Annotated in this window: 70 protein-coding genes and 1 tRNA gene; 44 read left to right on the top strand and 27 right to left on the bottom strand. The window is 46.8% G+C overall.

What is annotated here, in order from left to right:
* Positions 1–50 precede the first annotated feature (50 nt).
* The 5 genes from GC130_RS17400 to GC130_RS17380 form a co-directional block, all read right to left on the bottom strand.
* Positions 51–6,143, bottom strand: coding sequence for an Ig-like domain-containing protein (locus tag GC130_RS17400; RefSeq protein WP_151999616.1), 6,093 nt, complete (start codon positions 6,141–6,143; stop codon positions 51–53).
* A gap of 130 nt (positions 6,144–6,273) precedes the next feature.
* Positions 6,274–7,845: a tetratricopeptide repeat protein gene (locus tag GC130_RS17395; RefSeq protein WP_151999615.1), complete on the bottom strand. Its 1,572-nt coding sequence runs from the start codon at positions 7,843–7,845 to the stop codon at positions 6,274–6,276.
* Positions 7,846–8,092: 247 nt separating this feature from the next.
* Positions 8,093–16,459, bottom strand: a complete 8,367-nt coding sequence (locus GC130_RS17390; protein WP_151999614.1) for an MBG domain-containing protein — start codon at positions 16,457–16,459, stop codon at positions 8,093–8,095.
* 245 nt (positions 16,460–16,704) lie between these two features.
* Positions 16,705–22,131: an MBG domain-containing protein gene (locus GC130_RS17385; protein ID WP_151999613.1), complete on the bottom strand. Its 5,427-nt coding sequence runs from the start codon at positions 22,129–22,131 to the stop codon at positions 16,705–16,707.
* 297 nt (positions 22,132–22,428) lie between these two features.
* Entirely contained in the window at positions 22,429–23,067 is a 639-nt protein-coding gene (locus tag GC130_RS17380; protein WP_151999612.1) for a hypothetical protein, read from the bottom strand.
* Positions 23,068–23,271: 204 nt separating this feature from the next.
* On the opposite strand from GC130_RS17380, the gene GC130_RS17375 reads away from it, so the two are divergent.
* Positions 23,272–23,344: transfer RNA gene (locus GC130_RS17375), tRNA-Lys, on the top strand.
* Between the two features lie 270 nt (positions 23,345–23,614).
* Here GC130_RS17375 and GC130_RS17370 read toward each other — a convergent pair.
* Positions 23,615–24,418 (bottom strand): hypothetical protein, encoded by an 804-nt coding sequence (locus GC130_RS17370; RefSeq protein WP_151999611.1) that lies wholly within the window; start codon positions 24,416–24,418, stop codon positions 23,615–23,617.
* A 690-nt stretch (positions 24,419–25,108) separates the two neighbouring features.
* Between GC130_RS17370 and GC130_RS17365 the strand changes: the two genes are divergently transcribed.
* The 10 genes from GC130_RS17365 (at position 25,109) to GC130_RS17320 (ending at position 35,894) form a co-directional block, all read left to right on the top strand.
* On the top strand, positions 25,109–25,927 hold the full coding sequence (locus tag GC130_RS17365; protein WP_151999610.1) for an alpha/beta hydrolase: 819 nt from the start codon (positions 25,109–25,111) through the stop codon (positions 25,925–25,927).
* Positions 25,854–26,570 (top strand): hypothetical protein, encoded by a 717-nt coding sequence (locus GC130_RS17360; protein ID WP_151999609.1) that lies wholly within the window; start codon positions 25,854–25,856, stop codon positions 26,568–26,570. The genes GC130_RS17365 and GC130_RS17360 overlap by 74 nt, the downstream gene beginning before the upstream one ends.
* Before the next feature lie 26 nt (positions 26,571–26,596).
* On the top strand, positions 26,597–27,280 hold the full coding sequence (locus GC130_RS17355) for a hypothetical protein (RefSeq protein ID WP_151999608.1): 684 nt from the start codon (positions 26,597–26,599) through the stop codon (positions 27,278–27,280).
* A 183-nt stretch (positions 27,281–27,463) separates the two neighbouring features.
* Positions 27,464–28,372, top strand: a complete 909-nt coding sequence (locus tag GC130_RS17350; protein WP_151999607.1) for a GlxA family transcriptional regulator — start codon at positions 27,464–27,466, stop codon at positions 28,370–28,372.
* 43 nt (positions 28,373–28,415) lie between these two features.
* Entirely contained in the window at positions 28,416–29,372 is a 957-nt protein-coding gene (locus tag GC130_RS17345; protein ID WP_151999606.1) for an NAD(P)-dependent alcohol dehydrogenase, read from the top strand.
* Between the two features lie 7 nt (positions 29,373–29,379).
* Complete coding sequence (locus GC130_RS17340; protein WP_151999605.1) at positions 29,380–29,763, top strand: DUF6010 family protein; 384 nt, start codon at positions 29,380–29,382, stop codon at positions 29,761–29,763.
* A 254-nt stretch (positions 29,764–30,017) separates the two neighbouring features.
* Positions 30,018–30,929, top strand: coding sequence for a GlxA family transcriptional regulator (locus GC130_RS17335; RefSeq protein WP_151999604.1), 912 nt, complete (start codon positions 30,018–30,020; stop codon positions 30,927–30,929).
* 314 nt (positions 30,930–31,243) lie between these two features.
* Positions 31,244–33,826 (top strand): c-type cytochrome, encoded by a 2,583-nt coding sequence (locus GC130_RS17330; protein WP_226940533.1) that lies wholly within the window; start codon positions 31,244–31,246, stop codon positions 33,824–33,826.
* Positions 33,827–33,853: 27 nt separating this feature from the next.
* The gene (locus GC130_RS17325) at positions 33,854–34,963 is read left to right on the top strand and encodes a sugar phosphate isomerase/epimerase (protein WP_151999603.1); all 1,110 of its coding nucleotides are present in this window, start codon (positions 33,854–33,856) and stop codon (positions 34,961–34,963) included.
* 145 nt (positions 34,964–35,108) lie between these two features.
* Complete coding sequence (locus GC130_RS17320) at positions 35,109–35,894, top strand: SDR family NAD(P)-dependent oxidoreductase (RefSeq protein WP_151999602.1); 786 nt, start codon at positions 35,109–35,111, stop codon at positions 35,892–35,894.
* Between the two features lie 51 nt (positions 35,895–35,945).
* Here GC130_RS17320 and GC130_RS17315 read toward each other — a convergent pair whose 3' ends face one another.
* Both GC130_RS17315 and GC130_RS17310 read right to left on the bottom strand, forming a co-directional pair.
* On the bottom strand, positions 35,946–37,274 hold the full coding sequence (locus GC130_RS17315) for a GntP family permease (RefSeq protein WP_151999601.1): 1,329 nt from the start codon (positions 37,272–37,274) through the stop codon (positions 35,946–35,948).
* An 83-nt stretch (positions 37,275–37,357) separates the two neighbouring features.
* The gene (locus GC130_RS17310) at positions 37,358–38,758 is read right to left on the bottom strand and encodes a cytosine permease (RefSeq protein ID WP_151999600.1); all 1,401 of its coding nucleotides are present in this window, start codon (positions 38,756–38,758) and stop codon (positions 37,358–37,360) included.
* A gap of 329 nt (positions 38,759–39,087) precedes the next feature.
* On the opposite strand from GC130_RS17310, the gene GC130_RS17305 reads away from it, so the two are divergent.
* The 4 genes from GC130_RS17305 (at position 39,088) to GC130_RS17290 (ending at position 51,379) form a co-directional block, all read left to right on the top strand.
* Positions 39,088–42,525 carry a ThuA domain-containing protein gene (locus GC130_RS17305; RefSeq protein WP_151999599.1) on the top strand — a complete coding sequence of 1,146 codons (3,438 nt, stop codon included), beginning with the start codon at positions 39,088–39,090 and terminating at the stop codon, positions 42,523–42,525.
* 396 nt (positions 42,526–42,921) lie between these two features.
* Positions 42,922–48,258: an Ig-like domain-containing protein gene (locus tag GC130_RS17300; protein ID WP_151999598.1), complete on the top strand. Its 5,337-nt coding sequence runs from the start codon at positions 42,922–42,924 to the stop codon at positions 48,256–48,258.
* The gene (locus GC130_RS17295) at positions 48,259–49,173 is read left to right on the top strand and encodes a type IX secretion system membrane protein PorP/SprF (RefSeq protein WP_151999597.1); all 915 of its coding nucleotides are present in this window, start codon (positions 48,259–48,261) and stop codon (positions 49,171–49,173) included.
* 1 nt (position 49,174) lies between these two features.
* Positions 49,175–51,379 carry a carboxypeptidase regulatory-like domain-containing protein gene (locus GC130_RS17290; protein ID WP_151999596.1) on the top strand — a complete coding sequence of 735 codons (2,205 nt, stop codon included), beginning with the start codon at positions 49,175–49,177 and terminating at the stop codon, positions 51,377–51,379.
* Between the two features lie 5 nt (positions 51,380–51,384).
* Here the strand turns inward: GC130_RS17290 and GC130_RS17285 are convergent, their stop codons facing one another.
* The 4 genes from GC130_RS17285 to GC130_RS17270 all read right to left on the bottom strand — a co-directional run bounded on the left by GC130_RS17285 (position 51,385) and on the right by GC130_RS17270 (position 59,429).
* Entirely contained in the window at positions 51,385–51,723 is a 339-nt protein-coding gene (locus tag GC130_RS17285) for an FKBP-type peptidyl-prolyl cis-trans isomerase (RefSeq protein WP_151999595.1), read from the bottom strand.
* A gap of 5 nt (positions 51,724–51,728) precedes the next feature.
* On the bottom strand, positions 51,729–54,362 hold the full coding sequence (locus GC130_RS17280) for a GH116 family glycosyl hydrolase (protein ID WP_151999594.1): 2,634 nt from the start codon (positions 54,360–54,362) through the stop codon (positions 51,729–51,731).
* 122 nt (positions 54,363–54,484) lie between these two features.
* Positions 54,485–55,447: a D-2-hydroxyacid dehydrogenase gene (locus tag GC130_RS17275; protein ID WP_151999593.1), complete on the bottom strand. Its 963-nt coding sequence runs from the start codon at positions 55,445–55,447 to the stop codon at positions 54,485–54,487.
* 88 nt (positions 55,448–55,535) lie between these two features.
* Entirely contained in the window at positions 55,536–59,429 is a 3,894-nt protein-coding gene (locus GC130_RS17270) for a PVC-type heme-binding CxxCH protein (protein WP_226940532.1), read from the bottom strand.
* A 166-nt stretch (positions 59,430–59,595) separates the two neighbouring features.
* Here GC130_RS17270 and GC130_RS17265 point away from each other — a divergent pair, with 166 nt between their 5' ends.
* Positions 59,596–60,564: a phytanoyl-CoA dioxygenase family protein gene (locus tag GC130_RS17265; RefSeq protein ID WP_151999592.1), complete on the top strand. Its 969-nt coding sequence runs from the start codon at positions 59,596–59,598 to the stop codon at positions 60,562–60,564.
* 121 nt (positions 60,565–60,685) lie between these two features.
* Here the strand turns inward: GC130_RS17265 and GC130_RS17260 are convergent, their stop codons facing one another.
* Positions 60,686–60,880 carry a hypothetical protein gene (locus GC130_RS17260; RefSeq protein WP_151999591.1) on the bottom strand — a complete coding sequence of 65 codons (195 nt, stop codon included), beginning with the start codon at positions 60,878–60,880 and terminating at the stop codon, positions 60,686–60,688.
* 46 nt (positions 60,881–60,926) lie between these two features.
* Positions 60,927–61,961 (bottom strand): GntR family transcriptional regulator, encoded by a 1,035-nt coding sequence (locus tag GC130_RS17255; protein WP_193217894.1) that lies wholly within the window; start codon positions 61,959–61,961, stop codon positions 60,927–60,929.
* Between the two features lie 222 nt (positions 61,962–62,183).
* Here GC130_RS17255 and GC130_RS17250 point away from each other — a divergent pair, with 222 nt between their 5' ends.
* From GC130_RS17250 to GC130_RS17220, 7 genes are all read left to right on the top strand, one after another.
* On the top strand, positions 62,184–64,292 hold the full coding sequence (locus GC130_RS17250; protein ID WP_151999589.1) for a bifunctional aldolase/short-chain dehydrogenase: 2,109 nt from the start codon (positions 62,184–62,186) through the stop codon (positions 64,290–64,292).
* 125 nt (positions 64,293–64,417) lie between these two features.
* Positions 64,418–65,692, top strand: coding sequence for a TIM barrel protein (locus tag GC130_RS17245; protein WP_151999588.1), 1,275 nt, complete (start codon positions 64,418–64,420; stop codon positions 65,690–65,692).
* Position 65,693: 1 nt separating this feature from the next.
* Positions 65,694–67,076, top strand: a complete 1,383-nt coding sequence (locus GC130_RS17240; protein WP_151999587.1) for an FGGY-family carbohydrate kinase — start codon at positions 65,694–65,696, stop codon at positions 67,074–67,076.
* Between the two features lie 3 nt (positions 67,077–67,079).
* Entirely contained in the window at positions 67,080–67,820 is a 741-nt protein-coding gene (locus tag GC130_RS17235; RefSeq protein ID WP_151999586.1) for a (Fe-S)-binding protein, read from the top strand.
* Positions 67,817–69,181 (top strand): lactate utilization protein B, encoded by a 1,365-nt coding sequence (locus GC130_RS17230; protein WP_151999585.1) that lies wholly within the window; start codon positions 67,817–67,819, stop codon positions 69,179–69,181. Before GC130_RS17235 ends, GC130_RS17230 begins: the two co-directional genes overlap by 4 nt.
* Positions 69,178–69,753: an LUD domain-containing protein gene (locus GC130_RS17225; protein WP_151999584.1), complete on the top strand. Its 576-nt coding sequence runs from the start codon at positions 69,178–69,180 to the stop codon at positions 69,751–69,753. Before GC130_RS17230 ends, GC130_RS17225 begins: the two co-directional genes overlap by 4 nt.
* A gap of 211 nt (positions 69,754–69,964) precedes the next feature.
* Positions 69,965–70,582, top strand: coding sequence for a DUF2202 domain-containing protein (locus tag GC130_RS17220; RefSeq protein ID WP_193217893.1), 618 nt, complete (start codon positions 69,965–69,967; stop codon positions 70,580–70,582).
* A gap of 132 nt (positions 70,583–70,714) precedes the next feature.
* On the opposite strand, the gene GC130_RS17215 is transcribed toward GC130_RS17220, so the two are convergent.
* The 3 genes from GC130_RS17215 to GC130_RS17205 form a co-directional block, all read right to left on the bottom strand.
* Positions 70,715–71,272: a transposase gene (locus GC130_RS17215; protein ID WP_151999582.1), complete on the bottom strand. Its 558-nt coding sequence runs from the start codon at positions 71,270–71,272 to the stop codon at positions 70,715–70,717.
* Positions 71,273–71,456: 184 nt separating this feature from the next.
* Positions 71,457–72,914: an aldo/keto reductase gene (locus GC130_RS17210; RefSeq protein WP_151999581.1), complete on the bottom strand. Its 1,458-nt coding sequence runs from the start codon at positions 72,912–72,914 to the stop codon at positions 71,457–71,459.
* An 8-nt stretch (positions 72,915–72,922) separates the two neighbouring features.
* Positions 72,923–74,419 (bottom strand): APC family permease, encoded by a 1,497-nt coding sequence (locus GC130_RS17205; protein WP_151999580.1) that lies wholly within the window; start codon positions 74,417–74,419, stop codon positions 72,923–72,925.
* Between the two features lie 265 nt (positions 74,420–74,684).
* Here GC130_RS17205 and GC130_RS17200 point away from each other — a divergent pair, with 265 nt between their 5' ends.
* Complete coding sequence (locus GC130_RS17200; protein WP_226940531.1) at positions 74,685–75,236, top strand: methylglyoxal synthase; 552 nt, start codon at positions 74,685–74,687, stop codon at positions 75,234–75,236.
* Between the two features lie 101 nt (positions 75,237–75,337).
* Positions 75,338–76,816 carry a xylulokinase gene (locus GC130_RS17195; RefSeq protein ID WP_151999579.1) on the top strand — a complete coding sequence of 493 codons (1,479 nt, stop codon included), beginning with the start codon at positions 75,338–75,340 and terminating at the stop codon, positions 76,814–76,816.
* Positions 76,817–76,871: 55 nt separating this feature from the next.
* Here GC130_RS17195 and GC130_RS17190 read toward each other — a convergent pair whose 3' ends face one another.
* Positions 76,872–78,386 carry a hypothetical protein gene (locus GC130_RS17190; RefSeq protein ID WP_151999578.1) on the bottom strand — a complete coding sequence of 505 codons (1,515 nt, stop codon included), beginning with the start codon at positions 78,384–78,386 and terminating at the stop codon, positions 76,872–76,874.
* A gap of 280 nt (positions 78,387–78,666) precedes the next feature.
* Between GC130_RS17190 and xylA the strand changes: the two genes are divergently transcribed.
* Positions 78,667–79,995: a xylose isomerase gene (xylA, locus tag GC130_RS17185; protein ID WP_151999577.1), complete on the top strand. Its 1,329-nt coding sequence runs from the start codon at positions 78,667–78,669 to the stop codon at positions 79,993–79,995.
* Between the two features lie 106 nt (positions 79,996–80,101).
* On the top strand, positions 80,102–81,187 hold the full coding sequence (locus GC130_RS17180; protein WP_226940530.1) for an aldose epimerase family protein: 1,086 nt from the start codon (positions 80,102–80,104) through the stop codon (positions 81,185–81,187).
* Between the two features lie 90 nt (positions 81,188–81,277).
* On the opposite strand, the gene GC130_RS17175 is transcribed toward GC130_RS17180, so the two are convergent.
* The 3 genes from GC130_RS17175 to GC130_RS17165 all read right to left on the bottom strand — a co-directional run bounded on the left by GC130_RS17175 (position 81,278) and on the right by GC130_RS17165 (position 83,223).
* Positions 81,278–81,742: an RES family NAD+ phosphorylase gene (locus GC130_RS17175; protein ID WP_151999575.1), complete on the bottom strand. Its 465-nt coding sequence runs from the start codon at positions 81,740–81,742 to the stop codon at positions 81,278–81,280.
* A complete protein-coding gene (locus GC130_RS17170; RefSeq protein WP_151999574.1) occupies positions 81,743–82,234 on the bottom strand; it encodes an antitoxin Xre/MbcA/ParS toxin-binding domain-containing protein in 492 nt (163 codons plus the stop codon).
* 116 nt (positions 82,235–82,350) lie between these two features.
* A complete protein-coding gene (locus GC130_RS17165) occupies positions 82,351–83,223 on the bottom strand; it encodes an AraC family transcriptional regulator (RefSeq protein ID WP_151999573.1) in 873 nt (290 codons plus the stop codon).
* Positions 83,224–83,479: 256 nt separating this feature from the next.
* On the opposite strand from GC130_RS17165, the gene GC130_RS17160 reads away from it, so the two are divergent.
* The 3 genes from GC130_RS17160 to GC130_RS17150 all read left to right on the top strand — a co-directional run bounded on the left by GC130_RS17160 (position 83,480) and on the right by GC130_RS17150 (position 89,239).
* Positions 83,480–86,956, top strand: coding sequence for a PVC-type heme-binding CxxCH protein (locus tag GC130_RS17160; RefSeq protein ID WP_151999572.1), 3,477 nt, complete (start codon positions 83,480–83,482; stop codon positions 86,954–86,956).
* Positions 86,957–87,108: 152 nt separating this feature from the next.
* Positions 87,109–87,960 carry a sugar phosphate isomerase/epimerase gene (locus tag GC130_RS17155; RefSeq protein ID WP_151999571.1) on the top strand — a complete coding sequence of 284 codons (852 nt, stop codon included), beginning with the start codon at positions 87,109–87,111 and terminating at the stop codon, positions 87,958–87,960.
* Between the two features lie 163 nt (positions 87,961–88,123).
* Positions 88,124–89,239 (top strand): Gfo/Idh/MocA family oxidoreductase, encoded by a 1,116-nt coding sequence (locus tag GC130_RS17150; RefSeq protein WP_151999570.1) that lies wholly within the window; start codon positions 88,124–88,126, stop codon positions 89,237–89,239.
* An 85-nt stretch (positions 89,240–89,324) separates the two neighbouring features.
* On the opposite strand, the gene GC130_RS17145 is transcribed toward GC130_RS17150, so the two are convergent.
* From GC130_RS17145 to GC130_RS17130, 4 genes are read right to left on the bottom strand one after another with little or no spacing between them, the layout of a single operon-like run.
* Positions 89,325–90,515 (bottom strand): hypothetical protein, encoded by a 1,191-nt coding sequence (locus GC130_RS17145; RefSeq protein ID WP_151999569.1) that lies wholly within the window; start codon positions 90,513–90,515, stop codon positions 89,325–89,327.
* Positions 90,516–90,517: 2 nt separating this feature from the next.
* Positions 90,518–91,327 (bottom strand): outer membrane beta-barrel protein, encoded by an 810-nt coding sequence (locus tag GC130_RS17140; RefSeq protein WP_193217892.1) that lies wholly within the window; start codon positions 91,325–91,327, stop codon positions 90,518–90,520.
* A 34-nt stretch (positions 91,328–91,361) separates the two neighbouring features.
* On the bottom strand, positions 91,362–93,062 hold the full coding sequence (locus GC130_RS17135; protein ID WP_151999567.1) for a DUF1501 domain-containing protein: 1,701 nt from the start codon (positions 93,060–93,062) through the stop codon (positions 91,362–91,364).
* 2 nt (positions 93,063–93,064) lie between these two features.
* The gene (locus tag GC130_RS17130) at positions 93,065–94,843 is read right to left on the bottom strand and encodes a DUF1800 family protein (RefSeq protein WP_151999566.1); all 1,779 of its coding nucleotides are present in this window, start codon (positions 94,841–94,843) and stop codon (positions 93,065–93,067) included.
* 270 nt (positions 94,844–95,113) lie between these two features.
* Here GC130_RS17130 and GC130_RS17125 point away from each other — a divergent pair, with 270 nt between their 5' ends.
* The 13 genes from GC130_RS17125 (at position 95,114) to GC130_RS17065 (ending at position 109,734) form a co-directional block, all read left to right on the top strand.
* On the top strand, positions 95,114–96,730 hold the full coding sequence (locus tag GC130_RS17125) for a sodium:solute symporter (protein WP_151999565.1): 1,617 nt from the start codon (positions 95,114–95,116) through the stop codon (positions 96,728–96,730).
* 120 nt (positions 96,731–96,850) lie between these two features.
* The gene (gene fucP, locus GC130_RS17120) at positions 96,851–98,164 is read left to right on the top strand and encodes an L-fucose:H+ symporter permease (RefSeq protein WP_151999564.1); all 1,314 of its coding nucleotides are present in this window, start codon (positions 96,851–96,853) and stop codon (positions 98,162–98,164) included.
* Positions 98,165–98,167: 3 nt separating this feature from the next.
* On the top strand, positions 98,168–98,533 hold the full coding sequence (locus GC130_RS17115; RefSeq protein WP_201568272.1) for an L-rhamnose mutarotase: 366 nt from the start codon (positions 98,168–98,170) through the stop codon (positions 98,531–98,533).
* Positions 98,520–99,284, top strand: coding sequence for an SDR family NAD(P)-dependent oxidoreductase (locus GC130_RS17110; protein WP_151999563.1), 765 nt, complete (start codon positions 98,520–98,522; stop codon positions 99,282–99,284). Before GC130_RS17115 ends, GC130_RS17110 begins: the two co-directional genes overlap by 14 nt.
* 4 nt (positions 99,285–99,288) lie before the next feature.
* Complete coding sequence (locus tag GC130_RS17105; RefSeq protein ID WP_151999562.1) at positions 99,289–100,143, top strand: fumarylacetoacetate hydrolase family protein; 855 nt, start codon at positions 99,289–99,291, stop codon at positions 100,141–100,143.
* Positions 100,144–100,155: 12 nt separating this feature from the next.
* Positions 100,156–100,989 (top strand): amidohydrolase, encoded by an 834-nt coding sequence (locus tag GC130_RS17100; RefSeq protein WP_151999561.1) that lies wholly within the window; start codon positions 100,156–100,158, stop codon positions 100,987–100,989.
* Positions 100,990–100,999: 10 nt separating this feature from the next.
* The gene (locus tag GC130_RS17095) at positions 101,000–101,779 is read left to right on the top strand and encodes an SDR family oxidoreductase (RefSeq protein WP_151999560.1); all 780 of its coding nucleotides are present in this window, start codon (positions 101,000–101,002) and stop codon (positions 101,777–101,779) included.
* 100 nt (positions 101,780–101,879) lie between these two features.
* Entirely contained in the window at positions 101,880–102,890 is a 1,011-nt protein-coding gene (locus GC130_RS17090) for a zinc-binding alcohol dehydrogenase family protein (protein ID WP_151999559.1), read from the top strand.
* A gap of 67 nt (positions 102,891–102,957) precedes the next feature.
* On the top strand, positions 102,958–104,439 hold the full coding sequence (locus GC130_RS17085) for a tagaturonate reductase (RefSeq protein ID WP_151999558.1): 1,482 nt from the start codon (positions 102,958–102,960) through the stop codon (positions 104,437–104,439).
* Between the two features lie 9 nt (positions 104,440–104,448).
* On the top strand, positions 104,449–106,101 hold the full coding sequence (locus tag GC130_RS17080; protein ID WP_151999557.1) for a UxaA family hydrolase: 1,653 nt from the start codon (positions 104,449–104,451) through the stop codon (positions 106,099–106,101).
* An 84-nt stretch (positions 106,102–106,185) separates the two neighbouring features.
* Entirely contained in the window at positions 106,186–107,226 is a 1,041-nt protein-coding gene (locus GC130_RS17075; RefSeq protein WP_151999556.1) for a sugar kinase, read from the top strand.
* Between the two features lie 66 nt (positions 107,227–107,292).
* Complete coding sequence (locus GC130_RS17070) at positions 107,293–107,949, top strand: bifunctional 4-hydroxy-2-oxoglutarate aldolase/2-dehydro-3-deoxy-phosphogluconate aldolase (RefSeq protein ID WP_151999555.1); 657 nt, start codon at positions 107,293–107,295, stop codon at positions 107,947–107,949.
* 27 nt (positions 107,950–107,976) lie between these two features.
* Positions 107,977–109,734: a glycoside hydrolase family 9 protein gene (locus GC130_RS17065; protein ID WP_151999554.1), complete on the top strand. Its 1,758-nt coding sequence runs from the start codon at positions 107,977–107,979 to the stop codon at positions 109,732–109,734.
* Positions 109,735–109,778: 44 nt separating this feature from the next.
* Here GC130_RS17065 and GC130_RS17060 read toward each other — a convergent pair whose 3' ends face one another.
* Positions 109,779–111,401 (bottom strand): sulfatase, encoded by a 1,623-nt coding sequence (locus GC130_RS17060; RefSeq protein WP_151999553.1) that lies wholly within the window; start codon positions 111,399–111,401, stop codon positions 109,779–109,781.
* A gap of 85 nt (positions 111,402–111,486) precedes the next feature.
* Positions 111,487–113,934: an ABC transporter permease gene (locus GC130_RS17055; protein WP_193217891.1), complete on the bottom strand. Its 2,448-nt coding sequence runs from the start codon at positions 113,932–113,934 to the stop codon at positions 111,487–111,489.
* Between the two features lie 251 nt (positions 113,935–114,185).
* On the opposite strand from GC130_RS17055, the gene ygiD reads away from it, so the two are divergent.
* Positions 114,186–115,010 carry a 4,5-DOPA dioxygenase extradiol gene (gene ygiD / locus GC130_RS17050; protein ID WP_151999551.1) on the top strand — a complete coding sequence of 275 codons (825 nt, stop codon included), beginning with the start codon at positions 114,186–114,188 and terminating at the stop codon, positions 115,008–115,010.
* Positions 115,011–115,343: the final 333 nt, after the last annotated feature.

The raw sequence follows: 115,343 nt of genomic DNA, 5'->3' as shown, positions 1-115,343 counted from the left end.
TATTAATCGAACTCAGGTTAGTAATAAATCCAGTTGTTGTGGGGGATCTACTATTTCTTTACCATCCTCCTAACGTTGGATCTTCCTTCGCCATCAACCAGATAAAGAAGATAAACACCAGGCATCAAATCAGGAGTAGCAAGCTCTGTTTTGTCAGTGACAGCTCTTTCAAACATTAGCTGTCCGTTAAGATTGCGCAGGCGGATGACACTTAGGTTTTTGCCTTCAATATTGATCGTTTCCACAAATGGGTTAGGATAAACCAACACCAGGCTCAGTTCATCGGCCACGCCAGTCTCTACCACCTCAGCTAATTCAAATACGGCTTCTGCACTGCCCTGGTAATTGGCGTCATTAATCGTTGCCAATACAGTGTAACTTCCAGCTGCCACCGGCATTATCGTTTCGCCGTTGAAGCTAAACACCACCCCCAAACCTGCTGGGTCGGTTGTGGCTAAAGGCGTCTTCGGCGAGCCGTCAGCCTCCTGCTCCAGGTTTGACAGTGTGATGGTCGCAATAGCCTTGTTGACCGTAAAGCTTTGGCTGAGGTCAGGAGCTACATTGAAGCTTTCATTTCCACTCTGACTCGCAGTAATAGTCACACTTCCGGCACCTATGATCGTCACTGTGCTTCCACTAATGGTAGCCGGACCGGTTATAGTGTAGCTTACAGGCAATGCTGAACTGGAAGTGGCCGTCAGGTCAAAGGCAGCATCGCCAAAGGTTTTATCAGCAATCGCTTCGAAACTAATCGCCTGATCCTCTTTCACAGGGTCAACAGGAGTATCATCGGTTACTGTGAAAGTCCTCGGCAATGCTGTCGCTGCCATGTAATTCACATTCCCGGCCTGACTGGCAGTTACCGTGATATCTCCTGCCCCTGTGAAAGTCAATGTTGTTCCTTCTAAAGTAGCTGGCCCGCTTACTTCATAGCTAACGGTTAGGCCAGAGCTGGCACTTGCTGCAAGTGGGATGGCGCCAGTGCTCAACACCTGTGCTGCTATCGGCTCGAAGGTGATAGTCTGTACGGCCTTATCAACGACAAGGTCCTGCTGCACATCAACTGCTGCATTGTGATTCGTATCGCCTGCCTGAGAAGCAGTAATGGTGGCGGTGCCAGCACCTACAATGGTCACTGTAGCGTCGCTGATAGTCGCCACAGATTCATTTGAGCTGGTAAAAGTCACCGGTAAGGCTGCATCGCTACTGGCCACCAGGTCAAATCGAGCAGCACCAAATGTTTTGGAAGGCAATGCATCGAAAGTAATTGTCTGGTCTGCTTTTTCTGCAGCTGGAGCAGTTACTTCAAAACTCACGCTTGTTTCGGGTGCAGCATTGAACATATCATTTCCTGCCTGGTTGGCGGTTACCATTACCGTTCCGGCTGTACCGTCAAGGGTAATTGTAGTACCATTGAGACTTGCTGGCCCTGAGATACCGAGTGCTACTGCCAAACCTGAGCTCGCACTTGCTGATACTTCAAAAGCTGCATCGGTGGTTAGTTTGTCTGCAATATTAGCTAGGGTAATGATTTGGTTTGTCTTGGCTGGGTCAGTAACAGTAAAGTTCCAATAGCCCGGGTTGCTGAATCCTCCGAATTGATTGTCGTCAAAATCTTCGATGGTATTTGCGCTAAGCGTCACGTAATAGCTACCGGGAAGCCAATCTGGCCCTGGAAAAGTAACCGTGACTACATTGTCATTGATTACAACTCTGCTTTCTGATGCTTCAACGTTAGTATTAACAAAATCAGCTCCGTTTTCGGTGTAAATTTTAAACTGTCCAACAACATTTCCGTATCGTACGGGTTTGTCAAAAGTCATGGATAGCACTCGAGTTTCAGGGTCAAACACCGCATTGTCGGTTGGGGTAAGGCTTACAAGGGCGGGCGGAATGTCATTCACATCGGCCACTGTAATAATAAAGGTCTTCTGGAGTGATTTCCCACCACTATCCAAGGTGCGAACACGAATGGAGTAACTGTTTTTAGTCTCGAAATCAAAGGCACTATTCGCTCTAAGACTTGCTCCATTGATATTGAAACTACCATTGTCATCGCCTCCAGCACCCCCGATGAGTGTATAAGTAAATGTCTCTCCGTTGTCAGGGTCGGAGGTGCTGAAAGTTCCAATAGTGGCATTGATTGCATTGTTTTCTGCAATGGTAGTATTGCTGAGTGTAAAGTCTGTAGGTGTTTCAGGTAAATTGTTCACCGTAATTGTAAAAGATTTTTCAAACGTCAATCCTCCATTATCCGTTGTTCTTAGTCGAATAGAATAGCTAGATTTTGTTTCAAAATCGGTGACAATTACTACTTTCAATAAATTTCCAGTTACTCTGAAACTACCATTATCAGTGCTCCCTTCACCGCTGACAAGGGAGTAAGAAAATGTATTTCCTTCATCGGGATCAGTTGTAGAGATTGCTGCAACATTTGCATCCACACCGTTGCTTTCATTGATAGTTAAAGTATTAAGTGTGATATCAGTTGGTGCAGAGTTAGCGGCTGGTGCTGTAGTGAAGTTCCATGAAGTAAGTGGGAGAAATGAACCGTTGTAATTTCCACTCAAATCGGAAACACTGTTTCTAATATAAATTGAGTAATTTGTATTGGGCAATAGATCATTATTAAAATTAACAGTAAGCGTATTGCCAGATACTGTTAGCTGCGGATCACCTTCAGCAATATCCAAAAATTCACTGTTATTTTTATACAAAATTATAGCCTGCGCTAAACCTGTACCAATTGCAATAGGCTCATCAAAGGTGGCTACAAAATTTGCATTGACAGGCACATTGGTAGCATCATCAGCAGGCGAAAGAGAAACTATTTGGGGTGGAGTGGTGTCATCTGCTGATGCCGTGGTAAAAGTCCATTCATCTTTATTAGACAATCCTTCAAATTCGATACAACCGCAATCGTAATTTTCAATATATCCTGATCCAGCGAGTACAGCATAGAGTTTCGTTCCTTCCGGCAGACCACTGGATGGAGTAAGTACAATATTTTCATCCACATAAGCTTTGGAAGTTATGGCCATTGCCTCTATTACCGCATCTGTCTCATAATTTCTTAATTCCAAACTGACATCAGGAGACACGTACAGGTCTATATTAAAATCCAAAGTGAAGCTGCTGTTCACTGAGACATTGGTGGCACCGTTTGCCGGGGATAAAGAAGAAATGGCAGGTTCAACCGGTGCAGCCCCGGTAGTAAATACCCAATCATTTTTATCATCTAATCCAGAAAAGGAAAGTCCGGTATCATCGGAAGTGATTGTTCCAACAGGCTCAACCAATATGTAAACTTTGGTGCCATAAGGCAAAAACGAAATAGGTACTTCTATTGATCCACCAACATACGATTGATTGGCTATGTCAATGGATTCAATTATTTCATCCGTGTCATAATTTTTTATTAGTAAGACTGCACCACTCCCAGTACTGACATCTTCATCAAAATCAAATGCCAGGTCATTGTTACTCAGGTCAATTTCTATATCAATCGCTCCATTTTCAGGAGCTTGATATTGGATAGATGGTTCAATATCAGGACTATTCACAGTTAAAACTCGGCCAACGCCAGCAGTTGATCTGTATTCTAAATCACCTAGATGTGAAGCGGTAATGGTGGTAGTACCTGCTGCTACTATGGTTACCAAACCGCTGGCATTAATGGTGGCCACGGCTGTATTCGAGCTTTGAAATATTGGCGTTAATCCGGAAGTAGATGTAGCCGTCACATTGTAAGGCGCATCGCCTACCACTTTAGGAGCGAGTGCACCAAAGGTGATGGTCTGCGCAGCCTTATTCACAGTGAAAGAGGCTGTTTCTGATGCCGATGAAAAGGTAGCGTTGCCAGACTGATAAGCTTCGATCTCTATTAACCCTCCACCCGTAATGTGCAGCGTACTGCCATCTACATACGCCTGACCAGCATTTATAGAATAAATTAATGAAAGACCAGAACTAGCCGTAGCGGCCAAAGGAATAGTTTGCGCTGGACTGTAAGTCACATTGTTCATAGTAGGAAATGTGATGGTCTGTGGTAACTTGGTAATGGCATTAAAGTTCGGGTCGCTTGGTGCTATTTGCACTGTAAATGTGCGCACAACAGTAAGGAATCCCTGATCTCTTGAGCGTACCCGGATTTTAAATGTGTTTTGTGTAGTATAGTCAAAAACCATGGCCGAACGCAGGTTGTTGCCACTAATGGTAAACTTCGCATTATCATCATCGCCTTCGCCTCCTACCAGTTGATAGACATGCGTATCAGTAAGGGCATCTGTGGTGGTGAATTGCCCCATAATAGTAGGTACAGGCTGGCCGTCTGTGGCAAACTGTCCGCTAAACTGGATGTTGGTAGGTGCTTCATTGTCACCATCCAAAATGTTGATTGTAAATATTTTCGAATAGCGAAGGCCACCTGCATCCTGTACTGTAATATCTACATTGTAACTGTTTTGATCTTCGTAGTCAAAAAGAATTCCAGTGTTCAATCCAAAATCCTGTTGAAACTGCGTAATCGTGAATTTACCGTCTGGGCTTATCTTGGTGCCCGTATCTGTAAAGTAGTAATCGAAAGTTTCCTGCAATGTAGGGTCGGTGGCAGTCAGTGCCCCAATGTTGGTATAAAGCGGCTCATTTTCGTACACTGAATTTTGACTCAATGTTATATTGGTAGGGCCTGTGGGTGCTGATAGCACATTGGCGGTTGTAAATTGCCAATCTGTGTCGGCTATTCTACCTGGATACAAGGCAATGGCATTATTAGGAACATACACATAGTACGAAGTGCTTGATTCCAATGCATCAATATTCACGATCAAAGTATTTTCGTTATATATCGAAACATTAGGATCCGTTGACAAATTAATTTGCTGCACCAGTGTATTTGAAGGTTTTTTATAGATGTAAATTGAGTTGTCGGTTACCGTGATCGGCTGATGAAATTCCATCTTAAGTCTGCGTACTAAATTGCCCGGAAATTGTGGTGGTAAGGCCGAGCTTACTGGAGCCGTAGCGACCAATTGTGGTGCCTCAGTTACAGCATCAATCACATCAACAGTAATCTCCATTACAAGTTCAGCTACTGCTACCTCGAGGGTGTAGCTCGATTTGGTTTCGTAATCGAACGAAATCTTAGTTTTTAGTTTATCCCCCACTACATAGAACAAATTATTGTCAGGATAGGCGGGATTATTGGTGATACTGAATTGAGGATAACCTACTCCCTTTACTGAAAATGTACCTACTTCCCTTTGTGGAGGATGGTTCTCGTAAGGTAATCCAACTGCAAACTCAAAATCATACGCTATGTTGTTATTAACGGTAAATTGTTCACTTAAATAATGGACATCCAAACCTGCACCTCGGGTATCTACAAATGCATCCCTATCTATTTGCACTCGATACCTATCATAATCATCACTTAAAAAGCCTCCATCACTTATTAGCTTATCTGGTCTGATGGCCACTGTAGATTTAGAGAGACCAGAACCTGGGGTGTTGAGAATAGGGACAATACTAACTCTCGGGTCGAACGAACTGTAAACAAGTGATCGTGAAGGATCTTCTTCATTGATGAATCTGATCATCCCATTGCCTCTGATTACAGGCTCCGAGAATTCAAAATAGTAATAATTTATATCTTCATCATTGATAAGGCCTGTTGCATTATGGTCTCTCACTATAGGCCTAATATTATCTACAGCAGTGACATAGTAGTAGCTTTCAGAAGCTGGCCATACTACATTGTTCTGGTTTTTGAACATCCCAGCTGATATGGTTACTTTCAATCTTATGCCGTGAGGCCAATCGTAGGGTCCATGCGCAGAACCTGGAGGAAAGTTATGGATTGAACTACTAATTTTAATCCGAGTTTTTCCACCACTTAGGGGAGTCAACGTTGCACTACCATATGAGTAGGTAAAAGAACCCGATTCGTTGGCAATGGTAATCAAAAGGTCCCGGGCTGCAACATCGGTTTCCACAAATTGCATAGTGTACCCAAAGGTCATGTCCAAATAGACTTCGTTATAACCAGATGCGGGTGATCCCGTTACCCAAGTGAGAGGTTCATATTGCGCCCAACTTATGAGCGCACTCAATATGAATAATAAAGAAAACAGTAATTTTTTCATGGTTTCAGCGATTTGTGAAACCAAATTTTCTCTTATTAACTCCCTTCCTCCTCACCCACCACGGGTGAAACACCTACTAGCCGGGTGGCTAGTTTTTACAAGTAATTGAAAATGAGGTGATTAAAAATGACTATTTTATTGCTATAAACTTGAGGGCAGCCTGGCGGTCGTTTACACCCAGCTTTTCGTAGATCTTGCTTAGATGGAACTTAACGGTGTGAACCGATAAAAAGACCGTCTCTGCAATCTCTTTGTTATTCATATCTGACACGGCCAGCCGCAGTATTTCAAACTCCCTCTCAGTTAACGGCGAGGTCAGCTTATCATTTACAACTTCCATGGACAATTCCCCCTGGCTATCTCCCGGGGCCAGCAATAAATTAAGCTGATTACGCAGGTTGGTAATCTCTTCGTTGAGCAGTTTCCGCTTCAGCTGCGTGTTCCACACAAACACAAAAGCGCCACCCACCACTAATACTACCGCCGCCAGAGCCAGGTAAAGCTGGCTGCGGGTTTTGTCGAGCTCAAGCCCCGCAATTTCGTTTTCTCTGGCCAGTAGAATGATTTCCTTTTGCTTTTCTTCAGTTTCGTATTTTTCTCTTAGCTCGTCGATACTTTTCTGCCGATCGGCATTAGTGAGAGAATCATTCAGGCTCATATATAGCTGGTAGTATTGCAGTGCCTTTCTGTAATCGCCCGCCCCCTGATAGCTTTGCGCCACAACCTGCCGGGTATCCCTTATGAGTCTCGGTTCCTCAGCATAAGTCAGTGCTTCAAGGCTATACTGCACCGCCCTGCTAAAATTACCCAACTCCAGGTAAGTGTCAGCAAGGGAAAGCACGTCGTTGGCCAATCCCAGCGTATCTTGCAGTTGCCTGTCGATGGCAATTGCCTCCTGGTGATAAAAGATAGCAGAGTCGTTTCGTTTAAGCTTTAGCTGAATGCCTGCCAGAGAATTGTAAGTGGTGGCAAGGCCTTTGATGTTATTGTATTTTTTCTTCAGCCGAAGGCTCATTCTGAAGTAGTTGATGGCCATGTCCACATTGCCAAGCCGGTAGTAGAGCCTGCCCAGGTTGTGGTAGCTGGTGCCTAGCAGGGCCTCGTCGCCCAGCTGCTGCTTCAGGTCAATCGACTTGAGCATGTAATCGATGGCTCCTTCAGTATCGTCCATGTAGCTCACCAGGTTCGATAAGTTATTGTACAAAAAAGCCTGGCCTCGCAGGTCATTCAGTGCCTGCAACATAGGGAGGGCCTTAAAGAAGTTTTCTAGTGCCAGCGAGTCGTTTGATTCGTAGTAGTACAGCGTACCCAGTTCAAAGTATGACTTTGCCAACTGGGCGCTGTCGTTAACAGTGAGAAATATCCGACTGGCCTCCTTCAACAAGAGTTCTGCCGAATCGGTTTCTCCAGTGTACAACAGCAGCTGTGCCAAAGTAATATTGGTTTTGCCGACAAGCAGTTGGTCATCTTCTGAAAGTGTTTTGGCTTTGCGAGCCAAAGTCAGGGCCAGGGCCGGTTCGCTGGTTCGGAGCTGGTAGGCTGCTTCATTGAGGTAGGTGACTTTTTCTGCGGCAGATTCCAGTCGCTTCAGTTTCGCTGCTATCGTATCCGGGTAGTTTGCCTCCTGAGCAAACAACATTAAAGTCGCAAGGCAAATGACACTGGCAGTACTTACGAGCGTCAAGAGTCTTCTTTTGTACATGCGAATTGGCAGCTAGGTAAATGGTAGTTTGTGAGTCTGATAAAAATAGGGAAAAGTTGGGGAAATGCTACAACATATTTGAGTGGGGCAAAGACCCTTGTAAACGGGGAATTTCGGCAAAGTGTCAATACCTACCCGAGTCTTTTCAGGCTCCCTGTCCTCACGTAGACTTCTGAGTCTCTCCATTGAATCTTGATCCAGATTTGGCCTTTGTCGAGCACTTTTACTTTGCAAAGTGTGTATGCAGTTACTCTTTTCTAACCTTGACCCTCTTCACGATCTCGCCTTTGTCGTTTTCAACAACAAGAAGGTAAATGCCGGCCGGCTGATGCCGCAAGTTGAGGATAGTCACGATAGAATCGAGTGCCTTCTCCAGCCTTTTCCTCCCGAGCATATCAAAAAGATAAATATTTCCATCCATGTGCGCCTTAACTTCAACCGTAAGCTTTTCTGACACCGGATTGGGGAAGACACTTATTTGCCACCCGTCGAGTTCGACCCCGGTTTCAATTACTGTAAGAGAAAGAATACCCTCAGCACTTCCCTGGTAGTCCTGTTCCTCAATGGTCGCAGTCACCAGGTAGCTTCCCGCTTCTGACGGTGCATCCAGGGAGCCATTATAGGCAACCTCTACACTGAGTCCCTCTGGGCTGGTGGATACTTGCACCTCCTTCGGGCTACCGTCGGCTTCTTGCGCCAGTCCAGACAGTGTAATTTCAGCTGTGGCCTTAGCCACTGTAAACGTCTGGCTCGTAGGGCTAGCAGGATTGAATGCCTCATTTCCATCCTGGTTTGCTACAATGGTAACAGTACCGGCACCGGTGATAGTAACAACCGAACCACTGACTGTCGCCGGACCTTCGTTCACTGATAAGGTAACCGGCAAGCCTGAGCTAGCCGTAGCTGACAGCTCGAAGGGAGTATCTCCGAAAGTTTTGTTGTCAACAGCTTCAAAAGTGATCGCTTGATCTTCCTTTACTGGCTCTATAACCGTGTCATCTGTCACCTCAAAGCTTCTCGATATCGGTTCTGAAGGCAGGTAATTGGCATTACCCTCCTGACTTGCCGAGACGGTCACCTCTCCAGAACCAGTAAAAGTGAGAGTGCTGCCCTCCAACGTGGCAGATCCGATTACTTCAAGTGCAACGATCAGGCCTGAGCTGGCTTCAACTTCAAGGGCTATACTACCGGTACTTAGCAGCTGGTCTGCTATTTCTTCGAAAGTGATGGATTGAGACGCCCTGGCAATTGTCAGTGTCTGCTCAACTTCTGCCGCTTCATAGTTGGCGTTGCCTATCTGCCTGGCCGTGACAACTGTTTCGCCTGCTCCGACGATGGACACCAGCGAACCCTCAATTGTCGCCACCGTCTCATCTGAACTGGTGTAGACTATATCAAGGCCTGAATTGGTGCTTGCCGACAGCTCAAATGGTTCATCTCCAAAAGTCTTGCCCGCCAATTCTGCGAAAGCAATCTCCTGCGGCGACCTGGCAACATTAAACAAGTGTTCCACAGTATTGGCGGCTTCATAATTCTCATCGCCCGCCTGAGAGGCCGTTAAAGTAGCTGTGCCTGCACCAATAATCTTAACTTTTGCTCCCTCCACTAGTACTACGGATTCATCCGAGCTTTGAAAAATAACTTCTAACCCCGACGTGGACGAAGCCACAAGGCCAACATCCCCATCTCCATAAACAGCAGCCTCTGGCGCAACAAAGGTGATAGTTTGCGAAGCTTTACTAACTGTTACCGACTGAACTACTTCGGCTTCGCTGTACCAGTCACTTCCTGCCTTATGGGCGGTAATGGTCACTTCTCCCGCTCCAACAATTGTCGCCATATTACCTTCGACGGAGACTACACTTTCGTCGGAACTGGAAAATGTAATCTCCCCCTCAACGGTTGACTCTGCAGAAAGCTCAAATGCAGTGTCCCCGAAAACCTTATCAGCGATTTGCCCAAATGTTAAATCCTGATCCAGCTTTTCAATGGTGAGGGTTCCAGCCACATATTTAAATGAATAGTTGTCGGCCGCCCCACCCGACACTTCAATCGGATATTCCCCTGGTACATCTCCCTGAACTGCTGTAGCATTGATGACTACTTCGCTCGTCAACACCTCCTCGTTTTCGTCAAAAGCAAAATTGACAATGGTGTAGTTAAGTGGTGGGATGGGGGAGTCGTATGGGATACTAATATCATCGCCGGTTACAGTCAGCTTTCGCTTTTTTATCGTCAGGTCACCGGTTTGGAAGGTCAGGTCGTAGTTGCTATTGCTAACGACACCGGATGGTACAACTACACCCAAGTAAGTACCTCTTTCCGTTTCATTTATTGCTTCAAACTGGATTTCTCCCCATAGGGTTTGATTGCCGTTCGCATCGCCATTCTCATCGTCATCGTACGCAAACCCATCATAGGACACCGTTAACAACTCGTTAGGGTCATCTCCATACTCAACGGTGAGATCGTTGCCTATTATAAGAAGGTACGTCGGAATAACAGTTAAATCAGCACTCTGGGTATGAATTTGATAGTTGCTGGACGTGAAACCATAAGGTGTGATTTGGTTTTGGTAAAGGCCAACACCGGGACGATACAATTCAACAAATCTTAAAGTCCCCTTGAGATCAGTTTCATCTTCTTCATACACAAAACCATCAAACTCCACAGAAAAACTTTCGCTGGGAGATACACCATACTCAAGCTCCAAATCCTGAGCAATGATTTCCAGAGGTGCTTTTTCTACTACTAGCTTTCTACGCTCCTCAGTATAGGCATCGACTCCATCACTCTCCCGGACTGCAATCAGGAACACTTCGCCGGCCCCCTTTATAGTCGCTGTATTTTCAACAACTGCTGCAACTTTCGAATCGGAGCTCGCAAACACAATTAGATCCCCCTCTTCGTCACCCTCAGCACTTAGTTCAAACGGCTCATCACCGTAGGTCTTTGCTTCAGGGGCATCGAATATGATAGCCTGGGCGGCCTTTTCTTCAAACTTGGCCAAAAATATATCGCCGGTATTATTGATTGTGGCAAGCTCAGACTGCTTCAATGTCGGGTCAAAGTCAACAGTATGCGAGAACTGCCCAGTGACCCAAACTTCGCCATTTGCACCAACGGCAATGTCGTTGCCTACATCGTCAAGAACGCCGCCGATAGATCTGGCGTAGATCAAGCTTCCACTTGGATTGTATTTTGAAAGAAATATATCTAAACCTCCGTTTGACGAAAGTTCAAATTTGCCTTCTTTCGGGTCGAAATCGGGCAAGCTGTTAAATCGTCCTGTAATCAAAATGTTGTCATCGGAATCAGTTTTTGCCGATGAGCAATAGGTAAGCCCAACCCCGTAGGCTCCTCCAATTTTTTCAGCAAAAATCAGATTGCCATTCGTGTTGTATTTTGCAAGAAATACGTCATTCACGCCCGAAACAGAGATGTAACTGACTCCATCTCCCAAGTCAAAATCAGTCGTTCCTGAATAATCTCCTACAAGCAGAATATTGTCTTTACTGTCTATCAATACACTCGATGTATTCGTATATCTATTCCCTCCCAAAGGTTTAGCAAAGATCAGACTTCCGTCGGCGTTATACTTTGCGATAAAGGAATTAGTTGGGCCAATCGGTACCAACTGGAAGGTGCCAACTCCCGGATCAAAATCAGAAGTACCCAAATAATACCCAGTCATTATAATATCACCGTTACTGTCAACATTGACAGAAGTCGCCCCCTGCGAATTACTTCCCCCCATACTTAAGGCAAATACTATATCTCCTGTAGTGGAGTATTTTGCCAGGAAAATATCATAACTACCTGCCGACGTCAGAAGACGCTCTCCTGGGCCTGGGTCAAAGTCAACTGTGCCCTGAAATCGACCAGTGATCAGGGCACTTCCATCACTGCCGATTACAAGTCCTTCTACGTATTCGTAATTAGTTCCTGCAATAGTTTTTACAAAAATCAATTCTCCCGCATTGTCATATTTTGCTAAAAAAATGTCGTTTTGAGAGTTCCCTGAAACAATGTTCACCCCAGCCCCCAGGTCAAAATCTGTGTCTCCAATAAAGGTACCGGTTACCCATATATTTCCTTCACCATCAAGCGCCAAGTCTTCTCCGAACGAAAAAGAATTATTGGATCCGTTTCCTTTCGCAAAAATCAAATTTCCAAACTTATCGTACTTGGCCAAAAACAAGGAAGACCCAAACTCATTGACCAGCTCAGCAACTCCTTCCCCCGGGTCAAAATCTGTCAGACCCCCAAAGTATCCTGTTACGTATACATTGCCTTCTTCGTCGATTTCGATATCATTGCCTGAATCCATTGTAGATATTGCTGGTATGTTGCCCAACTGTGCAGCCCATTTGAACCCGCCATCTAGAGAGTACTTCCCAATGAAGGAATTGAAAGAGCTTTTGTCAATTTCGAGATTGAATACTCCATTCTCCGGATCCATATCAATAGTCACCGCAAAGTACCCGGCCACAATCAAGTTTCCATCTTGATCAACAGCAGAGGCATTGCTATCAATAATAAACTCTCCATTAAGTTTTTTAGCAAAAATAAAGTTAAGATCCGAATCATACTTTGCAAAGTAGATGTCGGCGGCTTCCCCATCCCACTCCAAAGCAACACTTCCAAAATTAAGATCTGCGGGAAATTCACCCGATATGTAAATGTTGCCCTGCGAATCAGCATTAATTCTATCCACTGATTCTACTTCACCACCTCCTATTTTTTCCGCCGCCAAAAATTCACCAGATAGATTAAACTTGGCAATGAAAATGTCGGCCCACCCAGAAGACGAAAGGGTTTTTATTCCATCATTTGGGTTGAAATCAACACTTCCTCTGAAGGTACCGGTTATCCATAAGTTGCTTTGTCCATCGATCGTAATTGAACTGCAAAAGTCGGTGCTACTGCCTCCTATCCTTTTAGAAAAAATCAGCTCACCAGTTGAATTGAATTTTGAAAAGAAAATATCCTGATCTCCAGCCGAAGTGAGATTTAGTGTTTCTATCCCTGGATCAAAGTCAATCGTTCCTGTAAAAGAGCCCGCTATAAGTACATTATCAAAATCATCGACCGCCATTGAGGAGGGAGAATCATATCCTGATGCGCCGAACTTGACCCCATACAATAGTTCGCCTAAAGGCGAGTATTTAACCAAAAAGATATCACTATTGCCTGACGAAAAAAGTGTCTTCCTTCCAGATTTGTGGTTAACTCCCATGTTCGATGTGAAGTTGCCCGTCAAAATCGCATTCCCAAGCCCGTCAACTTTCAAATCCACGTCTGTTGATGAACCATCTCCATCAAAAGCATAAGCGAAAAGAAGTTCAGCGCTGTCACTAAACTTAGCAACGAACAACTGGTTATTGGCCGTTAAGTTATATACCCCCTCACCAGGATCGACATCAGCCGTTCCTGTTATTTTCCCTGAAATCCAAAACTCTCCATCATTTGTGACTGCTATATTATTGCCATATAGTGAGTTCAGCCCACTTATTGATTTTGCGAAAAGGAGACTTCCTTCCTCTGTGTACTTAGCGATAAATATGTCACGGTTGCTTAAGGAGGTGAGGAAGAATGTGCCTGGCCCCGGGTCGAAATCAGCTGACTCACTAAAGTATCCAACGACATAAATGTTTCCATCAGTGTCGACATCAACGTCCCAAGCCTTTACCTCACCCCCAGAGAGTTGCAAATCGGCGGCATTGAAGGCAAACTGAAATTCCGGCTCAGTCTTCTTCACCAGCAGCGTACGCTCGACGGGTTCGGCTGCTGCAAAGGTATCGTCCCCTTCCTGCGTAGCTGTGATGATAGCTTCTCCCGGGCCAACTATTGTAACGGTATTGCCGTCAATGGTTGCCACCTCTTCATTGCTGCTGGCAAAGAGCACAGGATTTCCAGAGCCTCCGCCAGTAGCTGAAAGCTCAAAAGGCTTGTCTCCAAACTTCTTCACCGGAAGTTCCCCAAAAGTAATTTGCTGACACACGGCCCCATTTGCAACCCTCCACAAATCATTTAGTCGGCCATGCTGAGTCTTGGAATCCATCCCGATTCCGCCAAACAACCATATGTCGCCGCATGGCGCTGTAATTGGTGTTGCGAACCTCCTGGCACCTGGAACAAAATCGGAAGATGCTTCCCCAATGCTTCCAAAAACACCTCCCTGGTCTACAGTATTACTGCCGTCCATCCAAACCCAGCCTTCGCCATCCCAAAGCCATAGGTCATTCAGTTCAGCATTGGCTTCTTCACTACCAAAACCTGACCCTCCATAAATCCAGACATTACCAACTCTATCTTTCCATCCGGCCATCAAAGTTCTTGCTCCTGGCACATTAGAAGCTGCTGGTGCTCCCAAAATACCATAATTGCCCGGTTGATTTGGCACGCTACTTCCTGCCACCCATGTCCAACTTTCACCATCCCATTTCCAAAGATCGTTGTAGACACGTTCCTCTGAACCTACCAAAGAACTGCCTCCAAACATCCAAAAGGCACCTTCTTCATCCACCCACGAAAAAGCCCCATATCTTGCAGGGGGTATGTTGCCAGCATCACCGACCCCTTTTAATCCATAATTTCCGGTTTGGTTAACCTCAGCGCTTCCATTAATCAAAACCCAGTCGTGACCATCCCACCTCCATAGGTCATTGAAATAAGTGAATCCAACGCCTTGTATGAACCCTCGACCTCCGAAAAGATAAACTTCCTCACTGTTTTTTAAAGCAACAGTTGCATTGCTTCTTGCTCCAGGGTTATTTGACTCCAATTTTTCACCAATCGAACCGTATGATCCAGCATCATTTTGAAGATTAGAACCTTTTACCCAAGTCCACTGGTCACCATCCCATTTCCAAAGATCATTTTTAAGCGAGAAAGAGCCAGATTCGCCTCCAAACAACCATAGGGTATTAGATTCATCAACCCAAGTAGCTGAACTTGATCTTGCTGAAGGATAGTTGCCCTCTGCTCGAACGCTCATAGTTCCATACTGCCCCGGATTGCCTTTTGTGTCGCTTCCATACATCCAGATCCAGTTGACTCCGTCCCACCTCCACATGTCATTCAAAGGACCCTGCCCTCCGTTTTTGTCAGTGCCATACCCTCCAAATATCCAAATTGCGCCAATTGGATCCATCCAACCTGAAGAAGCAGAACGACCCGAAGGGGAAGCGCCTGGGGTCGCAGCACCTTTGATGCCAAAATTTCCACTTTTTACTAAGGTAGGGAATCCTCCTCGCCAGGTCCATTCGCTGTCTTCCCAGGACCAAAAATCATTCAACCAGTGTGTTTCACTAGTGTCAGAATAGCCGTTCCCTCCGTATACGAAAAGTCGTCCGGTCTCATCAAACCACATGGAGGCTAATGCTCGTGCGCCTGGCGCCCCTGTAGCTGTTGGTTCGCCTTTTTGAATATAATTTCCTGGCAGATTTCGCAGTTTCTCGCCACCCTGCCAGGCCCAGCCATTTTCATCCCACCTCCAAATATCGCGGAGGTATCCTGAGCTCCCTACTTCATCCCTGCCGGTTCCCCCAAAGATCAAAATGCCTCCATCTACATCGATACCCAGTGCTGATCCATACCTACCACCTGGCGAATTAGATATTGAGGGCTCAAAAATAGTTCCATAGGTGCTTGGGGTATCGCCAGCCTTAGACCCTGATTTCCAAACCCAGTTTGAGCCATCCCACATCCAAAGATCGTTGAGTTGCCCAAAATCAGCCTCACCGTACCCCAGGCCGCCAAATACCCATACATTGCCGTCCGAGTCCATTCTTCCCGATGTGTAAGCTCTCGCTCCAGGATAGTTTTCGGCATTTGTAACATCAACCTCACCATAAACACCAACTTGCCCAATTTCATCACTTCCACCTATCCACGCCCAGTCGTTCCCGTCCCATTTCCAAAGATCATTTAGGTACCCCTCGTCGCCGTTTGCATCCCGTCCAAATCCTCCAAACAACCATAGCGTACCATCTGAATCAATCCAAACAATTGAGTTTACTCTTGCGCCAGGGTAGTGAGAATCCTCCCCGGAATATAACCCAGATTGATCCAGGTAATTACTTCCACTTAGCCATGTCCAATTACTTCCGTCCCATTTCCACAAGTCATTGAAGAAACCATTCGACGATGTTTCATCTCTTCCTTGCCCACCAAAAAGCCATACATTGCCAATTTCATCGGCCCAAATCATTGCTTCATACCTACCCGGAGGTAAATTTGCCTCGGAAGTTATCCCTATTTCCCCGAAGTGCGGCGGTGATTTAAGGTCTTTTGAACCCCCAAGCCAAGTCCAGTTTAAGCCGTCCCAAACCCACAAATCATTGAGATAACCAAGTGATGCCTTATAGTCGTGCCCAGAACCTCCAAAAACGTAAGTGAGTCCATTTTCCGTAGCAAATGTAGCTGCACTTTGTCTGTTTCCAGGGTAATTTAGCGGCGAAGCCTCGCCTTTTATTCCAAACCTTGGAGCATAGTAACTGAACGATTCTTTCTCCCCGGCCATCCAGGCCCAGGAAATTTCCTGAGAAAAGAGGCCTTCAAAAGAGGTAAAAAAAAGAAGGGCAATGAAGGAAATAGACTTTCTGCTCATATCAGATCAAATATGGGCTAAAAATAACATAGTAAACAGGTATTACAAACTACAAATTGCCGGAGTCAGAATTTGTTCGAAGTCACGAAACAACTTCTTTAGAAAAAATAACGTTGACAAAAGGACACAATCTACCCCAACCGCTTCAAACTCCCACTCCTCACATATACTTCGGCATCGTGCCAGAGGATTTTGGTCCAGATTTGGCCAGCATCAGTTGCTTTGCTTACTGCAACGAGAAACGTTTACTCCTTCCACACCTTCACTCTCTTCAGCACCTCGCCCTTTTCGTTTTCAACAATAAGGAAGTAGATGCCAGTTGGCTGATACGTGAGGTCTATCATGTTTTTATCTCCGACAAAGGAGCCTCGAAATGATTCTCGGCCCAGCAGGTCAATTAGTCTGACGACCTTGTTGGCTGCCTGATTTCTATTTGTTAAGCCAGCCATTTCAATTGTGAGATAGTTAACAACCGGAATTGGGTAGGTTTTTACATCAAAACCCAAGCCTCCCTCTTTCACTGCCAAAGCTTCAGACAGTACGAAAGTCTCGCTGGCGCTTCCCTGATAGTTGGTATCCTTTATTTCAACTACTACCTCGTAGCTCCCAGGTTCCACAGGCTCGTCCGATCCACCATCGAACGTAACTACATAGTCAACGAAAGGAGGGTCAACGACTACAGTTGGGGTTTTGGGAGTGCCGTCAACGCTCTGTTGCAAATTGCTCAGGGCAATGGTTGCTGTAGCCTTGCCCACCATGAAAGATTGAGTTACTTCAGGGGCTGGAGCGTATTCGTCGTCTCCCACTTGATTAGCTGCAATAGTTACGCTGCCAGCCCCTGTCAATGTAACAACAAAACCGTCAATTGTTGCCGGGCCGTTTTCGATTATAAAAACAATATCTAGGCCTGATGAAGCTGTTGCCTCTATTTCAAATGGATCATCTCTAAAGGTCTTGTCTTCGATTGGAGAAAACAAAATGGTTTGCTCCGCTCTCTGATTAGTATCATCAATCACTTCGAACCCCATCGTGACATCTTCGGCGGGTAGATAGTTTATGTTCCCTCCTTGAGTAGCCGTAACTTCAACCTGACCAGGAGCAGTTAAAGTCAACACTTTGCCTAAAAGTGTTGCAGGGCCAGTTACGCTGTAGGACGTACCCAATCCCGACGAACTTGTCGCTGAAAGTGTTAAGGCACCATTGGATATACCTACGGTAGGGCCAATTTCTGGAAAGGTTATTACCTGGGATGCCTTATTGATGACAAGCAGTTGTGTGGCTGTCGCTAGGTTATAATTACCATCACCTGGCTGAAGCGCAGTAATAGTAGCTTCGCCTGCAGATTTTATACTTAGTATTCCATTTTCAATCTGTGCCACAGCCGTGTTCGAACTTGAAAATGAAACGGTCAATCCTGAGGAAGAGACCGCCGAGAGGGAAAAAGCCTCATCGCCAAATATCTTTTGGGTAAGCTCGGCGAACTCTACGGACTGACTGGCTTTGTTGACTATCAACTGCCTTTCGACTGAGGCATCTTTATAATTATCGCCGCCTTCCTGGTACGCCGTAATGGTGGTTGTTCCCGCACCTGCTATCGTCAATAAATTGCCTTCCACTGTCGCCACTTCAGTGTTGCCACTCGAAAAGGCCACCGGGTTTCCCGATGCCCCACCGATGGCTACCAACTCAAGCACACCATCGCCAAATGCCTTTTCAGGAAGTGGATCAAATGTCAGTGTTTGCGATGGTTTTTCAACGGTAAGAGTACCCTTGACATGTGAAATATTGTAATTGACTGCCTCCCCGCCACTGGTAACTATATCATAAATGCCTACATTCGGCGTCTCACCGGCATCAGTTGAAATGGAGATTACACCGGTGACAACTTCACTCGTTTCACCGTTAACAAACCCGCTTATTGAGTATGTCAAATTCGGCAAAGGATCACCATAGGTAATCGTTTTGTTGGCCGCCTTAACTACCATGGGAGCAGGGTTAACTGTGAAGCTTCTTTGGACGGGCACAGCCGGATTGAAGTAGTAATCACCTACTTGACTCGCTTCTATGATAACTTCTCCCAGCCCGTTTAGAGTAAGTAACGAACCGTCCAAAACGGCAGGGCCTGAGATAACTTCAACCAATACATCCAAGTCCGAGTCGCTGGTAGGCACTATATCGAATTGGCTTCCATAGGTTTTGTTGCTAATTGCGTCGAAAGTTATAGTCTGATCAAACGGCTCCACATTGGAATCGAAGGTAATCGTCCAGTCAAACCCGTCTATACTGTTGCTATCATCCCACAGCATCCATATTTCTTCTCCTCTGGCAAGACTGGTAACAGTTATCTCACTTTGAGAGGTGCCTCCAAAATCGTCGTTGGAAGCAAAACTGCCAAGCCCGCAGGATTGATAAAGCCTCAGGTAGGTGTCGGTTGTTGTGGTGCCCACTGAGGAGATAGTGAGGTCGCCTTCTGCGGGCACGGTGAATTTGAACCAAATCGGGGCTGAATCGGTAGTATTAGTTCCTACTCCCGCATCTAGCGGATCGGTACAAAAGTCGCCCGTTTCGTAGGGTACAAATTCCAAATTCCAATCGAAATTAGAGGCCTGATACCATTGAATAAATATCTGATCCCCTTCGTTAAACCCTGGCACCAGCAGATCTCCGTTACCATACCCGCCTCCATAATAGGATAGGCTTTGGCAGGTACCAGTAAAAACATTTACTGACCCCCAGACCTCCCTTGATATCTTTAGCTTACCGGATGAAGGGGCTATATAATTGTACCAGAAATAGGTTAAGTTTGATTCTGGCAAGTGATTTGTCCCGATTATCGCAGTCTCTGGTAGGTCACAGCTATCCCCGGCCGCATCGTCTTCAACAGCAAGTGTCCAATTAAACCCGTCTTCATAACCAAGAGACCATCGAAGCAAAATCTGCGTACCCTCTTCTAGAGATGGAACTGATATTTTCCCATAGTAATAATTGCCCTTATAGGTCAGATCCTCACAAGAGTTAGCGTACACAGCAATGTCAGCGTAGGCATTTGATTCAATAGTCAGTTTACCATCCCTGGGCATGGTAAAACTATACCATTTGTAAAATGAATAAGTATTTGCAATCGAATTGATCCCTTCCTGGGCTTCGACCGCCAACGAACAAATATCCCCGTCAGTTAGCGATTTATAACTTAGTGTCCAGTCAAAATCTCCACCAGAATTGTAATTCCACCTTATTAATACCTCTTCACCAACTTCAACATTTTCCACATCAACATTTCCATATCCATATCCCAAAATATTTTGGTTGTTACAATTGTTTGAGAAAACGTTTACATAGTCATCACTTTCAGAGCGAATTGACAACATCCCCTCCTCCTCAACAGTGAAGGTATACCAGTAGTAGGACGAAATTTCAGGCATAGAATTTATGCCAATTTGAGCTGTGGCAGGCAAGGCGCATTTGTCTCCCAATTGCGGTTCCTCGACAGAGATATCCCAAGAAAAACCCCCAGGATTAGCTGACCACCTGATAAACATTTCATCACCTTCAGAAACCTCAGGAACAGTCAAGTCCTCATATCCCGAGGCCAGCCAATAGTAACTTTCACAGTCACCCGACAAAACATCTACATACTTATGTACACTGGAACTAATTACCAACTTTCCATCTCTAGGAGCCTGATATTTATACCAAAAGTATTGGTTGCTTGTGGCAGGAAGTTCATTTGTACCGTCTACGGCTACCTTGGCAATTTCACAATAGTCACCTTCCTCATAACCTTCCAAAACGAGAGACCAGCCGAATGTGTTGGGGCCATACCATCTTATTAATACCTCGTCACCGGACTCAAGCCCAGTGACGGATGTGCCCTTTTGACCACCGGTCTCGTAGTACAAATTTTCACAAACTCCCGTATAAATCGAACAACTCGAATATTGATCAAGACTGACGATTGAAAGTTTTTGATCATTCGGCATCACAAAGCGATACCACTGATCAACGTATCCCCCTGTTGTGAATGCGTTTGAACCCTCAGTTGCATCAATTGGCACTTCGCAAATGTCCCCAGGTTCAAAGTCATCCAAGCTTATGCTCCAGTCGAAATCGCCTCCATTGTTAGTGTTCCATTGGATGAAAAGCTGTGTTCCAGCCTCAAAGACTGGCTTGGACAAATCGCCATATCCGGATGCAAAGCCATAAAGTTGTTCGCAATTATTATACTGAACATTAACCCATTGGTCTGTTTCAGACATTATTGTCAATCTCCCTGTTCTTGGAGTTGTATAGGTGTACCAATAATAATCTAAGGTGGTTTCAGGTAGGTGATTAGTCCCTTCAACCGCCGTCTCGGCCAAAGAACAATTGTCTCCTGGTGAAAGATCACTTACAGTTAAATCCCAGTCAAAGTTATCGTAGCTATAGGTGTCCCAAACGATCCAAACTTTTTCACCTGAAACTAAACCAGTTGCAGTAGCTTGTCCATATCCATTGATTTCATAGTTGAGCAGGTTACAGTTACCAGAATAGACAAAAAGCTGAGCGTTAGCTTCGGAAGTAATTTCCAGCTTACCTTCGGCTGGCATAGTGAACTCATACCAATATTCATATTGCTCCGTTGATGGTAAACTATTCGTTCCTTCAACTGCCAATGACGTAGAATTGCAGCCATCACCAGGCTCCAATGGTGATTCCTCAATTACCAGTTCAGTCGCAGAGCTAAATTGTGTATGAACAGCGATATACACCTCAGTTCCCAATTCAACATCAGTTAATACTGAACCCCGATAATGGCTATCAATTAACTCTAAATTGCCGCAAATCCCCGAATATGTATTGATTGTCCTCCAAGGGGAAGTGTCAAGTACAATTTTCCCTTCAGTTGCTTTAGTGTACTTAAACCAGTAAATATTCGGTGCTCCTTGAGGAATAGAATTGACTCCGTTAGAAGCTTCTTTTGCAAAATCACATACATCCCCATCTGCCAGATCCAAAACGTTAAAAGTCCAATTGAAATCCCCTCCCTCCTCGACCCTAAACCTAACTATCACATTTTCATTGGCTTCAAACGAAACTGAGGCCCCAGAGGAAGAAGAAGCATCCCAGTATAAATATTCGTCAGTACAGTTACCATGTAAAATTTCAAAATAAACCGCTTCAGCTGTTTCAACCACTACCCTTCCATCCGCTGGCATTAGGTAGCTAAACCAATATTGACCATTGGTAGAGGGCAAGTAGTTCTCCCCAACAACTATTGGCTTAGATAAAGAACAATTATCACCTTCTCCAAGCTCAACTATATCAATACTCCATTCAAAGTCGCCGCTGCCGCTACCGAGGTTCCAGTAAATAAAAACCTCCTGACCTTCAGTGGCGTTAGCAAAACTTGCATTTCCAATACCTGATCCAGCATAGTATCTATTGTCGCAAGTATTGTAGCTGAGATTTACCCAAAGGTCGGTTGAAGAAGAAACTATCAGCTTACCATCTGCTGGAACAGTGTAGGTATACCAATAGCCATCTTGTCCGGTTGCAGGAACAGTGTTGATTCCAGTACTAGCCACCACTGCCTGCTCACAGCTTGAAGCGTCCTGAGAAAACACATTTTGAGAACAAAAAAGAAAGAACAAGACAAACAAGGCCAGATTCTGTCGGGTGGAGGGGTTCTTCATAAGCTGCGCTGACTTTAAAACGAACAACCTCTAATAATTAGCTGGAGATTGATCGTATAAATATGTGAATTTTAGCCCAAAATCAACAAGATGAAGCGGTGAAAAAATCTTCGAATTATAGTCCCATTATTTACCTTTCAGCCAATACATTTGACTAGTAACAACTTAACTTTGCTAGGAAAATGCATCTTTTCAACATGAATGGAGTAGCAGTGAGCATGTAAAATCAAATGGCCTGGTGACAATAAAAGAACTGAAGCGAAAAATGAGCAAAATCCAGATGTAAGTTATCTCGATCTACCCCAACCGCTTCAAGCTCCCACTCCGCACATACACTTCGGCATCGTGCCAGAGGATCTTGGTCCAGATTTGGCCCGCATTGAGGACTTTCACTTTGTGGCCCTGGGAAACAATTTCCAGCATAGGAGCACCTGCAGAAGGGCCTTTCATGAGGTAAGTGGCTGGTTCCACAATAATGGCCTCCGGTTTTGAGAATGGGTAATTGACAACAACAATGAGGAACAACCCGAATATCAACTGCCAGGTCATGAGGCCTGTTGAAAAGCCTTTCTTTTTTAGGAAACGGTAAACTTGCAAAAGCAGCAGCACAAAAATCACGGACATCACCGCCGTGAGAATGAGATCGTAGTACAACGAGTACCACGACATAAAAAAATCAGCGTCGGTTACATCATAGCCCTGCAGACCCTGCTTTTCGGCTATTTCATTAATTTTTTTGAGGACAAGATTATTGTGAGTGAGGTCATAGTACTTCGTCAGATAAAAAAGTGCCTCAGGATACTCATCGAGTCCTTCCTTGATAAAGGCCATCTTCATCAGCATTTGTGGAGAGGCCATGCCCGCCTCAAACACTAGTTGATATTCGTCGAATGATTCAGTGTACTTCTTTAGTTCAAACAATGAATCTGCTTTCACCAAATCAGTGCTAACTGATTGAGCAGAAGAATATTCTGGGGTCAGAAACGTGCTTACGAAAAAACAGAAGAAAATTTTTATATGCCAGCTTTGCAAATTATTCATAGAGTACTACCTTTGCAACCTCATTTACGGGCGCAATTAAGGAAAGGCAGCCAAATAAAGCAAAATTCCTCCTTATTTGATGGTTAATAAATGTTAAAAGATTCCGTAGCTCAGCTGGTAGAGCAATACACTTTTAATGTATGGGTCCTGGGTTCGAGCCCCAGCGGGATCACTCAAAAAGCTCAAGATTAATTTCTTGGGCTTTTTTATTTTCTATCTCATCAAGTGGCTGTCGGCTTAACGGAGAATGAAGAAAGTCTGAAGATGGCCCAGAATCGTCGGAGCTAGCAACCCTGGGAGATATTTTTCCCTTTTAGCTGTTTCATAAAAGGTCAACTGCCCACCTTCTAAGTCACAAACATGTCCAGCAGACGGCGGAAGCTGAATTTCTACCAGCAAACTCAATTGTAAATTCTGTCCAGGTTATTAGATGCTAAGATGCTCAATTAGAGGTCACCACTTGCTTGTAAGAGAACTCAACCTCATCTTCCGGAGTGAGTTTATCTACAGTGACCCAATGCCAGCGGGCGTATCCCACCTGGCAAAGTCCATAGCTTTTTACATTTATATCAAGCCGAAATTGATGTTCGGCATTCTGGATGAATCTACGAAATTCAACGTGGCCTCCCGGCCAGCATCCGCCTACCATGATCTTATAGCCAAGCAGCGTTTGGCTTTCAAAATCTACAGGGGCTCCCATGGTTGCACCGGTTTGTTGGCTGACCGCCTCCCATTCGGAAGTTGTATTGATGACGTAGCCAGTATAAAACGGATCTTTAACTTGCGAAATGTTAATATCAGCAGTTGACACACCGTCGCCGTTTCTCGGGTCTTTAGCCAGTTGATCTTTCAAAAGCGCCACTTCAACCAAATCAATGGTTGAGACACTAAGATTGGTGTCGGCTACCGTTTTGTCAGAAATGGTTACCAGCAATTCCAGGCCCTCCTGTTTCAGGCTATCCGGGAAGCCATTGCAGACATAGGGCATCCAGGCACCCAGATATTGCCGCATGCGAGTGGTGTCTACAATACCTGGCTTGTAACTGAAACCGCCGCCGTCGGGGATTAATGACACTAAAGCATATAGATCTCGCTTCAGCTCTCCCGAATGTAAACATTGCTCGGCTACGACGTTAACCGAGTCTTGATCCTGCTCACCACTTTCAGTATTGTCATCTTTTTCACCGCAAGCGAAAAAAAAGGATGCAGCTATTAAGAGCCCTATCGCTTTGTTTATCAGATTCACATATCATCGGTTAATTAAGATTTTACTTTGTTCGAATAATCCATTGCCAGAAACTTCCAACACATAAATACCCAGTGGTATATGTTTAACAACTAACTCAACAAAATTCCTATCATGGCTGACAATTGTCGGAACAAATACCTCTCCAGATAATCCAATCAGACGAATTGAAGTAATTACCAAGCTTTGGTAGAACCACACACTTATGCCAGTGCTTTACCCAAATTCATTACAAATTTTTCAACTTATTAATTACCAATAGGTAACAAAATAAGGTTTTAATCCCAGCAGGATCACTCAAAAGTCTAATCAGAAATGATTGGCTTTTTTTTAAAATACCCAATCAACGATAATGGAAGCTGGTTTGAGAACATAGCGTTTGATCCGCCAGCGGGTGGACAAAGAATAAAGCTTTGTGAGAGATAATACGCTCAACATTGCTACGTCGGATTGCAATTCCTTTGTGTTCAAGTCTCCCGGAAAATCATACTCCAAAACATCTATAGAAAGCCCCCTTTGCGTCGGGGGTCAACTTCTCCGCAAACTATTTTGGCTCATTACTCTGCGCAATTCCACACCTCTCTTTCTGGCCGCCTAAGTTGTCCTTTTATGACGCCTTCTTGACCTAGGCGAATAACATCAGGAGCCTGACCTTTGTCTTGTCGAAGGACATCACAAAAAGACAATGTTATGAAAAGACAAAAACTAACAACTCTTACACTGGGCGCCCTGGTCGGTGCGCTTGTGCTATTTCTGGCGTCGTGCAGCGAGGAAGAATTTAACCCGAGCCTGACAAGGGAATTCTCCATCCAGTCTACCTTCAATGGTGCCACTTATAAGATAAAAGTTGGACTTCCATTGGACTATAATTCGTCAGGGATAAAGCATTCTTCAATCTATGTTCTGGATGGCGAAGAGAATTTTGACTTCGTTGCCAATCATTGCGAAGAAATATCCGATCGTTATTCAGTAACGAATGTAGTGGTGGTCAGCATAGGTTATGGCAATGACAGAGAGCTGGACTATACACCTACGAAAATCAGCCCGACAACAGGAGGCGGCGGGGATTTCTTATACTTTCTTGAAAATGAACTAGTTCCGAGAATTGAGCAGGAGTTCAGTGTAGATACTACCCGAAACAGCCGGGCGATTTTGGGCCACTCGTATGGCGGTTTGTTTGGTGCCTGTGCTCTGGCCGTTAACAATCAGTTGTTTGGTAATTACATTCTGCTAAGTCCGTCTATCTGGTTTGATAATGAAGTTTCTCTGCTATTGGAAAAAGAATACAGAGAAAAGAACAGGGATAAACCACAGCTGGTATTTCTTGGCATCGGCGAGTCGGAGAATCTGGGCAGAATGCAAGCTCCATTTGAAGCATTCTATCAAACCCTTCGAGACAACTATTCGAGTATCAGTCTATCAAAAAATACGGAGGATGACCTGGATCATATGGGTTCAAAAAACCCCAACGTCATTAAAGGTCTCACCTACTATTTCAAAAACAGATAATCCAAATACTAATGATAACGAGTATAAAAATATGAAAACAAGTAAATATTTACCTCTATTGATCTTGGTATTAGCACCCACATATGGGTTTGCACAACGTGAGCCGGCAGCCTCACCGAAAGATCATCCAACAAGAGCGCTGACCATCGAACCGGGTATAGGCATTCACACCAATTTTGGAACAGACCTTCTGCTTGCCGGCCTGATTCAATGGAACCCTTATAAGCGGCTGAGCCTTGCCTCACACACTTCCTTTAATATTAACAACCTTCTTCAGCGAGATTTCAACTATATAAAAACCGATTATAACTACTCTTTCAATCAAAAGTTTGGCGCAGGCACAACCTTCTACTCCAGGAAAAGCACTCATACACTACTAGTGATGATTGGCGCCAAGTATACTGCCTTCAAAGAAACGGTATATAATCCCGCTGTTGATAAAGTAAGTGCCTCCATAAGCGCATTAAGCCCAGACTACGGATTAATGTATAGTCATAAGCGAGGATTAAAAAAATACTTTTTTACCGGACGCCTATATGTCCCCCTTTATCCCTGGCCTGTCAAAGGGTCCGACATCAACTTTGTGGACGGCAACATAAATAACATCGCCCTCGAGGTGGGGGTCGGAATGAAGGTCAAATAACCGAACAATAAAAACACAAATTCTACATGGCACTATTCACGTTTTGGCATGGTGATGACTACCCAGCACCGAAAAGGAAAAACCATATTTCAGTCAAAAGAGAGCTTGATGTGCTCACCCTGGCAAGGTTAATGAATCTAACAGAACAAGATATTCTGAAAAGGTTTCGGGAAGGCAATGAGGCCTGGGTGCTGAGGTTAAAAGGTATGCCAGTTTCGTTTGGGTGGTTGGGTCGCCAAAAAGCCCGGATCGGAGAACTATCCAAAGAAATTGATATTCCCAAGGGTAATGCTTATCTGTGGAATTTCAGAACACTGGAGCCTTATCGGGGCAGGGGTTACTATGTTCAACTGCTGGGCACGATTTTACAGGCTGAAGAAAAAGTCAGTGAAAGAATATGGATTATTTCGGCCCCCGAAAATCAAAGCTCTTTCAATGGAATAGTAAAGGCTGGATTTAGACCAGTGGGTGATATCATGTTCAATTATAAAAATGATGTAGTTCTCCTGGCAAGTTCGGTGAATGAAAGGACTGTTGCTGCTGCGGAAACTCTTCAACTACCAATTACAACCGATATAACCCGACCCTGCTGGAGGTGCGCCAGCAACACAATGCAGAAACAGGCGTCGTGCGATTGTTACGAAAACAGTCAGCTCTGTCAATGCCGCAATCAAAACACTATAACCGCCACAAAGCTGAGCACCGTGTGAGTTTGATGGTAAAGAATGCCACTTCGTTTTCCTAATTCCAAGCAGAGAATTAAAACAAATCATGAAATAGCCATAAGGAGAGCCATACCCAACGGAATGAATAAAGTCGGCAAACAGGCGACCATCACTTCCGAAAGGTCTTTGGCTATTCCATCTGGCCTTTGAAAAACAAATTTTATACAGATGAAAACTATTGCCTTTATTATCCCGCCTACGGTTGAGCTACTTGATTTGGCCGGCCCCGTTCAGGTATTTACCGAAGCCAGGTTTTACCAATTTAAAATCAACATTGAGTTTTACGTTTTTCAGAGCAACCCGGTCAGCACATGCGGGCTGGGTTTTGGAACCATCGCCAGCTTTTCGGATGCTGAGTTAAAGGATGGCGATTATGTTTTTGTACCAGGAATGGATCAAAATTATGTCCGAAGCCCGGCATTTCGAAAAGAAAAAAAATTCTTTGATTGGCTAAAAGACTGTGCCGACAGAAAAGTAAACATCTGTTCAGTTTGCAATGGTGCGTTTGCATTGGGCGAGGCTGGTCTCCTAAATGGCCTGGAATGCACTACGCATTGGCGAAGGGTAGACGAGTTGCAACAGCGCTTTCCCCAGACCAAAGTTTTGACGGATGTCTTGTATTCCAAGAACGCTGGCGTGAGCACGAGTGGCGGGATCACCGCAGGGATTGACCTGGCTTTATCCATTCTTAAGGATTTGGCCGGAGCTCCTTTTACTCAAAAGGTAGCAAGAGGACTTGTCCATTATCTGAGAAATAACGATCACAAAAAGGAAGTCATTTACCTGGACTTCAGAAACCACCTGAATATCAAAATTCACGACGTGCAAAACTACCTCGTCGACAACCTTTCAGGAGCGACATCTATTTCGAACCTGGCACTAGTTGCCGAAATGAGTCCGGAAAACCTGAAACGGGTGTTCAAGGAAACAACCGGAATTTCTGTTAGCGGGTATTTGACCCAGGTACGTCTAGAGACGGCCAAAACTCTTCTTAAGAATCCCGAAAACAGTCTGGCTTACGTGGCCTCCAGGTGTGGTTTAAAAACGGCCAGTCAGCTACAAAGAATTTTGAAATAGAAACAGAGTCAATTCCATTCTTTCTCATAACACAATAAAGAAAATGAAAGCAGCAGTCTACACTCAGTATGGTTTTCCGGAAGTTCTCCAAATCAAGGAAGTGGCTAAGCCGGTACCAAAGGACAATGAAATTCTTTTGCGAATTAAAGCTACGGCCGTTAATTCAGGTGATGTGCGGTTGCGAAAAGCAGACCCATTTGCAGTCAGGCTATTTTTTGGCCTTCTAAAGCCTAAGACAAATATACTTGGCAGTGTTTTTTCCGGAGAAGTCGAACTTGTCGGCAAACAGGTAAAACTTTTCAAGGCTGGCGATCAGGTTTTTGGACATGCCGATATGAGTTTTGGTGCTTACGCAGAATATATCGTTCTCCCGGAAGGCGGATCACTGGCGTTAAAACCAGCTGCTGTTTTGCACAGCGAAGCAGCAGCCATTCCTTTTGGAGGAGTCACAGCCCTACATTTTATCAAGAAGGCAATGATAAAGGCAGATCAAAAAGTTTTGATAGTTGGGGCCTCGGGAGCGGTTGGAAGTGCTGCCGTTCAGCTGGCGAAGTCGTACGGGGCAATTGTAACAGGTGTATGCAGCACTTCGAATACTGGCTTGGTAAAATCTATGGGTGCCGATAAAGTGATTGACTATACAGTCGAGGATTTTACGCAAAACGGTGAAGTCTACGATCTAATTTTTGATACGGTCAAAGCGATATCAGTTTCCCGCTCTTTAAAGTCGCTCACTAGCAACGGAAAAATGATTTTGAGTGCGGCGGGTATGCCGGAAATGCTTCAGGGGCTGTGGACATCTCTAACAAGCAAAAAGAGTGTAATGACGGGTGTAATTAATCATACCGCAGCAGATATTGTTTTTCTAAAGGAGCTTACTGATGCAGGCAAATTCAAGCCAGTAATTGACAGAGCTTACCCGTTGGAGGGAATTGCTGAAGCACACGCCTATGTTGAAAAAGGGCACAAAAAAGGAAATGTCGTTATCAACATCCAATAACCAAGATATGACAAGCTTTCTTATTGGCCTTGGCACTACATTGGCGATAATTGCTTTCGCTGAGATATTCCGAAAGATTGACTTCAACCTCTTCGCTTCATTGAGCCTGGCGGTAATACCATTTATTTATATAGGATTTTCAATCGCTCCACACGCTCTTTTACTTACAATTCCAGGGGCATCGTTCTTTCTGATGTTTGCGTATTGGGGTTACAAAAAGAATTACATGCTCACGGTTATAGGCCTTGCACTACACGGGCTTTGGGATGTTCTCTTTCCCCATGTAAGCGAAGTAGCACCAGACGGCTATGATATCTTCTGTACAACAATTGATGTTTTGCTGGCCTTGTACTTCTACGTAAAGCTGAATCCAAAAAGAATAACCTTTTAGAAGCTTAGATTCCAGGAACGTAATTAACTAAACAAGTTTTTCAGTTCCGAAGATTGATGTTATCCAAAAAAAAACGTTCGGGCCCATGAAGACTACATGCTGAAGCTTTCCGGTTATTCATTAAGGCAGGCAGCATGGGGAGGCAACGACTCACCCGGAAGGTTTCTGGTAAGAACATATTTTCTGGCAGGTACCTATCCAGTGAATTTGAGTCCGGAAATTATCGGTAACTTGTTTAGGTAAAAAAAACAGGTATGCTGAAAGTAGCCTTTATCGTTCCTCCCTTTGTTGAGCTATTGGATCTTGCAGGGCCTGCGCAGGTTTTTATAGAAGCCAAATCGCATGGACTTGATGCAGAGATTGAATTTTACAGTTATCATGACGGTATTATATCAACCTCTGGTGTTGCGTTTGGAGCAATAAAAAGTTATGAGCTGGCCAATTTGCAGCCAGGCGACTTCGTGTTTGTGGCTGGCACGGACCATGACTATTTACGAAGTGCACAGTTTGGTGCTGAGAAAAACTTTTTTAAGTGGATAAGCCAATGTGCCGACAGCCAGGTAAATACTTGCTCTATTTGTACGGGCGCCTTTTTTTTAGGTGAAGCCGGGCTATTGGACAACAGAGAATGCACCACCCACTGGAGGCGAACAGAGGAACTGAAGGCTCGTTTCCCGAAAGCGAACGTGCTGGCGGATTCCCTGTATGTAAAGAGCGATAATATTTATACCAGTGCAGGCATCAGTGCAGGCATCGACCTTGCGCTTGCAATTTTGGAAGCCCTGAAAGGACCTCATTTCGTTCATAAGGTGGCACGAGGCTTAGTGGTGTATCACAGGCGTGATCAGTCGCACTCACAAAAAAGCATTTATTTGGATTTTCGAAATCACATTAACCCAAAAATTCATGAGGTTCAGGATTTTCTTATCAACAACATCGGAGATGAAAACTCGATAGACGCATTGGCAGAAATGATAGCCATGAGCCCCAGAAACCTGACTCGGGTTTTTAAAGAGTCTACGGGGTTAACTGTTGTCGAATATCTAACTGAGCTTCGAAGAGAGAGGGCAAAAACGCTTCTCAATAATCCTGATTACACTATTGATTTTATTGCATCTCAATGTGGCTTTAAGTCTGCGAGGCAATTGCAGAGAATTTTGAGGTGACTTCCTTGGTTACGTCACTTTCATTACTTTTTAGGATTCTCATCGAAATGAGAAATTGACTAGTAAAGCAGGGTGTCTCAAATCACATCAAGGCTGCTGGGGCGATGTAGCTCTTATCCTGGCGAGAGCACGGAAAAAGCCTAAGGTAGCAGTCCTAGCCTTTTCTGTTTTTAGCCCATCTGTACTCCCACTACCATACCGTTATTGTAAAACATACTTGTGTATCCAGGCAAGATGTATCAAATTGTAGCTAACCACACACCAATACACTTGTGTGGCCTGTTATACCTGCTTAAACATAAAATACATTTTCCTTGAGAAAGTTTTGCGATTCAACGCCTTCGGCCCGTTTGTTCTCTTTTGTTATTTCGTCATTTTTCCTCATAGCATGTTCCGACACTAACAAGCCGATCACTGATGATTCATCGGCTAAAACGCCTGAAGAACAGCTAGGCACTTTCCAGTTGGAGCCTGGTCTGAAGATTCAACTGGTAGCCAGCGAGCCAATGATTCAGGAGCCTGTCTTTGCTGTGTTCGATGAAGACGGCAGGTTGTGGGTGGTCGAAATGCGGGGCTACATGACTGACATTGAGGGCCATGAGGAAAATGACAAACTTGGAAGGATTTCGATTCTTGAAGACACCGATGGAGACGGCGCCATGGACAAAAGCACTGTCTATCTCGACAGCCTGGCGCTGCCCAGGGCAATAGGCTTAACCAAGGGAGGAGCGCTTGTTGCTGAAAACAACGCACTTTGGGCCACAAAAGACCTGAATGGCGACCTTAAAGCAGATTCAAAAATCTTACTTGATTCAACCTATGCTTCCAATGGCATGCCTGAGCACTCAGACAACGGCCTGCTTCTCAATACCGACAACTGGTATTACAACGTGAAGTCGAGATTGCGCTACCGGTTGGTAAATGAAGAATGGGTAAGAGACAGCACCGAATTTCGTGGCCAGTGGGGAGTAAGTCACGATGACAAGGGTCGGCTTTTTTATAATTACAACTGGTCGCAACTGCATGCTGATCTTGTACCTCCCAATTATCTAGGCCGTAACAAAAACCACAAACCATCTACCGGTATCGACCACGGACTTACCATCGACAGAAGAGTGTATCCGATTCGATCCACACCTGCCGTCAACAGGGGGTATATTCCCGGCACGCTGGACGACAGTGAAAAGCTGATAGAGTTTACTGCAGCCTGTTCTCCGATGGTTTTGCGGAGCACCGTTTTTTCTAAGGAATATTACGGCAATGCTTTTGTGTGCGAGCCGGCCGGTAATCTTATTAAAAGAAATGTTGTGAGCGAAAGTGGTATAATGTTGAGCGCTACTGACCCACATCCCGGCACTGAGTTTCTTGCCTCTACTGACGAAAGATTCAGGCCAGTGCATATCGCCCCAGGCCCGGACGGAGGAATGTATATCGTGGACATGTACCACGGCATCATCCAGGACGGAAAGTATGCCACACCCTATTTGAAAGAAAAAACATTGGAGCGTCAACTGGAGCAGCCTATTCATATGGGAAGAATATGGCGGGTGGTGCCCGACGATTGGCAGCCGTCAGCCAGCCAAAGGCTATCTCAAACACCTTCAGATCAACTAGTCAAACTTCTTTCTCATCCTGATGGCTGGCAAAGAGACATGGCCCAGCGTCTTTTGGTTGAGCGAAACAACTCGGATGTCGCTCCGGCGCTTAAGGCCGTTGCCACAGGCAATGTCAACGACCTCGCAAGATTCCACGCTCTTTGGACAATGGAAGGACTTCACCAAAGCGACACTGACCTTCTAATCAGTCTTATGTCGGATAAAAGTTCGCTGATTCAGGCAACAGCGTTAAGAATTCTGGAGCCCATAGCCTCAGCAAATATTGCCATTCAGAAAAAGGTGGAGGCTGCACTGATAAACAGCCATGAGACCGCTAACATTGAACAAGTGCTGCAAATCGCTCTAAGCGCCGATGCATTGTCACCCAACATTTCGCAACAAATTCTGGAGGGCATTGTCTCCCGCCACTCCGATTCACCATTGATTCGTGATGCTGTGATGAGCAGCCTTGAAAACGAAGAATTCAGCTTCCTACAGAGGCTTTGGAAATCTCCCGCTTGGAAAAACCCTTCTCAACCGAAGGAGATTTTTCTTGAAATGCTTACCACCTCAATTGTAAACAAAAGAGATTCAAAGGAGCTCGGTGCACTTCTGGCGATGCTGAATGTGACCGAAGCAGCATTTGGCTGGAAGGAAAAAACAGTACTGACAGGCTTGGCAATTCAGCAAAGCAGTGCCAGCAAAAAAGGCCCCATAAAGCTGGCTTCCGCCCCCATCATTCTCACTAAGCCTCAGACTGTCATCGAAGCGTCAAAGCTTGCCTCACTAAATGCCATGTTTGAGTGGCCGGGACATAAAGTGGAAGCCATAGCACAAGCTGTAGGAAACACGTTAAATGATCAGGAACGAGAAGCATTTGCTCTTGGTCGGCAAAATTACCTTACCACCTGCGCCGGCTGCCATGGCACCGACGGCGCTGGAATAAGCCGTTTTGCACCTCCTTTGGCTGGCTCCGAATGGGTGACGGGTAGTGACAAGCGCCTGGCATTGATTATATTACATGGAATTGAGGGGCCAATCGAGGTAGCTGGAAAAACATACAACACGCCTGAGATACTTCCTGTGATGCCCGCACATTCGACCCTGGACGACAGAAGCATTGCCACTATTTTGACCTATATTAGAAATGAGTGGGGCAATAGCGCCAGTGCCATCAGTGGCCGCTTTGTGGGAGGAACGAGAGTGACTTCACAAGGTCGTGTAGTGCCATGGACAGCTGCTGAGCTAAATGCCCATATAGAAACGCTCGAACAGGAAGAGGCAAAAACAAAAGCTCAATAAACCTACTGACACTTACACCCTACTACCATGAAAGCTTATGAAAAAGTTCTAGATCAAAAATCTGCTGGAGAGCCCTCCAGAAGGGAATTTCTCCAAAAAGCCGGCGTTGGCGCTCTGGCATTAAGCATGCCCTTTCCTGCCATGCCGGACTTTCTAAAAGATGTTCCCATGGGCGTCGTAGTTCATTCCTACGCATCCCGGTGGAACTCTAAAACAGACAGCAAGAAGTATCCACCCATGACTGACGCTATTCAGCTCATGGAGCACTGTGCCAGCATAGGAGCCGGTGGCGTGCAAACAGTGGTCCGTGGTTGGACATCCGACTTTGCTAAAAAGGCCAGAGACAGAAGAGAAAAGCTTGGGCTCTACCTGGAAGGATCAATTGGACTGCCCAAGAAAGCAGAGGATGTAGCTGACTTTGAAAAAGAGGTGATCGCTTCAAAAGAAGCTGGAGTGAGTATTTTAAGAACTGTGTGCCTGGGCACAAGGAGGTACGAAAGTCTCCACTCGCAAAGTGACTTTGACGAATACGCAAAAAATTCTCTTGCCTGGGTAAGGTTAGCCGAACCGATAGTTCGTAAGCATAAAATGAAACTGGCCATAGAAAACCATAAGGACTGGATGGCTCCGGAGCTGGTTGACTTTATCAAAACCATTGGAAGCGAATGGGTAGGTGTAACCGTCGACTTTGGCAATAGCATAGCGCTGATGGAAGACCCGATGAGTGTTGTAGAAACACTGGCACCTTACGCATTCTCCACCCACGTGAAAGACATGGGTGTGATGGAATACGAAAAAGGATTTCTGCTTTCTGAAGTGCCGCTCGGTACAGGCATTTGCGATCTGAAGAAAATGGTGGACGTTTGCAAAAAGCATAATCCCAACATCAGGTTCAACCTGGAAATGATCACCAGAGACCCGTTGGAAATCCCATGCTTGACTGACGACTACTGGAATGTTTTTGAAGGAGTTTCAGGCAAGTACCTGGCGAATACTTTGAGCATGGTGAAAGAAAAGACTTCCAAAACGCCTTTACCAACCGTGGCTGGACTCACGGCCGAACAGAGGCTTGCATTTGAAGAAGAAAATAACCTGGCCTGCCTGAAATACAGCGCCAGCAATTTGAATATTAGATAGGTACATGGTTCTCGTTTGCAACGAGAACTTATGAGGCTTGCGCTTGAAGCGCATTACATAAAATATTAATCCTCACTCAATGCCTCCTGAAAGAGGCCCTGAGGCAAGTGTTTTTTGATCATTATTAAAACTTGACAAATCTCTGATGACTACAGAAAAACTACCCGGTATTAAACTATTCGATCTTACAGGCAGAACCGCTATCATCACAGGAGGCTCCAAGGGCCTGGGGCTGGCCATGGCTGAAGGCCTGGCCTCGGCCGGTGCCAATATCATGCTGGTGAACCGTACCGAAAAAGATGGAGAAGAAGCCGCCAAAACAATCAGCAGCTCCTACGGTGTCAAAGCCATTTCATTTGCTGCCGACGTGACCAACCAGGCGCAAACTGAAGCCATGGCTAAGGCAGCTATGGACACTTTCGGTCGTATCGATATATTGATCAATAGCGCAGGCATCAATATCCGTGGCCCCATCGACGAGCTTTCACTGGCCGACTTCAACAAAGTGATGGAGGTAAATGTAAACGGCACCTGGCTTTGCAACAGAGCGGTGACTCCCTACATGAAAAAGGCGAAAAGAGGCAGCATCATCAACATGGCAAGTACACTTGGCCTGGTGGGGGTTCCCAACCGCACGCCCTATGCTTCAAGTAAAGGAGCCATTGTACAAATGACTCGTGCCCTGGCACTTGAGTTTGCTCCGTTCAATATTACCGTCAATGCCATTTGCCCAGGGCCTTTCCTCACAGAAATGAACGCCCCTATTGCAGGCACCGAAGACGGCAAAAAATTCATTATTGGTGCCACAGCACTTGAACGCTGGGGCGAGTTGAAAGAAATCCAGGGAGCAGCCATTTTCCTCGCCAGCGATGCTGCTACTTATATGGTAGGCTCATTGATTGCTGTTGATGGTGGATGGACGGCGAGGTAGTTTAGATTTTAACCCTCCAAGGGTTTGAAACCACTTGGAGGGTCAAGAGTTTTAGATGAACAACGTAATTAAATAAATCATCATAATAGCCGTGAAGGACATGATGAAGGTGCCCAGGCTATGTGACTGATTACCTTGTTTGATCGTCATGCCCGAGAGCTGCGTCATTGCCCAGAAGAAGCTGTCGTTGGCATGAGAGATAGCGATGGCACCGGCACCAGTTGCAAGCACTGCAAACACCCGCATCGTTTCTGTATCAAGACCAAGCGTGCCCAATAACGGCGCAATGATGGAAGCGGTTGTAATCATGGCCACAGTAGAAGAGCCCTGAGCAGTCTTTAACGAAAAGGCAATAAGGAACGGTAGGAAAATCCCCCAGCTAGCCCCACTTAACCCTGTGCTTACCAGGTCAGCAATGCCAGAATTTTGAAGCATCTTTCCAAACACGCCGCCTGCACCTGTTATCAATATTACCGGCGCAGCAATTTTCAATGCCTCACCTATCCAGCCAGTAGAAGACAGCACCTGCTTATCAAACTTCTCCGGCAGAGCAAAAGAAAGGAAAGCTCCTAACAGAAGTGCAATCACAGGGCTTCCAATGAATAAGATAACTGTGATAACTGCCCCTTCACCCAACGGTTGGGTAGGGTACTTCGCTATTGAAGCAAGCACAATCAACAGTAGTGGAATAACAATCGGCAGAAAAGACTTGATAGCCGACGGGTGTTTACCAATTTTCTCCTCGGTTTCGCTGGCTGCAAAAACCGGTTCCAATGGAATCTTCATAACGAATTTCTTCACAAAGAAGTAGCTCGGAATCAAAGTGGTGATACTAATAATCAGTCCCCAAAAAATGACCATTCCCAAATCGGCGTCTAGAATGCCGGCTGTAGCAATTGGCCCAGGTGTGGGCGGCACCAACGAGTGGCTGGCAGTTGCACCTAACGTAAGGGCGACAGTTGTGGCTGCGTAAGGCACCTTCCCTTTGAAGGAGAGCGACTTACTTATCGGGTTCATCATGATGAAGGTACTATCGCCAAAAACCGGTATCGACAGGATATAACCACAAATCATCATGGCCAGCATGACTGACTTTTCTCCAATCCACGAAAGTATTTTTTGAGCAATCACCAGGGCCCCTCCCGTTTTTTCCAGAAAGGTGCCTATCATTACACCCAACAGGATCAGCAGACCGATGCTACCCAGCACTCCTCCAAAACCATCGGTGATGGATTTCAGGATGAGGTCGGGCGACATACCAGAAAGTAGACCGTAGCCAATGGCACCAACAAAAAGTGCAAGAAAGGGGTGGATGTCAAACTTTGTGATGGCAATCAGTATGAAAGCCAGCGCCACCAGAATAATCAGTAGTGTAAGCATGTGTAGGTATAGGGTATGTGTTTTGTTAACAACAAAATCTCAAAATACCCTTTCCCACCGTACTACGCAAGCCGCCCCTCAAATCACAAGCCTTTCTTCTGTGTTAGCTTACTTATGAACAAGTAAAGAAAACCACAAAGCAACCATGCAGGAAGTGTCAAGAAGCTAAGAAACACTCCTTTTTGAACAGATATAAAATAGAACAAGCCGACACTAAATACCCATGCAACAAATACTGCAATGTTGAACCCAATACCCGATTTCTCAGCATAGAATGTTTGTATGCCCCAATTTTTAGCAAAGAAGTGTTCAAACACGATGATAGCTCCCACCGGCGCCAGTATAAACCCGTAAACTGCCACAAAGTCCAGCAGCTTCATGGCAAACGCCGGAAACAGACCGGCAATTGTTGCCAGTGCGCCTGCCAGGATAGTCACCCAGAAGGTTGACACCTTCGGCATGATTGCCTGGAATGCCAGCCCGGCTCTGTAGATGGTGGGGTTAGCTGTCGTCCAGCCTGCAAGAATGACCACGATGACGCCAAAAATCCCAAGTGCATTGTAGGCCAAGGGCCCGGGCGCTACCGACGGCGCCTCGCCACTAGCCAAAATGGCCTGTGTTTCAGGCGCTCTCAAATACACCGCATAAAGCAAGCAAGCCGCAATCCACGCCATATAGTGACCAACATACATTCCTGCCGCAGTAGTCCAGCCTGAACTTGCCTTTTTCGCAAATCTAAAGACCGTCAGATCTGACATGCCAATGTGCACAGCAGCGTTACAAAACCACGACCAGATGGCTACATGCCAGAACGTATACTTGATTTGGCCGGGAAACGGCTCAGTGCCTTCTCCCCAAATATTCCAGAAGTCGGAAAAAGAACTCACACCAAGCTGATTGGCAGCTACAATGCCAGCTGCTACAAAACCGAGCACAATCACCGGCGACATCCAGTTAGCCGCTTTGGAAACCGTGTTGTAGCCCTTGGCAGCAATCAATGAAATAACGATCCCTAACCCCACCACGATCAATACCCAGGTAATTCCGTTCGGCGTCGTGTCAGTAAGCTTAGGCATGTCCATATCGAAAGGAATACCGACGGCAGTAGCGGACACCGTAATCATTGAACCGGCCAGGAAGCAGAACAAGATGCCATTGGCCAGATTGTAGACAATGACCAATTTTCTTCCACTTATTTTTTCCAGGTGAAAATAAAGCGTGGTGCGGTACTTCACTGCCAGCTCAGCAGTAAGGTATCGCCAGCTCAACACCGCCATGAAGTTGCCAAGTAGTAAGCCAATGAGCAAATCAAAAGCGCTGACCCCCGCTGTAAGAAACAAGGGCCCGATGACAAACTCTGTGCCTGCGGCATGCTCCCCCGCATACATCCCAAGGAAACTTGTCCATCCCTTCTGTGCCGACGCTGGCACGGGCTCCCTTTCGTATTCCTCAGAAACTATAGCTTCTTTTGATTGATTCGTCATAATGTAGGTAGGTGTGTTCTAAATCTTTGAAGCTAGAAGATAGAGAATTTGCAAGCATCCTGCACTATCCTGACGGGCGGGCGGCAACTATTTACTTTTAATGCACTAAAAACATTTCTGCCAGACAAAATGTAATATCGTCGAAACTCAATTAGTCGTCCAGAAAATGTCACCATTTGTAAAAAAACCGTTTTGCGGAATGCAAAAACGCCACTTTTACGATCCTATCTTTTATCTTGGGAAGTTTTTATACATAATTTCGGTTTATTGTGTTAATGAAACATATTAAGCTTAGTTCAATCGTCTCATACCCATAAAAATTACGTTCGATGAAACACCCTTTGTCTATCATAAAAAGCCTTTTCCTGGTGGCTTTTTTAACGCTGACTTTCCTTTCTTGCTCAAAAAAATCAGGGCCTGCTAAAGTTTTAGTCTTCAGTAAAACCGCCGGTTGGCACCACACTTCTATCCCTTTTGGCATTGCAGCTATCCAAAAGCTGGGGGTTGAAAATGGTTTTGAGGTGGACACCACCACCAATGCAGATTACTTCAACGAGGACTCGCTGAAGAACTACTCAGCAGTTGTTTTCCTCAGCACCACTGGCGACGTGCTCAATCACTACCAGCAGGCTGACTTCGAAAGATACATCCAGGCAGGTGGAGGCTACATGGGCATTCATGCCGCCGCTGATACCGAATACGATTGGCCCTGGTACGGCAAGCTGGTGGGCGGTTACTTCCTCGATCACCCCGGCATCAACGACAAAAGCCCAAATGTGCAGGAGGGTGTACTCAACATCGTCGACAAGTCACACCCAAGTACGAGCTTCTTGCCTGAAAAGTGGACAAAAACCGACGAGTTCTATAGCTATAAAAACCTCAATCCTAACACTAACGTGCTAATGACCATCGACGAGGATAGCTACGAAGGCGGGGCCAAAATAGGCAATCACCCAATGGCCTGGTACCACGACTACGACGGAGGCCGTGCCTACTACACAGCCCTGGGCCATACAGATGAGTCCTACACAGAAGAACTTTACCTCAAGCATATTCTGGCAGGGATTCAGTATGCCATTGGCGACAACAGCGAACTTGACTATTCAAAGGCAACCAGTCTGAGAGCCCCCGAGGAAAATAGATTCACAAAAACAATGCTCGCCGAAGGAGTATTTTACGAGCCGACTGAAATGACAATCCTGCCCAACTTTGACATTCTTATTGCTCAGAGAAGGGGTGAAATCCTGCTTTACAAAAACGGCACTGGAGAAATTAGTGAAGCTGCCAAGCTTGACGTTTACCATCAGAGTGGCGTGAAGGGAGTGAATGCTGAAGAAGGCGTGTTGGGCATTCAGAAAGATCCCAACTTTGCTACAAACAATAATGTGTTCATTTTCTACAGTCCGAAGGACACTTCGGTCAACAGGCTGTCTCGTTTCAAATTTGTCGACGATAAAATTGACGTGGCTTCTGAAAAAGTAGTCTTGCAGTTCTACTCTCAAAGAGGAATTTGCTGCCACACCGGCGGCTCAATTGCCTTTGATAAAGATGGCCTTCTTTATGTTTCGGCTGGTGACAACTCTACACCATTTAATGAACCAGGCGGTAAATATGTAAACAATGGCTTTGGCCCACTCGACGACCGACCAGGGCATGAGCAGTATGACGCAAGGAGAAGCTCAGGCAATGCCAATGACCTGCGTGGAAAAATCATGCGTATTCGAGTGAAGGAAGATGGCTCTTATGAAATACCTGAAGGCAACTTGTACCCTGTGGGCACTGAAGGTACCCGGCCGGAAATTTACGTGCAAGGAAACCGCAACCCCTATAGGATTTCAATTGATCAGAAAACTGGCTTCCTGTATTGGGGTGAAGTAGGGCCGGACGCTGCCAACGACAGCATGGAAGTGCGGGGCACACGTGGTTACGACGAGCTAAACCAGGCACGCAAGGCCGGGAACTTCGGCTGGCCCATGTTTGTAGGCAAGAACTATCCTTACCGTCAGTACAACTACGCCACCGGAGAGTCCGGAGAGCTGTTCGATGCTGAACATCCGGTAAATGATTCAAGAAACAACACTGGTATCAAAGAGCTTCCTGCTGTAGCGCCAGCATTTATCTGGTATCCATATGCTGCCTCCAAAGAATTCCCGCAGGTGGCCACCGGTGGAAGAAACGCAATGGCTGGGCCCGTCTATTATACTGACATGTTCCCTGCCGCTACGAGATACCCTGATTACTACAACGGCAAACTTTTCATCTACGACTGGATCCGTGGTTGGATCAAGGCTGTGACCATGTACCCTAATGGCGACTATGAGAAAATGGAGCCCTTCATGGAGCATACCAAATTCAACTCATTGATTGATATGGAAGTGGGCCCTGACGGAAAGTTCTATTTGCTTGAGTATGGAAATGGCTGGTTCGCTAAAAATGACGATGCTGCACTTTCAAGGGTTGACTTTAATGGCGGCAACAGAGCGCCCTCGGTAGAGCAAATAGCTGTTGATAAAAGCTCCGGCACACTGCCACTGGAAGTGACAGTCACTGCAAAGGCCAGCGACCCTGAAAGAGACAAGCTTACCTACACATGGGATTTTGGCAACGGAGAAACGCAGCAGACAACCGTTCCTGAAGTTACCTATACCTACTCAAAAATTGGCGACTATACCATTACAGTAGAAGCAAGTGATCCGGCTAAATTGACCGCTAAAAGCAGTTCGATCTCAGTTTATGCTGGCAATGCTGCGCCTGATGTAACAATTAGTGTAAAAGGCAACAAGTCATTCTATTTCCCAGGAAAAAATGTGGAGTATGCCGTAACAGTAAGTGACAGCGACGATTCGTCAGAACCAGATATGGCAAGCCTGTTTGTGTCAGCCGACTACATTGAAAGCACTGACCAGGCAGAAGCTACGCAGGGCCATCAGGTAATTTCCGAGAACATGATCGGAAAGAATATGATGAACTCTCTGGATTGTAAGGCTTGTCACAAAGAGGTTGAAAAATCGATTGGACCCGCATACATCGATGTAGCCAAAAAATACAAAGGCAATCCTGACGCACTTAATATGCTAGCCCAAAAGGTGATCGCCGGAGGAACTGGCGTATGGGGTGATGTGGCAATGGCAGCCCACCCCGGCCTTAAGGAAAGTGATGCAAAAACAATTATTAGCTGGGTGCTTTCATTGGCTGATGATACCGAGGCTGGCAAGTCGCTTGCTGCAAGTGGATCGCTGAAACCCACACTGGACAAAAAACCAATGGACAATGGTTCACTGATCATTAGGGCTAGCTATACTGACAAGGGTGGTGCCAATATCAAACCTCTGGTTGGTTCATCCACTTTGAGACTGAAGAGCAGCAAGTTGGATTTGACAAAGGCGAGCAACCTCGATGGCTACACTACAATGTCATTCAGCGGCATGAACCTTCTGCTTTTGCCAAACGCAACCGGATCTTTCAGCCTTAGTAACATTGATTTGACCGACGTTAGTGGGGCTGATTTCATGACTGGCAGCCAGCAGCCGATGGCCAAAGGCTATACGTTCGAAGTACATCTTGATGCGGTTGATGGCAAAAAAATTGGCGAAGCATCGTCGACATCAGGAACGTCATCTGCTGCTGGAATGAACGCCAGCATGTTCACCATCAACTTCGAACCGGTGACAGACGGAAAACTTCATACGCTGTTTATTGTGAGCAAGCCAAACGACGGAGAGGAAGTAACAGGTGCAGTGGCAGGCATAACATTAACCTCCAAATAGTTATTAGTCATTGTCACTACTCATAAAAAAAAGTCCCACTCCATGTGGGACTTTTTTTTATGCTCAAGGTATAAAAGTTGACTACGGCCCGTGACTTGCCGATTTGATTAATATTATCTACCTTTCACTGTACGTACACCAACTAGGGCGATTGATCTTTAAGAAAATCTAATTAGTTGGCGAGTACAACTGGTAATTTTTATAAACGGACTGGCTGGAATATTTATTCGTTTTTGTTCACCAAAATCTCACAGTCACTAACCCTCTGATTCTTTTCTGACAAGTTACAAGAAGAAGCTGCAACAAAAAGCTTCAACTTGTTAACGCATGAGCAAATTTCTGCACAGGAAGAATTCGGAACAGTGGCATCGTGGTCAGGTGTAAAATAATAACTGAATGTTCCGCTATAAGATACTATTGACCTTGGCATTCCTGGTAGAATGCCTGATTGCACATGCTCAGTTTGGCCAAATCGAACTGCACGGAAACGATGCTGTGTTCGACCCAAACGGTGATGGCTATGTCTCCGGCACTACTGCTGGCTTCGATGTTAATGCCGGGTACACGCCTGATCAGTTTGAGTTTGCCATGTTTGGTTTGCCCAAAGTTGGAGATGGTGACGTGATTGGTGATGCGGCGGGCCCTTCATGTAGCAACACCGATTTGACTCCAGATTCACATGGCTACTCGGCGTACGCAATTCTCAAGGACGGCAACCTTATTTTTCGGTTTAGGGTAGCAAACAATAAGCAAAATGTTCCGGGTTATTCCGTGCTGATCGATACAGACGGGCTACTCGGCCCCTCCGATCCTGATTATGTGGAGGGATCAAGAAACCCTGGCTTTGAAATTGACATTACCTTAATAAGGGGGCCTTCCGCAGTCTCCCATGGCGTGAGGGTATACGATATTGATGGAGGAAACAACAATTGCTCGGCTGTGTTGTCTTACCCAATAGGCACCTATCACCAAAGGGCCATCGGCGATATTGTTAGCTGCAATCAATATTCTTATTTCTACGATTTTTACGTCCCTTTCGCTGACCTGACTACTCAGTTTGGCATTACCACTGCCACAGAAATCAGGTTTATTGCTCTAACAAACAACAACGCTACCTGCGCCATGAGTGGCAACATTTCGGATATCGGCGGAGTGAATGACGAAGACTATGCGTCGCTATTTGATGCCATGACAGCATTGTCAGAGAACCAATGCCCTACCAACCTTGGCAATCTTTCCGAAGGTGGAGGAGGCTTTTTGGAAGGAGTAACGGAAAAGCCTGCTTTTGATACCCCAATCAGGGAAGGAGATGACTTTATCACAGGCACCGCCGAGCCAACCGCCACAGTAACCATCAAGCTCTATCAGGATGCTTCTGCCAGCACTCCTCTTGACACCAAGACTGCCATTGCTGATGCCGAAGGACTATGGTCTATCACATTTGACGATCCGTTGGTGGGGGGGATGCTACTTTCTGCCGTCGCCCAGCTGCCAGGCACTTGTGGCTCCAATACCAACAACACCGATCCTGACAATGAAGTAGTGTTGGTAGAAGTGGTGGTTGTACCCAACTACCCTCCTGTTTTGACGGCCAGCCTCACTGATGCCAGTTTCACAGAAGGAGATGCAGCCCTTATCATCGATCCGGCCATAGCGGTATCGTATCCTCCTGAAGCCGACTACCCCGTCGGAACCACCGTCATGGTTGACGCTCAGGTAACTATCAGCGGTAATTACGTGAGTGGAGAAGATGTTCTTCAGTTTACAAACCTCCCCGAAATTACCGGGGTTTTCGATGGGGGCAGCGGTGTTTTAACGCTTACCTCATCCGAAAAGGTAACGCTTGAGAATTATGCGGCAGCCTTACGAAGCATTAAATACTTTAACGGTAGTCAAAATCCTTCCTCGGCTACAAGAACCATTCAATTCGTGATCGACGATGGTTATCCTGGTGGTGTGAGCAACACAGTTCAAGTTAACATTGCACTGGTGCCGGTAAATGATGCCCCGGTCACAGGAGGCAACAATCCAAATACCGTCACCTATCCATCCGGGGGTGGGACTATCCAGGCAAATCAATCCGTCACAGTTTCTGATGTTGACAATACCACGTTTGAGAAAGCAGAAATAAGGATCATTAACGTATTGGACGGCGCTTTCGAAGAGCTCCAGTTCACCGACATCAATGGCATCATCAACGCAACCAGTTTCTCCGGCGGAATTTTGACAATTGAGGGGACCACCTCAATAACAGCCTATCAAACCGCACTCCGGGAGGTTGTCTACGTCAACACAGCTCCTGTAGTAACCCAAGTCGCCCGACAGCTATCCTTCAGGGTCTTCGACGGCCTTGCATGGAGCAATACCTATTCGAACAGCTACATCAATTTCGATGGGTACAACAACCCGCCGGTAGTTTTGGACGAAGACGGCAACTTTGTAACTGAGCTTTTTTTTGAATTTGACGAAGACTCAGCGATAGAGATTTGCCTGGACATACAGGATCCTGAGTCCGATTTAGTTGTAATCAATTCTAATACTCTTCCTGTCGATGGCCTGGGCGTAGTGACTAATCACCCATCAAATTCCCTTTGCCTGATTTACACCCCAAATGACGATGTAAGTGGTACCGATCAATTTACAGTAAATGTATGTGACCAGCCGACCCCGGGTATTGATGGTCAATGCATTGATATTACAATTCACATTACGATCAATCCTGTCAACGACCCGCCGGTGGTTGTGGAGAAAAGTGTAGATGTAAATGAAAAGGAAACCACGAGTATTTCATTCAACGTAACCGACCTGGAGTCTGATCCTCTCACTTTCACTTCCGCCACTTCCGCCAATGCCACAAGCACTATTACAGGCAATTTTTCTTTTGATTATACCCCAAACAGCGGCTTCCTTGGCAATGATGAGGTAACTGTGAAAGTGAGCGATTCGGGGGATGCAACTTTGTTTGACGAAGGCATTGTCACCATCAACGTGTTAGATGTGCCTGAAGAGCCCGTCATCCTCGGTGATGATGGAGTCGCTGGAGAAGACCTTAGCGTTACAACAAACAAAAATCAATATGTGGACTTTTGCTTCACTGCCAAAGATCCCGATGCTGGTGATATCATTTCGTTTGCCAGTGCTTCCCAGCTCACAACTGACGCTTCAACGGTTGAATACCTCTCTGGCTTTTCAGGGTCGCCTTCAGCAAACAGGACATTTTGCTTCAGGTTCACCCCCGAAACCGGCTTTGTTGGTCAATCAGAATGGACTTTGACAATCTGTGACGATAGCGATCCAGTCACTCCAAAGTGTGGTGAGATCAAAGTCATTGTCACTGTGGATCCATTCAATTATCCACCGGAGATCTTGATCAATGGCAGTACTGACCTTACCGTAGAAGTGCCGGAAAAAACAACCTCCTCTATTTGCGTAGAGGTTGATGACCCGGAAGGTGACGATCACTATGTGACCAGTGGGTTGTCGGTGGGAAGCATCGGCACAATCGACCTTGGGACGGCACAAAGCTTGTGTTTCGATTATACTCCACCCACCGATTTCATTGGAGAAGACGAGGTAGAGGTAATAGTGTGCGACATACTCGATAATTCGGTTTGTACAACGGCTTACATTACAGTAATTGTGGTTGATGTCAATGAACCTCCTGTACCGGAGGTCAATTCCTTGCCTGTGGAGACACTAAACCTGACAACCCCGGAAGATGTACCTTTGCTGCTGTGCTTCGACGCTACCGACCCTGAAGGTGATAACATTTCTGTACAATCCGTGTCAAATACTTCAGGAGGAGGCACACTGGTGGCAGCCGAGGGTGAGGGTTTCTGCTTCACATTTTCACCAGCCGCCAATTTTTCCGGCACCTCAACATGGGACATCGAAATTTGCGACGATGCGTCTCCATCGCTTTGTGGCACACTTCAGGCAATTATAGAGGTAACACCGGTCAACGACCCGGCTGTGCTTGTAACCCAGGAATTTGAGGTTAACGAGAAAGTGACCACTCAAATATGCATTGAGGTAACCGATGTGGAAGGAAATACAAATTACCTGACTGGTGCAACCTCCACCGGCGCTATCGGAACTATTGCTAATGGGGCATTGGATGACTTGTGCTTCGACTATACGCCGCCTGAGGGCTTTATTGGTGAAGACGAAATTGAAGTAACCATCTGCGACGAATCGGATAACTCAGTTTGCCTGGTGGCCCCTGTAAAAATCACCGTTGTGGATGTCAACGAGCCGCCCGTTGAGCTGGTCAATGGCGTTCCGGCAGACACTTTGTTCATCAGCACTCCAAAAAACATACCCGTGGACTTCTGCTTTGAAGTAGTCGACCCGGAAGGCAACAATGTGGTGCTTCAAAGCATCACCAACAAAGAGGGCGAGGGTTCTCTCGTAGCTAATAACGCCGGTGCTTTCTGCTTCACTTTCTCTCCTGTGACCGACTTCATCGGTCGTTCGGTATGGGATGTCGTGATTTGCGATGACGGGGTGCCTTCTTTATGTGGCAGCCTTATAGCAATTATCGACGTTACCCCCGAAAACACCCCTCCAACTGTGGTAAGCAAAACAGTAGATGTGCCAGAAAATGTGACTACCCCAATTTGCATTGATGTAACTGATGAAGAAGGCAATACGCATGTATTTACTTCAGGCAGTTCGGTAAGCTCAATCGGGTCAGTGAACAACAGAGTTGCGAATGATCTTTGTTTCGACTACACCCCGCCTCAGGACTTTATCGGCGAAGATGTTGTGGAAGTCACTATTTGTGACACTGGCGATGCTTCGATTTGTGGCACTGGGCTGATTACAATAAATGTTATAGAAATTAACAATCCTCCTGTGGGTTTGGTTAATGGCGCTCCTGCCGACACGTTAAGGGTGTCCACATTAGAGGACACAGCAGTCAACTTTTGTTTCGAGGCTGTGGATCCGGACGGTGATCAGATTTCCCTCAATCGGCTCGACAACATCAGCGGCGGTGGTGCGCTGACCAGGTCTGGCGCTGCTCTGTTCTGTTTTGACTACTTGCCCTCAGCAGACTATAATGGCACAGCCTATTGGGACGTAGAAATGTGTGACGACGGAAACCCGGTTCTGTGCACAAAGCTAGTCATTGAAATAACAATTGCGCCAGTAAACGACGTCCCCCTGGCCAACAGAGACACGCTAAGGGTACTGCGAAATCAAGACTTCTCTATCAACATTCTGGAGAACGATATTGACGTAGAGGGTGATGATATTCTCCTGAGCACAACTCCTGTAGTAGAGCCGGGCAACGGAAGCCTGACTATGTTCCAGGATGGTTCAGTATCATATCGATCAAACTCAACATTTATGGGTATTGATTCGCTTGTTTATCAAATCAGTGATACGGCCGAGCCAAACAACTTTAGCCAGGGTGTAGCAGTGTTTATCGTTGAAGATCTCCCGTTCACTGTGTATGAAGCTGTTTCTCCCAACGGAGACGGTATTAACGACTATTGGCGGATTGAGGGGATTGATTTCTACATCAACAATCAGGTCAGGATATTCGACCGATTCAACAACATAGTTTTCGAAACAACCAGTTACGACAATAACGAACGGGTCTGGACGGGACAATCGAACAAAGGGCTTGGAGGTGGCAAGCTCGCCGACGGCACCTATTTCTACGTGATCTCCCTTGGCCAATCCGGTAAAACTTACAGTGGATTTGTAGTTCTGAAGAATAATTGATTGAGAAAAGTCATCTATATACTCGGTTCCCTGCTGTGGTCATTTGGATCACTGCAAGCGCAGCAGGCGGCCTCCTATGCACAATATATGTTCAATGGATTGGCCATTAACCCTGCTTATGCAGGCAGCCATGAAGTGCTTAGCGCCACGGTTATTTCCCGGTTTCAAAATGTTGGACTGGAAGGCGCCCCCAATACCCAGACCTTTTCAGGGCACGCCCCACTGTTTAACAAAAATGTCGCCTTGGGGGCTCTTTTTATTCACGACAAATTTGGCGTAATCAGTCAAACGGGCGCACACCTTGCTTACGCTTACAGGATAAAGTTCGGCGACAGAAAATACCTGTCTATGGGCGCCCAGGCTGGGCTAATTTCCTACCGAGCCAATTACAGCCAGCTAAATCAGTTCCAATCATCTGATCCGGTATTTCAAGAAGACATCAGACAAATGCGCCCCAATTTTGGCCTAGGAGCATTTTTTACAGATGAGAAGTATTATATAGGCCTCTCAATGCCACACCTTGTCAACAACGTTTTTGACAGGGGCACCAACTTAAAAACTGTGTACCAAAACTTCCCTATCATACTAACAGGAGGTTATATGCTAACGCTTACCAACCAGATAAAATTTAAGCCCAACTTGCTGTTTAAAATGTTAGACCAAAGACCTATTGAGCTTGATGTAAATGCCAATTTTTTATTCGACGAAATTCTCTGGGCAGGATTATCTTACAAAGTTGGAAGCGCATTGGATCTCATCGTGCAGGTGCAGGTGACTGACCAGCTGAGTGTCGGGTATTCTTATGCCATCACCACTAGTCCAATCAGGTCAGTGGAGCTGGGGTCTCATGAAATGCTGCTCAATTATCGATTTAAATACAGAAAATATGGCGTAATCACGCCACGATACTTCTAACATGAAGCACCTAGCCATCACCATCGTTTTGATGAGCTGCCTGACGCAATTAATGGCACAGGGCGCTAACATCTCTTCACTGTTTAAAAGCAACATGTCGAAGGCTGATGAAGCCTTTCACTACCTGGACTACCGAACAGCGCAATATTACTATTTGAAGGAGCTTGACAAAGCACCTGACAATAAGCAGGCTCAGCTAAGAGTGGCGGAATGCTACCTGAAGCTGGACGATTCGTCATCTGCCGAATCATGGCTGGCAGCACTCGTTGACAGTGTGGGCACCGAGCCGAAAGTGAAACTATTATATGCCGAAGTATTGAGAAAGAATGGAAACTATTCGGAAGCAAAAAAATGGTATCAGCGAATACTGGACAATCACGGAAATATGATGGGAAGTGCGCTTAAGCTAGCCTTTCTCAAGAATATTGACTACTACCAAAGGAACCCAGAATTGTATGAAATAAACAGTCTGGTAATTAATTCACCCCAGTCTGAGTTCTCACCACAACTCAAAGGAAACCAGCTGATCTTCGTCTCCTCCAGAAAACAAGAGACAATGATCCAATACCAGCCCTCCACCGCCCACAACGACGACGAGGTGATGCTCAAATACTTCGAAGTACCGCTCGACTCTATCGAAATATCAGAAAGCGTCCACCCCCTGGCATACGGAGACCTGCTGAAATCAAAGTTTCATGATGGCCCCTTGTGGTTTTACAGTGAGAAAAAAAAGGTCGTTTTTACAAGAAATAACCCTAAAAATACCTCCGTAAAAAACGGTGCCAGGCTCATCAATCTTGAAATCTTTTTTGCCGACTGCAATGCGGACGGCACCTGGGCCAACGTCCAGGCATTTCCCTTCAATAGCGAAAACTACTCAGTAGGCCATCCTACCCTGAATGCCAATGGTACGAGCATCTACTTCGCCTCCAACATGCCGGGTGGATTTGGAAAGTCAGACATCTATGTCTCACATTTGAGAGATGGGAAATGGTCGGCTCCTGAAAACCTGGGACCGGAAGTCAACACTGCAGAAGAAGAGTTTTACCCCTACCTCCACAACGATTCCACACTTTTCTTCGCATCAACAGGCCTCGGAGGATTTGGAGGTCTCGACGTTTATATCAGTTACAGACAACATGGCTCGTTTACCAACGCCGTAAACATGGGGGCACCACTCAATTCCGCCCACGATGACTTCTCGATTCTGATTGATGACAGCGGTAGAAAGGGATATATTGCCTCCAACCGTCCGGAGGGCCTTGGCCTCGACGATCTTTATGCCTTTACATCCAACTACTACTTTGTTACTGGCAGTGTGTACGAACACATGGACAGTGCTAAAACAGTTTTGGGTGCCAGCATCTCAGTTTTTAATGCCGAAGACAACCAAACGACCAATATTACTTCCGATGAGAACGGCGAGTTCAAAATTGATTTGCTTTACGACAAAAACTACACGTTCACAGTGAAAAAGGATGGATATTCTCAACTGGAACCGCTTGTATACTCAACATACAGCAAAGGAATTGGCTACGACAGCATCAAACTGAAACTCTGGAAGCACGAACTGTTTGTAAAGGGAAAAATTTACAGCAACGAGTCACAGTCGGTCATTGAAGGTGCTCTGGTGACAATAACGAACACTGCCACAGGCACCCAGCAATCAGTACAAACGGGTACTGACGGAGTGTATGCATTTTTGGTTTATCCGAACGAAAAATATAGGATAGATGCTACCAATGAAGGCTTCCTTCCCGAAGGGTATAATCTGAACACAGATAATATCTACTATGGCGAGCTCCTCAATGACCTGGTGCTCGAAGAAGTTTTTGTTGATAAAGCCACAGTATTCTTCGACGTTGACAAATACCGATTCAGCACTGAAGCTTACCCAGAGCTTGCTGACATACTGAAAACGCTCAAGCGATTTCCTAAATCAACACTTAACGTGACTGCCCACGCAGACTCCCGGGGAACGGTAGAATACAACCAAAAGCTGTCTGATCGAAGGGTTGCCACCATACTCAACTATTTTGCTGCAAATGGGATCAATAAATTCCGAATGAAGGGCAAGGGGTTTGGTGAGTCTCTTTTGCTGAACACTTGTTCTGATGGCGTGGATTGCGGCGAAGACGACCATTCGAAAAACAGACGAGCAGAGATCAAAGTACAAACGACGGCTCCTCCTAATGAAGTGCAATAAAAACGCTACCAGCACTCACACTCTGGCCCACAGTCCGTGTTTTCTTTGGCCCCTTCAGGTCGTCCATTCGCTATCTCGCTCTCGGTAGCTTTTCGCACATCTTCAACCACCACTTCGAAAAAATAGGACACCAATGAGTTGCCCAACTCTGTGGAGAAGTTGAGGTTAGCTACGTCACCTGGCACCATTCCCGACAAGTTGGCTTCGAGTTCTGGCAGGATTTCTCCTGAACCATAAAGAAATTCAACTGGCCTCCCGCTCATTCTGTCCTCCAACAGCACCCCCTGATCATCCTTCATTGTGTAGCGCAGGGAAATAATATGTTCTTTCTGAACAGTCAACATCCTTACTAAACCAAGGCCGCCTCCTTGCCGGAAACAATTACTTTATCTACCGAAATCTCACCATGAGCCACATCCAAAGATGGCTGACCACCCTTTAAGCTTACAGTGCCAAAGCCCTTCTCTGTTGAAAGGAAGCTGGTAAAATCACCGACCCTTGAATCTACATAAAGTGTTTTGTCGACAGCATCATAGCGTACCCCCGTCAGCCCTTGTAGCATGCCGTAACTCGACAGCGCCCTGGCGTACCAGCTACCACATTCGTACTCATTGAAGGGGTTTCGCACCCGGCCATCATATCTGTCACGGCACGTGCGGACAACCTCCAGTCCCTCCTCCACAGCGCCCATTTCCATCAGGTGGGCAGCCACCTGGTATTCGATACCTGTCCACACTTCATCGCTGTAAACGAAAGGCAAAGAAAGCTTACCTCCTTTCGGCCAGGAACACAAGAGCAGGCCTCCATCGTCACCAAGAGCAAAAGTGGGTCGTTGAGGATTGGCATGGTCGCTGAGATTGTCCTTCAGGTTGTACTTATGCACCGCCAGCAAATGGCTCTTTAGCTTTGCAGCGTCAATCGGGTCTTCCAGCCCACACACTCTGGCAATCCACGCACCCAGTACACCATCCGAAAGGCAGCCATTTCCATATTGATACTTCGGCCCCTCCTCTTCCAGCAGTTGTCTGGCCTCATCAGAGTATTGGCCTCCCATACTGATCGCCGAAGCTTCAATAGGGTTGGGAGCCTTAAGCCCATCAACCTTTATTTTTTGAATGAAATATTCCCCATCGTACAGCTCACTTTCCATAAAGGCCTTCCCCTGACTGGCCAGTTGTTCATACTTTCCAACATCTTCGCCCAGGAACTTACCCATTGCCACCAGCGCATTGAGCGCTCCCACATAAAAGCTCATGTGCATGCCATCCGGCCCCCAGAATTCAATATCGTAGGTGTTGTGGTGTGGCTCTTCCAGTACCCCCTTTTCCGATGGATCCCACGTACGAATACAAAAGTCCATACTGGACTTCACCAGTGGGAACATTTTGCCAACCCACGCATTGTCTCCGCTAATGCGCCATTCTCTATATACTTTCATAATGCCTCCAAGCTGGCCATCAGCTGCCGCATGGAAATTATGATCATTTAGCCTGATAGGTGATGTTGCCCGAAAATTCTGATGACCCTGAGCATTTTGATTTTCAAAGAATTCTGTGTGCCTGAGGCTTCTTTCCAGCGCTGGAAAAAGATGTGGTATGGCCTGTGCGTAGTTCCACACATGGGTGCAAGAACCGTGGCAGCAGCCCCACGAATCGCCACAACCTTCGAAATTCCAGAGACGGCCATCGAATTGCCTTTGCACTGTTGGCGATTTGAGAATGGACAAGTTTGCTGCCACAGCCTCAACCACCTCTGGCGGCAATGTGCTGGCATAAAAAGCCTTTGTGAACAAATCTGATTTTCTGTACAGGTCATCGTAGTTATCCATCCAATAGCTGCTCACCTCATTTACACTTGAGAACCTGCTACTGTACCAGGGCTTGAAAAACTTCGCATCAAAATTCTTATCGTATTTATCCAGCTCATCAGGTGAATCAGCGCATCCATCTTCGGGCAAACAGTCTTCCGCACGAATGCCCATTTTCCCAAACGACTGATCGCTGTCAGGGCTGTACCATGCCATCATTACCTTGATCGTCTTTTCCTGCCCTGCTGCGAGGGAAAAAGGAACATATAACGAAGCACCTGGAGCACCCGATTCTACGGGCGCCACGGCTTTCACTTCGGCATTTTTTATGGTGTTCCAGGTAATTGTCAACGGATCCCACCATCCTCCACGGAACCAGCAATGATCAACAACTGTCGCAGCGTCGTTTGTGAAAATCGCAAAATCACATTTTTTGGAAGGCTCCTCCTTTGTACCAGCTTCCGACAGTACAAACCCATAGGTCATGGGCTTCACTGCGTTAGTACCATTGTCTACCTTAAGGAAATTCTTTGAGTTAAACGAGAATACAGCTTCTACCGAACTAGCGCCTGTGTTCTTTAATTTGTATTCAATGGCGCCAATTGGCAGGCTGGAGTTATCATCATCGCCGGGAATAAAGGGACTCCAGCCGGTTATCTGAACATTCAGCGGCAGGTCGTCATCTTCAAGTTCGATCAAGGCAAATGGAAACCGGGTTTCAAAAGTAGCTTTCTTGAAATGCGGCAAACCGGTAATGGCTCCACCAAGTCCATTGCCAGCATCTCTCAGCCCAAACTTTTTCCAGTCAGGAACCGGGCCTTCCAGCACTTTGGCTCCTTTGTCCATTCCTTTAATAGAAATGGCGGCAAACATGCCCGGCTCATTGAATATATCAGGCTTGTTTCTCACCGACACATGCGAAATGGCACCTGCACCTTCCAGACAAAACATGCCAGCGCCCATGCCGCCAATCGGCATGGCTATTCGGCTCAAATAATCGTCGCTGTACTTCCCATTGTAGGCCCTGGTCGATCGTTCGCCAAGGGGCTTGTTGTTTTCGGCTATCCCTTTCCTCTCGTTGGGAGCACACGACATTTCGGCTGAGAGCAGGCCTGCGCCTACGCCCCCCATTCCGAGGTTCTTTAAAAATCGACGACGATCGGCTTTAGTTTTCATAGTAGGTATAGGTAGGTCAGTTAAAAATTCTCCTTTTCAACACTAAAATTAACACATTTGAAAAAACAGATCACATGATCCAGCGCTTAATATTCACTGTGCCAGCCAATTAGAAAGATTGTTCAACTTTTTAAATTACCCTGATTGACTACATGCACCGGATTTCCCTTCAGTGCCGCCTGAATATTTTCCACGGTAGTAGCCATCATTCTCTTCCTGGCTTCGAAACTCAACCATGCATTGTGAGGGGTAATCAGACAATTTCCCAGGCCGATAAGTGGGTTGTCTTTTTGCGGCGGCTCCTTGCTAAGCACATCCAGGGCAGCCCCGGCAATGACACCCTTCTGCAAAGCGTTGGCAAGAGCTTCTTCGTCGATCAGCTGCCCCCTGCTAGTATTAATGAGAAAGGCTTTTGGCTTCATGGTGGCAATCAATTGCTCATTGATGAATTTTTCGTTTTCGCTGGTAAGCGGGCAATGGATTGATACGAAATCACTTTCTTTAAAAAGCTCCTCAACCGTTCGGGATTTCCAGCCAACCTGTTTGGGACTTCTGTTATGGTAAATGACTTTCATCCCAAACGCTTCTGCCATTCTCGCTACCTGCTCGCCAATTCTTCCCAAACCCACAATGCCTATCGTTTTGTCCAAAAGCTCAATCAATGGGCCGCTCGTAAAACACCAATCTTTAGCCTCCGACCAATCACCTTTGCTTACCCTCTGAGAGTTTTGTCCCACCCGATTTGTAAGCTCAAGAATCAGTGCGAAAGTATGCTGGGCCACTGAATGCGTCCCGTAAATGGGGACATTGCAAACGGGCACACCCGCATTTCCCGCCGCTGCCACATCCACAATATTGTAGCCCGTGGCGGTGACGGCAATCAGCTTCAAATGTGGACAAGCTTTTATGGTTTCGGCTGTGACTGGGGTTTTGTTGGTGACAATCACGTGGGCCTCCTTGCATCGCTCAATCATTTCCAGCGGCGACGTTCGATCATAGTATTTCACTTCACCCAGCTGATGAAGTGCGTCCCAGCTAAGGTCTCCGGGATTAAGGGTATATCCATCGGTAATGACTATCTGCATAACTTTTTCTTCTATTGACGGAGATTTATTAGCTCCGGCATTCCTTTATGTGTACCAAAAATGATTACTGTGCCTAAAAAGAAAAAGATCACTCGGCACTGGGAGCTATCTGCTGTGATGTTCTCAGGTAGCCCACCAAATCGATGACCTCTTTATCGGTCAGCGTCTTGAACAATCCCGGGGGCATCATCGAATTAGCCGATTCTTCCCTTGACTGAATGTCGGACTTATTGATCACCACCGCATCCTGTCCTACAACTCTAAGGGTTAGTTGCCGCTCATTTTCCGCATTCACGTTGCCTGAGTAGGTGCGCCCGTCTCTGGTGGTGATGACCACCATTTTGTAGTCATCCTGAATTTCGCCGCTAGGATCAAGGACGTTGCTCAGCAGGTAGTCGAGGTTGGCCCGATTGGAGCCAGTCAGCTCGGGCCCAATGCTGCCACCTTCGCCATACATTTTGTGGCAGGCACCGCAAGTACGCTGAAAAATCATTTTACCATTGACGACATTGGCGCTTGCAATAGCCTGATCAGTCAGCAGCGCTGTGTACTTCTTGTAATCGGCGGCTATGTCCGATCCCAATTCGTCGATAGGCCCCCAAACTTCAACAAACCCACTCCCAACCACCCGCCTTAGCTGACGAGCCACATAGGCTGGTACATCAGGCTTGGGAATTTTTTCGCTTTTTATAGCCTGAGTGAGCGACCATCCATATTCAGGCCTGGAGGCCAGCGTTTGCACAGCTTCCAGTTTCTCCTGCCTGTTGAAGCTTGCGTACTTATCGATGAGCAGCTGGCCCAATGAGTTGTCGTCAAAGGCAGCTACGGCCCTGATCACATCGATCCGCAAAGCCTCCTCATTCAATAAAGTTGGGATTTCCCGAACAAGCTCTTCCCGCTGCTGATCGGCGAGAGAATTCAACGCTTTCAATCGTTGGTCAATAGGTGTGTTTTTGTTCTTCAGCGTGGCCAGGTATTGTTTGGCTGCCTCGGTGTCTCCGTAGAACTGCGCTACCTCCAATGCCAGTTGCTTCACCTTCACATCCCGGGAGCTCTGCAGGTTGTCATACACTTTCTGCCAACTGGCCGGTGCACTCAAATCGGTGCGTCCCTCCAATCCATTGCGCATGCCTTCCAGCATGCTCAGCGTTGTTTCAGGCTTCTTCCCGATGGCTGCGATAAGTTTCTCTGTGGCGTCCGCATCCACCACCCGTCTGGCAATGTATTCTGCGAGCATTGGGATTTTGCTTTTTGCTGCAAGCTGGAGTGCCCTGTCAGGATTTTCAGCCACGAGGGGCTCCGTGCCAAACCAGATCATTTTTGGCAGGTTATGGTCTTCCACGTCTTCAGCGTGACTCATCAAAGCTTCGGCAACCGCCCATTTTTGTTCCGGCTGAATGCGCTGAAGCGCCGAGGCAAGGTAAAGCCTCACCACAGCCGATTTATCTTTCTCTCCCATGGCCACAAATTTCTCCACAGCCTGCACCGGAGCCTTGTCTTCGCTTAGCAATTGAACAGCCCAGCCACGCACGTATTCATCCTTATCACCCAACGCTTCTATGAGCTGAGCTTCGGTAAAGCCCCTGGTCACGTGCAAGGCCCACATGGCATTTAGCCTAAAATCTGTGCTGGTGTTGTTCTGGTATATCTTTCGAAGCTGGTCATGCACCTCCTTTGCCAGAGGCGCTTTTGCTGCTCTTCCCTGAAGAATAAGCCTGGCTCTTCTGGCATGCCATGAGCTCTTGTTCGTTTGAAGCGCTACAAGCTGATCATCGGTCATTTTGCTCAGGTCACTGTATCGTCCTTCCCAGTTTTCTGCCAGCGACTGCTTCGGTGCGATCCTGAAAATGCGGCCAGTTTCTTCATTGAGCACCTCCTTGCCGCAAATATCTGCGTCGTGCCAGTCGAGCACGTACAGCGCTCCTTCCGGCCCCAGCTCCATGCTGAACCCTACCCACTGCGCATTGTTGGCCATCAAAAACTCTTCACCATGGTGGCCAACGAAGCCAGAGCCTTTGGGCTCCAACACATCCGACAACACGGCATGCTCATGGATATTGGCCATGAACAGGCGGCCTTGCTGCTCCGCAGGAAAAGCGTCAGACTGGTAGATTCTCAAGCCGCCATGGGCAGAACGATGCCGGTGGTCGGCAATCGTTTTTATGTCATTATACACGTAAGGATTGAAGTGCTGCCCGCCCTGGCGATGATAAATACCTCCGGGAATTACGTGCCAGAGGTGTGGTATAACGCAAGCGCTGATAAACAGCTGCCCTTTTGCGTCAAAGTCTATGCCCCACGGATTGCTGAACCCATGTGATACTACTTCGAATTCATCTTTGGTAGGATGGTAGCGCCAAACGCCTCCGTTGATATCGGTGCCTTTTCCTTCAAATATGTCTTCAGGAAAAGGATCATTGTGACCATATATCCGGCCTTTTCCTTTCGCCAGTTTCACTTTGGAAGGTGTGGCAAACCCCTGCAAACCGTAAAGCCAGCCATCAGGCCCCCAGTGAAAGCTATTCAGTGTTTCGTGTCTGTCACGGATGCCCCAGCCTGTCAGCCGAACTTCGATGTCATCCATTTCGGCTTTATCATCATGGTTTTTGTCAGGCACAAAAAGCAGGTTAGGTGGTGCGCCAACAAACACACCATCGAAACCAACGGCTATCGCCGAAGGAAAAGCAATACCCTCAAGAAACACTTTGCGGCTATCGGCGACACCATCATGGTCGGTGTCTTCCAGGATAAGTATCCGGCTGTTTCCCGCTTTTGAGAAACCATATCCCCTCGACTCATAGTCTTTGTTTTCTGCAATCCACAGCCTTCCCTTGTCATCCCAGCAAAAAGCCATCGGCTGCGACATCATAGGCTCGGCCGCCCACACGTTTACGTCGTAGCCATCTTTGACTGTCATGGCCTCCACTGCCTCTTCGGGCTTCAGAAATTTGGCATTTCTTCCCTCTTCCTGGGCTATGCCCCAAAGTACTGCTGTGGAGTACATATTATGATCGCCCACGTAGTCTTGCCATGTTTCGGTCATTTCCACATCATTGAGTTCGCCTGTGTAGACCACAATCTCATGTTTGATAGTCTCTGTTTCTCCTTTGGCAATTGTCCAGTCGCCCATGCGGGCACGGGCCGGGCCAATGCCTAGCTGGCCATCCACTCTCCACGTCTGTGGAAAGCCCTTGTTTTCCTTGTGATCGAGAATGGCGATGTGCGCCAGGTCATCACGACCAGCTACCTGCATGCCGGCGTCCACCCAGTATGCCCGCTGACCTTCGGCTTTTTCATTCTTCTGACGGGCGGCATTCACCACTTCCCCTTTGATACCTTCTACCCATGGCATCCGAAGGAATAGTCCGCCGTAGTCATACTCGCCAATAGTGACGTCTGTTTTGCCAAGCCCGTTCCATTCGAGGTCAAGCAAGAACTTGCCTCCCGTCTCCCTCATCGACCAGTTTTGAGTTTCTGTCAGCACGGGATTGCCCTGCTCATCAAGCAGGTCATAAACCGTTTGCCATTTCACCACCTTGCCTTCGGCTTCAATCACTTCTGCCGACACTTTCCGCCAGTAGTCACCTTCGGGATGATGGAAGTAGTCCCGGTCATTTACCCTGGTAAAGCCCCAGTAGAGGCCCGTTTGATGTTTGTGGTGCCCCGGGCTGTATTCCGTGAGCTGACCCTTGCCGTCTGGGGCTACAATGGGATGCAAGTAAGGGCGGAAATCGGGTCTTACATTTTGCGTAACAATAGGCTCGTTTTCGCCCGCCCGGAATATGGAAATGGTATTGGCTTGATTGTCCTGCACCACTTTTAGAATGGTGGAATCAGCAGTGGAAACAGTTGTTTCCTGATCTCCTTTGGTCTGTGGCTTACAGCCCTCGATCAGCAGCATTCCAAGCAACAGAGCCGTCAATATTGGCAAATAGGGAGCAAATGAGCCAGTAGACGAGGCCCTGTAGTTTTGTAAATTCATCGCAGGTATGCTATATAGTTTAGGTAAAGTCAATTTAGTGATTTCTACGATCAATCATAACAGGCATGGTGAGCAGCGGCAGAACACGTGCTGCCGGCGAATGATTGAACAACAAAAATCACCTCAATGAAAAGTTTCGCAATTTCTTCTTCGTATCTTTTCAATTATGCAGTCGCTCGCTCCAAAAAATGCACAACCTTTTGTTCCCGACGACGGAGAACAGAATAAGTCCACGGCTATCTACGAAGAATTTACCCTTAACGACCGGTCTGCCTGGCAGCCATTGAAAGTGCTGAGTGAAGACGATTGGAATTTTTGGGTGCGCAACGGCTACATTGTAATCAAACAGGCCGTGCCAAAAGCGCAAGTCGAGCGGCTGGCCAAACTGATCTGGGAGTTTGAAGAAAAAGACCCTGACAATCCAAACACATGGTACGCCCCGCCAAGGGCACTGATGGAAATGAAAGAGCTACACCATAGCGGCATGGTGGAAATCTTTAATCACCAGTACCTGTGGGACAACCGGCAAACTCCAAGAGTGCACGATGCTTTTGCAGACATTTGGGGAACAGAAAAGCTTTGGGTCACCATCGACAGAGCCAACCTTAACCTGCCTTTGCGACCTGGCCACGACTTCAAAGGATTTATGCACTGGGACTACGACCCCGAAACCAAGCCTCAAAATGTGCAGGGTGTGCTGGCCCTTAGTGACCAAACCGACGAAAACATTGGGGGCTTTCAGTGCGTGCCGGAGCTTTTCCGTACTTACGAGACCTGGAAGCTTACACAGCCAAAAGACAGAGATCGGTTCAAACCCGATATATCAGGATTTGAGGTTGTAAAGGTGAAGCTTGAGCCTGGCGATCTGCTCATTTTCAACAGCCTGCTCGCTCATGGCATCCGTCCCAATAGGAGTGTCAACAAAGTACGAATGGCACAGTACCTCTCTATGATGCCAGCGAGGGGACACGATGAAAAGCTCAGACAATGGCGCATAGAATCATGGCAAAAACGCAAGACACCAGAAGGATATGCCTTCCCGGGAGACCCGAGAAAATGGGAGGAGAAGCACTATGAAACGGCCAAGCTTACCGAGCTGGGGGAGAGGTTGCTGGGGTTGAGGAAGTGGAGTTGAAGTAGTAGGAAAAATCTACTTACTCACGAACCTGAACAGAAAAGACAAGGCCAGTCGAAATTGACGAAATAATATTTATCATTAGGATCTGCAACCACGGAAACTTTGGCAAGTGCTTGTGCTAAGATTCATCCTCCAGCTTGCCGACTCTTTTGGAGAGCTTGAATATCTCTTGCATCAGTGCCTCTTGTCGTGAGTTGGTTTGATTAAAATCACGTCGGAGCTGAACCATCTCTTCCTTGAATTCTTTCTCCATTTTGTCAGTCCTGGAGATGTACTCCATCAAAAGCTCGATAATTCTTTCTTCGTTTTTCATATCGAAAAATATTATACCCAAGTTAAAAAATTAACTCGACTAATAGCTACACCGACTTCCGCTCAATAAACCGAAAGTCGTTCTTCACCTCCATCGGGCTATTTTCCAGCATGGCCTTCGCAGCCAGCTTCCCCATTTTGCGGAAATCGGTCGTAATTACAGAAATGCCGTCGCTAAGCACTTCTTTAAGCGGGGTGTCATTGTACGAAATGATGCCAACATCTTTGGCCAGCTCCATTCCATTGGCCCGCTGAAGCTTGATCAGGTTCACCAGATCACTTTCTTCAATGACCACATAAGCCGTATTCCTTTCAATCACGTGTTCAGAACCTATTTCGCTGATAATCTCATGGGGCACATTGCTGAACCCACAAAATCTTCTGAAACCTGTGACAATGTCTTTGGTATAGGGATACGTTTCGTTTTTGGGAAACACAAGGATAAGCTTTTTGTAGCGGCTCAGCTTTTCTTTGGCTTCTGACAGGGCATTATAAATATCCATTTTGAAGTCCTGATAAACGCAGCCACTAAAGTGATTTACTCCTTCTATGCGGTTATCCAGAATGATTATTTTCTCCCTGGGTATTTTGGATAGCAAGGAATTCAGCTTTTCCACATTCAGGTCGGCAAAATGAGGCATTAGCACAAAATAGCTGTAGCCAGTAAGGTGCTCGGTAAGTATCTTCTCGAAAAGTTCGAAATCGCAGTGATAAACAAAAAAATCGATGTGCGCTTTTTCTCCCAACTCCTGTGCAATGGAGTTGTATATCTCCTTCTTATAAGTACTCAACTTATTGAAGAGCATGAGCACCTTGAGTTGCGATTTAGGTGCCGAGTTGCTGATATAGTATCCCTTGCCCTTCACAGCTGCTATCACGCCAAGCTCCTTCAGCTCATTGTATGCCTTCTCCACTGTATCCCTGGCAAGAAGGTAATCGTAGCTCACCTGATTGATGGATGGCAGCTTCTGTCCATACTTGATTTTTCCAGCTTCAATGCTGGAAATAACGCTGCCTACGATCTGCTTGTATTTAGGCACACTCGATTTCTCTCTGATATCCAGCAACAGCTCTTCCAACACACTAATAGGGTTTATTCACCAACAACCAATGTTACAAATATATTAAACACAAAAAAACAGCGCATACAGTATAGTGCATGACAGTGATGAGACAACAGATACTGATTTTTGATGTATAACGTCTCGAAACGAGATGTCATGCCGGGCTTGTCGAAACGTTCTCTTTGCGACGGTCCGTTCTTAACTTAACAATGACGACAAAACTTTTAATACAATAACACCATGAGTGCACCCGCAAAAACATTCAAACACGTCAACTACCTATGGGACGACGCAAAAGCGGCCCAGCTAAAAGGCGATGAAGTTGCCCTCCTCCTGTATCGCTCCAACATTCTAGGTGCCGACCTGCGCATCACCAACTACGGCGGCGGCAACACCAGCTGCAAAACCATGGAGAAGGATCCGCTAACAGGTAAAGAAGTAGAAGTGATGTGGATCAAAGGATCCGGCGGAGACATAGGCACACTTACTCGCAGCGGGTTGGCCGGGCTTTACAATGACAAGCTTCGGTCGCTGGAAAACGTATACCGCGGCCTTGAGTTCGAAGACGAAATGGTGGCGCTTTTCAACCACTGCATCTACGACCTCGACTCCAAAGCACCGTCGATCGATACACCACTACATGGCTTCCTGCCTTTCAAACATATAGATCACCTGCACCCCGATGCAGCCATAGCCATCGCAGCATCGAAGGACGGAGAGCAAATAACCAAAGACCTTTTCAAAGGCCAGATTTCGTGGGTGCCATGGCAGCGCCCTGGTTTTGATCTGGGCCTTCAATTGAAACAGTCGCTGGCAGATAATCCTGGCATAAGAGGCATCATGTTGGGCGGCCACGGCCTGTTCACCTGGGGCGACACAGCCTATGACTGCTACATCAACAGTCTTGAGGTAATTGACATAGCGAGCGAGTACCTGGAGCAGAACTACGGCAAAAAAAGACCAGTTTTTGGTGGGCAAATACTGGAGTCCCTTTCTCCTGAAAAAAGAAAAGACCAGGCAGCGCAACTAGCCCCGGTGTTAAGGGGCCTTGCGTCAAGCTACGACCGCATGGTTGGCCATTTCACTGATGACGAAAAGGTGCTGCAGTTTGCCAATAGCAAAGACCTTGAGCGCCTGGCACCACTTGGCACCAGCTGTCCTGACCACTTCCTGCGAACCAAGATCAGGCCTTTGGTGCTCGACTTACCAAAAGACGCAGACCTGAGTGACAAAGCGGCCATCAAAAAGCAATTGGAACCCTATTTCCAGGCGTACAGAGAAATGTATGCGAAATACTACAATGATCACAAGCGCAGCAACAGCCCCGCCATGCGTGATCCAAATCCTGTGGTCATCATCTGGCCGGGTGTAGGCATGTTCTCTTTTGCAAAAAACAAACAGACAACCAGAGTGGCGTCAGAATTCTACATCAACGCTATCAACGTGATGCGTGGGGCAGAAGCCATTTCTGAATACGTAGCCCTGCCTTTGCAGGAGGCCTTTGATATTGAGTACTGGCTATTGGAAGAAGCCAAGCTGCAACGCATGCCAAAGGAGCAACCCATGTCCCGCAAAGTGGCGCTCATTACCGGAAGTGCTGGCGGTATTGGGAAGGCCATTGCCGATAAGTTGGCAGCCGAAGGCGCCTGCGTAATCATCACAGATATCGATGAAGACAGAGCCGCCGCAGCCAATAAAACTTACAAAAGGGACGTGTCGACCTACGCAAAAATGGACGTCACAAATCCAGAAAGTATCAAAGTGGCGTTCAAAAAAGCGTGCTTGGAATTTGGAGGCGTTGATGTTATTGTGAACTCAGCTGGATTGGCGATCAGCAAGTCAATAACTGATACATCGGAGCAAGACTACGACCTGCTGATGGATGTGCTTACCAAGGGACAGTTTTTGGTATCTCAAGCGGGTGTCGATATTCTGCGTGCACAAGGACTAGGCGGCGACATAGTGAATATTGTCAGTAAGAATGCATTGGTTTCCGGGCCAAACAACGTGGTGTATGGCTCCGCCAAAGCTGCACAGGCACACATGAGCAGGCTACTGGCAGCAGAGCTTGGGCCAGAAAAAATCAGGGTAAACGTTGTGAACCCGGATGCTGTAATTGAAGGCAGCAAAATATGGGAAGGCAAGTGGGCCGAAGGTCGTGCCAAAGCCTACGGTGTAACCGTCGAAGAATTGCCTGCTTTCTACGCTAAGCGTACTTTGCTGAATGAGATCATCGGCACAGTCGACATTGCCAATGCAGTATTCGCATTTACCGGAGGCTTGCTTAGCAAAAGTACCGGCAATATATTGAACGTTGACGGCGGCGTCGCCGCTGCTTTCGTAAGGTAGAAAGTCAAACCCTCCAAGGGTTGTAACCTCTTGGAGGGTTATCTTGCCTCACAAATCAAACAACCTGCCCGGCTTGAAGGCAAACACCCGGATTCATTTCCGGCTCACATTACCTCTTAAATTATATGATCACAAAGGACAACATCCTACAGCATAACGCCGAACAAAAGGCGAAACATCAAAAACGCTTCACTCCATTAGCCGATACCCTGACAGACCAGGGCATCGGCGTCGAATCGGTTTTGAAAAAGCTAGATGCCTTCCAAATTGCCGTCCCGAGCTGGGCACTTGGCACGGGAGGCACTCGTTTTGCCCGCTTCCCGGAAGGAGGAGAGCCTCGCTCTCTGGAAGAAAAAATTGACGACGTGGGCTTACTGCACATGCTCAATGCTTCCAGTAACGCCATCAGCCTCCATATCCCGTGGGACATCCCGAAAGATGCGACAGCCATCAAGCAACTCGCTTCTTCTCACGGGCTCCTGTTTGACGCTGTCAACTCAAACACCTTTCAGGATCAGCCCGACGCCAAAGTGTCGTACAAATTTGGATCGCTGTGCCATGTCGACAAAAATGTGAGGGACGAAGCCATCGCACACAACAAAGAGGTGATCGATCACGGCGTTGCGCTGGGTTCCAAAGCACTCACGGTTTGGCTGGCAGACGGCTCGTCGTTTCCGGGCCAACTGAATTTCAGAGAAGCACTGCAACGCACACAGGATTCCTTGCAACAAATCTACGACCACCTGCCTGCCGACTGGAAAGTGCTCGTTGAATATAAGCCTTACGAGCCCTATTTCTATTCGATGGTGATACCCGATTGGGGCACCTCGCATTTACTGGCAAGCTCCTTAGGCGAAAAAGCTTTGAGCCTTGTCGATCTCGGGCACCATCTGCCCAATACCAATATCGAGCAGATTGTAGCCATTCTCATGATGCAGAAAAAACTTGGTGGCTTCCATTTCAACGACTCTAAATACGGAGACGACGATTTAACCGTGGCCAGCATCAAGCCCTACCAATTCTTTCTTATCTTCAACGAACTGGTAGACGGTATGCAAAATACAAAGAACCCCGAACTGTCGTGGATGATTGACGCCAGCCACAACCTCAAGGATCCTATCGAAGATTTGATTCAGGCTATTGAAGCTATCAAAATTGCTTACGCCCAGGCGCTCATTGTTGACAGAGCAGTATTGAAAAAAGCTCAGGCTGCCAACGACGTATCGGCGGCGCAGGAAGTGCTTCAAAATGCCTTCCGTACCGATGTACGGGCCCTGGTGGCAGAGTCCCGCATGCGCATGGGGGGCGCTTGCGATCCATTGCATTCGTTCAGAGAAAATCAAATACGAAAGCAGCTTATCGCAAAACGGGGATTGAAAACAGTAGCAACAGGCCTCTGATATGGGAAAGCCAGTCACACTGATATTTGATATTGGAAAAACGAACAAGAAGCTCTTCCTTTTTGACGAGGACCTCTCCGAAATCTCGCATGAGTATATCAGGTTTGATGAGATTCCTGACGAAGATGGCTTTTTGTCGGAAGATCTCACATCCCTTGTTAAATGGGTGAAGGAGAGTGCCAACAAAGTTCTTCAAGACCCCACATACGACGTCAAGGCAATCAACTTCTCAACCTATGGTGCTTCCATGGTACACCTCGATGAACAAGGAGAGCTGGTTACTCCCTTTATCAACTATCTGAAGCCATTTCCTGAGGAATTATCAAAAGACTTCTTCAGCAAATATGGCCCGGAGGAAAGATTTTCAGTGTCTACTGCTAGCCCGTCCATGGGCATGCTTAATTCTGGCCTACAGCTATACTACCTGAAATATGCCAAGCCAGAAGCGTTCAAAAAGCTCCACAGGAGCCTCCATTTCCCTCAGTACCTCAGCTACTTGTTTACAGGCGAAGCCACCACAGACTTCACCAGCTTAGGCTGCCACACAGGACTTTGGGATTTTGGGCAAAACAAATATGCCGACTGGCTGGAGAAAGAAGGACTGGTTCAGTTTCTCACTCCCATCGAGGAATCTACAAAAACTACCCATATCGACATCAACGGCAAGCCGATCCATGTGGGTATAGGCGTGCACGACAGCTCTTCTGCCCTCGTGCCCTACATTCAGGCCAACGACGAACCGTTCGTGCTCATATCAACGGGCACCTGGAGCATTTGCATGAACATCTTCAACGACAAGGTGCTGACGGCCGCTGAGCTAAGTGCCGATTGCTTGAATTTTTTTAGCGCAAAGGGTATTTCAGTTAAGGCTTCCCGGTTATTTCTGGGAAAACATCTTAGCAATCAGGCCAAACTGCTCAGCGAATTTTTCAACATCGACTATCAGACTTACAAGTCTGTTGCCTGGAAAAAAGATTTCAAGTCAAAGAGGAAATCAAGCAAAGGACTGTTGTTCGATCATAGTGTACTGCACCCGGAGCGATTCGGCTTTGCAAACAACCCGAACCAGGATCTTTCTGTTTTCGGGAGCTATGAAGACGCCTATTTTCATCTTATCGATGAACTAACGGATTTGCAGATTGCCTCTCTCAAGCTGGCCATTGGAGACACCGATATCAAAAGAATATTTATTGATGGTGGCTTTAGTTCCAATGAAGTGTTTGTGAAAATGCTGGCCAACAAACTGCCCGCTTATAAAATTTATTCCACTTCTTTTGCCCTGGGCACTGCTCTCGGCGCTGCTTTATTGGTAAATTACCGAACGATCACCAAAGAATTTCTTAGCAAGAACTATAACGTTAAAAAGCATTCTCCCTCGAGTTAGTCCATGAAAATTGCGCTTTTCATTCCCTGTTACGTCGACCAATTCTACCCTCAGGTTGGCATTGCCACTTTGGAGCTACTGGAAAAGCTGGGCTGCGAGGTGGATTACCCAAAGAACCAAACCTGCTGCGGTCAGCCAATGGCGAACTCAGGCTATGAGTCAAAAAATGAAAAGATTGACGAGCTGTTCATCGATAACTTTGCAGGATACGATTACGTCGTTTGCCCCTCAGGTAGCTGCACCCTCCACGTGAAAGACCACCTGCATTCAGCTAGCAGGGAAACTGAAGCTGGCTCGATTAGAAACAATGTGTACGAGTTGGTAGAATTCCTGCACGACATTCTGAAAGTTGATAAAATTGAAACCGCCTTTCCCCACAAAGTGGGACTTCATGCCTCATGCCATGGGCTGAGAGGCTTAAGAATTGCGGCAGCTCCGGAGCTAAATATTCCGCCATTTAATAAGACGGCCGCCCTCCTTCAGAAAGTAAAAGGACTTGACTTGGTTGACCTTCACATGCCTGGAGAGTGCTGTGGCTTCGGCGGCACGTTCGCTGTTGGGGAAGAAGCGCTTTCGGTAAAAATGGGCAAGGACAGAATCAAAGACCATACAGATCACGAAGCTGAGTTCATCGTGGGCAACGACATGTCGTGCCTGATGCATCTGGAAGGCATTATCGGTAGAAACAACATGAAAGTGAAGGTGATGCACGTAGCGGAGATATTAAACGGAGTATCAGCATGAGCCATAGCACCAACACCGTAACTTTCCTCAAAGACAATAAAAAAGTCGATTGGCACAACGAAACGCTTTGGTGGGTGCGGAGCAAGCGTGATGTCTCCAGCAAGCAAATCCCGGAATGGGAGCAGCTGCGGGAGCTAGCATCGGGCATCAAAGACAGCGTACTTTCCAATCTTGCCGGCTACCTGGAAGAGTTCGAAAAAAATGCCATAGCCAATGGTATCAACGTGCATTGGGCCGCCGACGCCAAAGAGCACAACGAAATTGTCACCTCGATTCTTCAGAAGCACAACGCTCAAAAGCTGGTAAAAAGCAAATCGATTCTCACAGAAGAGTGTCACCTCAACGAGCATCTGGAAGCGCATGGATTTGAAGTAGTCGACACTGACTTGGGGGAGCGGATCATCCAGTTTGTGCGGCAGCCCCCCAGCCATATTGTGATGCCAGCCATCCACCTGAAAAAAGAAGACATCTCAGAAATATTCCACGAGCACCTACAGACGGAAAAAGGCAACAACGATCCACAATACCTGACGGAAGCCGCCCGGCAGCACCTCCGCAACAAATTCATAGAAGCGGACATCGCTCTGACTGGCGTCAACTTCGGCATTGCAGAAACGGGCGGCTTCGTCGTTTGCACCAACGAAGGCAATGCCGACATGGGGGTGCATTTGGCTCCCGTTCATATTGCCTGCATGGGCATCGAAAAGCTGATCCCGAAGCTGGAGCATCTCGGTGTTTACACCCGACTGTTGGCACGAAGTGCCACAGGCCAGCCCATCACCAACTACACCAGCCATTTCCACAGGCCAAGATCAGGCCAGGAGATGCATATCATTCTGGTAGACAATGGGCGCACGGAGCAGCTCAGTCGGGAGAAGTTCCGCAACAGCCTGAAGTGCATACGCTGCGGTGCCTGCATGAATACCTGCCCGATTTACCGCCGCAGTGGTGGCTACAGTTACGACGCAACAGTGCCCGGCCCTATCGGTTCCATCTTATCGCCAGGAGTGGATTTAAAGAAACATCAATCGCTTCCTTTTGCCTCTACGCTGTGTGGGTCCTGCAGCGACGTGTGTCCCGTGAAAATCAATATCCACGAGCAGCTTTACGAGTGGAGGCAGGTAGTGGCCGATGAAAAGCTGGACGGAGCCGGGAAAAGAATTTCGATGACACTGGCTGCCAAAGTGCTCGCTTCGCCGTCGCTCTACAACATGTTGGGAAAGCTGGCAAGAAAGTCGCTATCGCTATTGCCAAAGTCTCTGATCAACAACCCGCTCAATGCGTGGGGCAAGCAAAGAGATTTGCCGGCACCACCCAAGGCCAGTTTCAAAGAGTGGTATGCCAAAAACCGGAAATCATGAGCAGCAGAGAAAAGATGCTTGGCAACATCCGCAAGCTGGGACTTGAGCCAAAGCCGCTGCCTGAAATTCCAGCATTTGAGGTAAGTAAAGACCTTGAGGCTACTTTTACCACTTCACTGGAAGCCAACCACGTGACTGTTATTTCATGCAGAAGCGAAGAAGAAGTCAAAGCAGCAGTTGCAGAACAGACCAGGGCCTATCAACAGGTGATAACGACACTGCCTGACCTTTATTCCTCCGGAATAGATCTGGCTACCGTCAAAAAGCCATCGGATCTGCGATACGTTGAAGCTGGCATTATCAAAGGCGCTTTTGGCACAGCAGAAAACGGAGCCATTTGGGTGCCGGAAAGCCTCGCTGGGATACGAGCCTTACCTTTTATTGTGGTGCACCTAATTGTGGTTGTCGAGCGCAAAACGCTGGTCGGCAATATGCACCATGCCTACAAAAAGATTGAAGAAATTCCCGGCTTCGGCGTCTTTATCGCCGGCCCTTCTAAAACGGCAGACATCGAGCAATCGTTGGTTATCGGCGCCCACGGGCCGAAGAAGATGACGGTGATTTTGTGTTAAAAATAGTGCGCTTGCATCATCAATGTGTTGCCACCAGATATCGCTGTGGGGACCAACTTGCTCCGAACCACAGCCGTCGTGCCCAAAACTTGTTGGTGGCACGACTCATAAATCGCCTAAGTTAGACTCTATCCCCCTCTGTGACTACGGTCACTGCAAAGCTTTCCCTTCCTTGCGATATTTGAGAAAGGAAACTCAAAATCACATACTTATGAAAAAGCTAATGATATTGGTGGCGATACTTGCCGCAATGGCATCGTGCCAAAACTCAAATGATGGCGCAGATGAAGTTATCGTTGCGCCTCTTACTGAGCAAGAAAAAGCAGACATACTATTTCTGAGGGAGGAAGAGAAACTAGCAAGGGATGTGTACCTGCTTTCTTATGATTTGTACGGGCACATCATTTTTAACAACATCTCCAACAGCGAACAGACACACATGAGCAGTGTTTACACCTTGATCGTGAAGCACAATCTCACCGACCCAACAGCAGGCAAGCAACAAGGGGAGTTTCAAAATCAAGCTCTTCAAAACTTATACGACAGCCTGGCCTCGCAATCATCCGTTTCATTACTGGAGGCTTTAAGAGTCGGGGCTGGTATTGAAGATTTGGACATTAATGATCTTGATGGCAATATTAGCCACACTACAAAAGCTGACCTCCTTCAGGTGTACTCCAGTTTACAATGCGGCTCGAGAAACCATCTGAGGAACTTTGTCCAGCAACTAGAAGGCATTAATGGCACATACGAGCCTCAATTCATCAGCCTGGATGAATACAACACGATTGTAGACACTCAGAATGAAAGATGTGGATTAGTGTACTGATTTAGATTTGTCTCCACCAGCTATCGCTGTGACCACCACATAACTCCGACCGACAGCCGTCGTGCCCACAACTTGTTGGTGGCTCGACTTAATGGTGTAGCACCAAGGCTATCAGAAAGGTTGCCGCTATCCTCACAAAAAGAAGCTTTTCGCTTTTGAGGGATCGATTACCATTTTCGATTGCTCGATAAAAGCTTCTCTACTTTTAGGAATATCGAGTAGCTGATACGCCATTTCCTTATTACACAATGTCCCATTTCTGAAACCAGCATAGTCCCGGTATGATCCAAACTCCCAGTCTTCCATTTTGGTCACAAGCTGAGCTCTCAAAGGATTCTGGTGAATGTAGTGAAAGCAGGTAAAAGCGTAATCATCTACTTCCAGGGGCTTGGCCTTGCTATTTTGCTGAAAAAGGGAACCAGTTCTCCCTGTCCGAAAATTAATTTTCCTGGTGTACGAACTAAGCATCATTCTCAAATCCTGCTTATACCTTGAAATATCCATGGCCTCTTTGGAGTGAACCATCAGGTGAAAATGATTAGGCATCAGACAATAGGCCAGAATATCGAAGTGAGGGTTCAAATGCTTTCGTATTTTCCCCAGGAAAGTGATGTAATCTCCCTTCTGATAAAATATAGTTTGGGAATTGTTGCCTCTGTTGTAAATATGGAAGAGCCTATCTGGTTCCATATGATCTGTTTAGCTTCATACTTGGTGGTGCCGCCAACAAGTTGTGGGCACCACTGCACTCCAAATTTACGACTGTTGTGTCTTCAGCAATGACTGTAAACATGGCTTAATAATCTACCGCTCACTCCTAAACGGTCTTGCCACCAGCTAGCGCTGTGGGCACGACACTCCTGTCCAGAAGCACCTACTCCACCATCGCCTCAGCCTCTATCTCCACCAAATATTCTCTTCCAACCAAATTGGCCTGTACTAGTGTGTTGGCTGGCTGAATGTCTTTGAAGCGTTTGCCGTGAACTCTGGCCACAGCTTCCCAGTCATCAATATTTCTAACAAAGATTCTGGTCCTCACCACCTCTTCCATCGTTGCTCCCAGCGACTGCAAAGCACCTTCTATTTTATCCAATGCGAAGGTGGCTTGCGCTGCAGGGGCATTTCCACCTATAGCCTTGGCCCCATGTGTAGCGGTCGTGCCTGAAATCAAGATTCTATTTCCTTTTTTCACAGCACGGCTAAACCCTGCAAGGTCTTCCCATTCGGTGCCGCTCAATGCTTTTATTCTTCCATCACTGCCTTCAGTTGTTGGATAGGGCACAGGGATCGCCTCAACATGATGGCTAAGATCCCCTGACGCTGTTAAAAACGGCGGCTTCCGGTACTCATCACCACAATCGCCTGGAATAGGGCTAAACCCTGCGATCACATTTTCAATAGCTTTCTTGCTGTCAGCGTCTAACCGGAAGTCAAACAACCTGAGGTTGTCCATTACGTGCTCACTTTCTCCCAGTCTGGCACCCACAATCACTCCACCCACGGCAGGTTGCTCCAGCATATACCGGGTGGCCACATTGGCCATCGACACGTGGTATTTCTCAGAAAGCTTCGAAAGCACCTGCAGCAAATCCTGCAGTTTCTTCCAACCTCCGGCCACATCCACAAAGCGCTTGTATTTCATTTGTGACCAGGTCAAACTTGCCTCCTGCTTCGGCTCAGGTTTACCCAGCCATTTCTCGGTCAGGAAGCCGCCAGCCAATGTGCCAAATGCCAGAATTTTCACTCCGTGCTTTTCACACACCACAGCCATGTCTCCTTTTGCTCTTTGATCAAGCAAAGAATAAGACACCTGGTTCGATACCACTTTGATCCCACTTTCCAGCACCATATTCAAATGGGCTGCATCGAAGTTGGTTAGGCCAATTTGCTTCAAAAGCCCTTCTTCTCTCAGCTCTTCCAGCCAATAAAGACAATCGAGCCAGATCGGGTCAGCGTAGTTCCAGGCATGAAACTGCATCAGGTCAAGCTGCTCCATATTCATGCGCACAAGCGCAGTGGCCACAGCCTCTCTCACGTCTTTTTTTGTCACCTGACCAGGACTGGGCACCCACTTTGTCAGCAAGTTCACCGGCCGGTAGTCGGCGTATTTCTTTTTGTAGATCCCCGCAATTATTTCGGCTGAGCCGTAGTGATCCGCCATATCGAAGGTGACCAGTCCGGCATCGCCGTATGCTTTCATCGACTTTGCAGCAGCTTCAAGATCCAGTGTTTTGCCGTCTCTTTCCATGTCAGCCACCTGCCATAACCCCGTCAGCACTCTCGATATCTTCAGGTCAGGTGCCAGTTCACAATATTCCACTCTATTACTCATAGCTAATCTTATTCAGGAGGTAGTTGCGAAAACCTCTCAGTCAGGTTGATCCCCTGTTTGGTGAGTTTTCTTTTTTCACGAAAATAAATCATTGTAGCGACAATCATCACCACTATCCATATAAAGGTAGAATGGAAATACCATGCTCCGGGATTGCTTGCCAGGTCTTTGACGATATGTACAATAAGCAGGCTGCCCAGCAAACCAGCGCCTGCCACAGCAATAAAAACCTGCTTCCATCGCTCCTTCACCACCACAATACCTTTTGCCAGCGTTGGGTTTCTTTTCTGCAAAGAATAAACAGAGATCACCATCAAAAGGAAATTAACGAGCATGGAGGTCACCATGATATCTATCCCTAAAAAGAAATCGCTCGCCAGGTGACAGCCCAATATGCCAATCGAAGCCATAGCTCCACTGACGATAATGGCCGTCGCAGGAGTTTTCCGCACGGGGTGCACCCGTGCGACACTCTTAGGAAATATTCCGTCCTCAGCCCAGGCAAACATCAGTCTGGAAACCGACAGGATCATGGCAGGCAAGTCGTTGATCAGTGCAATGGCAGCACCAGCCAAAATAAGCACACCCCAAACCGGAGGCAGCACATAGCTTAGCAGGCCAGGTGCCGAAATGTCCTTTTGCATGGATTCTGCTGCGATGAAATCCCACGGCACACTATGATAGACAGCCCATGTAAATAAAAAGTAAAATGCCCCCACAGTCAGAATGGCAATCGCAATCGCAATGGGCAGCGATTTGCCTGGATTCTTCGCCTCTCCTCCTGCCTGCGCTATTGAGTCGAACCCGATAAAGCTGGAAAACAACAAGGCCGAGGCCGTCACAAATACCTTCCAATCAAAAACGTGGCTTGCAGCCACAGCAATTTGTCTGCCTTCTTTTACCTGAATGGCAGACACAAAGTCGGCCTGGTCGTGAGAAAAGCCTACCACAATCACGATGGCACCAAGGCCAAACATCATAAACATCAGCGGAATCAGTGTACGCTCATAAAGTTTAATGCCCTGAATATTAACAAGAACAAAAATCCAAAGGAAGGCGAATGAAATAGCAAGGCGAACAAACCCCAACTCCAAAATTTCTCCTATTTCTGCCCATCCAAGACCAAAAGCAACATCCCTCAGGAAAGGAACAACCACGTAGGACACAACGCCAATGGCAACAGACAATCCAAACCATTGAGAAAAGCTTGCCACAAAGCCCAGGTAGGGGTTCAGCGATCTGCTGACATGAACATAGCTACCACCCGCCCTTGGCATAGCCGAACTGAGTATGGCATAGGCCATGGCTGCAAGAATGGCGGGCACAGCGGCCACCAAAAAAGCCGGAAGCACATAAGGCCCGATTCCAGGCACATTTCGCTGTATCATGAAAGGCACTACGTTGATGCCAGCCCCCATCATCGAGCAAATGCCAGTAGCTGCAAGGCCCAGAATGCCCATTTGCCTTGTCAGCCCTGTTTTCACTCCACCATCTTTTTTTGCCATCTCACTTTATTCAAATAGGCTGTCACTTGAGTGATATAGTTAAACCTTTTGACGGTCACCACAAAATGATTTTTGATGACGCACCTTCGATATTCCCATTTCAGCGAAAAATCTTTTTCAGAAAGGAAATTTCTCTGCAACGGTTTGTTAAGAACTTTGCAATCGATTTCTCCGGAAAACACAACCTCTAATGGCCTGATTGCGTTGCAATGAAACGAATCTTTTATTAAGAAAAAGGGTTAAATTTGTATAAATCATTGAGAGATTGGCACACTACTTGGTGTCTGGACAGAATATGATTGACTTGAAAGTTGACACAACAATGAATACGATAGACAAAAAGAACATAGCGCTTGTTGCGCACGACTATAAAAAGAAAGACCTGATTGAGTGGGCACTATATAACAAAAGTGTATTAGCTGGTCATTCTCTTTTCGCCACCGAGGCTACCGGGAACCTTGTAGAAAAAGAGCTTAACTTACCTGTAACCAAGGTGAAAAGTGGCTCTATGGGTGGTAATCAACAAATAGCCACCAAAATTTCCGAAGGAGAAATAGATATTCTCATCTTTTTCTGGGATCCTTTGACACAGTTGCCAAGCGACCCTGAAGTGAAGGCGTTGCTGCGAATAGGCATGGCCTGGAATATTCCCGTTGGCTGCAACAGAGCAACAGCGGACTTCCTTGTTTCATCTCCACTGCTAAATTCCTCATATCAAAAACAACAGCCCGACTATAAAGCGCAGGGAAAGGAAAACCTTTCCGAGTCTTTCTTCTCTGACACTGACGAGAATTACGGTCTGCTATTGACCATTTAGTAGCTTACATCACCGAAACTTAATCAAACACCCGATCCGTAAAATGAAATGGATTTGGGATAGGTTTGCTATTTTAGCACACATTTAATCAAATTTGCACCATGTTATTATTAGGTATAGATATAGGAACTTCTTCCGTCAAAATTTCTGTAGTGGACGCCCAAACGCAAAAATGCGTTGCTTCCACACATTATCCGGAAACGGAGGCAACGATTTTGTCGCCAGAGCCAGGTTGGGCGGAACAATCCCCCAACATGTGGTGGGAATACACGCAGCAGGCTATTACCAAACTCAATGCTACCAAAAAATATAACCCCAAAGACATTGGGGCTATTGGCATTGCCTATCAAATGCACGGCCTCGTGATTGTGGATAAAGACCAAAAGGTGCTGCGTGACTCGATTATCTGGTGCGATAGCCGGGCGGTAGAAATCGGCGACAAAGCCTTCAAAGCAATAGGCAAAAGTGTGGCCCTTTCTTCGCTACTTAACTCTCCAGGTAATTTCACGGCTTCCAAACTCGCCTGGGTGAAAGAAAACGAGCCATTCTTGTACGACAAAACCTACAAGCTTATGCTACCCGGCGACTTTATTGCCATGAAGTTTACGGGCGAAATTACCACGTCAGTTTCTTCTCTTTCTGAAGGAATTTTCTGGGACTTTCAAAAGGATCAGCTCTCTGATCCGGTGTTCAACTACTTCGGTTTTTCAAAAAGCATGGTGCCCGACATCAAGCCAGTCTTCTCAGAACACGGCACAGTGAGTTATGCTGTTGCCGAACCGTTAGGTTTGAAAGCTGGCATTCCTGTGACCTACAAGGCGGGAGACCAGCCCAACAATGCTCTGTCACTCAATGTATTTGAGCCAGGCGAAGTGGCCGCCACTGCTGGCACCTCCGGTGTCATTTATGGCGTAACTGACCAGGTGAGCTACGACCCCCAGTCGAGGGTAAACACATTTGCTCATGTGAACTATGCCAACAACAAAAAGCGACTGGGTGTACTGCTTTGCATCAACGGCACCGGCATTATGAACCGCTGGATAAAATCTGTGGCGGGTCAGCACCTCACCTATGAGCAAATGAATGAAGAAGCAGCCAAAGCAAAGCCTGGAAGCAGAGGCCTCTATGTGATGCCTTTTGGCAACGGCGTGGAACGAATGCTTGAAAACAAACTAATAGGTGCCCACATCCACACCATTGACCTCAACACTCATGGCCCGCACGAATTGTTCAGAGCGGCTCAGGAAGGCATTGCCTTCTCGTTCCGCTACGGCCTCGACATTATGAGAGACAATGGCATGAGTCCTAAAGTGATCAGGGCTAGCTATGCCAATATGTTCCTGAGCGATGTCTTTACCGAAGCATTTGTGAACGTAACAGGCGTGCCTGTAGAGCTCTATGAGGGTGACGGAAGTGTTGGTGCTGCAGTAGGCGCCGGCCTGGGTGCTGGCGTTTACGCCGACCAGAAGGATGCCTTCAAGAACATGAAAAGGCTTCGGGTCGTAGAACCTTCAAAAAATATCGACTACGAGCCCCATTATGAAAAGTGGCTTGGGATTCTGAAAAGCCATCTTGGTTAATAGAAATGGGCTGCTATCGTGATAAAATAGCAGCCCATTTTCGTCTTTTGGCCTGTTAGTTTTCGTATTCGTAAACAGTTTTTGAGGTATAAGTAGCAGTCGGATTCTGGTAGCCAACATACTTCACCTCTTTCTCCGTAGGGTAGCCGTTGTGATAAGTGTAGGTGTACTGGCCAGGTACATATATTGGGAAGCTCCCGGCATAACTTTGAGTCTCGCCATTCACGTTGTTCTTGCTTGACTGACGAAGAAAATAGTCCGTGATTCCCAGCAAATAGTGTGGATTGATAAAGGAGTCGTAGTGCTTCTGGCTGGAGCTAGTTCCCGCTGTACTACCCACACCTGAGTATTCCGAAACAATGTTTCCTTTATCAAATTCGTAGTGATAGGTGAAAAAATTCCCATTGTCAAAACTGTACCGTATGCCAGTAAATGCATCTGTCTGCGAGTTATATAACCAGACAGCTTCCTGCCCTCCGTTTAATCCTGTTTGCACAATTTTTGAAACCCGACCATCACTTCTATAATGGTATAGCTGCGTATCAAGCAGCGTATTGTCCATCGTCCTTTTTACGTTATCCAGCCTACCGTTCTTATACTCGTACCAGGTGATTAACTGGAGAACCCACTCATTGGTATCGTCATTGAAGTGGTAAAAATCTCTCCTTGATAGCTTGCCTTCCTCATTGTAAATGTAATCCACATGGCTTTCCAGTTTTGAGCCCCCGGCCAGCAGCGTAAACTCAGTCTCACTCTTCAGCCTCTTAATGGCCTTTTGTGCCTCCAGTTTCACTGCATGATTTTCGAAAAGCTCCTCTCTTGTCAGCTCTCTCTCGTAAATGTCGCCCCAGTGTGTCCAGCTAATGTAATAATAGTCGAATCTTGTCGGAATACTGATATTTTCCACACCGTCAATATCTCTACCAACAGACCATGAATTACCTTCGTCGTCGGTGGCAGTAATTAATACCGACGGCTTGATATTGTCATAAATAAACCCGCCAACATTGATAGAAGCACTAAAAGAAACAAGGGTCACTTCGTCGCTCTTGCCGCCAAACACCTCGACAGCGTAACCAAAATCAGCGGCATCCTCCACTACAAACACCTGACCCACTTCCGTGTTGGTCACAATTGTACCCCCCGCTTTTCCATCAACCACCAATGGCAAAGCCATTTGTAGCTCCTCCCCCTTCAGCGATCCTTCGTGCGGAGTTGCCAGCACCACTTTATCCTCTGCATTGAAAACTACAAAGCTGGAAAGCCGGTACGTGGCCGAAGGCATTTCAAATTCCTCAGTGAAATAACTCCCTGCCTTGAGGGAAAGTGTTACTTTCTTATTGCTCACCACCTCTACCTGATTGTTGTCCGTCATGGCAATTACAGCATATGCTGGTTGCCTTTCGGAAGCGTTGAAAAGTGGAGGCGGGTTAAAAGAAAGCTTTATTGATGCTTTTTGACTTCCTGGGTTTTCATTTTCACCTGGAAGTGCATCGTCGTCGCCAGAACAGGCAGCAAACATACCCAGCAGGGCAGTGGCTGCAAAAAAGTTAAGAAATTTGACCTTCATGTTTATTTGAAAATTAAAAATATTGCTACTCGCTTTAAAAAATTCACCCGGTAGAAGTTTCGGTCAGTAGATGTGGATGGTAAAGCTGAAGAGTAGACGGAAATCGAAATCGAAAGGTTGGAGATGCCAAAAACAATTTTTCATCATGACGCAATTGACGCTACCATTCCCAGCGGAATAACAATTGGGAAAAGTTATAAAATGGAAAATATTTCGCCTTCATCTCATTATTCTGCTAACTTAACGCCCTGTTTTTTAAACCCCTAAAAACACTTAAAACATGGCAATAACTCTTGGAGAAAAAGAATTTTTTAAAGGCATAGGTCAAATTAAATTTGAAGGACAGGGCTCCGACAACCCTATGGCCTATCGCTGGTATGACGAAAATAAAGTAGTAGCAGGCAAAACTATGAAGGAGCACTTGCGGTTTGCAGTAGCCTACTGGCACTCCTTTGTTGGCAGTGGTGCCGATCCTTTCGGAGCACCTACGCATATTTTCCCCTGGGACGTGAAAGGCGATGCAGTAGAAAGAGCAAAAGACAAGATGGATGCTGCTTTCGAATTCATGACAAAATTGGGCCTTCCGTACTATTGCTTCCACGACGTTGACGTGGTTGACTATGGCAACAACGTGGTTGAAAATGAAAAAAGGCTTCAGGCCCTTGCTGAGTATGCCAAGAAAAAACAGGCGGCCAGCGGCGTAAAATTACTCTGGGGCACAGCTAATCTTTTCTCTCATGTCCGGTATATGAATGGCGCTTCTACCAACCCGGATTTCCATGTGCTGTCACACGGTGCAGCGCAGGTAAAAGCCGCTTTGGATGCGACAATCTATCTTGGAGGCGAAAATTACGTGTTCTGGGGAGGTCGTGAAGGCTACATGTCGCTACTGAACACTGATATGAAAAGAGAGCAGGATCACCTGGCGATGTTCCTTCACAAAGCAAAAGACTATGCCCGCAAGCAAGGCTTCAAAGGCACCTTCTTTATTGAACCCAAGCCATGCGAGCCAACCAAGCACCAGTACGACTACGATTCGGCAACTGTTATTGGATTCCTTCGTCAGCACGATTTGCTTAACGACTTCAAACTGAATATCGAGGTAAATCACGCCACACTGGCGGGCCACACCTTCACCCACGAGCTTCAGGTGGCCACCGACGCTGGTTTACTTGGCTCTATTGATGCCAACAGAGGCGATTACCAGAACGGCTGGGATACTGATCAGTTCCCTAACGATATCACCGAGGTTACCGAAGCTATGATGATCATTTTGCAAAACGGTGGCTTTGGTGGTGGAGGTATCAACTTCGATGCGAAAATCAGAAGAAACTCTACTGACATGGAGGACTTGTTCTATGCCCATATTGGTGGCGTCGACATCTTTGCCCGTGCACTGGTAGCTGCCGACAATATTTTGCAGAAGTCGGAATACAAGAAGATTCGCAAAGACCGTTATGCCTCATTCGATAGCGGAAAAGGCAAAGAATTTGAGCAGGGTAAGCTCTCTTTGGAAGATCTTCGCAACTATGCTGCCGAAAACGGAGAGCCAGCCATGACCAGTGGTCGTCAGGAATATATCGAGAACCTGATCAACAGGTACATCTAGACCAAAACCAGCCAGAGTATCAAAAGTGATGCTCTGGCTTTACCTCACCAATATGAAACCTACTATACTACTTTGCTTATTGGCCCTGGGCCTAAACGCTTGCACAATGCCTACTAAAGAAAAAACTGAGGAGACTACAACCACCGCCGGTATATCTGCTGCCGATTGGGGTGAAGTAAACGGAAAAAAGGTTCAGCTATTCACGCTAACCAACGATGCCGGTTCCGAAGTGAAAATCACCAACTATGGCGGAGTCGTTACTAAGTGGAATTTCCCCGACAAAAACGGAAAGGTTTCTTCTATTGTATTAGGCTTCGATAGTTTGAAAACATACCTGGCCGGCCATCCGTTTTTTGGTGCAATAGCAGGCCGCTATGCGAACAGAATAGCCAAAGGCCAGTTCACCATTGATGGCGAAACCTACACGCTGGTCAAAAATAACGGAGAGAACCACCTTCACGGTGGTACCAAAGGTTTTGACAAGCAAGTTTGGACTGCCAATGCAGTTGATGGAGATGAGCCTTCGCTGGAGCTGAGCTATTTGAGCGTTGATGGAGAAGAAGGATATCCTGGTAATTTGAATGTGAAAGTTGTTTACACATTGACTGCCAACAATGAACTAAAGATCGATTACACTGCCACTACGGACAAGGCTACGGTGCTCAACCTCACTAACCACAGCTATTTCAACCTAACTGGAACGCCTGCTAACACCATACTTGATCATACCATGAGGATCAAAGCAGAAAAATATACGCCTGTTGATGCCGGGCTTATTCCAACTGGTGAGCTGGCACCCGTGGCCGGGACGCCTTTCGACTTTGGCCCGCCTATGAAAATTGGCTCCAGAATAGCAGATACGGGTGGCGATCCTTATGGCTATGATCACAACTTCGTAATTGACGGAGAGCCGGGAAAATTAAGACCTGGAGCGATTGCCACTGATTCAATATCTGGCAGAAGACTTGACATGGCCACCACTCAGCCAGGTGTTCAGTTTTACACAGGCAACTTCCTGAACGGCAACGTAAAAAGTGACGATGGGATACCTTACAGCAGGAATACTGGCTTTTGTCTGGAAACGCAGCATTTCCCTGACTCACCCAACAAGCCTGATTTTCCAAGCGCCCTGCTGAAACCAGGGGAAACATACCACGAAACAACCGTGTACAAAATAAGCCTGATGGAGTAGTGACCACATTGGTACAGAAACAAAAAGCACTGTCCTTAGGGCAGTGCTTTTTTTCTATCAAACTTCTCTAAACCCGCCCGAACTTTCTGGTCAGCCCCACTCATTCAACTCGAATGACACCTCTTCTGTAGCTATGATCTTCATTGATTTCATAGCTTCCGGGTGCAATGGGTTGATCAACAGGTTGTGCTCCGAAGGGTAGCTGGACAATGGAATGCGGCAAGAGGGCACCTTCAAAAAGGGTGACATCATACGCTGCGCCCAATTGGTGCCAAAAGCCTGAGTAGAGGTCGGGTAAGGGCGACGACCCCAGTCAGGTGGTAAGTCCTCCGACATCAGATGAGGAGCGTCTGCATTTATCTGAATGGTGATCAATACCCACGATCCGTTCGCCACTACTGGCCCCTTGATGGCCAGCAGTTCCATAAACGTGATGGCGCTGACATTGCTGGCATATATAATGGGGGTGCCGGGGAAGTTCCATCTGCCACCTGCTCTTCCATAGCCCAGTGGAGTTGAGGCAAATATTTTATTGATAAGTCGAAAGTATTTCACCTACAAAGCGTTACCCCACAACATCGCTTCCATGGCATTGTCAACCAGCTCTATCCCATAGGGGCTTTTGATCAACTCAATAGGTTTTTGATTGCCCAAGGCTTGGTTGATGGTTTGAAGCCATTCTTTCAACTGCTTCTCGGAACCAAAAACTTTCACCCCCTTGGCGATGATGTGGTCAATATCATACATGGCCTTTGATCTCATTTTACCTATCGTTTTATCGCCTTTATCCCACCTAAACAGTGTGCTCGGATCAACTTCCAGCACACCCGACAGCTCCTGCTGACTATAGCCAAGGTATTGCACCATTGGCTTAATGCGTTCATAAACAAGCTCCGGCTCTTTGGCCATCAAAGGCGGATCATCATTCTGAGCATATGGCTTTAGAAAATGGTAGGCTTGCACGTCGACGTTAATCGATTCCGTTTCACCACTCGAGGTTTTTATCCGCCATGAGCTTGCCTCTGATTTTTCGCCTTCTTTGGTCATCACTTATTTTGATTTCAATCGTCTGCCATTTTAACATACTGCATTTGCAATACTAATATACGCTTTTTGCAATAATTTAGTTACGAAGATTTTACTTTTTTAAAGAGACGGTCAGGTTAAATAACTTTTCTATACTCTTTCCTATACTCCAGCGGAGCCATTCCAGTGATCTCTCTGAACTGACGATTGAAGTTGGAAAGCGTTTTGTAGCCACATTCAAATCCAACGGCCGCCACCGAAAGTTCACCATCCACAAGCATGTGACAGGCCTGCCCCACTCTTACCTCACTTACAAATGAGGAGAAGGTCTTATTCGCTCTCGTTTTAAAATACCGACTAAAGGCGACAGGGCTTAGATTAGCCAGGGAAGCAGCCTCCTCTAGCGTAATCTTCTGTCTGAAGTTGTCAATGACGTAGTGATGAACAAGGTTCATCCGGTCTCCGTCAGACGCTTTCAATTGAAAGCTGGCCGGGCCTGACGACACATACCTGTATTCCTTCGAATGTGCAAGTGCACTAAGTATCTTCAAAAACTGAATAACACTTTCGATCCCCTCCGAGTCCACCATTTTGAGCATCCACTCTTTTACCTGACTCCGTGTATGTCCATAATATTCCAGCCCTCGCCTGGCTTTTTCGAAGAGATACTTCAAACCAGCAAGTTCCTCTTTTTCCAGCATTTGGTGCCCAAGAAAATTCTCATCGAAATAGATAACGATTCCCCTGGTAGAGAGCTGGCTGTCTTTAGCAAAGTAAGATTCGTGGCACCGCCAAAGGTGTGGCAGATTGGGCCCTGAAAGCAACAAGTCTCCTTCCTTGAAGGGCTTGATCGTATCGCCGACAAATCTGGTTCCATGGCCCTTGAGTACCACAAAGAGTTGATACTCCGGGTGAAAATGCCAGTTAGGGTCGAAATACGCATCCTGTAGATCTTTGATAACAAATACCCTGGAATCTGGAATGGCCGATTTTTGAATGGGTACTCTCATAGTTCAGTTGCGATGTGTCGTGGTTTCAGCGCCACAATTTTCTCATAAAAAAGAATAAATGACACACAAGTAAGTTAAAATAAAGTCAGAACAGGTCAAAAAAGTGAGAGCATTAATGAATTCTATTTTGCAATATTGATAGTCAAAAATGAATTGCGTTGTCAGATTGATAGATCACGTACATTTTGAATACGCCTCATTATTGAATAAAGAAAAATCACCTCAAGCGTAATCAGCATTCAAAAACAATCAAGTAATGAAATACACAATACCTACTTTAACCTCTGCCAGAGCAGCCATTGGGCTTCTCAGTTTGGTAATAATCTTGTTCTTTACCTCCTGTAGCAATGACAACGGGCCGAGAAGGTTGGAAATCCTTTTTCTGGGACATGCAAGTGAGCACCATCCTTCAGAGAAATATGCCCCTATCCTTGCTCAGGCAGTGGCACAAAAGGGCATTAACATTTCCTACACGAACGATCCTAACGATTTGAATGCCACCAACCTGGCCAAATTTGATGGGCTTATCCTTTATGCCAACCATGATTCAATTACTTCCTCACAGGAAAAAGCTTTGCTGGATTTTGTTGAAGGCGGTAAAGGCTTCATCCCCATCCATTGTGCCACCTGGTGTTTCCGTAATTCGCCAAAAGTGGTCAATCTGATGGGGGGGCAGTTCAAAACACATGAAACAGGCACCTTCACAGCCGATATCCTGATGCCGGAGCATCCCGTAATGCAAAGTCTCTCTCCATTTGAAACCTGGGATGAAACCTACGTGCATGATAAGCTCGCCAGCGACAACACCGTGCTGATGGAACGAGTCGAAGGCGATCATCACGAGCCTTGGACATGGGTAAGAAACCAGGGCAAAGGCCGAGTGTTCTACACCGCATACGGGCATGACGAACGCACCTGGAACAACCCTGGCTTCCAGGATCTTGTGATAAATGGGATTTTTTGGGCTGTCGGCGACGAGGCAGCACAGAAAGCCAAACAATATAAAATAGCCAGGCTCAGCTATTCAGACGCCGTAATACCCAACTACGAAAAGAGAGACCCGGCACCGAGGCTTCAAGCACCATTGTCTCCCGATTCGTCAATGACTCATATCCAAATACCTCCCGGGTTCGAGCTGTCGCTTTTCGCATCGGAGCCAGATATCATCAACCCAATTGCCATGGCCTGGGACGAAAAAGGCCGTCTTTGGGTGGTAGAAACTGTGGACTACCCCAACACCGTGCGTGACGAAGATGGCGTTGGTGACGACAGAATCAAAATTCTGGAAGACACGAATGGTGATGGCAAAGCCGACAAGTTCACAGTGTTCGCCGACAAGCTTAACATACCAACCAGTATTGTATTCGTGAATGGGGGTATCCTGATTTCGCAGGCGCCATTGTTCTTGTTTTTGAAAGACACTGATGGGGATGACAAGGCTGACGTGAGAGAAGAGGTAATGGGAGGCTGGGGAGTATCGGATACTCATGCCGGACCATCCAACTTAAGGTACGGATTCAACAACAAAATTTGGGGCACCGTAGGCTATTCTGGCTTTGAAGGTAAGATTGGTGGTGAAGATTTTGAGTATGACCAGGCAGTCTTCAACCTCAGCCGTGACTTCAAACAAATGTCACACCACACCCGCACAACCAACAACACATGGGGGCTGGGCTTCACCGAAAACAACGACATTTTTGTTTCGACCGCCAACAATACCCACACGGCATATGTCAATGTGCCCTATGCCTTCACCAAAAAAGTGAAAAACTTCTCCAACGACTTCGCCACCAAGCTGGATGGCCATTACGCCATGCATCCCGTCACCAAAAACTACAGACAGGTTGACGTGTTTGGCGGATTCACAGCTGCTGCCGGGCACAACTTTTATACTGCTCGTCGTTTCCCTAAGGAATACTGGAACCGAATCGCTTTCATTGCAGAGCCAACTGGCAAACTGCTACACAAGGGAATATTTGAAGTAGACGGCGCAGGCTTCAAGGAAAGCGATGGCTGGAACATGATGGCAGCCTCCGATGAGTACATGTCACCTGTTCATGCGGAAGTGGGCCCTGATGGTGACCTTTGGGTACTTGACTGGTACAACTTCATCATTCAGCATAACCCTACCCCGAGTGGTTTCGAGAATGGAAAGGGAAATGCACATGTGAACCCACTCCGTGATCGCACCCATGGCCGGATTTACAAGATTTCCTACAAAGGTGCTCCAGAGGCCGAAAAGATCACTCTCGACCGCAAAGAACCTGCTTCGCTGATCAACGGCTTGAAAAGCAGCAATATGTTTTGGAGGCTCACAGCACAACGCCTTATTGTTGAAGAAGGTGACCAAAACATCCTTCCTCAACTTTATGAATTGATTAGCTCCTCCAAAGAAGATGAGATAGGCGTAAATGCTCCTGCTATTCACGCCATTTGGGCGATTGAAGGCCTTGGCGCATTGAATGGAACAAATGAGGAAGCCACCCGCATAGTGACCAATGCTTTACGCAATGCAAATCCAGGCGTAAGGAAAGCTGCCATTCAGGCCTTACCAAAAAACGCTGCCACCCAGGAATCGTATTTCAATGCAGGATCATTCTCTGACCCCAACCTGAATACAAGATTGGCGGCATTTATTGAGGCATCTTATATGGCACCGTCTAACGAGTTGGGCAAGATGTTCTTTCATGCTAGCTTAAATCAAGATAATGTGACGGATCAGTGGCTGTCCAAGGCAGTTAGGGCCGGATCGCTAGCCCACAAAAACGGTTTCATTGCGACCTACCTCCAAAACACCGCCGAGCTGGCACCTGATGGCCTTACAGAAGAGATTTACTCTAGTACCAGCTTCACACTTTTGAACCTTGGAGGCACCAAGTATGTAGCGGCAGCTGACTTCCCTTCAGTGGTAGGCAAAGAGATTTACCTTAGCGGCAATATCTGGAAAGGCAATACCATACTCAACGGGATGCTTATCCAGCACGGAGACAAGACCAACGGTTACGGAGTCTTTGCCGACAACGATGACTTCGTTGTTGTGGTTAACCAGAATGGAAAAACATATACCGGAAAAGGTACAGCCGATATGCCGGTGAGCTTTAAATGGGAATTCCAGTTAACCAAGGCGGGCGCAACCTTTATCGTAAACAACGTCCCGGCGGTTTCTGTGAAAACCGGAGGATTGTTTGACAAGGAGCTAAAACAGGGGCTGCGCATTGACAAGGAAACAGATGGTATGACTGGGGTGAAAAGTGGCACCATCGAACGCTTCACCCGGGGCATTTACAACCTGGTGGCAGAAGTGGGCGGTGACAATAACCTCTCGGCTTCTCTTGACGCCGACAAGGTGATTGTGCTTAAGACAATTCCAAACAAAATGGAATATGATCTCAAAACGCTTGAAGTAGAGGCAGGCCAAACGGTAGCAATCATCTTTGAAAACGTCGACTTCATGCAACATAACCTGCTCATTGTGAAACCAGGCACACTGGAAACCGTGGGAGCCGCTGCAGACAAAATGGCTGCTGATGCCAACGGCGCTGAAAAGAGCTACATTCCTGATGTTCCGGAGCTGCTATACTCAACCAGGCTGGTAAATCCGGGAGAAAAAGTAGTATTGACGTTCACTGCACCATCGGAGCCAGGCGACTATCCGTACCTGTGTACTTTCCCGGGCCACTGGAGGATCATGAATGGCATTTTGAAAGTAACAAATGGCAAATCAGCCGATTAAATTGAAAATATCAAACTCACGTTAAGGCACTTGCTTCAGACGTGAGTCTTGATTTCCTTTATCCATTACCAAACTTACCTACCGGTCTCAGAACGTTCCACCCCGGCATTTGCCGGGGTGGAACCTGAGGCTTCTAAAAGAATTAAAGGCTAATGAATGTACAATTTGCAGCAAGCACCTGGCTTTGGACGAGTCCTTTCAGTTCCGATTCTGTTTCGCTCTTTTCGAAAATCCGAAAAATAGGTTTTGATGCGGTAGAAATAGCCGTGGAAGATCCTGCGTTGATTGATACCGGCATATTGAACCGTGCCCTTAAGGACAATGACATCAAGCCCATCATTTGTGGAGCGTTTGGGCCAACAAGGGACTTAACCAACGAAGATCCTGCTATTCACAAAAACTGTTTCAATTACATTGAACAGTGTTTCGATATCTGTGAAGCCGTAGGAGCCAGGTTCGTAGCCGGGCCCATGTATTCAGCAGTTGGGAAAGCACGACTTGTGCCTCCTGAACAAAGAAAAAAAGAGTGGAATCTGGCGGTTACTAACCTGAGAAAAGTGTGCGAAAGTGCTCAGAAACGAGGATTGTCAATAGCATTGGAGGCACTGAATCGTTTCGAAACCGACCTCATCAACAATTCGGAGGACCTGATGAAGCTGATCAACGACATCAATCACCCGGCGGCAAGGGTATTGATTGATAGCTTCCACATGACCATAGAAGAAAAAAACCTGGCCGATGCAGTGAAAACGGTCGGTAATAAGCTCATTCACGTGCAGGTTTCAGAAAATCACAGAGGCATTCCAGGCACTGGTATGACCAATTGGAATGATTTGAAAGCGGGACTTGAAGCTGTCGGCTACAACGGTGTGATTTCGATAGAAAGCTTCACCCCCAATGTGCAGGAACTGGCGGGTGCCGTTTGCATTTGGAAGCCGTTTGCTCCTACACAAGACATTTTTGCGGAAGAAGGTCTAAAATTCTTAAAGCAATGGGCTGGTTAGATAGAAGCATTAAGCTCCTGTTTTCGGTCATTGCGAAGGCATCGAACAAACAGCCATTACGCACGAAATCATTGTATGCCTGTGGCAATCTGTCTGAATTCCAGCCTGAGGCAAGTGGACTATGAAATTTAATTGAGAATAAAACATAAAATACCATTACATCATGGCAAATAAACCCACCAACATCGCAATCATAGGACTCGGCTTCGGAGCCGAATTCATTCCCATTTATCAAAAGTTGCCAGGTGCCAACATGTATGCCATCTGCCAGCGCAACAAAGAAAAGCTGAACGAAATCGGCGATGCGTTCGGTATCGAAAAACGCTACACCGACTACGAAGAGCTACTCAAAGACCCAAATGTGGATGCTGTCCATATCAACACACCCATTCCTGACCATGCAAAGCAATCCATAGCAGCTCTAAAAGCTGGCAAGCACGTGGCCTGCACCGTGCCTATGGCCACCACTGTGGACGAATGCCGCCAGATTGTTGAGCTTGTAAACGAAACCGGCCTTACGTATATGATGATGGAAACGGTGATCTACAGCCGGGAATTTCTGTTTGTGAAAGAAATGTACGAGAAAGGTGAAATGGGTCGCATCCAGTTCCTTCGTGCTTCACACCAACAGGAAATGGCTGGCTGGCCTGGCTACTGGGAAGGCTTACCTCCCATGTACTACGCCACCCACTGCGTGGGCCCTGTGCTTGCGCTCACCAAAGGCGAGGCTGAGCAGGTGTCGTGCCTGGGCTCAGGTCGCATCGACGAGAAGCTGATACCTGTTTACAACTCTCCGTTTGCCATCGAAACCTGTCATATCAAGTTCAAAGACTCAGACCTGGCAGCTGAAATCACCCGTTCTCTCTTCAACACTGCCCGCCAGTATCGTGAGAGCTTCGACGTGTATGGCTCCAAAAAGTCATTCGAATGGACGTTGATCGAACACGAACCAAGTGTGATCCATACCGGTGAGTCTCCAGAAAAAGTCACCATTCCAGACTATGCGCATCTGCTGCCTAAGGAAATACAGGCGTTTACCACGGCCGGCGTCTACGACTCCGGCGACAACCAGCACCTATCCTTTATTCAGGGCTCCGGTCACGGAGGTTCACACCCCCACCTGGTCAACGAATTCGTCAGTGCATTGCAGGAAAAGAGAGAACCCTATCCAAATGCACAGCAATCGGCCAATATAACTTGTGTGGGTATTCTGGCCCACGAGTCAGCTTTGAATGGCGGACAGGCTATCAAAATGCCGGAATTCACTTTGTCGAAGTGATTGTTTAAAAAAGGGAAGGCCCTAATGGAGTTAATTCTTCGTTAGGGCCTTTAATTGCTACTAGTAGACGTAGGTTTTGCTTTCTTCAATCCGTCTTAAGGGTTCTCTTCTCCATATCAGTCTCAGAAATCTTCTCCACAAATATTCTTCTGAAACGTCCGGCAACGTACGTCGTACCCAGCACCACCAAATGATTTTCATCATCAACAGTTAATGAAGACAGGGTAAACGGATTGGCGTAACCAATGTAGGTAAGGCCGGCAAAGTTGCCCGAGTTCTTCTCGTACATGTACAGGGCTATTTGTCTGCTCTTGGTTTCCGCTGCATAAATAATATACTCAACTTCGTTCAGCGTGTAGTCTTTCAGCACAACTGGGGTATGCGGTCTCCATTCAGCTGCGTTGCTGGTGTACAAATCAACGCTCGAAGAAAGGCCTCCCGTGCTCAGCGTAACGGATGGATAAATGTAGTTGTCATCAAACTGGTAGCCCGAAATGGCAAATGTGCTTCCGTTTATTGGGAGCACGCTTCTGATACCGGCATCGGTAAACTGCCCCTGCACTACGCCAGCTGGGTCGCCCGAGAAATTGGAGAAAACCAGTGACATGCTGTAATTAAAAAAACCGTTGAAATAAACGAGTGAACCGGATACCTCGCCACAGAAAAAGGGCAACAATTTATCATCCGGTTGTGTATAATGATTAATAATGGCTTCTTCCACATCACTGCCGGGGCCAATAGTATAGGCTGCGGTTGAGCCAACACTTCCCGTTCTGTCTACTTTTGAAATTACCGATAGCTTATCATCAGGATTATAGCTCAACAGCAAAAACTGATTATCGGATGTTAATGAGCCCGCCAGCGGGTAAAGCAAACCATTCAATGGTGTAGCAGTAATGTTTCCGAAACCCGGAGTAAACGAAACCAGACTGGCCTGAAGGCTTACCGGATCCATGGCAAAGAAATAGAAGAAAGTATCGATCTTCATCAGGTCGGAAGTGGGAGCAATGGTGCTTTCTGAAAATTCGTAGCTGCTCTCAAACTCCCCTTCTTTGTCAACCTGCACCAGCTGAATGCCTGGAAACTGAGTTCGATCCAGCGTTGTGGTTGCAAGGATCACATAGCTTTCCGTGCCCTCTTCCACGTCAAGAGGCCTGTAGTCAACATTATAATTGCTATGATCGTAAATCCGGGTAAAAGAAGTAACCGGAGCCTCATCATCCTTTTTGCAACCAAGCAATACCAGCAGGGTAATTAAGTAGTATAGTTTCTTCATAATCAAAGGGCCTGGAATTGTTTGTCGATGAAGCGGAGCGGGAATACAAAGCTCACGCTGCCTACAATATGACTTAAATGGACGTCATCATTCTGGTCGCCCAATGAGGACAATTCATTTTGGCTGGTACCCTCCCGAGTCACGCTATTAAGTGATTGGTTGTAGGTGATTTCGATAACTGTGCGAATGTTCCAGTAGTCAAAACTGGCACCTCCGCCAGCCACCCAGCCGTAGTAGTTTTGAAAAGCGTCTTTAACCCCCAGATTCAGCGTACCGCCATCGATGGTTTGCGGTGCCCCGAAAGAATAGTCTGTCTGAGTAATTTTTACCTGGCGCTCAGCACCTACAAGGAACGAGTAGAAACCTCCTCCAAGCACGAAAGGCCGCAGCTTTCCGTCTTGAATAAGGTCATATTTAACAAAAATCGGCACATTGATCACATCGACTCTTTGCTCCGACTCATAGATGGTGGCGAATCTTTCTGACTCCTGCTCTCCATTCCATTCAAGACTATTCGTATACCGGTACCTGCTCCTTTGATACATAGGATGAAGTCCAACAGAAAAGCCCCGGTGATAAAAAGTCATCTCGATACCTGCCTGCCCGCCCGGTAGTACGTAGCTATCATAAGTCTTCGTCAGCCTGTCCGACGGGTAGTCGATCGGGCTGAAACCAGAAAGCTGCGACTGCGCCATGGGATTGGCAAAGTTGGTTCCAAACTTAACACCCAGCCAGAACTGTGTATCAAGAAACCCATACTTGGGTTTGTTAGGCTTCGGCTTTTTCACAGGTTGTGCCTCGGCTACTGTCATAACAAACAGTAGCAGCCCCGGCAACAACAGCCGCCTAATTGATAATGAGTCTCTTTGCATCATTCAATTTTTCAGAATTAACTTTTATAAGATACACCCCTGGCGACAGCTTGGGCAATTGCACTTTAATGTCCTGAGACCCCGGCACCAAACGCTGCGTGAAAGCAAGCACAGTGGCACCAGTTTCATCAATTAATTTGAAAGCTGCCTCCTGCACATCGTTCACTTTTACTTTTAGATTCACTACATCAGATGCCGGATTGGGATAAACGCTCTCAATTTTAAAGTTAACAGAAAGATTCTGTTGAGTGCCAAGAATCACGTCTTTGATAAGATCCATCGGCTCGTAATTTCCACCTGCTTCCTTTGGCCCTTCTATCAGGTCCTCAAAAAAGATATCATTTGCTACAACACTCTTGTCAACACCCATCCATTCATGTAGGATATTAGCATAAATCTGCCTGAAGTCGTGCTGCATTTCTACATTGCTCTTCGTCAGATCAGGGTTTGTACCATAAACACCCGGTTTCACCCCGCTACCAAACATCATTACCGGCCCGCCTGTACCATGGTCGGTTCCGTAACTGCCATTTGAGCCAATTCTTCTGCCAAACTCTGAAAGTGTCACTGTCAGTACCTTATCCTCAATGCCCCGGGAAAGCAGGTCTCGCTGAAAGGCCCTGATGGCTGAGGTAATATGGTAGAGCAAGGCTCCGTGTACTCCCATCGTCGAGTCATAGTCCTCCACCTGATTAGCATGGCTGTCGAAGCCACCAATTTTCACGAGAAACACCTTTGTTTTCAGCCCACCGCCAAGCAACCTGGCTATGAGCTGAAATTGCCCACTCAACGGATTTCTCTTGCTGCCGCCAGGTGCATTGAAGGGATACCTTTCCGGGTAAGTAACGCTTGTTGCTGACGCACTCTCGTAAATCTGTAGCAGTCGTTTAATATAGGTTTCTGATTTATCCTCAAGGCTGAGTATCCAGTCCATTTCCTTTCCGTAAGGCGACGTTCTCAGGAACTCAGGAGGTATGCCTCTTGGGTCTATTCCCTGATCCTCAAATCCTGAAAGCTGATCTACAAGGTTTGCTAATCCGGTAGGGCTTCCCCCCAGTCCTATCGACGTCGGAATGTTGCCGTCCTGATGAAAAAGCAAGGATACATCGTTGCCCATTTCAAGCGCCAGGGGGTCTGGCATTGCTGCATTCGGAAAATCCTCCGGATACTTCTGCGGGGCATAAAGGCTGGTGAGATAACGTCCTGCCCAACCTGAATTAAAGTAGTCGTCGGATGTGCCACCCATCATCCAGATGTCAGTGCCCCTGAAGTGAGACCCGTTATTATTCTTGTAGGACACCCCCTGAAACATGGCAGCCTTCCCAACATCGTACATATACTTAAAGTCCAGCATGTCTGGATGGAGCCCCACCTGATCGGGGGACAGCAGCGTGCTATCGAGAGGAATCAGCGTACGGTTGCCAACCTTGTTAGGAATAGCAATATTGGCTCGTCTGCTATAGTATTGATCGTATTGCTCTATGGGTATAAAAGTGTTGAGCCCGTCGTTACCGCCGTTCATTTGCAAAATAATCAACACCCTGTCGTTGTCGCTCTGCGCTGCCAGCCTTTGAAGAGGTTCATAGGAAGCAAGCAATTTGATAGGTACACCCTGAAATGCGATGGGCATTCCGGCTGCAAAACCTAGTTTCCTGATAAAATTTCTCCTCCTCATAATTACATCAATTGATACTCCGGTGACTGCAACATAGCATTCAACAGATTGGTAAGCTGGTTTGAAATCACTTCCGTATCTACTCCATTTTGCCACCTGAACGTCCAGGAGGCTTCGGGGTCGGGGTCGATCTGCGGGCTAAAAAGAAAAGCATTCATAAAGAAATTGAGGCGTTCCACTGTTATTTCATTGGTTGCGTTGGCATCAAATGTTAGGTTTTCTGACATCGGCAGAAAGTACCCAGCCAGTGCAATGACCAAAGCCCTGGCATTGGCCGCCGTAGTATTTGGTATATGGGTCTGCACAAATTCAAGTGCGTTGACTTCACCAAGCTCCATGGGCGTTTCCATGGTAAGGTGTTGCCTGATAAAGTTGTACCTATTGGTCAGGTAGTTCGTAGTAATCCAGGCCCGGTTGAACAAAGGAAATTGGTGATACGCAGAGTAGCCAGCCACTTCGAACGGCTCGTAATAGTCCATTCCCTGCACATCCACACTACCTAACAGAGATCCGGTGAATGAGTAAAACCCTTCAAGGTCAGTGGCATAGTCAGGAGCTTGCACACCAAATGAACGCATGAAGCCCACAACCATATCTAGAGGTGACTTGATGATCCCACCAAAGCTGTCATCGTCAACACCATCGCCGGCTTCATAAAACTCCCTGCTTGTCAAAAGTGTCTCCAGCGTAGGCTGCAGTTTGAAGTCATTGGCTGTGAAAACATCAGCAATGTCCTGAATTACACTGCTCTGAATCCCGGCGTTTATTTCGTGGTAAATAAAGAACCGATAAATCTTCCGGGCGATATTTCTCGCCGTCTCCGGCTGGGCATAGATCATTTCAATCAGCTGATCTACTTCGTCGATCATGCTTTCCTCGTTGGGTTGCCCGTTTGGCTGAAGGGTTATGTCGGGCTGAATAGTGGCTCCCCCCATCCTGGCACTAAAAGTCTTAATACCGTTGTCATGGCTACCGCCGCCGCCTTTTATTACACCTCTAGGTAAATTTGTGTCCACATCGACAGTTAAAAAGCTGTCGTCTGTGTTAAAGCCAGAGAGCACTCTTGCCGCCTGCTGCACATCTTCCTCGGTGTAGTTAATGTAGTCACCCTGAAATTCCGCTTCAGGCAATGTTCCCTCCAGGCCTCGCCCAATAGAGTACAGCTCCATCAATTCCCTGGCATAGTTCTCATTAGGGCTACCCTTTACGTTCAGTCTGCCATCCAGAAACACCAGCATGGCATTATCAAGGCAAATCTTTTTGGTAAGTCCTTTGAAACTTTTAACCAATATCCGATCAGGAATAACCAACTCCGGGTCGCCCGGCACCAGTCTATCTTCTTTGTCGAAAGCGTAAAATCTAAAGAGTGCATTCTGGAAATAAAGTGCCCGGCTGCTATTCACCACCGATTTCTTTGTGGTAAAATGAGTGTGCATAAAAACCACCAATCGTTCCCTGAAAGCATAAGCCAGTGATTGCTCATTGGATATGCCTGCGCTAAGCATTTGGCCTATATGCCATCTTAAAAAGTACTGTTCAAGCTCGAACCCTTCGCTATTGGCATCGGTAGTGCCTGACACCACCCACTCCTGCCCTGTCAAAGGGTCTACGGGTAAAGGAGGCTCTGGAATATTAGTCATAAATAACCTGCCAATCGCTTCTTGTGCAGTAAGACTGGCAAATTCATCCACCTGCGTCAGTGTAGCACCAAAACAGGCCCTTCTCAGTAGGTGTGCAGCCCTTTTCTTGCCCAGCGTTCCCGATAACGGTGTTAGCGCCATATACTATATTGTAAACTGGTTGTTGGAGTAAAACTCAAATTAGTTATAATTCTTATTAGATAAAGCATACTTGAGAAAATTAAACAAAGACATAACATTGACTATTCGTTGTTTCACATGCTCAAGGGTGTTGCATCAGAGCCAGTCTGGCTCCAACTTTTGATCGAAAAGTGCTTTCCAATACACATTTTAAGCATTTAATTTTACTTTCGCTCACTACTTATAATTAAAAAGTGCATTTTAACAGTTACACTCTACTTAAACCTACTTATGAACAGTTTTGAAACGCTAGACTGGATAGTCATTGTCGGCTATTTTGTGGTAATCGGTGGCCTCGCCGCCTGGGTCATTTCCCGAAAACAAAAAACTACAGAAGACTACTTCCTTGCAGGCCGCAACATCGGTTGGTTTGTGGTTGGCGCCTCCATTTTTGCCTCCAACATAGGTTCGGAGCATGTGGTCGGTTTGGCCGGCACCGGAGCAGGCGACAAAATACCTATGCTTATTTATGAACTGCATGCATGGATTGTGCTCATGCTTGGCTGGGTATTTCTTCCATTTTATATCCGCAGTGGTGTTTTTACCATGCCCGAGTTTCTTGAAAAAAGATTCAGCCCGGGAACTCGCTGGTTCCTGAGCGTCTTTTCGCTGGTTGCCTATGTGCTTACCAAAGTCTCGGTAACGGTGTATGCAGGCGGAATTGTGATTGCCTCACTGCTGCAAATCGACTTCTGGTTTGGTGCATTGATGACCGTAATCTTAACCGGCATTTACACAGTGCTGGGAGGCATGAAGGCAGTTGTGTATACTGAAGCACTGCAAACCGTGGTGCTTGTTATAGGCGCTGGAACACTTACATTCATCGGCCTCGACGCAGTTGGCGGATGGGACGGCATGCGGTCAGCATTGGAGCCAGGCTACCTCAATATGTGGCGCCCACCAAGCGATCCTGATTTTCCGTGGCCAAGCCTGGTTTTCTCCAGCACCATTGTCGGCATTTGGTACTGGTGCACCGACCAGTACATTGTGCAAAGAGTGCTGTCAGCCAAAAATATCAAAGAAGGACGTCGGGGCACTATATTTGGTGGGCTATTGAAGCTGCTTCCCGTGTTCCTGTTTCTTATTCCGGGCGTGGTTGCATTGGCCTTGAAAAACCGTGGCGAGCTTTCGTGGGACACACCTGACCAGGCCTTTGCCACGTTGTTGATGGCCAAGATGCCGGTAGGCCTCAAAGGACTTGTGGCAGCAGGCTTGCTGGCCGCCCTGATGAGTTCACTTGCCTCAGTGTTTAATTCGTGTTCTACACTTTTCACGGTTGATATTTACAAAAAGCTAAAGCCCGAAACCCCAGACGACAAGCTGCTGAAAGTAGGCCGGATAGCCACTGGCATCGTCGTTGTGCTGGGCATTCTTTGGATCCCTATCATGCAGAATATTTCGGGTGTATTGTATGAATACCTACAGTCGGTACAGTCATACATTGCGCCACCAATTGCAGCTGTATTCTTATTAGGCATCTTCCACAAAAGAATCAATTCGAGGGGCGCATTAACTACACTTATCGTTGGTATGGCCGTGGTTTTTATCAGACTCTCACTGGAGTTGGCAAGCGATTCGCTTAATCCTGACAGCTTCTTGTATGCCTTCGGAAATGTGAACTTCCTTACGTTTTCATCGTGGTTCTTTTTGTTCTCCATTTTGGTTTGTCTGGTCGTCAGCATGACTTCTGCCGCACCATCGGCCGAACAAATAAAAGGGCTTACATTTAGCACTTTGAGCGCTGAACAAAAAACCGAAAACAGAGCTAGTTACAATGCCTGGGACATTGTTTTCTCGCTGGTAGTGCTGGCCATTGTGGTCTATATCATGACCAGCTTTACGGGATAATTAGCCATCGACCCTATTTTATGAACTTATACAGGAAAAGCGCTTCGAAAGAGGTGCTTTTCTTAGTATGTTAGAGAGGCAGATCAGTTAGCTGCCATTTTTATTACACCTACCTAATTTATGTCGAGCAAACAAAACTACACCCTGGGGTTTGTCTTAGTGACTTCCCTGTTCTTTTTGTGGGGCTTCCCCAACGACCTTACCAACCCAATGGTTGAGGTGTTTAAAAATGTGCTAAACATTTCCAATGTAAAAGCCTCCTATGTCCAACTCGCATTCTACGGAGGCTACGGCACTATGGCCATACCGGCAGCACTGTTCATTAGAAAGTACAGCTACAAATCGAGCATTATTCTCGGCCTCTTTCTTTTCATGCTGGGGTCGCTGCTCATGTATCCGTCGGCACTGCTTGTGAGCTACAACTTGTTTTTAGTATCATTCTACATCCTCACGTTTGGTCTGGCATTCCTTGAAACTACAGCCAACCCAATGATCCTGGAGCTTGGACCAGCTGAGACAGCCACACAGCGATTGAACCTGTCACAGGCTTTCAACCCCATAGGCGCACTTACGGGGCAGGTGATAGCACGGATTTATGTCGTCGACAGGCTTGACACAAAGATTGGCGCCGATGCCCCCACTGAATTGCTCTCTTTAGAACAGAAGCAGCAAATTATTGAGCACGACCTTTCCATTGTCAGCACCCCCTACATCATTCTGGGGTTTGTGGTGCTCGCTATTATGATTCTGTTTATGGTGGTGAAAATTGACGACCCCGCCAGGCATGTGGACAAACTCGATTTAAGAACAACCTTCAAAAAGCTGTTCTCAAACAAAGACTATTACGAAGGCGTTTTAGCACAATTTTTCTATGTCGCCTGCCAAATCATGGTATGGACATTTATTTATCAGTACGTGACTAATTTGAACGAGTCACGACCAGTGGGTGATCAGCTAAATGCAACGGTTTATGTGGTAGCTTCCACCATCTTGTTTCTGACTGCTCGCTGGATCTGCACATTTCTCTTTCGCTATATCAACTCGGCCAGACTGATGCTCATTTTTGCTATGCTTGGGTCTGTGCTTTGTATTGGCGCCATACTTATTAACGGCATGGTAGGCTTGTATTGCCTGGTAGGCGTTTCCTTTGCCATGTCGCTGATGTTTCCTACAATCTACGGCATAGCCCTTCGTGGCATGGGAGATGAAGCCAAGCTCGGCTCAGCCGGACTGATACTGGCCATAGTTGGCGGTGCTTTGATGCCTCCGCTTCAGGGCAGCATTATCGATTGGGGAGGAACAGGACTGAATGACCTGCAACTGTTCGGGCACATTCCGGAAGTCAACTTTTCCTTCATTTTACCATTATTCTGCCTCCTTTTAGTGGCCGTCTATTGCCTGAGAGTAATGAAAAGAAACAAAGCGCTTTCTTAAACAATGGAATTGCAAACCTTTTACCTAACGCTAGACCTAAAAAACGACCCTCAGCTTATTGCTGAATACGAAAAACATCATCAAAATGTATGGCCAGAAATTTTGGAGAGTATCAAAGAAAGCGGAATTGAGCAGATGGAAATATACCGCTCGGACAACCGGCTCTTTATGGTGATGAAAGTGACTGCTACTTTTAACTTTGACAGAAAGGCTGCAATGGACGCCAACAACCCAAAAGTACAAGAATGGGAAAGGTTGATGTGGAAATATCAGCAGGCGTTGCCCACAGCTAAACCAGGTGAAAAGTGGCTTTTTATGGATAAAATCTTTTCATTGACTGAACAATTGAATAAGAATGTACAATCTTAAAAATAGAACAGCCGTCATTACAGGAGGTGCTAGTGGTATTGGAAAAGCAACTGTCTTTGCCTTTGCAAGAGCCGGTGCTAACGTGCAAATCATTGACGTGAACCAAGCCAATGTCGACGCCACCCTCGCCGATCTAAAATCCAAAGGGCTTACTGCAACTGCTCACATCTGCGATATTAGTAAACAAACGGAAGTAAGGAAGCTTTTTACTACCATTGGCGACATCCATATCCTGGTGAATAATGCCGGCATTGCCCACATTGGCAGAGCCGACACAACCAGCGAAGATGACTTCCAACGGGTGATGGATGTGAATGTAAAAGGCGTCTACAATTGTATTCATGAGGCTATTCCGATCATGAAAAAGCTCGGTGGTGGTGTCATTCTCAATATGGCGAGCGTAGCAGCTCAAATGGGCATCGCTGATCGCTTCGCCTATTCCACCAGCAAAGGAGCAATCTATGCGATGACATTGTCGGTTGCCAAAGACTACCTGGCCGACAATATCCGATGCAATAGCGTTTCTCCCGGCAGAGTACATACACCTTTTGTGGATGGGTTTCTGGCCAAAAACTACCCAGGCAAAGAGCAGGAAATGTTCGACAAACTTTCAAAAACACAGCCGATAGGCAGAATGGGCACACCCGACGAAGTTGCTCACCTGGTCTTGTATTTGTGTTCCGATGAGGCTTCTTTTATCACCGGAACTGATTACCCAATTGACGGCGGATTTATAAAACTTAATACCTAGATACATGCAACTACTACGATTTGGCCCGGCGGGCAAAGAAAAACCAGGTGTAGCCATCGACGGCCAGCACTATGACGTATCACCCCTCGGTGAGGACTATGACGAAAAATTCTTCGGAACCGGTGGACTGGAAAGGCTAAAAGGCTTTGTTGACAGAAATAAGTCCTCTCTTGACAAAGTGCCGGCAGGTGCCCGGATCGGTAGCCCCATTGCCCGGCCTTCAAAAATTGTCTGCATAGGCCTCAACTATGCAGACCACGCCAAAGAATCAGGTGCCAAAATTCCCGAGGAGCCCATCCTTTTCATGAAGTCTACAACATCGCTTGTCGGACCAAATGACGACGTAATGATTCCGAAAAACTCGGTAAAAACTGATTGGGAGGTGGAACTGGCAGTCATCATAGGAGCGAAGGCAAGCTACGTGTCAGAAGCAGATGCCATGAAACACGTGGCTGGCTATTGTTTGCACAACGACGTGTCGGAACGTGAGTTCCAACTGGAGCGTGGCGGCACCTGGGACAAAGGCAAGGGCTGCGACACATTTGCCCCCCTCGGGCCCTATGTGGTCACTCCCGATGAAATAAAAGACATCAACAATGTGCGTCTTTGGCTTTCCGTCAACGGCAAAATGATGCAAGACGGCTCGACCTCGGAGCTGATCTTCAAAGTACCCTTCCTGATTTCCTACCTGAGTCAATTCATGACCTTGCTCCCTGGCGATGTAATCTCAACGGGAACACCCAAAGGTGTAGGGCTGGGCTTCAACCCCCCAGTATTCCTGAAACCGGGAGACGTGATGGAACTGGGCATCGACGGCATGGGCGTGTCGAAGCAGAAGGTAGTTGCATGGAGGGCCTGACTGCCTGCAACGATGCCAAAAATTGACGCTCATCAGCACTTTTGGAAGTACGATCCGGCCCGGTATGGCTGGATCGGCGACTCCATGAAGGTGATACAGCGGGATTTTATGCCCGATGACCTGAAGCCGGTGCTTCATGCGCACGGCATTGATGGCTGTGTCCTCGTACAAGTCGATCAAAACCAGCAGGAAAATGAATTTCAGCTGGCGAATGCACAAGCCAACGACTTTATAAAGGGCGTAGTCGGCTGGGTGGATTTACAAGCCGAAAACATAGAGCAGCAGCTCGCCTCGCTTAGCAAACATAAAAAATTGAAAGGCTTTCGTCACATCCTCCAGGGAGAGGCCGACGACGCTTTTATGTTGCGGCCGGCCTTTCGAAATGGGATCGGGAAGCTCAGTAAGTTTGGCTTTACGTACGACATCCTCATTTTCCCAAAGCACCTGAAAAACGCCTGTGAGTTAGTCAAAGAGTTTCCTGATCAGTCCTTTGTGTTGGATCATCTTGCCAAGCCGTACATCAAGGCGGGCAAGATTGAGGAATGGAAAAAGGACATTGGTGCACTGGCTCAGTTCGACAACGTTATGTGCAAGGTATCTGGCATGGTCACGGAAGCTGATTGGAAAAACTGGCAGAAGGCTGACTTTCGCCCTTATCTTGACGCCGCAGTTGAGGGCTTTGGCATGGATCGCCTCATGTTCGGCTCCGACTGGCCTGTTTGTCTTTGTGCTGCCGACTACACGCAGGTGGTTGACATCGTCGACGATTATTTTTCCAGCTTTTCAAAGAGTGAACAAGCAGCTTTTTGGGGAGGGAATGCTGCGAGATTTTATGATTTGGAGTGAGTAAAGCATTATGAATCTACACCTAAAAGACAAAGTAATTATCGTCACCGGCGGCGGAAGAGGCATAGGTGAAGCCATTTCCAAAACCCTGGCGGAAGAAGGTGCCATTCCTGTCATTATAAGTCTTGATGAGCAAGACAACCTGAAGGTGGTGGCGGACATAGAGAAGTCAGGAGGGAAAGCCTACCAGCGCTCGACGCAATTGACCAGCCCGGAAGAATGCGAGAAAGCCGTGCAATTTGCTTTTGAAAAAGCTGGACGGATTGACGGCGTAGTGAATAATGCTGGCGTTAACGACAGTGTGAACCTGGAGCACGGCTCTTACGAGAAGTTTATGGAAAGCCTCCATAAAAATGTGGTGCACTACTACATGATTGCACATTATGCACTACCCTACCTCAAGGCCGACAAAGGTGCCATCGTGAATATTGTGTCAAAAACCGCCGAAACCGGCCAGGGCGGAACCTCTGCCTACGCAGCGGCCAATGGTGGGCGTAATGCCCTCACCAGAGAATGGGCCGTGGAGTTGCTGAAATACGGCATAAGGGTAAACGGCGTGGTGGTATCCGAGTGCTGGACGCCCATGTACGAATGGTTTGCGGCCCAGCAGCCCAACCCAAAAGAGTACCTGAAAAAAGTAACAGACCGGATTCCGCTGGAAAACCGAATGACAACACCGGAAGAAATCGCCAACACAGTTGCGTTTTTGCTTTCTGACAGATCGAGCCACACCACCGGACAACTCATTCATGTAGATGGCGGCTATGTTCACCTGGACAGAGCAATTTAATTCGTAAGGATCTGCAATCAGGTAAGGGACAACGCCATCTATCTCGTCATCTACTCGACAACCCTATGGACTCTTCTAAACTGAAATAGACGATCACTAAATGAAATCCCTTATTTGCACTACACCCGGCCAATTCGATTATCAGGATATTCCAGAACCGTCCTTTTCCAAGGGCAACACCATCCTGAAAATCAAAAGGATAGGCATCTGCGGCACCGACCTTCACGCTTACGAAGGCACACAGCCCTACTTCAATTACCCTAGAATCCTGGGGCACGAACTAGCAGCTGAGATAGCCGAAACAGATGCTCCCGGCTTCTCAAAGGGCGAGCAAGTTACCTTCATCCCCTACTTCAACTGCGGCACATGCATCGCCTGCACTTCTGGCAGACCCAACTGCTGCGAAACCCTCAAAGTAAGCGGTGTGCACATAGACGGTGGTATGGTGGAGTACCTTTCGGTTCCATCTTATTCTTTGGTTCATGGCAACGATCATACCTTAGAAGAGCTATCCCTGGTGGAACCACTGGCCATTGGCGCTCACGCTGTCAGACGAGCACAAATTCAAAAAGGTGAATTTGCACTCGTGATTGGTGCTGGCCCAATCGGTCTGGGCATCATGGAGTTCGCACGAATCGCTGGTGCCAAGGTCATTGCCATGGATATCAACGACCAGCGGCTGGCGTTTTGCAAGGAAAAAAGCATAGTGGCACTTACGGTTAATCCTTCAGAAGGAAACCCTGTCGAAACCATAGAGGACATCACCGCAGGCAGCATGCCAACAGTCATTTTCGATGCCACCGGTAGCCTGTTTGCCATCAACAAGGCTTTTAGCTACATGGCACACAGTGCTCGTTACATTCTGGTTGGCCTGCAAAAAGGAGACATCAGCTTCAGCCACCCCGAGTTTCACAAACGGGAAGGCACCCTGATGAGCAGCCGCAATGCCACCCGTGAAGACTTTGAACATGTGCTGGCCTGCATGAAAAGCAAACTCATCGACCCGGGTACCTATATCACACACCGGGTCGCCTTTGATAAAGTAAAGAAAACTTTCGACTCCTGGCTCGACCCAAAAACAGGCGTCATCAAAGCGGTGGTAGAGATATAAAACCCGTTTTTCAGCTTTCTCTAAAATTATGTAACTAGGGGCCGTTTCGACCTCCCAACCGATTTCAATGAAACTTACCAAACAAACCCTTCAAGAAATTGAATTCCCGAAAGGAACCGCTGTGCCTCCCTCCAACGTCTTTAACCTCCCGGAAAAAGTGCTGCAGTTCGGCACGGGCATTCTGCTCCGTGGGCTGATCGACTATTTCATAGACAAGGCAAATAGGCAAGGAGAGTTTAATGGCAGAGTTGTCGTGATTAAGTCTACTGATAAAGGTGGCGCCGACGAGTTTCAGGAACAGGATGGCCTTTTCACCCATGTTGTCAGGGGTATTGATGAAGGAAAAACCATTGACCAAACGATCATCAACAGCAGCATCAGCCGGGTGCTTTCCGCCAAAAGCGAGTGGGAACATATCATGAAGTGTGCGATCAATCCCGACATAGAGGTCATTGTTTCCAACACCACCGAAGTGGGAATTGCTTTACTTGACGGGGATAAAATCACGGCCAAGCCTCCAACATCATTTCCCGGTAAGCTGCTGGCCATATTACAGGCTCGCTACACTGCCGGCCTACCAGGATTTGTCATCGTGCCTACAGAACTGATTGTCGACAACGGACAAAAGCTGAAAGACATCGTGCTTACTTTGGCAAAACAAAACCAGCTGAACACAGCTTTCATCAAGTGGATTTCAGAAGCCAACCACTTCTGCAGCTCTCTGGTAGATAGAATTGTCCCTGGAAAGCTTCCCGATACTGACCGCAATTTCGACTACGCTGATGACCTGGCCATTCTTTCTGAACCCTATAGTTTGTGGGCCATCGAAGCGTCTGATCCAAAAGTAAACGAGGTGCTTTCTTTTGCCAAAGCAGACAAAGGCGTTGTGATCGCACCCGATATTACAAAGTACCGGGAACTGAAGCTGCGACTACTCAACGGAACGCACACCCTTTCAAGTGGCATAGGAGTGCTCGCTGGCATCGAAACGGTGAAAGAAGGCATGAAAGACAATGCACTGTCTGGCTTCATTGAAACCCTCATGATGCAGGAATTGGCCCCGGCCATTAGCGGCCCATCGCTTTCGGTAGACGAGGCCAGAGACTACGGACAAACTGTTCTTGACCGCTTCCGCAATCCATTTATCCAACACAAATGGCTGAGCATCACCTTGCAGTATTCTTCCAAAATGAAGATGCGAGACCTACCGATTCTGTTAAAGCACTACGAGCAAAAGAGCGACGTGCCCTCACTTTTCGCCCTCGGCTTTGCGGCTTTCATTCGTTTTATGAAGTCAGAAGCGAAAGGGTCTGAACACTATGGAAACGCCAATGGAAAAGAATATATGATCCAGGATGACAAAGCTGGCTACCTGAGCGACCTTTGGAAAAAGTACGGCGATGAGAAAATAGCCAATGCCGTACTCAGGGACGAAAGCCTTTGGGGCGCCGATCTAACCAGGCTACCCGGCTTCGAAAAAGACGTAACCGAAAAACTCTCCCTTATTTCTTCCGGCGGAATGAGGGCTGCACTGCAAACTGTTTTGTAAATTTCTGCCATGAACGCTAAAGTCCTTAAAGTACACCCATCCGACAACGTTATCGTTGCCCTCACCGACCTTGCCCAGGGCGACACAGTGAGCCTGGATGGGGCCAGCTACACCCTCAAAGAGCCGATTGCCGCCAAGCATAAGTTCACCATGAATGACATGGCTCAGGGCGATAAAATCAAAATGTACGGCCTGGTGGTAGGCACTGCTAAAAATCCCATTGCAAAGGGCATGAGAATCTCCGTTGAGAACACCACGCATGCAGTGGGCGACCTTCATGCCAGAGAGAAAAAGACCAACTGGACAGCTCCGGATGTCAGCAAGTGGAAAAGCAAAACGTTCATGGGCTATCACCGGTCGGATGGATCTGTTGGTACTGCCAACTACTGGGTAGTGGTGCCGATGGTTTTTTGTGAAAACAAAAACGTTGACTCGTTGAAAGAGGCACTTCTGGAAGAACTGGGGTTCTCCAGCCCCAAGAAATACAAGCAGTTTACAAAACGGCTAATCTCCATGTACCAGTCGGGGCAAAGTGTTTCTGATATACAGGAAGTGGCTTTTGACGAAACCACCATTGGTGTTAGCAACAACCCACTTTTCCCCAATGTAGACGGCATCCGCTTCCTCACCCACTCCATGGGCTGTGGCGGCACCCGGCAGGATGCGCAGGCACTTTGTGGTTTGTTGGCTGGCTACATCACCAACCCCAATGTTGCTGGTGCAACGGTGCTAAGCCTTGGTTGTCAAAATGCACAAGCGAGCATTTTGAAAGAAGAAATTGACAAGCGCTCCCCTAAGTTCAACAAGCCTTTTCAGGTGTTTGAACAGCAGAAAATGGGCCGTGAAGCAGACCTTATCGGTGAGGCTGTGAAACAGATCTTTACAGGACTGATCATCGCCAACCAGTCGCATAGAGAGCCCGCACCGTTAAGCAAACTTTGCGTAGGGCTGGAATGTGGCGGTTCTGACGGATTCTCGGGCATCTCGGCCAATCCGTCTATCGGCTATACTTCCGATCTCATATCAGCCCTGGGTGGCTCCGTCATCCTTTCGGAGTTTCCTGAGCTTTGCGGAGTAGAACAAGAACTTTGCGACCGCTGTGTCGATGAAGCCACAGCCAATCGGTTCGTCGACCTGATGACTCGCTACAACCAACGAGCCCACGAGGCAGGGTCCGGCTTCGACATGAACCCTTCGCCTGGTAATATTAAAGACGGCTTGATCACAGACGCCATCAAATCGGCGGGAGCAGCTAAAAAAGGTGGCACTTCGCCGGTGATGGATGTGCTCGACTACCCTGAAAAGGTTCGCAAGCAAGGCCTTACACTACTTTGCACGCCTGGCAACGATGTGGAGTCAACAACGGGCATGGTTGGCTCCGGCGCAACAATCTGCCTCTTCACAACCGGCCTGGGTACGCCCACAGGCAATCCGATAGCGCCTGTTATCAAGCTATCGAGTAATACCAAGCTGTATGAAAAAATGCCTGACATCATCGATATCAATACAGGCCCCATTATCGAAGGCAGGGAAACCATCGAACAGACTGGGGAGCGTATCCTGGAATACCTGATCAGCGTGGCAAGTGGCGAAGAAAAATGTGCAGCTGATCGAAATGGGCAGGAAGATTTTATTCCCTGGAAGAGGGGTGTTTCCCTTTAATTTCGTCTAATAACCAAATGGCCATATCGGGCATTAGAATAAAGAAAATGTTTTAACTTTCATCCGAATTAATTCACTCCTACAATGAAAAAAGTAGTAACATTTGGCGAGATCATGTTGAGGTTGTCACCTCCGGGTTTTCTTAGATTTTCACAAGCCAACTCCTTCGACGTGGTTTATGGAGGCGGCGAATCAAACGTGGCCGTTTCACTGGCTAACTATGGTGTACCTGTTGATTTTGTCACCAGGCTCCCCAAAAACGATCTTGGTGAATGTGCGTTGATGGAGATGCGCAAACGAGGTGTGAACACGCAAAACATTATTTTCGGCGGAGATCGTCTGGGGATTTACTTCCTGGAAACTGGCGCAGTAACTCGTGGCAGCAAAGTAGTATACGACAGAGCCCACTCCTCAATGGCCGAAATGAAGCCAGGCATGATCGATTGGAAGAAAGTGTTTGAAGGAGCTGGGTGGTTCCATTGGACAGGCATTACTCCCGCCATCTCTCAGGGGTCGGCAGATGCTTGCCTGGAAGCCGTGAAAGTTGCCAGCGATATGGGCATCACAATTTCTACTGACCTCAACTATAGAGCTAAACTTTGGAAATATGGTGTGCCTTCCGAACCCATCATGACTGAGCTTACTTCCTATTGCGATATTATCCTCGGTAATGAAGAGGACGCCGAAATGCACTTTGGCATCAAGCCAGAAGGACTGAATGTGACCACGCAAGGACATGAAGTAACAGCGCAAGCCTTTCTTTCGGTGTGTAAGCAAATGATGGTGAAGTTCCCAAAGGCTAAGAAAGTAATTACTACGTTGAGAGGTTCTATCTCTGCATCACACAATTCTTGGGCTGGGGTATTGTACGACGGCAAAAAGATGTTCGAATCGAAGCAATATCAGATCACTCACATTGTTGATCGTGTCGGCGGTGGCGATTCCTTCATGGGCGGTTTGATTTACGGGTTGCTGCAGTATCCTGACAATGATCAGCATGCACTTGATTTCGCAGTTGCCGCTTCGTGTCTGAAGCATACCATCGTTGGTGATGCCAACCTGGCAACCAAAAGCGAGGTGGAAAAACTCATGGGAGGCGACGCTTCCGGAAGAGTAGCCCGTTAGTGAATGTGCCGTTTCGGCGGCACAATTTTATTTCTTTGTTTTACGAGTCAACATCAAAAAAGAGACATGTCCAATAGACCAGACGCCATAGCTGCTATTAAGGCCCAAAGAATGCTTCCATTGTTTTATCATTCCGACAAAGAAGTGAGCATCAGAGCCATTGAAGCCCTTTATAAAGCCGGAATTCGTACGATAGAATTCACCAATAGGGGAGCGGAGGCTTTCGGTGTTTTCGAATACCTGAAAAAGCAATCGTCTAAGGATTTTCCCGGGCTACTCCTCGGCATAGGAACCATCAAAGATGTGGGAGCGGCTCGTAGTTTTATCGGCATTGGTGCCGACTACATCATCTGCCCGGCTATGAACCCCGATGTGGCAGAAGTGACACACAAGGCTGGTTTGCAATGGATCCCAGGCTGTATGACACCCACTGAAATTGCCGGTGCCGAGCTAAATGGCGCTAAGTTGGTAAAACTGTTTCCAGGCAACCTCCTGGGTCCTGAGTTTGTATCTGCGGTCAAAGCAGTTTTCTCCGATCTTCTTTTTATGCCAACAGGGGGTGTAGAGGCCGAAGAAAGCAACCTGAAAGGCTGGTTCAAGTCAGGCGTTTGCGCCGTAGGCATGGGCAGCAAGCTGGTGAGCAAAGACCTGCTCGATGCAAAAGACTACGCCGGACTGGAAAAGAAAACGAAGGAAGCTATTGAGCTGATTAAGAAGATCTAAAGTTTCGTCCCTGAAAACAGGAACTACATGAAATACGTCGGAAGTGTCCTTAGCCTTATTTTGTTATTGGCCATTTCTTTCGCCTGTCAGCAACAAAATACGTCAGAGCCCGCCAAGGGCTCTGGTGTTTTCCTTAACCAAATTGGGTTTTACGTTGGCGCTCCTAAAATCGCCATCATTAGAGGTGCAACGGCGGAGAAATTCACTGTGGTTGACCTGAACTCAAACAAGGCAGTTTTTGAAGGACAGCTAGGTGAGTCTAACCAATCCTCATTTGGCAATTACACCACTCGTGCCGCCGATTTCACCATACTCGACAGGCCGGGTAGCTATGTCATTCAGGCGGCCGGCCTGGCCGACTCCTATCCTTTTGAAATAGAGCCGAACGTGCTGAATGAAGTTAGCAAGGCTTCCATAAAAGGCTTTTACTATCAGCGCATGTCAGTTGGCCTGCCGGAAATTTATGCTGGTAAATGGGCCAGGGCGGCTGGCCATCCCGACACTGCCGTTTTTGTACACCCCTCTGCGGCAACATCCGAAAGGCCCGCCGGTTTCAAACTGTCGGCCCCCAAAGGGTGGTACGATGCCGGCGACTATAATAAGTACATTGTCAATAGCGGCATTACAATGGGTACTTTACTGTCCGCTTATGAAGACTTCCCTGCCTATTACAGCGAGCTTGATCTGAATATTCCTGAAAGCAACAATGATATTCCGGATCTTATTGATGAAACACTCCGGAATCTTCGCTGGATGCTGCGGATGCAAGACACCGACGGTGGAGTTTACCACAAACTGACCACAGCCAAATTTGAGGGTATGGTGATGCCTGAAAACGCTTCCAACAAAAGATGGGTTGTGCAAAAAAGCACCACGGCCACGCTGGATTTCGCTGCCGTAATGGCTCAGGGAGGCAGAGTTTTTGCAAACTTCGAATCTCAGCTGCCAGGGCTTGCCGACAGCTGTCTGACCGCCTCCAAAAAGGCGTGGAAGTGGGCACAGCAAAATCCGGAAGTGCTTTACAATCAAAATGAAATCAACATGGCCTATGACCCCGATATAACAACCGGAGCTTACGGCGACAAATCAGTAAGTGACGAGTTCATTTGGGCGGCTTGTGAGCTTTATATTTCGACAGGTGACGAGGCCTACTATTCCGCCATCAACCTATTTCCTGATGATAATCTGTCTTTACCTTCTTGGGGAAATGTGAGACTAATGGGATACTATTCGCTCGCCCGCTTTATCAATAAACTTCCGCACACCAGCTTTTCGGAAATAACTCCTTTAAGGGCTCAGTTGATAAATTTTGCAGATGGGTTATTAAATGGGTCAGCTGCCTGGCAAACGGTAATGGGTGGTTCGGAAAAAGATTTTGTTTGGGGTAGCAGTGCCGTAGCTGCGAACCAGGGTGTGGCTTTGCTTCAAACCTACCGATTGACCAACGACAAAAAGTACCTGGAAGGAGCCCTTAGTAACATGGACTATCTGCTTGGCAGAAACGCAACCGGGTATTCCTTTGTAACGGGCCATGGCGACAAGACCCCAATGCATCCTCACCACCGACCGTCAGTCGCCGATGGGATAGACGAGCCTGTTCCCGGCCTGCTTTCCGGCGGTCCCAACCCCGGACAACAGGATGGCTGTGAAGGCTACTCTTCAAATATTCCAGACGAGTCGTTTGTCGATGCTGATTGTTCTTATGCATCCAACGAAATCGCCATCAACTGGAACGCTCCTTTGGTTTACCTCCTGGGGGCCATGGAAGTTCTTTACAATAACTAATCAACCGTACCACCCACTCAGTTTTGCTCCCGCTTCAGGCAGAGTTATAATCGATCTCCGCCTATAAACTCCTCACCCCGTGTTAAGTCAATGATCTCGGGCTGTTCGTTCAGCTCAATCTGCTTTTCCATCAGTCTGGCTTTCAACTCTTCAACTACGTCCCCATATTTTGGATCATCAATGAGGTTGTTCATCTCCTGAGGATCTTGCTGTAAATCATACAGCTCCCAGGTGTCTACATCATGGTAAAAATGAATAAGCTTGTACCTGTAGTTTCTGATGCCATAGTGTCTTTTTACTTTGTGCCAGCCATGAGGATACTCATAATAATGATAGTATACCGACTCCCGCCATTCGGGTCTTTCACCCCTTGTCTCAAACAAAGGTCGCATTGACAGGCCCTGCATTTCTTTTGGTATCTCTACACCAGCGTAGTCAAGAAAAGTCGGTGCAAAATCAATATTCATCACCAACTCCTCAATAGACATTCCCGACCTGATCCCCTTCGGATATTTGATAAGCATAGGCGTTCTGAACGATTCCTCGTACATAAACCGCTTGTCGTACATACCATGCTCCCCCAAATAAAACCCTTGATCCGACGTGTACACAACAATGGTGTTCTCCGCCAGTCCTTCCGCCTCAAGGTAGTCCAGCACTCTCCCAACATTTTCGTCCACAGACACAATGCACTTCAGGTAGTCTTTGATGTACCTCTGGTATTTCCAGTTCCATAGCTCTTTTCCGGAAAGATTAGCCGACTTGAAAGCCAACCCAACAGAGTCGTAGTAAGCATCCCAGGGCATTCTCTGCTCTTCAGTCATTCGATTCAACATCGCTGCATAGGAGGATTCCGGGTCAGAAGGGCCAACAGCACCACCCGTACCGGTTTCTTCTTCATAATAGTCTGGCGTCAATTTAAGGTCGTTGGAGAGCCACATATTGGTGATTTGCTGATCTTGCTCAGCCAGGGCTTGCCTGCCTTTGTAGTCATCATACAGCGTCGCAGGAATAGGCAAATCTTCCTCAAAAAGCCTCAAATGTTTGATGTTTGGCTGCCAGTTTCTATGAGGGGCCTTGTGTTGAAGCAACATGACAAAAGGCTTTGACTTATCTCTGCTTTGCAGAACCGAGAGCCCCTCATCAGTAATCACATCTGTGGTATAGCCATTCACGACAGTGGTGTCAGTTTGTGAAACCAGTCTCGGGTTATAATACTCCCCCTGGTCGATAAGTATCTTCCAAAAATCAAATCCCTGTGGCTTCGACTTCAAATGCCATTTCCCTATCAGATAGGTTTGGTAGCCAGCTGTTTTAAGCAGCTTCGGAAATATCATCTGACTGCCATCAAACTCATCCCGGTTGTCTCTCAAGCCATTCAGGTGGCTGTATTTCCCTGTAAGTATGGCCGCACGACTGGGAGCGCAAATGGAATTTGTAACAAAGGCGTTTCGCATCAGCGCACCTTCTTGAGCGATTCGGTCAATATTCGGAGTTGTTATTAATTCTTGATTGTAGGCACTAATAGCTTTCATAGCATGATCATCGGACATGATGAAAAGAATATTGGGCTTTGGCACTTCCTCCTTGCTTTCCTTCGTACTGCTTTCATTTTGAGAGCAACCAAAGGCTAATACAGACAAGAGAGGCAGTAGAAATCGTTTCATAATTTTTGAGCTTCCTTTAATGGAAGCTCAAAATACGAATGATCTTAAAAAGATGCTGCATCAGCAGAAAAAGGCAACTGCTTTCTCATTCATTCCTCAGCGATCTTACAGGGTTGGCCGTGGCTACCTTCATCGTTTGGAAACTAACTGTAAGTACAGAAATCACCAATACGGCTAAACCAGCCAGTGCAAATACATCTATGCCGATTTCCGTTTGATAAGGAAAGTCGTTGATCCAGTTCTGCATGAGAAAATAAACAATCGGAGCAGATGCAACAATGGCAATTCCTATGATGATGAGATAGTCTTTTAGTAATAAAAAGAAGATACCCACCACTTTCGAACCCAGCACTTTTCTGATAGCAATTTCTTTAGTGCGCTGCTGGGCAGTGAAAGTGGCCAGGCCAAGCAGGCCAAGGCAGCCTATCAGCACAGCCAAAACAGCAAAAGTGGTAAAAAGCTTGCCAAACTTTCGCTCATTTTCATACTGTGCATTGAAGTAGTCATCAAGAAAAAAATAGTCAAAGGGATTGCCTGGAAATGCCTTTTTCCATGCCTCTTGCACCTCCTTGATTGCACCCTGCAAGTCATTCGTTACCAGCCGCACAGAATAAAACTCCCCGCTATATAATGTGCAGTAGAAAATACTTGGCTCCAGAGCGTTCTTGAATGACTTTTGATGATAGTCGTTCACCACACCTACTATCTTGGGTGCCCAACGAAACCCTGGTATGTCAACAAACTTCCCTACGGCATCGGCCGGAGAGCTGAAGCCAAGCAGTGACACTGCTGACTCAGTAATAATAACCGAAGTGTCTTGATCTGCCGTGAATTCCCTTGAAAAGTACCTGCCTGCTATCAGAGAGGGTTCAAAGACATCCTGATAATCATAATCCATACTATTGAAACGCAGTGGCACAACGTTGTCGTCCGACGTTCCATATTTTTTCACTCCCACTATGTAATCTCTCTGCTTCCCCGGAACCGTCGCAGTCGTGCTTACAGCATTCAACGCCGGGCTTTGCTTTATCTCATTCCTAAACACGTCTATGGATGAATTGAATGCTTGCCTGTCTCTTGGAGCTATCCCCGGCCTCTCAACAACAAGTACCTGATCAATATTGACTCCAATATCCTGACTCGTCATGTACTTGAGCTGATTAAACACGATTAGAGTACCAGCAATGAGTGAAACAGAGGCAACAAATTGGAGTAAAACAAGTCCTTTCCTAAGCATGACTCCACGCTGGCTGGTTGCCATCTTTCCTCTTAAAACTTCAACCGGAGCAAACGACGACAAAACAAAGGCAGGGTAAAAGCCGGAAAGAATAGTGCCAACGAGCCAGATAACTGCCATCATCAAAACAAACCAGCCCACCACAAAATAAGAGGCTGTAAGTGACAAGCCGGACACATTGTTATAAATACCCAGGCAAGCCAGCGAAATGATTAACGCCAGAACGATTGCAATCAGATTCACCATGGCCGACTCAACCATAAACTGAGCAATAAGCTGATTTTTATAGGCCCCCATTACCTTTCTGATGCCTACTTCTCTGGCTCTTTCCATCGCCCGTGCCGTTGCCAGATTGACGTAATTAATCCATGCAATTATGATGACGAAAACGCCAATTAAGCCGAGAAATAAAACAATATCCGCATCGCCGTTCGTCTCGGGCTCGTCCGCTAAATTGCTATGGAGGTGAATATCTTGCAGTACCTGGAGACTTAGTTTATCTTCTACTGCTATAGTCTGATCCTTCGGCTTATACTTATCAATAACAGCAGGAAATTTTGCCTCAAATGCATCCAGGTCGGTTCCAGGCCTTAGCTTTACAAAAGTGTACATATCCTTCCTACCCCAACTGGTATTATATCGCCCGGGAGCATATTCTCCTCTTGCATATAATGTTTTATAGGAAAAAAGCACATCAAACTTTAGATGGGTATTTGGAGGAAGGTCTCTGAAAACGCCAGTCACCTCACAAAGCTCATTGTTGAAATCATCATCCTGCATCCGGATCAACTTCCCGATAGGGTTATCGTTCCCAAAATACTTTTTCGCCTGTGTTTCAGAAATCACGGCCTTAAAGGGCTCAGCCAATGCCGTGGCAGCGTCGCCTGACACCATCTCATATCCCATCAGCGACAGAAATGAGGAGTCAGCATAAAGAAACCTACGTTGCTTGAAAGCCACCGGCTCGCCTGTCTCTGGCGTATAGGTGATAATGACATTGTTCTTATAGCCCAAATTGTAGAGACGGGCGTAATTTGTCACTTCAGAAAATTCATGAAGAAACGCAGGCCCGGCACCAGGGTAGTTCTCGGCACTAGAAATTATCTGTTCACCGTTCCTGAACACGTCAAGCTTGACCCTGTAAATATTATCGGCTTCTGGAATAAAATTTTCGTAGCTCCGTTGAAAGTGGACGTACTGAGCTATTAACATGAAAACCGCCACACCAATTGAAAGGCCAATGATGTTGAGTGCTGAAAAGAAACGGTTTTTCAGCAGGCTTCTAAACGAAGCCATAATGAGATTTTTAACCATGATTGATTAGTCCTAATAAACAAAAAATAAAAAGCCTGTTGATGAATCAACAGAAGAGTTTTTGCCCAATGCATTGTTAATTTAGTAAAGACTTCATTTCAGGCCAATGGTTACTAGAAATATTAATCTGCTACAGGTCAGTGATTTATGTTGAAGATGCCTGGAACCAATCAAGGTAATTTCATGTATATACATCAAAAGCCGTTTAAAGACCACCAATCAATTCCGTTGCCATGAAAAGCTTGAATGACCTAAGGAAGTTTAGCGGAGCACTGAAGGCTTCAGAAAAGATGCCAGTAGTTTTCGTTGGGCATGGCAGCCCAATGAATGCCATTGAAGAAAATGCGTACACAAAAGGGTGGCACTCGCTTGGTTATGAGCTACCGAAGCCAGCTGCTATCCTTTGTATTTCAGCACACTGGGAAACAAAGGGTACTTTTGTAACGGCAATGGAACAACCAAAAACAATTCACGACTTTGGAGGATTTCCGAGGGAATTATTTGCCGTTCAATACGCAGCACCTGGCAGCCCCGAACTCGCAGAGGAAACAAAAAAACTTGTTGAAAAAACCGACATTTTATTTGACCATGATCACTGGGGATTAGATCACGGCTGCTGGAGCGTGGTCAAAAATATGTACCCGGATGCTGATATCCCCATTATCCAGATGAGCATAGACCACTTCAAGTCACCGCAGTGGCACTACGACTTGGCCAAAGAACTGTCGACCCTGAGAAAAAAGGGCGTCCTTATTTTGGGTAGTGGTAACATGGTACATAACCTGCGCCTTGTCAACTGGAATGACATGTTTGCCAAATATGACTGGACGGAGTCAATCAATGCTCAATTCAAGAGCCTCATATCTGATAGAAACCATGCCCCGTTAATCAACTATCAATCTCTGGGGAAAGAAGCCCAACTAGCTATTCCCACACCAGAGCACTATTTACCAATGCTCTACATATTAGGCTTACAGGAGCAAAAAGATGAGATTTCATTTTTCAATGATGATTCGTGGGGTCCTATCAGCATGACTTCATTTAAGATCTCTGGCTAATGCCTTATATAATCAAATAGAGGAAAAAAAGAAGCACCAGGAATATCGCCGTCCATTTAACCACCGGTGAGTACTGGTCAAACTTGTGTCCGCAGATAGGACATACTTTACTGCTCCTATCAACATCCATGGCACACGATGAACATTCTTTCTTTTTCCTGAGTTCCGCACTGGGACACCCAAATTAGGGAAAGTCGAAAAGCTGCGCTAATTGTTTTTGTTCGTCCTTTATAAGGATTGTTTTCTTGACAGGACTTTTGGAAGAAGGTGTAATGACTTGGATTTCAAAAACTGATTTGGCAACCTCAATGGCCTTTTCAGGACTTAGTGAAG

This window comes from Imperialibacter sp. EC-SDR9, from assembly GCF_902498805.1.
Taxonomy (GTDB): Bacteria; Bacteroidota; Bacteroidia; order Cytophagales; family Cyclobacteriaceae; genus Imperialibacter.
The sequence above is the reverse complement of the archived record's forward strand: the minus strand, read 5'-3'. Positions and strand labels throughout refer to the sequence as shown.

Bases quoted from the DNA above. Each gene is read 5' to 3' on its own strand.
- GC130_RS17400 (WP_151999616.1), bottom strand. From the start codon at position 6,143: ATGAAAAAATTACTGTTTTCTTTATTATTCATATTGAGTGCGCTCATA.
- GC130_RS17395 (WP_151999615.1), bottom strand. From the start codon at position 7,845: ATGTACAAAAGAAGACTCTTGACGCTCGTAAGTACTGCCAGTGTCATT.
- GC130_RS17390 (WP_151999614.1), bottom strand. From the start codon at position 16,459: ATGAGCAGAAAGTCTATTTCCTTCATTGCCCTTCTTTTTTTTACCTCT.
- GC130_RS17385 (WP_151999613.1), bottom strand. From the start codon at position 22,131: ATGAAGAACCCCTCCACCCGACAGAATCTGGCCTTGTTTGTCTTGTTC.
- GC130_RS17365 (WP_151999610.1), top strand. From the start codon at position 25,109: ATGAAAAGACAAAAACTAACAACTCTTACACTGGGCGCCCTGGTCGGT.
- GC130_RS17360 (WP_151999609.1), top strand. From the start codon at position 25,854: ATGACCTGGATCATATGGGTTCAAAAAACCCCAACGTCATTAAAGGTC.
- GC130_RS17355 (WP_151999608.1), top strand. From the start codon at position 26,597: ATGGCACTATTCACGTTTTGGCATGGTGATGACTACCCAGCACCGAAA.
- GC130_RS17350 (WP_151999607.1), top strand. From the start codon at position 27,464: ATGAAAACTATTGCCTTTATTATCCCGCCTACGGTTGAGCTACTTGAT.
- GC130_RS17345 (WP_151999606.1), top strand. From the start codon at position 28,416: ATGAAAGCAGCAGTCTACACTCAGTATGGTTTTCCGGAAGTTCTCCAA.
- GC130_RS17340 (WP_151999605.1), top strand. From the start codon at position 29,380: ATGACAAGCTTTCTTATTGGCCTTGGCACTACATTGGCGATAATTGCT.
- GC130_RS17335 (WP_151999604.1), top strand. From the start codon at position 30,018: ATGCTGAAAGTAGCCTTTATCGTTCCTCCCTTTGTTGAGCTATTGGAT.
- GC130_RS17325 (WP_151999603.1), top strand. From the start codon at position 33,854: ATGAAAGCTTATGAAAAAGTTCTAGATCAAAAATCTGCTGGAGAGCCC.
- GC130_RS17320 (WP_151999602.1), top strand. From the start codon at position 35,109: ATGACTACAGAAAAACTACCCGGTATTAAACTATTCGATCTTACAGGC.
- GC130_RS17315 (WP_151999601.1), bottom strand. From the start codon at position 37,274: ATGCTTACACTACTGATTATTCTGGTGGCGCTGGCTTTCATACTGATT.
- GC130_RS17310 (WP_151999600.1), bottom strand. From the start codon at position 38,758: ATGACGAATCAATCAAAAGAAGCTATAGTTTCTGAGGAATACGAAAGG.
- GC130_RS17305 (WP_151999599.1), top strand. From the start codon at position 39,088: ATGAAACACCCTTTGTCTATCATAAAAAGCCTTTTCCTGGTGGCTTTT.
- GC130_RS17300 (WP_151999598.1), top strand. From the start codon at position 42,922: ATGTTCCGCTATAAGATACTATTGACCTTGGCATTCCTGGTAGAATGC.
- GC130_RS17290 (WP_151999596.1), top strand. From the start codon at position 49,175: ATGAAGCACCTAGCCATCACCATCGTTTTGATGAGCTGCCTGACGCAA.
- GC130_RS17285 (WP_151999595.1), bottom strand. From the start codon at position 51,723: ATGTTGACTGTTCAGAAAGAACATATTATTTCCCTGCGCTACACAATG.
- GC130_RS17280 (WP_151999594.1), bottom strand. From the start codon at position 54,362: ATGAAAACTAAAGCCGATCGTCGTCGATTTTTAAAGAACCTCGGAATG.
- GC130_RS17275 (WP_151999593.1), bottom strand. From the start codon at position 55,447: ATGCAGATAGTCATTACCGATGGATATACCCTTAATCCCGGAGACCTT.
- GC130_RS17270 (WP_226940532.1), bottom strand. From the start codon at position 59,429: ATGAATTTACAAAACTACAGGGCCTCGTCTACTGGCTCATTTGCTCCC.
- GC130_RS17265 (WP_151999592.1), top strand. From the start codon at position 59,596: ATGCAGTCGCTCGCTCCAAAAAATGCACAACCTTTTGTTCCCGACGAC.
- GC130_RS17260 (WP_151999591.1), bottom strand. From the start codon at position 60,880: ATGAAAAACGAAGAAAGAATTATCGAGCTTTTGATGGAGTACATCTCC.
- GC130_RS17250 (WP_151999589.1), top strand. From the start codon at position 62,184: ATGAGTGCACCCGCAAAAACATTCAAACACGTCAACTACCTATGGGAC.
- GC130_RS17245 (WP_151999588.1), top strand. From the start codon at position 64,418: ATGATCACAAAGGACAACATCCTACAGCATAACGCCGAACAAAAGGCG.
- GC130_RS17240 (WP_151999587.1), top strand. From the start codon at position 65,694: ATGGGAAAGCCAGTCACACTGATATTTGATATTGGAAAAACGAACAAG.
- GC130_RS17235 (WP_151999586.1), top strand. From the start codon at position 67,080: ATGAAAATTGCGCTTTTCATTCCCTGTTACGTCGACCAATTCTACCCT.
- GC130_RS17230 (WP_151999585.1), top strand. From the start codon at position 67,817: ATGAGCCATAGCACCAACACCGTAACTTTCCTCAAAGACAATAAAAAA.
- GC130_RS17225 (WP_151999584.1), top strand. From the start codon at position 69,178: ATGAGCAGCAGAGAAAAGATGCTTGGCAACATCCGCAAGCTGGGACTT.
- GC130_RS17220 (WP_193217893.1), top strand. From the start codon at position 69,965: ATGAAAAAGCTAATGATATTGGTGGCGATACTTGCCGCAATGGCATCG.
- GC130_RS17215 (WP_151999582.1), bottom strand. From the start codon at position 71,272: ATGGAACCAGATAGGCTCTTCCATATTTACAACAGAGGCAACAATTCC.
- GC130_RS17210 (WP_151999581.1), bottom strand. From the start codon at position 72,914: ATGAGTAATAGAGTGGAATATTGTGAACTGGCACCTGACCTGAAGATA.
- GC130_RS17205 (WP_151999580.1), bottom strand. From the start codon at position 74,419: ATGGCAAAAAAAGATGGTGGAGTGAAAACAGGGCTGACAAGGCAAATG.
- GC130_RS17195 (WP_151999579.1), top strand. From the start codon at position 75,338: ATGTTATTATTAGGTATAGATATAGGAACTTCTTCCGTCAAAATTTCT.
- GC130_RS17190 (WP_151999578.1), bottom strand. From the start codon at position 78,386: ATGAAGGTCAAATTTCTTAACTTTTTTGCAGCCACTGCCCTGCTGGGT.
- xylA (WP_151999577.1), top strand. From the start codon at position 78,667: ATGGCAATAACTCTTGGAGAAAAAGAATTTTTTAAAGGCATAGGTCAA.
- GC130_RS17180 (WP_226940530.1), top strand. From the start codon at position 80,102: ATGCCTACTAAAGAAAAAACTGAGGAGACTACAACCACCGCCGGTATA.
- GC130_RS17170 (WP_151999574.1), bottom strand. From the start codon at position 82,234: ATGACCAAAGAAGGCGAAAAATCAGAGGCAAGCTCATGGCGGATAAAA.
- GC130_RS17165 (WP_151999573.1), bottom strand. From the start codon at position 83,223: ATGAGAGTACCCATTCAAAAATCGGCCATTCCAGATTCCAGGGTATTT.
- GC130_RS17160 (WP_151999572.1), top strand. From the start codon at position 83,480: ATGAAATACACAATACCTACTTTAACCTCTGCCAGAGCAGCCATTGGG.
- GC130_RS17155 (WP_151999571.1), top strand. From the start codon at position 87,109: ATGAATGTACAATTTGCAGCAAGCACCTGGCTTTGGACGAGTCCTTTC.
- GC130_RS17150 (WP_151999570.1), top strand. From the start codon at position 88,124: ATGGCAAATAAACCCACCAACATCGCAATCATAGGACTCGGCTTCGGA.
- GC130_RS17145 (WP_151999569.1), bottom strand. From the start codon at position 90,515: ATGAAGAAACTATACTACTTAATTACCCTGCTGGTATTGCTTGGTTGC.
- GC130_RS17140 (WP_193217892.1), bottom strand. From the start codon at position 91,327: ATGACAGTAGCCGAGGCACAACCTGTGAAAAAGCCGAAGCCTAACAAA.
- GC130_RS17135 (WP_151999567.1), bottom strand. From the start codon at position 93,062: ATGAGGAGGAGAAATTTTATCAGGAAACTAGGTTTTGCAGCCGGAATG.
- GC130_RS17130 (WP_151999566.1), bottom strand. From the start codon at position 94,843: ATGGCGCTAACACCGTTATCGGGAACGCTGGGCAAGAAAAGGGCTGCA.
- GC130_RS17125 (WP_151999565.1), top strand. From the start codon at position 95,114: ATGAACAGTTTTGAAACGCTAGACTGGATAGTCATTGTCGGCTATTTT.
- fucP (WP_151999564.1), top strand. From the start codon at position 96,851: ATGTCGAGCAAACAAAACTACACCCTGGGGTTTGTCTTAGTGACTTCC.
- GC130_RS17115 (WP_201568272.1), top strand. From the start codon at position 98,168: ATGGAATTGCAAACCTTTTACCTAACGCTAGACCTAAAAAACGACCCT.
- GC130_RS17110 (WP_151999563.1), top strand. From the start codon at position 98,520: ATGTACAATCTTAAAAATAGAACAGCCGTCATTACAGGAGGTGCTAGT.
- GC130_RS17105 (WP_151999562.1), top strand. From the start codon at position 99,289: ATGCAACTACTACGATTTGGCCCGGCGGGCAAAGAAAAACCAGGTGTA.
- GC130_RS17100 (WP_151999561.1), top strand. From the start codon at position 100,156: ATGCCAAAAATTGACGCTCATCAGCACTTTTGGAAGTACGATCCGGCC.
- GC130_RS17095 (WP_151999560.1), top strand. From the start codon at position 101,000: ATGAATCTACACCTAAAAGACAAAGTAATTATCGTCACCGGCGGCGGA.
- GC130_RS17090 (WP_151999559.1), top strand. From the start codon at position 101,880: ATGAAATCCCTTATTTGCACTACACCCGGCCAATTCGATTATCAGGAT.
- GC130_RS17085 (WP_151999558.1), top strand. From the start codon at position 102,958: ATGAAACTTACCAAACAAACCCTTCAAGAAATTGAATTCCCGAAAGGA.
- GC130_RS17080 (WP_151999557.1), top strand. From the start codon at position 104,449: ATGAACGCTAAAGTCCTTAAAGTACACCCATCCGACAACGTTATCGTT.
- GC130_RS17075 (WP_151999556.1), top strand. From the start codon at position 106,186: ATGAAAAAAGTAGTAACATTTGGCGAGATCATGTTGAGGTTGTCACCT.
- GC130_RS17070 (WP_151999555.1), top strand. From the start codon at position 107,293: ATGTCCAATAGACCAGACGCCATAGCTGCTATTAAGGCCCAAAGAATG.
- GC130_RS17065 (WP_151999554.1), top strand. From the start codon at position 107,977: ATGAAATACGTCGGAAGTGTCCTTAGCCTTATTTTGTTATTGGCCATT.
- GC130_RS17060 (WP_151999553.1), bottom strand. From the start codon at position 111,401: ATGAAACGATTTCTACTGCCTCTCTTGTCTGTATTAGCCTTTGGTTGC.
- GC130_RS17055 (WP_193217891.1), bottom strand. From the start codon at position 113,934: ATGGCTTCGTTTAGAAGCCTGCTGAAAAACCGTTTCTTTTCAGCACTC.
- ygiD (WP_151999551.1), top strand. From the start codon at position 114,186: ATGAAAAGCTTGAATGACCTAAGGAAGTTTAGCGGAGCACTGAAGGCT.